This is a genomic window from Cellulomonas chitinilytica, assembly GCF_016862675.1.
GTDB lineage: Bacteria > Actinomycetota > Actinomycetes > Actinomycetales > Cellulomonadaceae > Cellulomonas > Cellulomonas chitinilytica.
In genome coordinates, this window is record NZ_BONK01000005.1 from 56395 (window position 1) to 170713 (window position 114319).

Annotated in this window: 100 protein-coding genes and 1 tRNA gene (2 of these 101 running past the window's edge); 67 read left to right on the forward strand and 34 right to left on the reverse strand. The window is 74.2% G+C overall.

The window, feature by feature from the left end; translation table 11 throughout:
• On the reverse strand, nucleotides 1–459 hold the 5' portion of the coding sequence (locus Cch01nite_RS08565) for a GNAT family N-acetyltransferase (protein WP_239070130.1). It extends 48 nt beyond the left edge of the window; the window shows 459 of its 507 coding nt (coding positions 1–459); its start codon is at nucleotides 457–459; its stop codon lies beyond the left edge, outside the window.
• Nucleotides 460–657: 198 nt separating this feature from the next.
• On the opposite strand from Cch01nite_RS08565, the gene Cch01nite_RS08570 reads away from it, so the two are divergent.
• Nucleotides 658–1395, forward strand: a complete 738-nt coding sequence (locus Cch01nite_RS08570) for a TY-Chap2 family putative peptide chaperone (RefSeq protein ID WP_203751365.1) — start codon at nucleotides 658–660, stop codon at nucleotides 1393–1395.
• Nucleotides 1385–2101, forward strand: a complete 717-nt coding sequence (locus tag Cch01nite_RS23035) for a TY-Chap2 family putative peptide chaperone (RefSeq protein ID WP_373309904.1) — start codon at nucleotides 1385–1387, stop codon at nucleotides 2099–2101. The genes Cch01nite_RS08570 and Cch01nite_RS23035 overlap by 11 nt, the downstream gene beginning before the upstream one ends.
• 77 nt (nucleotides 2102–2178) lie before the next feature.
• On the opposite strand, the gene Cch01nite_RS08580 is transcribed toward Cch01nite_RS23035, so the two are convergent.
• Together Cch01nite_RS08580 and Cch01nite_RS08585 are read right to left on the reverse strand one after the other, a co-directional pair.
• Nucleotides 2179–2673, reverse strand: coding sequence for a phosphohydrolase (locus tag Cch01nite_RS08580; RefSeq protein ID WP_239070133.1), 495 nt, complete (start codon nucleotides 2671–2673; stop codon nucleotides 2179–2181).
• Complete coding sequence (locus Cch01nite_RS08585; protein WP_203751370.1) at nucleotides 2670–2897, reverse strand: hypothetical protein; 228 nt, start codon at nucleotides 2895–2897, stop codon at nucleotides 2670–2672. The genes Cch01nite_RS08580 and Cch01nite_RS08585 overlap by 4 nt, the downstream gene beginning before the upstream one ends.
• 213 nt (nucleotides 2898–3110) lie before the next feature.
• On the opposite strand from Cch01nite_RS08585, the gene Cch01nite_RS08590 reads away from it, so the two are divergent.
• Nucleotides 3111–3647: a hypothetical protein gene (locus tag Cch01nite_RS08590; RefSeq protein ID WP_203751372.1), complete on the forward strand. Its 537-nt coding sequence runs from the start codon at nucleotides 3111–3113 to the stop codon at nucleotides 3645–3647.
• On the opposite strand, the gene Cch01nite_RS08595 is transcribed toward Cch01nite_RS08590, so the two are convergent.
• From Cch01nite_RS08595 to Cch01nite_RS08620, 6 genes are all read right to left on the reverse strand, one after another.
• Entirely contained in the window at nucleotides 3635–4618 is a 984-nt protein-coding gene (locus Cch01nite_RS08595) for an ADP-ribosylglycohydrolase family protein (protein WP_203751374.1), read from the reverse strand. The two genes, Cch01nite_RS08590 and Cch01nite_RS08595, sit on opposite strands and share 13 nt — an antisense overlap.
• A gap of 158 nt (nucleotides 4619–4776) precedes the next feature.
• Nucleotides 4777–5403 carry a 4'-phosphopantetheinyl transferase family protein gene (locus Cch01nite_RS08600; protein ID WP_239070194.1) on the reverse strand — a complete coding sequence of 209 codons (627 nt, stop codon included), beginning with the start codon at nucleotides 5401–5403 and terminating at the stop codon, nucleotides 4777–4779.
• 65 nt (nucleotides 5404–5468) lie between these two features.
• Complete coding sequence (locus Cch01nite_RS08605) at nucleotides 5469–6065, reverse strand: YbaK/EbsC family protein (RefSeq protein ID WP_203751388.1); 597 nt, start codon at nucleotides 6063–6065, stop codon at nucleotides 5469–5471.
• The gene (locus tag Cch01nite_RS08610) at nucleotides 6062–6466 is read right to left on the reverse strand and encodes a hypothetical protein (RefSeq protein WP_203751391.1); all 405 of its coding nucleotides are present in this window, start codon (nucleotides 6464–6466) and stop codon (nucleotides 6062–6064) included. Before Cch01nite_RS08610 ends, Cch01nite_RS08605 begins: the two co-directional genes overlap by 4 nt.
• 133 nt (nucleotides 6467–6599) lie before the next feature.
• Nucleotides 6600–7145 (reverse strand): YbhB/YbcL family Raf kinase inhibitor-like protein, encoded by a 546-nt coding sequence (locus Cch01nite_RS08615; RefSeq protein WP_203751394.1) that lies wholly within the window; start codon nucleotides 7143–7145, stop codon nucleotides 6600–6602.
• Between the two features lie 7 nt (nucleotides 7146–7152).
• The gene (locus Cch01nite_RS08620; RefSeq protein WP_203751397.1) at nucleotides 7153–7839 is read right to left on the reverse strand and encodes a Pr6Pr family membrane protein; all 687 of its coding nucleotides are present in this window, start codon (nucleotides 7837–7839) and stop codon (nucleotides 7153–7155) included.
• A gap of 270 nt (nucleotides 7840–8109) precedes the next feature.
• Between Cch01nite_RS08620 and imuA' the strand changes: the two genes are divergently transcribed.
• From imuA' to Cch01nite_RS08635, 3 genes are read left to right on the forward strand one after another with little or no spacing between them, the layout of a single operon-like run.
• Complete coding sequence (gene imuA' / locus Cch01nite_RS08625) at nucleotides 8110–9021, forward strand: DnaE2-dependent mutagenesis accessory factor ImuA' (protein ID WP_203751400.1); 912 nt, start codon at nucleotides 8110–8112, stop codon at nucleotides 9019–9021.
• On the forward strand, nucleotides 9018–10754 hold the full coding sequence (locus Cch01nite_RS08630; protein ID WP_203751403.1) for a DNA polymerase Y family protein: 1737 nt from the start codon (nucleotides 9018–9020) through the stop codon (nucleotides 10752–10754). Before imuA' ends, Cch01nite_RS08630 begins: the two co-directional genes overlap by 4 nt.
• Nucleotides 10747–14433: an error-prone DNA polymerase gene (locus Cch01nite_RS08635; protein ID WP_203751404.1), complete on the forward strand. Its 3687-nt coding sequence runs from the start codon at nucleotides 10747–10749 to the stop codon at nucleotides 14431–14433. Before Cch01nite_RS08630 ends, Cch01nite_RS08635 begins: the two co-directional genes overlap by 8 nt.
• A gap of 1 nt (nucleotide 14434) precedes the next feature.
• Here Cch01nite_RS08635 and Cch01nite_RS08640 read toward each other — a convergent pair whose 3' ends face one another.
• Nucleotides 14435–15655, reverse strand: coding sequence for an AI-2E family transporter (locus Cch01nite_RS08640; RefSeq protein ID WP_203751415.1), 1221 nt, complete (start codon nucleotides 15653–15655; stop codon nucleotides 14435–14437).
• A gap of 157 nt (nucleotides 15656–15812) precedes the next feature.
• Between Cch01nite_RS08640 and Cch01nite_RS08645 the strand changes: the two genes are divergently transcribed.
• A tRNA-Leu gene (locus Cch01nite_RS08645) sits at nucleotides 15813–15895 on the forward strand.
• A gap of 165 nt (nucleotides 15896–16060) precedes the next feature.
• On the opposite strand, the gene Cch01nite_RS08650 is transcribed toward Cch01nite_RS08645, so the two are convergent.
• Complete coding sequence (locus tag Cch01nite_RS08650; protein WP_203751417.1) at nucleotides 16061–16570, reverse strand: hypothetical protein; 510 nt, start codon at nucleotides 16568–16570, stop codon at nucleotides 16061–16063.
• A gap of 254 nt (nucleotides 16571–16824) precedes the next feature.
• Between Cch01nite_RS08650 and Cch01nite_RS08655 the strand changes: the two genes are divergently transcribed.
• The 4 genes from Cch01nite_RS08655 to Cch01nite_RS08670 all read left to right on the forward strand — a co-directional run bounded on the left by Cch01nite_RS08655 (nucleotide 16825) and on the right by Cch01nite_RS08670 (nucleotide 21475).
• Nucleotides 16825–17364 carry a sigma-70 family RNA polymerase sigma factor gene (locus Cch01nite_RS08655; protein ID WP_203751420.1) on the forward strand — a complete coding sequence of 180 codons (540 nt, stop codon included), beginning with the start codon at nucleotides 16825–16827 and terminating at the stop codon, nucleotides 17362–17364.
• A complete protein-coding gene (locus Cch01nite_RS08660; protein ID WP_203751423.1) occupies nucleotides 17354–18769 on the forward strand; it encodes a hypothetical protein in 1416 nt (471 codons plus the stop codon). The genes Cch01nite_RS08655 and Cch01nite_RS08660 overlap by 11 nt, the downstream gene beginning before the upstream one ends.
• Nucleotides 18770–18960: 191 nt before the next feature.
• The gene (locus tag Cch01nite_RS08665; RefSeq protein ID WP_203751426.1) at nucleotides 18961–20094 is read left to right on the forward strand and encodes a flavin-containing monooxygenase; all 1134 of its coding nucleotides are present in this window, start codon (nucleotides 18961–18963) and stop codon (nucleotides 20092–20094) included.
• A 169-nt stretch (nucleotides 20095–20263) separates the two neighbouring features.
• Nucleotides 20264–21475: a Fic family protein gene (locus Cch01nite_RS08670; protein ID WP_203751429.1), complete on the forward strand. Its 1212-nt coding sequence runs from the start codon at nucleotides 20264–20266 to the stop codon at nucleotides 21473–21475.
• Between the two features lie 22 nt (nucleotides 21476–21497).
• Here Cch01nite_RS08670 and arr read toward each other — a convergent pair whose 3' ends face one another.
• The 3 genes from arr to Cch01nite_RS08685 form a co-directional block, all read right to left on the reverse strand.
• Nucleotides 21498–21926, reverse strand: coding sequence for an NAD(+)--rifampin ADP-ribosyltransferase (gene arr, locus Cch01nite_RS08675; RefSeq protein WP_203751432.1), 429 nt, complete (start codon nucleotides 21924–21926; stop codon nucleotides 21498–21500).
• A 217-nt stretch (nucleotides 21927–22143) separates the two neighbouring features.
• Entirely contained in the window at nucleotides 22144–23118 is a 975-nt protein-coding gene (locus Cch01nite_RS08680) for a hypothetical protein (protein WP_203751434.1), read from the reverse strand.
• 116 nt (nucleotides 23119–23234) lie between these two features.
• On the reverse strand, nucleotides 23235–24791 hold the full coding sequence (locus Cch01nite_RS08685) for a hypothetical protein (RefSeq protein WP_203751437.1): 1557 nt from the start codon (nucleotides 24789–24791) through the stop codon (nucleotides 23235–23237).
• A gap of 153 nt (nucleotides 24792–24944) precedes the next feature.
• Between Cch01nite_RS08685 and Cch01nite_RS08690 the strand changes: the two genes are divergently transcribed.
• The 4 genes from Cch01nite_RS08690 to Cch01nite_RS08705 are packed head-to-tail and all read left to right on the forward strand — an operon-like array spanning nucleotide 24945 to nucleotide 30944.
• Nucleotides 24945–26477, forward strand: a complete 1533-nt coding sequence (locus tag Cch01nite_RS08690) for a DUF3375 domain-containing protein (protein ID WP_203751440.1) — start codon at nucleotides 24945–24947, stop codon at nucleotides 26475–26477.
• Complete coding sequence (locus Cch01nite_RS08695; RefSeq protein ID WP_203751443.1) at nucleotides 26470–27171, forward strand: DUF4194 domain-containing protein; 702 nt, start codon at nucleotides 26470–26472, stop codon at nucleotides 27169–27171. The genes Cch01nite_RS08690 and Cch01nite_RS08695 overlap by 8 nt, the downstream gene beginning before the upstream one ends.
• Nucleotides 27168–30506 (forward strand): ATP-binding protein, encoded by a 3339-nt coding sequence (locus Cch01nite_RS08700; RefSeq protein WP_203751446.1) that lies wholly within the window; start codon nucleotides 27168–27170, stop codon nucleotides 30504–30506. The genes Cch01nite_RS08695 and Cch01nite_RS08700 overlap by 4 nt, the downstream gene beginning before the upstream one ends.
• A gap of 48 nt (nucleotides 30507–30554) precedes the next feature.
• Nucleotides 30555–30944, forward strand: a complete 390-nt coding sequence (locus Cch01nite_RS08705) for an iron chaperone (RefSeq protein WP_203751449.1) — start codon at nucleotides 30555–30557, stop codon at nucleotides 30942–30944.
• Nucleotides 30945–31007: 63 nt separating this feature from the next.
• Here the strand turns inward: Cch01nite_RS08705 and Cch01nite_RS08710 are convergent, their stop codons facing one another.
• Nucleotides 31008–34364, reverse strand: a complete 3357-nt coding sequence (locus Cch01nite_RS08710; RefSeq protein WP_203751452.1) for a discoidin domain-containing protein — start codon at nucleotides 34362–34364, stop codon at nucleotides 31008–31010.
• Nucleotides 34365–34802: 438 nt separating this feature from the next.
• Between Cch01nite_RS08710 and Cch01nite_RS08715 the strand changes: the two genes are divergently transcribed.
• From Cch01nite_RS08715 to Cch01nite_RS08730, 4 genes are read left to right on the forward strand one after another with little or no spacing between them, the layout of a single operon-like run.
• Nucleotides 34803–37862 (forward strand): hypothetical protein, encoded by a 3060-nt coding sequence (locus tag Cch01nite_RS08715; RefSeq protein ID WP_203751455.1) that lies wholly within the window; start codon nucleotides 34803–34805, stop codon nucleotides 37860–37862.
• Nucleotides 37859–40570 (forward strand): hypothetical protein, encoded by a 2712-nt coding sequence (locus Cch01nite_RS08720; RefSeq protein WP_203751458.1) that lies wholly within the window; start codon nucleotides 37859–37861, stop codon nucleotides 40568–40570. Before Cch01nite_RS08715 ends, Cch01nite_RS08720 begins: the two co-directional genes overlap by 4 nt.
• The gene (locus Cch01nite_RS08725; RefSeq protein WP_203751461.1) at nucleotides 40567–41565 is read left to right on the forward strand and encodes an ABC transporter ATP-binding protein; all 999 of its coding nucleotides are present in this window, start codon (nucleotides 40567–40569) and stop codon (nucleotides 41563–41565) included. Before Cch01nite_RS08720 ends, Cch01nite_RS08725 begins: the two co-directional genes overlap by 4 nt.
• Nucleotides 41562–42254, forward strand: a complete 693-nt coding sequence (locus Cch01nite_RS08730; protein WP_203751464.1) for an ABC transporter ATP-binding protein — start codon at nucleotides 41562–41564, stop codon at nucleotides 42252–42254. Before Cch01nite_RS08725 ends, Cch01nite_RS08730 begins: the two co-directional genes overlap by 4 nt.
• Before the next feature lie 9 nt (nucleotides 42255–42263).
• Here the strand turns inward: Cch01nite_RS08730 and Cch01nite_RS08735 are convergent, their stop codons facing one another.
• Together Cch01nite_RS08735 and Cch01nite_RS08740 are read right to left on the reverse strand one after the other, a co-directional pair.
• Nucleotides 42264–43364, reverse strand: a complete 1101-nt coding sequence (locus Cch01nite_RS08735) for a DNA glycosylase AlkZ-like family protein (protein ID WP_203751466.1) — start codon at nucleotides 43362–43364, stop codon at nucleotides 42264–42266.
• Nucleotides 43365–43375: 11 nt separating this feature from the next.
• A complete protein-coding gene (locus Cch01nite_RS08740) occupies nucleotides 43376–43996 on the reverse strand; it encodes a dihydrofolate reductase family protein (RefSeq protein WP_203751469.1) in 621 nt (206 codons plus the stop codon).
• A gap of 271 nt (nucleotides 43997–44267) precedes the next feature.
• Between Cch01nite_RS08740 and Cch01nite_RS08745 the strand changes: the two genes are divergently transcribed.
• Nucleotides 44268–44999, forward strand: a complete 732-nt coding sequence (locus Cch01nite_RS08745) for an FxLYD domain-containing protein (RefSeq protein ID WP_203751471.1) — start codon at nucleotides 44268–44270, stop codon at nucleotides 44997–44999.
• Nucleotides 45000–45027: 28 nt separating this feature from the next.
• On the opposite strand, the gene Cch01nite_RS08750 is transcribed toward Cch01nite_RS08745, so the two are convergent.
• The 3 genes from Cch01nite_RS08750 to Cch01nite_RS08760 form a co-directional block, all read right to left on the reverse strand.
• Nucleotides 45028–45981 (reverse strand): hypothetical protein, encoded by a 954-nt coding sequence (locus Cch01nite_RS08750; RefSeq protein ID WP_203751473.1) that lies wholly within the window; start codon nucleotides 45979–45981, stop codon nucleotides 45028–45030.
• 65 nt (nucleotides 45982–46046) lie between these two features.
• Nucleotides 46047–47417: a DNA polymerase IV gene (locus Cch01nite_RS08755; protein WP_203751475.1), complete on the reverse strand. Its 1371-nt coding sequence runs from the start codon at nucleotides 47415–47417 to the stop codon at nucleotides 46047–46049.
• 68 nt (nucleotides 47418–47485) lie between these two features.
• A complete protein-coding gene (locus tag Cch01nite_RS08760) occupies nucleotides 47486–47854 on the reverse strand; it encodes a cupin domain-containing protein (protein ID WP_203751477.1) in 369 nt (122 codons plus the stop codon).
• Between the two features lie 313 nt (nucleotides 47855–48167).
• Between Cch01nite_RS08760 and Cch01nite_RS08765 the strand changes: the two genes are divergently transcribed.
• The 4 genes from Cch01nite_RS08765 to Cch01nite_RS08780 are packed head-to-tail and all read left to right on the forward strand — an operon-like array spanning nucleotide 48168 to nucleotide 51078.
• On the forward strand, nucleotides 48168–48461 hold the full coding sequence (locus Cch01nite_RS08765) for a thiamine-binding protein (protein WP_203751479.1): 294 nt from the start codon (nucleotides 48168–48170) through the stop codon (nucleotides 48459–48461).
• A 4-nt stretch (nucleotides 48462–48465) separates the two neighbouring features.
• On the forward strand, nucleotides 48466–49248 hold the full coding sequence (locus Cch01nite_RS08770) for an ABC transporter permease (protein ID WP_203751482.1): 783 nt from the start codon (nucleotides 48466–48468) through the stop codon (nucleotides 49246–49248).
• The gene (locus tag Cch01nite_RS08775; protein ID WP_203751484.1) at nucleotides 49245–50261 is read left to right on the forward strand and encodes an ABC transporter substrate-binding protein; all 1017 of its coding nucleotides are present in this window, start codon (nucleotides 49245–49247) and stop codon (nucleotides 50259–50261) included. Before Cch01nite_RS08770 ends, Cch01nite_RS08775 begins: the two co-directional genes overlap by 4 nt.
• Nucleotides 50239–51078, forward strand: a complete 840-nt coding sequence (locus Cch01nite_RS08780) for an ABC transporter ATP-binding protein (RefSeq protein ID WP_203751499.1) — start codon at nucleotides 50239–50241, stop codon at nucleotides 51076–51078. Before Cch01nite_RS08775 ends, Cch01nite_RS08780 begins: the two co-directional genes overlap by 23 nt.
• 2 nt (nucleotides 51079–51080) lie before the next feature.
• On the opposite strand, the gene Cch01nite_RS08785 is transcribed toward Cch01nite_RS08780, so the two are convergent.
• Together Cch01nite_RS08785 and Cch01nite_RS08790 are read right to left on the reverse strand one after the other, a co-directional pair.
• Complete coding sequence (locus tag Cch01nite_RS08785; protein WP_239070135.1) at nucleotides 51081–51785, reverse strand: alpha/beta fold hydrolase; 705 nt, start codon at nucleotides 51783–51785, stop codon at nucleotides 51081–51083.
• A 44-nt stretch (nucleotides 51786–51829) separates the two neighbouring features.
• Nucleotides 51830–52645 carry a matrixin family metalloprotease gene (locus tag Cch01nite_RS08790; RefSeq protein WP_203751502.1) on the reverse strand — a complete coding sequence of 272 codons (816 nt, stop codon included), beginning with the start codon at nucleotides 52643–52645 and terminating at the stop codon, nucleotides 51830–51832.
• 40 nt (nucleotides 52646–52685) lie between these two features.
• On the opposite strand from Cch01nite_RS08790, the gene Cch01nite_RS08795 reads away from it, so the two are divergent.
• From Cch01nite_RS08795 to Cch01nite_RS08815, 5 genes are all read left to right on the forward strand, one after another.
• Nucleotides 52686–53621 (forward strand): aminoglycoside phosphotransferase family protein, encoded by a 936-nt coding sequence (locus tag Cch01nite_RS08795; RefSeq protein WP_203751505.1) that lies wholly within the window; start codon nucleotides 52686–52688, stop codon nucleotides 53619–53621.
• 73 nt (nucleotides 53622–53694) lie between these two features.
• Nucleotides 53695–54807: an alanine dehydrogenase gene (gene ald, locus Cch01nite_RS08800; RefSeq protein WP_203751508.1), complete on the forward strand. Its 1113-nt coding sequence runs from the start codon at nucleotides 53695–53697 to the stop codon at nucleotides 54805–54807.
• A 69-nt stretch (nucleotides 54808–54876) separates the two neighbouring features.
• Nucleotides 54877–55911 carry an NAD-dependent epimerase/dehydratase family protein gene (locus Cch01nite_RS08805; protein ID WP_203751511.1) on the forward strand — a complete coding sequence of 345 codons (1035 nt, stop codon included), beginning with the start codon at nucleotides 54877–54879 and terminating at the stop codon, nucleotides 55909–55911.
• Nucleotides 55912–55966: 55 nt separating this feature from the next.
• Nucleotides 55967–58054, forward strand: coding sequence for a M3 family metallopeptidase (locus Cch01nite_RS08810; RefSeq protein ID WP_203751514.1), 2088 nt, complete (start codon nucleotides 55967–55969; stop codon nucleotides 58052–58054).
• A gap of 26 nt (nucleotides 58055–58080) precedes the next feature.
• Complete coding sequence (locus Cch01nite_RS08815; protein WP_203751517.1) at nucleotides 58081–59430, forward strand: M20/M25/M40 family metallo-hydrolase; 1350 nt, start codon at nucleotides 58081–58083, stop codon at nucleotides 59428–59430.
• Between the two features lie 36 nt (nucleotides 59431–59466).
• Here the strand turns inward: Cch01nite_RS08815 and Cch01nite_RS08820 are convergent, their stop codons facing one another.
• Nucleotides 59467–59718, reverse strand: a complete 252-nt coding sequence (locus tag Cch01nite_RS08820; protein ID WP_203751520.1) for a DUF5703 family protein — start codon at nucleotides 59716–59718, stop codon at nucleotides 59467–59469.
• A 101-nt stretch (nucleotides 59719–59819) separates the two neighbouring features.
• Here Cch01nite_RS08820 and Cch01nite_RS08825 point away from each other — a divergent pair, with 101 nt between their 5' ends.
• Nucleotides 59820–60128 (forward strand): primosomal protein, encoded by a 309-nt coding sequence (locus Cch01nite_RS08825; RefSeq protein WP_203751523.1) that lies wholly within the window; start codon nucleotides 59820–59822, stop codon nucleotides 60126–60128.
• A 7-nt stretch (nucleotides 60129–60135) separates the two neighbouring features.
• Here Cch01nite_RS08825 and Cch01nite_RS08830 read toward each other — a convergent pair whose 3' ends face one another.
• Nucleotides 60136–61098 carry an aldo/keto reductase gene (locus Cch01nite_RS08830; protein WP_203751526.1) on the reverse strand — a complete coding sequence of 321 codons (963 nt, stop codon included), beginning with the start codon at nucleotides 61096–61098 and terminating at the stop codon, nucleotides 60136–60138.
• 86 nt (nucleotides 61099–61184) lie between these two features.
• Here Cch01nite_RS08830 and Cch01nite_RS08835 point away from each other — a divergent pair, with 86 nt between their 5' ends.
• The gene (locus Cch01nite_RS08835; RefSeq protein WP_203752133.1) at nucleotides 61185–62075 is read left to right on the forward strand and encodes an undecaprenyl-diphosphate phosphatase; all 891 of its coding nucleotides are present in this window, start codon (nucleotides 61185–61187) and stop codon (nucleotides 62073–62075) included.
• Nucleotides 62076–62078: 3 nt separating this feature from the next.
• Here the strand turns inward: Cch01nite_RS08835 and Cch01nite_RS08840 are convergent, their stop codons facing one another.
• Entirely contained in the window at nucleotides 62079–63095 is a 1017-nt protein-coding gene (locus Cch01nite_RS08840; RefSeq protein WP_239070138.1) for a magnesium and cobalt transport protein CorA, read from the reverse strand.
• 56 nt (nucleotides 63096–63151) lie between these two features.
• Here Cch01nite_RS08840 and mshC point away from each other — a divergent pair, with 56 nt between their 5' ends.
• A complete protein-coding gene (gene mshC, locus Cch01nite_RS08845) occupies nucleotides 63152–64402 on the forward strand; it encodes a cysteine--1-D-myo-inosityl 2-amino-2-deoxy-alpha-D-glucopyranoside ligase (RefSeq protein ID WP_203751529.1) in 1251 nt (416 codons plus the stop codon).
• 32 nt (nucleotides 64403–64434) lie between these two features.
• Here the strand turns inward: mshC and Cch01nite_RS08850 are convergent, their stop codons facing one another.
• Both Cch01nite_RS08850 and Cch01nite_RS08855 read right to left on the reverse strand, forming a co-directional pair.
• Entirely contained in the window at nucleotides 64435–65436 is a 1002-nt protein-coding gene (locus tag Cch01nite_RS08850) for an alpha/beta hydrolase family protein (protein WP_203751532.1), read from the reverse strand.
• A gap of 107 nt (nucleotides 65437–65543) precedes the next feature.
• On the reverse strand, nucleotides 65544–66401 hold the full coding sequence (locus Cch01nite_RS08855; protein WP_203751535.1) for a PAC2 family protein: 858 nt from the start codon (nucleotides 66399–66401) through the stop codon (nucleotides 65544–65546).
• A gap of 83 nt (nucleotides 66402–66484) precedes the next feature.
• On the opposite strand from Cch01nite_RS08855, the gene Cch01nite_RS08860 reads away from it, so the two are divergent.
• A complete protein-coding gene (locus Cch01nite_RS08860; RefSeq protein WP_239070140.1) occupies nucleotides 66485–67186 on the forward strand; it encodes an HAD family hydrolase in 702 nt (233 codons plus the stop codon).
• Nucleotides 67187–67190: 4 nt separating this feature from the next.
• Here the strand turns inward: Cch01nite_RS08860 and Cch01nite_RS08865 are convergent, their stop codons facing one another.
• Nucleotides 67191–68138 (reverse strand): RecB family exonuclease, encoded by a 948-nt coding sequence (locus Cch01nite_RS08865; protein ID WP_373309913.1) that lies wholly within the window; start codon nucleotides 68136–68138, stop codon nucleotides 67191–67193.
• 73 nt (nucleotides 68139–68211) lie between these two features.
• On the opposite strand from Cch01nite_RS08865, the gene Cch01nite_RS08870 reads away from it, so the two are divergent.
• From Cch01nite_RS08870 to hisF, 10 genes are all read left to right on the forward strand, one after another.
• Nucleotides 68212–69357, forward strand: coding sequence for a site-2 protease family protein (locus Cch01nite_RS08870; RefSeq protein ID WP_203751538.1), 1146 nt, complete (start codon nucleotides 68212–68214; stop codon nucleotides 69355–69357).
• Nucleotides 69358–69398: 41 nt separating this feature from the next.
• Nucleotides 69399–70406, forward strand: a complete 1008-nt coding sequence (locus Cch01nite_RS08875; protein WP_203751542.1) for a tRNA (adenine-N1)-methyltransferase — start codon at nucleotides 69399–69401, stop codon at nucleotides 70404–70406.
• Between the two features lie 201 nt (nucleotides 70407–70607).
• On the forward strand, nucleotides 70608–72242 hold the full coding sequence (gene arc / locus Cch01nite_RS08880; protein ID WP_203751553.1) for a proteasome ATPase: 1635 nt from the start codon (nucleotides 70608–70610) through the stop codon (nucleotides 72240–72242).
• Between the two features lie 43 nt (nucleotides 72243–72285).
• Nucleotides 72286–73911 (forward strand): depupylase/deamidase Dop, encoded by a 1626-nt coding sequence (gene dop, locus Cch01nite_RS08885; RefSeq protein ID WP_275407181.1) that lies wholly within the window; start codon nucleotides 72286–72288, stop codon nucleotides 73909–73911.
• Nucleotides 73912–74055: 144 nt separating this feature from the next.
• Entirely contained in the window at nucleotides 74056–74253 is a 198-nt protein-coding gene (locus tag Cch01nite_RS08890; protein WP_203751555.1) for a ubiquitin-like protein Pup, read from the forward strand.
• 6 nt (nucleotides 74254–74259) lie between these two features.
• Nucleotides 74260–75114 carry a proteasome subunit beta gene (prcB, locus tag Cch01nite_RS08895; protein ID WP_203751557.1) on the forward strand — a complete coding sequence of 285 codons (855 nt, stop codon included), beginning with the start codon at nucleotides 74260–74262 and terminating at the stop codon, nucleotides 75112–75114.
• Complete coding sequence (gene prcA, locus Cch01nite_RS08900) at nucleotides 75111–75839, forward strand: proteasome subunit alpha (protein ID WP_203751560.1); 729 nt, start codon at nucleotides 75111–75113, stop codon at nucleotides 75837–75839. The genes prcB and prcA overlap by 4 nt, the downstream gene beginning before the upstream one ends.
• A gap of 43 nt (nucleotides 75840–75882) precedes the next feature.
• Nucleotides 75883–77244, forward strand: coding sequence for a Pup--protein ligase (gene pafA, locus Cch01nite_RS08905; RefSeq protein ID WP_203751563.1), 1362 nt, complete (start codon nucleotides 75883–75885; stop codon nucleotides 77242–77244).
• A gap of 114 nt (nucleotides 77245–77358) precedes the next feature.
• A complete protein-coding gene (locus Cch01nite_RS08910; RefSeq protein WP_203751566.1) occupies nucleotides 77359–78237 on the forward strand; it encodes an FKBP-type peptidyl-prolyl cis-trans isomerase in 879 nt (292 codons plus the stop codon).
• Entirely contained in the window at nucleotides 78234–79004 is a 771-nt protein-coding gene (gene hisF / locus Cch01nite_RS08915; protein WP_203751569.1) for an imidazole glycerol phosphate synthase subunit HisF, read from the forward strand. The genes Cch01nite_RS08910 and hisF overlap by 4 nt, the downstream gene beginning before the upstream one ends.
• A gap of 27 nt (nucleotides 79005–79031) precedes the next feature.
• On the opposite strand, the gene Cch01nite_RS08920 is transcribed toward hisF, so the two are convergent.
• The gene (locus tag Cch01nite_RS08920; RefSeq protein ID WP_203751572.1) at nucleotides 79032–79676 is read right to left on the reverse strand and encodes a TIGR03085 family metal-binding protein; all 645 of its coding nucleotides are present in this window, start codon (nucleotides 79674–79676) and stop codon (nucleotides 79032–79034) included.
• Nucleotides 79677–79798: 122 nt separating this feature from the next.
• Between Cch01nite_RS08920 and Cch01nite_RS08925 the strand changes: the two genes are divergently transcribed.
• The 17 genes from Cch01nite_RS08925 (at nucleotide 79799) to Cch01nite_RS09005 (ending at nucleotide 103358) form a co-directional block, all read left to right on the forward strand.
• On the forward strand, nucleotides 79799–81643 hold the full coding sequence (locus tag Cch01nite_RS08925; protein WP_203752164.1) for an ABC transporter ATP-binding protein: 1845 nt from the start codon (nucleotides 79799–79801) through the stop codon (nucleotides 81641–81643).
• Nucleotides 81640–83445 carry an ABC transporter ATP-binding protein gene (locus Cch01nite_RS08930; RefSeq protein ID WP_203751575.1) on the forward strand — a complete coding sequence of 602 codons (1806 nt, stop codon included), beginning with the start codon at nucleotides 81640–81642 and terminating at the stop codon, nucleotides 83443–83445. Before Cch01nite_RS08925 ends, Cch01nite_RS08930 begins: the two co-directional genes overlap by 4 nt.
• Nucleotides 83446–83526: 81 nt before the next feature.
• The gene (hisI, locus tag Cch01nite_RS08935; protein ID WP_203751578.1) at nucleotides 83527–83946 is read left to right on the forward strand and encodes a phosphoribosyl-AMP cyclohydrolase; all 420 of its coding nucleotides are present in this window, start codon (nucleotides 83527–83529) and stop codon (nucleotides 83944–83946) included.
• Entirely contained in the window at nucleotides 83943–85511 is a 1569-nt protein-coding gene (locus tag Cch01nite_RS08940) for an anthranilate synthase component I (protein WP_203751581.1), read from the forward strand. Before hisI ends, Cch01nite_RS08940 begins: the two co-directional genes overlap by 4 nt.
• 74 nt (nucleotides 85512–85585) lie before the next feature.
• Entirely contained in the window at nucleotides 85586–86113 is a 528-nt protein-coding gene (locus Cch01nite_RS08945) for a Trp biosynthesis-associated membrane protein (RefSeq protein ID WP_239070143.1), read from the forward strand.
• Between the two features lie 66 nt (nucleotides 86114–86179).
• Entirely contained in the window at nucleotides 86180–86485 is a 306-nt protein-coding gene (locus tag Cch01nite_RS08950) for an HGxxPAAW family protein (RefSeq protein ID WP_203751586.1), read from the forward strand.
• A gap of 123 nt (nucleotides 86486–86608) precedes the next feature.
• Nucleotides 86609–87154 carry a DUF4190 domain-containing protein gene (locus Cch01nite_RS08955; protein ID WP_203751588.1) on the forward strand — a complete coding sequence of 182 codons (546 nt, stop codon included), beginning with the start codon at nucleotides 86609–86611 and terminating at the stop codon, nucleotides 87152–87154.
• 145 nt (nucleotides 87155–87299) lie between these two features.
• On the forward strand, nucleotides 87300–87623 hold the full coding sequence (locus tag Cch01nite_RS08960) for a DUF2752 domain-containing protein (RefSeq protein ID WP_239070145.1): 324 nt from the start codon (nucleotides 87300–87302) through the stop codon (nucleotides 87621–87623).
• A gap of 165 nt (nucleotides 87624–87788) precedes the next feature.
• Nucleotides 87789–88601, forward strand: a complete 813-nt coding sequence (gene trpC / locus Cch01nite_RS08965) for an indole-3-glycerol phosphate synthase TrpC (RefSeq protein ID WP_203751592.1) — start codon at nucleotides 87789–87791, stop codon at nucleotides 88599–88601.
• 32 nt (nucleotides 88602–88633) lie between these two features.
• Entirely contained in the window at nucleotides 88634–89902 is a 1269-nt protein-coding gene (gene trpB, locus Cch01nite_RS08970) for a tryptophan synthase subunit beta (RefSeq protein WP_203752167.1), read from the forward strand.
• On the forward strand, nucleotides 89899–90738 hold the full coding sequence (trpA, locus tag Cch01nite_RS08975; protein ID WP_203751594.1) for a tryptophan synthase subunit alpha: 840 nt from the start codon (nucleotides 89899–89901) through the stop codon (nucleotides 90736–90738). The genes trpB and trpA overlap by 4 nt, the downstream gene beginning before the upstream one ends.
• Nucleotides 90735–91613, forward strand: coding sequence for a prolipoprotein diacylglyceryl transferase (gene lgt, locus Cch01nite_RS08980; RefSeq protein WP_203751595.1), 879 nt, complete (start codon nucleotides 90735–90737; stop codon nucleotides 91611–91613). Before trpA ends, lgt begins: the two co-directional genes overlap by 4 nt.
• 156 nt (nucleotides 91614–91769) lie before the next feature.
• Entirely contained in the window at nucleotides 91770–96341 is a 4572-nt protein-coding gene (gltB, locus tag Cch01nite_RS08985; RefSeq protein ID WP_203751598.1) for a glutamate synthase large subunit, read from the forward strand.
• Complete coding sequence (locus Cch01nite_RS08990; protein WP_203751601.1) at nucleotides 96334–97794, forward strand: glutamate synthase subunit beta; 1461 nt, start codon at nucleotides 96334–96336, stop codon at nucleotides 97792–97794. The genes gltB and Cch01nite_RS08990 overlap by 8 nt, the downstream gene beginning before the upstream one ends.
• Nucleotides 97795–97893: 99 nt before the next feature.
• Entirely contained in the window at nucleotides 97894–99330 is a 1437-nt protein-coding gene (gene pyk, locus Cch01nite_RS08995; protein ID WP_203751604.1) for a pyruvate kinase, read from the forward strand.
• A gap of 171 nt (nucleotides 99331–99501) precedes the next feature.
• On the forward strand, nucleotides 99502–101886 hold the full coding sequence (locus Cch01nite_RS09000; RefSeq protein WP_203751607.1) for a P-loop NTPase fold protein: 2385 nt from the start codon (nucleotides 99502–99504) through the stop codon (nucleotides 101884–101886).
• 80 nt (nucleotides 101887–101966) lie between these two features.
• A complete protein-coding gene (locus Cch01nite_RS09005; protein WP_275407182.1) occupies nucleotides 101967–103358 on the forward strand; it encodes a basic amino acid/polyamine antiporter in 1392 nt (463 codons plus the stop codon).
• A gap of 24 nt (nucleotides 103359–103382) precedes the next feature.
• On the opposite strand, the gene Cch01nite_RS09010 is transcribed toward Cch01nite_RS09005, so the two are convergent.
• Complete coding sequence (locus Cch01nite_RS09010; RefSeq protein ID WP_203751613.1) at nucleotides 103383–106172, reverse strand: helix-turn-helix transcriptional regulator; 2790 nt, start codon at nucleotides 106170–106172, stop codon at nucleotides 103383–103385.
• Between the two features lie 79 nt (nucleotides 106173–106251).
• Here Cch01nite_RS09010 and rlmC point away from each other — a divergent pair, with 79 nt between their 5' ends.
• Both rlmC and Cch01nite_RS09020 read left to right on the forward strand, forming a co-directional pair.
• Entirely contained in the window at nucleotides 106252–107379 is a 1128-nt protein-coding gene (rlmC, locus tag Cch01nite_RS09015; RefSeq protein WP_203751615.1) for a 23S rRNA (uracil(747)-C(5))-methyltransferase RlmC, read from the forward strand.
• Nucleotides 107376–107681: a DUF1905 domain-containing protein gene (locus Cch01nite_RS09020; protein ID WP_203751618.1), complete on the forward strand. Its 306-nt coding sequence runs from the start codon at nucleotides 107376–107378 to the stop codon at nucleotides 107679–107681. The genes rlmC and Cch01nite_RS09020 overlap by 4 nt, the downstream gene beginning before the upstream one ends.
• A gap of 21 nt (nucleotides 107682–107702) precedes the next feature.
• On the opposite strand, the gene Cch01nite_RS09025 is transcribed toward Cch01nite_RS09020, so the two are convergent.
• Entirely contained in the window at nucleotides 107703–108521 is an 819-nt protein-coding gene (locus tag Cch01nite_RS09025; protein WP_203751620.1) for an alpha/beta fold hydrolase, read from the reverse strand.
• Nucleotides 108522–108667: 146 nt separating this feature from the next.
• Here Cch01nite_RS09025 and Cch01nite_RS09030 point away from each other — a divergent pair, with 146 nt between their 5' ends.
• The 3 genes from Cch01nite_RS09030 to Cch01nite_RS09040 are packed head-to-tail and all read left to right on the forward strand — an operon-like array spanning nucleotide 108668 to nucleotide 109991.
• Nucleotides 108668–109183: a universal stress protein gene (locus Cch01nite_RS09030; RefSeq protein ID WP_203751623.1), complete on the forward strand. Its 516-nt coding sequence runs from the start codon at nucleotides 108668–108670 to the stop codon at nucleotides 109181–109183.
• Nucleotides 109180–109617 carry a fluoride efflux transporter FluC gene (locus tag Cch01nite_RS09035; protein ID WP_203751624.1) on the forward strand — a complete coding sequence of 146 codons (438 nt, stop codon included), beginning with the start codon at nucleotides 109180–109182 and terminating at the stop codon, nucleotides 109615–109617. The genes Cch01nite_RS09030 and Cch01nite_RS09035 overlap by 4 nt, the downstream gene beginning before the upstream one ends.
• Complete coding sequence (locus Cch01nite_RS09040; RefSeq protein ID WP_203751628.1) at nucleotides 109614–109991, forward strand: fluoride efflux transporter FluC; 378 nt, start codon at nucleotides 109614–109616, stop codon at nucleotides 109989–109991. Before Cch01nite_RS09035 ends, Cch01nite_RS09040 begins: the two co-directional genes overlap by 4 nt.
• Before the next feature lie 69 nt (nucleotides 109992–110060).
• On the opposite strand, the gene Cch01nite_RS09045 is transcribed toward Cch01nite_RS09040, so the two are convergent.
• Nucleotides 110061–111299: an APC family permease gene (locus Cch01nite_RS09045; RefSeq protein WP_239070151.1), complete on the reverse strand. Its 1239-nt coding sequence runs from the start codon at nucleotides 111297–111299 to the stop codon at nucleotides 110061–110063.
• Between the two features lie 280 nt (nucleotides 111300–111579).
• Here Cch01nite_RS09045 and Cch01nite_RS09050 point away from each other — a divergent pair, with 280 nt between their 5' ends.
• Entirely contained in the window at nucleotides 111580–111798 is a 219-nt protein-coding gene (locus Cch01nite_RS09050; RefSeq protein WP_239070155.1) for a PspC domain-containing protein, read from the forward strand.
• Nucleotides 111799–111871: 73 nt separating this feature from the next.
• The gene (locus tag Cch01nite_RS09055) at nucleotides 111872–112297 is read left to right on the forward strand and encodes a transferase (protein ID WP_203751631.1); all 426 of its coding nucleotides are present in this window, start codon (nucleotides 111872–111874) and stop codon (nucleotides 112295–112297) included.
• Nucleotides 112298–112312: 15 nt separating this feature from the next.
• Here the strand turns inward: Cch01nite_RS09055 and Cch01nite_RS09060 are convergent, their stop codons facing one another.
• A complete protein-coding gene (locus Cch01nite_RS09060) occupies nucleotides 112313–113293 on the reverse strand; it encodes a magnesium transporter CorA family protein (RefSeq protein WP_203751634.1) in 981 nt (326 codons plus the stop codon).
• 103 nt (nucleotides 113294–113396) lie between these two features.
• A protein-coding gene (locus tag Cch01nite_RS09065; protein WP_203751637.1) for a phosphoinositide-specific phospholipase C-related protein crosses the window boundary here: on the reverse strand, nucleotides 113397–114319 show its 3' portion. Its footprint extends 130 nt past the window's final position; 923 of the gene's 1053 nt are visible here — the last part of the coding sequence; its start codon lies off the right edge, out of view — the gene reads right to left on this strand; the stop codon is at nucleotides 113397–113399.

The following is a 114319-nucleotide window of genomic DNA, read 5'->3' on the forward strand; positions in this document are numbered from 1 at the left end:
GTCGACCTGGCTCGTCCCGTCCGCGACGAAGCCGTGCTTCCGGTAGAACGCCTGGGCACGCGGGTTCGGGTCGGCGACCCACAGTGCGGCCGACACCCCGGGGTCCAGCACGGCCGTCAGCAGGGCGGCACCCGCACCCGAGCCGTGGGCCGTCACGCGCGTGTAGAGCGCGTACAGCTGCCGGTCCCACGTGGCGTCGTCGTCGAGGGGAGGACCGGCCAGCGCCAGACCGACGACCTCGTCGCCCCGTTCGGCGAGCGCGGCGGTGCTCTCGCGATACCGGTCCTCGGTCAGGAGCCTCGTCCAGAACCGCTCACGGCGGGCGAGGAAGCCGGGGTCGTCGAGCACCTCGTCCCGCATCAGGCCCCGGTACGTCTCGCGCCACGACTCGACGTGCACGCGTGCCAGCGCGGGGACGTCCGCCAGGGCGGGCGCCCGCACGACCACCGGCGACGTCACGTGCCGATCCTAGGAGCGCGCGCCGCGGGCGAGCGTGACCGCCGTGACGGCGAGACCCCGTGGTCGTACGTCCCCGGCAGCCCGAGCGGGGTGATGCTGCGTACTTCACGTCCGACTCGGCCTCCGGGAGGTGCAGGTTCAAGGACGCCGCCGAACCTTCCGACACAACCTGGAGAACCTTCCCCGTCAGGAGTGGCTGTGCCCGTTGCTGAAGACGTCGACCTCGAGGAGTACCGGTTTGCCGATCGGCACACGGCTGCTCGTAGCTGGGCGATCGCGGCGGCACTGACCAGACGGCACCCGGACCTGCTCGTCAACAGTGTCGTCGACGAGGAAGGCGCTCAGCTGCTCATCGTCCACGACGCCAGCGAGCAGCTGCGGATCCAGTTCGACCACGTCGCCTGGATCCAGTTCAACACGTCCGACGGCCACGTCGACCACCTCTACTGGGACGAGGTCTTCGCGGCCACCACGGCCGACGTCGTCGACCGCATCGAACGAGCAACCGGGCTGCAGAAGTGGACCGGAGCAGACGTTCCCAGCGTGGTCATGGGTCATGCACCCGCCTGCCACGGCACGTTCGCCACCCTCCTTCGCGCGCACGCGTACAGCACCCCAGCGCTGACGATCCGCCAGGTGCGATGCGGCCCCCACGAGGACGACGTCGAGAGCGAGCTGCTCGATCGCTTCGAGTGCCACGGCGAGATAGCAGACGCGATCGACCTGTACTTCTCTCGATGCCAGGAGCACGGCCGGTGGTACTCACCCGTGTGGGAGCTGGCGGTCGACCTGGAACCGGTCGCGCTCGTCTCCACCGTCACAGGTCACGCATTCCTTCCCGGCGCCCGCAAGGTCGACCTACGAGGACCAGGGCACGTGCACGTCGCCGTCGCCCATCTGAGCCGCGCGATCTGGGGGTCCACCGATGACCAGTGAGACCGACGAGGTCGATCTCGCCGCACCCACCCGCAGGCACACGCAGGCTGTCACCTGGGCGATCGCCGCACAGCTCACCGCCGCGCACCCAGACCTCGTCCTGGACCGGCTCCCGACGGGCGCTGACGACACCGACCTGCTCCTGCGTGCCCGACTCCTGGACGAAGGCGGGACGTTCGCAGTCTCCGACGAGCCCGTTCTGACCTTCCGACACAGCACCGGCATCACCGTCCGGTCAGCCGGCGAAGTCGAGACGATCGACTGGTTCGACGTGTTCGCCCAGTCGTTCCCCGACGTCACGACCGATGTCCTCGGCGAGGCGATCGGACGGCACCACAGGGAAAGCGATGCGCCCGGCGATCTGGGGCTCGTCCACGACTTCGTGGCGACGATCCTCGCCGTGACCGTCGACGACGAGCACGAGTGGTCGGTGCACTACACCCCCCGCGAGTGGCACGGCACCCAGATGCCGGGCTGCCACCTCAGCCGCGACGGGCTCGAAGCCGCGCATGTCACGTTCACGGGGCGCCACCGTCCACACGGCGCCGGGACGCTGCGGCTCACGACGCGGATCGACACGCCGTTCTGCGCTCTCCCGCGCGGGCCGTACGAGCCGCCCGTCAACCTCTCCGAGCTGTTTCACGACTGCGATCACGACATGCTCGCGACCGTCATCACCGCACTGGGCACACGGATCGGCGCCTGACCGACACCACCGACCCCCGATCGGCCTCACAGCTGCGACAGGCAGGCACCCGACGGGCGATCAACGCCGACTTCAGGTCAGTTCCCGAGCAGGTGCAGCGCGTGCCGGTACTTCGCGGCGAGCCGCTCGCGGGACTCGGCGTCGAGCAGGTGCGTGCGGTCGGGGTCGGTGTTGTGGCGGATGTCGGACAGCTTCACCGCTCGCGCGGCGGGGTGTGCCGCGATCCGCCGGTAGTAGTCGTCGCCGTCGTCAGGTCCGCGGGTCAGGAGTTTCACGACCTCGATGACGTCGTCATGGATGCCCGCTCGCGCGAGCAGGTTCGCGTCGACCGAGGTGTCCTCGATGACGTCGTGCAGCCACGCCGCGCAGTGCTCGAGCGTCTGCTCCTTCGGGTCGAAACGAGCAGCGACCGCCGCAGGGTGACCGATGTACGCGACGCCGAGCTTGTCGATCTGGCCCTCGTGCGCGACGACGGCGACCGCTTGTGCGCGGGCCACCTGGTCGATCCGTCCCTCGACGGACAGCTCGTCCATCGGTCCGCGGGCCCACGTCGTGAGGTCGATCCCGGTCACGCGCGCTCCTTCAGGTAGGCGACGACGTCGGGCCAGGTCGGACGGGTGCCACCTGGGCCGAAGTGGATGACTTCACCCCCATGCTCGGGGAACCGGTCGGCACCGTTCTTGTGCGGGCGGTCGTCCACGAGGAACTCGCCACGAAAGACGTCATTCGTGACCGGGCTCCAGTGCCAGTCGACGTCTCCCAGTTGCCATCGGTGCGGCACCGAGGATCCCTTCACGTGTCGGCAACCTTCCCGGCACCCTACTCACCGGCTTTGACGCACACATGCAACGGATCGGCAGTGCATGGCGATCGTGAGTGGTGGCGGCGCGACGTGCGAACGACCCGACGGACGCCGCGCGGCCACCGACGTCACACGGCGCAGCCCTCAAGGCGGGCGGTCTGCGCGACGAGTGTCATGACAGACGAACGAGCATGAGTGAGGTGCGACATGGTCTCGACCCAAGCCCTGAGCAAGCCTGGCGCCTCGGAGCGGCCTGAGCTGTTCCACACCGCCGACGGCACGCGCCGGCACCTGAGGTTCTGCTCGCACTTCTCCGACACGCCGGCGGACCGGATCCTCGAGGCTGCCGTCGACGACGGCCGGCCGCTGTGCGAGTGGTCGGCGGCCGAGATCGCGGGGCAAGGGCAGACGCGGTTCGAGACCCTCGACGAGGCCCTCGAGGCCTATCGAGCGCCGCTCGAGAATCGTGACCGGATGCGTGAGGTCGCCGCCGGGTTCACGTACGACAAGGTCTGGATGCCCAACTCCGGGTCGTACGTGGCGATCGCCGTGGAGGGGCAGAACGCCCTCGCCTACTTCGGCAAGACGTACCTGTGGACCGCCGCCGGCGGCACCGAGACGTTGACGGGGTACGTCGCGGGAGCGGGTACCGGGCCGGCCTCGACCCGCACGCAGGACGAGCGCACCTGCCCGACGCACCACCTGTCGATTCCGGCGACGGGCGTCTGCGACTACTGCGCCTGAGTCACCGTCCGACCGCAGGGTGAGTGCCGCCGGGTCGCGGCGCGTTCGGCGAGGTGGACCAGGTCGTCGGCCCGGACGCCCGGCCAGCCGTGGAGGAGGGCCCGCCACGGTCCCGGTACGCCGGACCCGCCATGGACGGCGCCGGCCAGTGCGCCCGCGATCGCAGCGACGGTGTCGGTGTCGCCGCCGCCGCGGACCGCTCGCTCGAGCGCGGCGACGACGTCGGCGCTGCCGGCGACCGCCGTGAGCGCCGACTGGAACGCCGCCACGATCCAGCCGTTGCGACCGGTGTGGTCTCGCGGGTCGGCCTCGGGGCGGAGCGCCTCGTCGACGAGGGACGCCCAACGGTCCCGCCGCGCGGCGGGGATCCAGGCCACCTGCCCCCGGACGTCGAGCTCGCCCGTCAGGATGGCGTGCCGGATCGCCAGGCACCAGATCGCGCAGGCGTCGGCGTTGTCGTCCTCCCAGTGGGTGAGCTGGGCGACCCGGGTCGCGGCATCCACGAGGGCCGGCTCGTCGCCGTCACCGAGGTAGCCGAGCGCCACGGGTCCGGTCCGCATGAGCGATCCGTTCCCCGCGCTGCGTCCCGTGCGCTCGTGCTCCGCACGTGCCGACGCGCGGGCGGCGTCCTCGGTCGTGACACCGCCCAGCCCGTGCAGCACGCGTGAGGTCTGCGCGCCGACGTCCAGCGACGTGCGCGACCACTCGAGCCACTCGCCGGCGATGCGTCCGAGCACCGCGGCGTCGCTCAGGGCGTCGCCCCGGGCCAGGGCCTGCAGCAGCGGGACCGCCATCGACGTGTCGTCGGTCCACTCGCCGACGCCGTGCCCGAAGTGGCCCACGCCGAACTCGACCCGTCGGTCGTCGGCGAGTGCGGGGCCGAACTCGTACTGGGAGCCCAGTGCGTCACCGGCCGCGGAGGCCAGGACGGCGCCGACGGCGCGGTCGAGCTGGGCGGGGGACAGGTCCACGGCGTCTCCGGGTCAGGTGAGGGGTCGACGGGAGCGGCGGCCGCCCTCCACGCCGACAAGTGTCCACGCATCCCGGCGTGGCGGGGGACAGGCAGGTCGGACGGCGCGCGGACCGGCGCATCGAACGTCCAGGTGCGGTCGTGTCCGGGTGCCGGAGCTCACCTCAGGGCGAGCGTCACCGCCGTCACGACGAGACCGCCGCGCGCCGCCCACCGGCCGTGCAGCTCGTCGACGCCGAGCCCGTCGCGCCCGATACGGGCGACGAACGTGCCGTCGCCCAGCCGCACGTCGACGTCCTCGAACCCCAGCCACGTCCGCACCTGCGGGTACCAGACCTTGTAGACCGACTCCTTCGCCGAGAACAGCACCCGGTCGGGGCAGCGTGCGGGGTCGACGGAGCGCAGGGCCTCCCGCTCCGTCTCGCTCATCACGAGCGGTCCCACCCCGTCGGGCAACGGCGCGAGGACCTCGGCGTCGATCCCGACGGCGACCCACTCGTCGGAGCGGGCCACGGCGGCGGCCCTGTACCCGTCGCAGTGCGTCATGCTGCCGACGACGCCCGGCGGCCACACGGGGGCCCGGTCGGGGGCGGACGGGATCGGGCCCGCAACCAGGCCGAGACGGCCGAGCGCGGTGCGGGCGCACGCCCTGACGGCGGCGTACTCGGCGCGGCGGGCGGGGACGGCGCCGGCGACCGCGACGGCCTCCTCGGGGAACAGCGGCGCGACGTCCGGGGGGCCCACGTGCTCCTCGACCTCGATGCCCGCCGGGAGCACGGATCGCATCACGCGCCCAGTCTGGCAGGCGGTCCGACGGCGGTCCGGCAGGGACGAGACGCGGCGACGGCTCGTCAGGGCAGCGCGAGCCCGTCGACGACCTCGACGCCGGGCGCCCGGCCCAGCAGCGCACCCGGGAGGGCCAGCTTCGAGCGGCGCAGGCCGCTGCCGATCACGACGTCGCCGCCCGCACCGGGCTCCTCGACCGTCACGCGGGCGTCCACGAGGACCCGGTACGTGCCCGGCAGCCCGAGCGGGGTGATGCCGCCGTACTCCATGCCTGACTCGGCCGTCGCGCGGTCCATCGGCAGGAACGAGGCCTTGCGCACGTCGAGCAGCCGCTTGACCGCGTTGTTGACGTCCGCCCGGGTCGTCGCCCGGACCACGGCGGCGGCGATGCGCTCGTCGCCCTCGCGTCGACCGGCGACGAGCACGCAGTTCGCGGACGCCGCGGGCGGCAGCCCGTACGCCTCGGTGAGCGCCGCCGTGTCGGCGAGGTCGGGGTCGATCTCGGTGACGAGCACCGCGCCGGCGGCGGCCGGGTCGACGTCCGCCCACCGGCGCAGGTGGGCGAGCGTGCTCGGTGCGAGCAGGTCCGGATGGTCCAGGGCGGGTGCCCAGGTCAGCGCGCCGCCGGCGAGGAACGTCGTCGGCTCCTGCTCGGCGGTCACGGCGTGTCCGTCGGTCGGGGAGCCTCGTCGACGGCGGGCAGGATGAGGCGCAGGTCCGCGGTCCGGACCAGCCCGGCCCGGTGACCGGTCCGCGCGTCCGCCTCGTCGACGAGCCGGTGCAGGGCCACCAGCAGCCCGCGCTCGCGGGCCAGGGCGACGACCGCCCGGTTCTCGTCGTGCCCGAGCTCGTCGTCGCGCCCCGTCAGCTCGCCGAGGCGGCGCATGAGGACACCCGACGAGAACGCGATCCGGTCGAGGGCGTACGTGCCCCGTTCGAGCAGCTCCTGGTCCGACTTGCTGTCGAGCTGGACGTGCGCCAGCCACTCCGCCAGGGCCTCGAGCGCGGCGACGTCCTCGGAGAGCCGTTCATGGTTCGGGCCGAGCCCTTCGGAGAACTGCATGGGCGTCATTGTGCACACCGCCGTGCGCGCCGCGGGGAGGACGAGGCGTCACGTTCGTCACGGGGCGCGCGGACGACCCTGCGGACGACCCTGCGGACGACCGGGCGGACGACCGGGCGGACGACCGGGCGGTTCACGACGTCCGGTACGTGCCGACCAGGACGGCGCGCGCGAGCGTGTGGAACACCGCGGCGGTGCTGGCCTTGCCGGGCAGGGTGTCCCGGTCGAGACCCATCGAGGGGACGTCGAGCGCGCTCACCACGAAGAAGTACCGGTGCACCTGGTCCCCGGGCGGGGGAGCGGCCCCCCGGTAGGCGGCGACGCCGTCGTCGCCGCGGAGCTGGAACGCCCCCCGCGGGAGGTGCGCGCCGTCGGGCGTCCCGATCCCCTGAGGCAGCTCGGTCGTGGACGCGGGCACGTCGACGAGGGTCCAGTGCCACCACCCGGCCGGACCCGGTGCGTCGGGGTCGAAGCACGTGACGAGGAACGACCGTGTCTCGGGCGGGAAGCCCGACCAGGCCAGGTGCGGCGAGACGTTGCGGCCCGCCGCGGTGTTCGTGTGCACGTCGGGGACCCGTTCGCCCTGCCGGACGTCGTCGCTGCGCAGCTCGAACGCGGGCACCGCGGGAAGCAGGGAGTAGGGGTCGGGAGCCACCGGTCGGGTCAGGGAGGCGGTCATCGCGACATCATCGCGCGGGCTCCGGGACGTCGCTCGGTGACGCTGCCGGCGGGGCCGCGGCGTCGTCGTCCCGGCGCCCCAGCACGGCACGCGCGGGCAGCAGACGGTCGACACCCACGACGACCAGCCCGAGGACGAAGAACCCGACGCCGTAGACCAGCACGTTGAGCATCAGGCCGCCGTAGCCGAGCTCCGAGACGTCGACGAACCCGTACGGGTAGTCGCTGCCCGGGCTCACCACGCCGCGGACCGTCGTGAACGCGCAGTACGCCACCGGGTACAGCAGCCACCAGGCGGCGTTCCGGACGCGCAGACGGCGGTGCGGGACCATCAGCACGAAGTGCAGCGTCGTGGCGATCGGCGTGAGGCGGTGCACGATCTGCGCCTTCGTCAGCCCGAGGGCGATGATCTCCTCGCCGGGCGGCGACGGGTCGAGGATGAAGTACGACACCAGCCCGGTGATCAGCAGGAACAGCGTGACCGCGCCGAACACCCACGTCGGTGGGTCCGGGCGCCGGGCGAACGCCGTCGCCGCACCCCAGAGCATCGCCAGCGCCATCAGCAGGTTCGACTGGTTGGTGAAGTAGACGTAGTCCTCGACGGTGAGGTGCAGCCCGGTGCTCGGTCTCCAGAACAGGGCGACGAGCGTGATCGCGGCCAGCGCGAGCCGGTAGAGACCCACGACGACGGTCATGCGAGTCCTTCCTCCGTGGTGCGCCACCCCGCCTTCGGGTGGCCGGGCACCGGCGACGCTGCCGGGCGTGCACGACGGTAGTGCAGGTCACGGACGGGCGGTGCCCGGTGCGCGCCCGCTGATCGGGTGAGCGTGGCCGGCCGGATTGACAGTGCGTGGAGTGTCAGCGTTCACTGAGATACTCGAACAAGCGTTCGATCATCGTGTCCGATCTCGGTAAAGCTGCAGGTCAGGACGTTGGTCGCTGGTGAGGACCGGGAGGAGGCCGACATGTCGACGAGCACGCTGTCCCGGGAGGACCGTGCCCTGCTGGCGCGTGCGGTGCTGGCCCGGGCCGAGCTGCGCACCGGTGCGCGCAGCACCCGGACGGGCACCGACGGGCGGTCTGGCGCCGCCGGTGCCGCCACCGCTGCGGTCGTCGTCCCGCCCGCCGTCCCGCCCGTCGTCCCGGTCACGGCGGACGCGTCCACGGACGACGACGAGCCGCCCGCGCTGGCGCTCGTGGAGCCGCTCCCGGACGAGGCACCGGCCGCCCGGCCCACCAGCCTCATCACCACCGAGCGCCCTCCCATGCCCGTGCCGCCGCCGCTGCTCCCGCTGCTGCCCGACGGCCTGCGCCGGGGCGCCACGACCGCGGTGCTCGGGTCCACCTCGCTCGTCCTGACCGTGCTCGCGCACGCGTGCGCCGGCGGCTCCTGGGCGGCCGTCGTCGGTCAGCCCACCATCGGCCTGCTCGCGGCGGCGCAGGCCGGGGTGGCGCTCGACCGGCTCGCGGTGGTGCCGCGCCCCGGTGCGGAGGCGCCCACGGTCGTCGCCGCGCTGGTCGACGGCATGGACGTGGTGGTCGTCGGGCCCGAGGCGGCGCTGACCGACGCGGACCGTCGTCGCCTGTCCGCGCGAGCCCGGGACCGTGGCGCGGTGCTGCTGTCGACCGTCGACTGGCCGGGTGCCTCGACGGTCCTCACGGTCGAGGCCGGCCGCTGGACCGGTGCCGGGGCGGGGGACGGGCGGCTGCGCACGCACGAGCTGCGGGTCACACGGTCGGGCCGCGGCAGCTCGGCGACACCCCTGTCCGCGGACCTCACGCTGCCGCTCGGCGCGGCGGACGACCTCGTCGTGGCCGGACGCGCGGACGACGACGCCCCGGCGACGTCGGCCCCCGGGCTGAGGCTCGTCGGATGAGCACGCGCACCACCGTGCTCTGGGTGCCCGACTGGCCCGTCGTCGCCGCGGTCACCGCCGAGGAGGTGCCCCCGCACCTGCCCGCCGCCGTGCACGACGGCCAGCGGGTCACCGCCGTCTCCGCGCTCGCGCGCGCCGAGGGGGTCCGGCGTGGGATGCGCCGACGCCAGGCGCAGGGCTGCTGCCCCGAGCTCGTCCTGCTCACGGCGGACGACGCACGGGACGTGCGGCTGTTCGAGCCGGTCGCCACCGCCGCCGAGACGGTCGTGGCCGGCATCGAGGTGGTCCGCGCCGGGCTGCTCCTGCTCCCCGCCGGTGGCGCCAGCCGGTACCACGGGTCGGAGGACGGCCTGGCCGAGCGGCTCGTCGACGCCGTCGCCGCCGGGTCGGGCCACGAGTGCGCGGTCGGGACCGCCGACGGGCTGCTCGCGGCCGTCCTCGCCGCCCGCACGGGTGCCGTGGTGCCGCCTGGGGCGTCGCCCGCGTACCTCGCCCCGCTCGGCGTCACCGAGCTCGTGCACGTCGCCGTCACGGACGAGGTCGCCGCCGACGTCGCCGAGCTCGTCGACCTGCTGCACAGGCTCGGCCTGCGCACCCTCGGCCAGCTCGCCGCGCTGCCCCCGGCCGACGTGCACGCCCGCTTCGGCCGGCTCGGCACCTGGGCGCAGACCCTCGCGCGCGGGGACGACGAACGCCCGCCCGCCCGTCGCCGCCCGGAGCCCGACCTCGAGGTGGGCACCGAGCTCGACCCGCCCGTGGACCGCGTCGACACCGCCACGTTCGCAGGCCGCCGCCTCGCCGAGGAGCTGCACGAGCTGCTCGTGCGGCAGGCCGTGACGTGCGGGCGCCTGCAGATCGCCGCCCGCACCGACGAGGGCACCGACCTGGTGCGGACGTGGCGCACCGACCTCGGCGGCTGGGGCGGGCTGACCCCCGCCCGCATCACCGACCGCATCCGCTGGCAGCTGGAGAGCTGGCTGTCCACCACGGCCGTCGAGACCGCCCGTGCCCGCGCACGCGACGACTCCGCGACCCGACGGCGACGCCGGCCACGGTCGCAGGACCCGTGGGCGCACGACGACCTCCCGGTGCCGGACCCGTGGCCCGACGACGACACGCACGCCGTCACCCTCGTCCGCCTCGTCGTCACCGCGCTCGACGTGGCGGCGGCCGGCGCCGAGCAGGGACGGCTGTGGGGCGGCCCGTCGGGCGGCGACCTGCGCGCGCACCGCGCCCTCGACCGCGTGCAGGGCATCGTCGGGGGCGGCGGCATCCTCACCGCGACGCTGCAGGGCGGCCGGGACGTCCGCGAGCAGGTGCACCTGCGCCCGTGGGGCGAGCAGACCGAACCGCCGCGCCCCCTGGACCGCCCCTGGCCCGGGCGGCTGCCCGAGCCCGCCCCCGCGACCGTGCTCAGCCCGCCGTGGCAGGCCGAGGTGCGGGACGCCCTCGGCCTGCCCGTCCGGATCGACGCGCGCACCGGGCTGCAGGGGGAGCCGGCGACGGTGCTCTGGTCACCGGCCGAGGGCGAGCGGGAGGCGCGGACGGTCGTCGGGTGGGCCGGGCCGTGGCTCCTGGGTGCACGGTGGTGGACCGCAGAGGCACAGGCGGGACCTCGAGCAGGGGTCCCCGCCGGGCTCCGGGCGCACGTGCAGGTGACCCTCGACGACGGTCGCGCCCTGCTCCTCGCGTGCGGCGCGCAGGGGTGGACCTGCGAGGCGACCTATGACTGACCGCCGGGCCGAGCCTCTCACCGCCGGCCGTCCCCGGTACGCCGAGCTGCACGCCCACTCCGCGTTCAGCTTCCTCGACGGCGCCAGCCAGCCGGAGGAGCTCGCCGCCGAGGCCGCACGCCTGGGCCTGACGGCGCTCGCGGTCACCGACCACGACGGCCTCTACGGCGTCGTCCGGTTCAGCCAGGCGGCCAAGGCCGTCGGGATGCCGACCGTGTTCGGTGCGGAGCTCCACCTGCCCGCGCCGGACGGCCGGCGCCACCCGCACGAGCGCACGCGGGCGACCCCGGGTCTGCCGGTCCTCGACCCGCCGACGGGCATCCCCGACCCGCGCGCCTCCCACCTGCTGGTGCTCGCCCGCGGGCCGGACGGGTACCGGGCGCTGTCCCGGTCGATCGCCGAGGCGCACCTGCGCACCGGCGAGAAGGGCGCCGCGGACTACCGGCTCGAGGAGCTCGCCGCGAACGCGGACGGGCAGTGGCTCGTCCTCACCGGCTGCCGCAAGGGGGCGGTGCGTCGGGCGCTCGCGGGCGGTGACCCGTCGGGCGTCGCCGGTGTGGCGCCCGGCGGTCTCGACGCCGCGCGCACCGAGCTCGACCGGCTCGTCGCGCTGTTCGGCCGCGGCAACGTGGCGGTCGAGGTGACCGCCACCGGGGACCCGTACGACTCCGAGAGGGCGGACGCGCTCGCCCGGTTGGCCGCCGACGCCGGCCTGCCGCTCGTCGCCACCGGGAACGTGCACTACGCGACCCCTCGGGACGCCGATCTCGGGGCCGCGCTGGCCGCGGTGCGGGCGAGGTCGTCGCTCGACGACCTCGACGGGTGGCTCCCCGGCGGACCCGTCGCCCACCTGCGGTCGGCCGCCGAGATGCTCGCCCTGCACCGCCGCCACCCGGCGGCGGTGGGCACGGCCGCGGACCTGGCGGCCGAGTGCGCGTTCGACCTGTCGCTGGTCGCCCCCGAGCTGCCCCCGTACCCGGTGCCCCCCGGGCACACCGAGGCCACCTGGCTGCGCGAGCTCGTCCGTCAGGGGGCGCTCGAGCTGTACGGGCCGCCGGAGGACGAGCGTGTGCCCGGGGCGTACCGGCAGCTCGCCCACGAGCTCACCGTGATCGAGGACCTGGGGTTCCCCGGGTACTTCCTCGTGGTCTACGACCTGGTGAGGTTCTGCCGGGACAACGGGATCCTCGCGCAGGGCCGCGGGTCGGCGGCCAACTCGGCGGTCTGCTACGCCCTGCGGGTCACCGCGGTCGACGCCGTCAAGCACGGGCTGCTGTTCGAACGGTTCCTCGCCCCGGAGCGGGACGGGCCGCCGGACATCGACGTCGACATCGAGTCCGCTCGCCGCGAGGAGGTCATCCAGTACGTCTACGAGAAGCACGGCCGGACGCACGCCGCCCAGGTCGCGAACGTCATCTCCTACCGGCCCCGGTCGGCGGTGCGGGACGCCGCGCGGGCGCTCGGGTACGACGCCGGGCAGCAGGACGCGTGGGCGTCGTCGATCGAGCGGTGGGGGAGCCTGCGGCCGTCACCCGCGGTGGTCCCGGCACCGGCCTCCGCCGCCTCGTCGTCCGCTGCCTCGTCGTCCGCTGCCTCGTCGTCCGTGGCGAGCGAGGCGACGTGGACCCCGACGCTCGGCTACGGCGGCCGGCCCAGCCGCCCGCACGTGGGTCATGCCGGTCCGGTGCCGGGGACCGTCACCACCCCGCGCGCCGAGCGCACGCGGAACCGGGCGTCGATGTGGGGCAACACGTGGGAGCCGCCCGCCGTGCTGCGCGCACCGAAGGGCACGGAGATCCCCGGGCTGGCCACGGCCGACGGGCACGACGTGGTCCCCGCGCTCCTGCCCCCCGCGGCGAGCGACCTCGACGAGATCCCCGCGCAGGTCATCGACCTGGCCGACCGGTTCCTGCGGCTGCCGCGCCACCTCGGCATCCACTCGGGCGGCATGGTCATGTGCGACCGCCCGGTCATCGAGGTGTGCCCGGTCGAGTGGGCGCGGATGCCGGGCCGCACGGTGCTGCAGTGGGACAAGGAGGACTGCGCCGACGCCGGACTGGTGAAGTTCGACCTCCTGGGCCTCGGCATGCTGACCGCGCTGCGGATCGCGTTCACGTCCGTCGAGCAGCACGAGGGCGAGAAGCTGGACCTGCACGCGCTGCCCGACGAGGACCCCAGGGTGTACGACCTGCTGAGCGCCGCCGACACCGTCGGGGTGTTCCAGGTGGAGTCCCGCGCGCAGATGGGCACCCTGCCGCGCCTGCAGCCGCGCACGTTCTACGACATCGTCATCGAGGTCGCACTCATCCGTCCCGGTCCCATCCAGGGCGGCTCGGTGCACCCGTACATCGAGCGCGCGCACGGCCGGCAGCCCGTCAGCTACCTGCACCCGCTGCTGGAGAAGTCGCTCGCCAAGACCAAGGGTGTCCCGCTGTTCCAGGAGCAGCTCATGCAGATGGCGATCGACGTCGCCGACTTCACGCCGGCGGAGGCCGACCAGCTGCGCCGGGCGATGGGCTCCAAGCGGTCGACCGAGCGGATGGAGGCGCTCAAGGAGCGGCTGCTGTCGGGGATGGCGAAGCACGACATCACCCGCGAGGTCGGCCTGCAGATCTTCGACAAGCTCAAGGCGTTCGCCGACTTCGGCTTCCCGGAGTCGCACGCGTACTCGTTCGCGTTCCTCGTGTACGCCAGCGCGTGGCTGAAGGTGTACCACCCGGCCGCGTTCTACGCGGGGCTGCTCGCGGCGCAGCCGATGGGCTTCTACTCGCCGCAGAGCCTCTCGGCGGACGCCCGCCGGCACGGTGTCGAGGTGCTGCGCCCCGACGTGCAGGTGTCCGACGTGCAGGCCTGCGTGGAGCGCACCGGCCCGACGCCCGAGGGCGGTGAGCCGTTGCTGGTGCCGGCGCCCAGCGGCACGGGCCGGGCGCCGGCGGCCGGGGTGCGGACGTCGGCAGCGTCGGGCGTGCACCGGTCGCTCGCGGTCCGGCTGGGGCTCGCGTCGGTGCGGTCGGTGGGGGAGGACGTCGCGCAGCGGCTCGTCGACGAGCGTGCGGCGCGCGGCCCGTTCGTCGACCTGCGGGACCTCGTCCGTCGGGTGCAGCTGACCACCGCGCACCTCGAGGCGCTCGCGACGGCCGGTGCGCTCGACTGCCTGGGTGTGACGCGCCGGGAGGCGCTGTGGGCGGCGGGGGCACTAGCGCAGGAGGGGCCGGACACGTTGCACGGCGTCTCCGTGGGGGTGGCGGCGCCGATGCTGCCCGGGCTGAGCGACGTCGAGATCGCGACGGCCGACGTGTGGGCCACGGGCGTGTCCGTCGACTCCTACCCCACGCAGTTCGTCCGGGAAGGGCTCGACGCCGCGGGGGTGCTGCGCGTCGAGGAGGCGTACCGGCACGAGGTCGGTCGCCGGGTGGCCGTCGCCGGGGTCGTGACGCACCGGCAACGGCCGGGGACGGCGGGCGGTGTGACGTTCCTGTCCTTGGAGGACGAGACGGGGCTGCTCAACATCGTCTGCTCGGCGGGCCTGTGGCAGCGGTTCCGGCGGGTCGCGCGCACGTCGAAGGCGCTCGTCGTGCGCGGCCGTCTGGAGCGGTCGGACGGCGCCACCAACCTCGTCGCGGAGCACCTGGTGCCCATGTCGCTCAAGGTCAGGAGCTCGTCGCGCGACTTCCAGTGACTCACCGCTCCTTGACGGACTCGTCGTCCTCGATCTGCTCCGTCTCGTCGACGGGCCCGACGTCGTCGTCGGCCTCGTCCTCCTCCATCGGTGGCTCGAGCGTGCGCAGCCGGGAGAAGATCGCCCACACCACGGCGACCAGCGGCACCGCGATGATCGCGCCGAGGATCCCGGCGGTCAGCGTCCCGCACGTCACGGCGAGCGCCACGACCACAGGGTGCAGCGACACCTGCTTGCCCATGACGAACGGCTGCAGCACGTGCCCTTCGAGCTGGCCGATGAGCGCGATGCCCGCACCGACGAGCGCGGCCGACAGCAGCCCGTTCGCGGCGAGCGCGACGATCATCGCGATGATCATCGCCGCCGGGGCGCCGACCAGAGGGATGAACGCACCGATCATCACGAGCACCGCGAGCGGCGCGGACAGCGGCACCTGCAGGATCGTCAGCAGGATGAACGCGAGCATGCCGTCGGTGACCGCGATGATGACGGTGCCGCGCGTGTAGCCGGAGAACGTGTACCAGCCGGCGCCGCCGGCGGTCTTCCAGGTCTCGCGCGCCCGGGCCGGCAGCTGGTTGAGGAACCACGTCCACATCTCGCGCCCGCGCGCGAGGAAGAAGATCGTGCAGAAGACCGCGAGCGCCAGCGCGGTGAAGATCTCGACCACCGACCCGGCCCCCGCGGCCGCCTGACCGGCGAGGTCGCCCGCGTGGTCCTGCACCCACTTCTGCGCCGTCGTGAACCACTCGGCGATCTGCTCGTTCGTGATCTTGAACGGCAGCGGCCCGTTCTCCAGGAAGTCGGTGATCTGCCCGATGCCGTTGCTGAACTGGTCGGCGAGGTCCTGCCACTGGTTCGCGATCGAGTACGCGACGTACGTGAGCAGCCCGACGAAGAACAGGATCCCGCCGAGGATCGACAGCGCCGTCGCGAGCCCCCGCCACATGAACCGGGAGAGCACCTCGACGAACGGGCGCAGCACCGCCGTGAACACGAACGCGAGGAACAGCGCGATGAACAGGAGCTGGACCCGCGACGTCGCGTAGAAGATCAGCCCGACGGCGGCGACCACGACGAGCAGCCGCCACGACACCCCCGCCATGTTCCGCAGCCAGCGCGGCGCGGTGTGCTCCACGCCGTACGCGCTCGGGTTCCTGCGTGCCCCTGCCACCTTCCGGCCGGTCGGTTGCCGACTGCCGGAGATGCTGCTCAGGTCGGTCATCGGGCTCCCGGCTGTCCGTGGGGTGTCGGCAGCCGGTGGCCTCCGGGGTGCCGTAGGCGCCAGTCTGCACCGCTCGGCCGATGCGTGCCCGCGCGCCGCACCGTGCTATCTTTCATGCCGCACCTGAGGGAGCCCACGGGCTTCCGACGGTCCACCCGTCCGGGTGGCGGAATGGCAGACGCGCTAGCTTGAGGTGCTAGTGCCCGAAAGGGCGTGGGGGTTCAAGTCCCCCTCCGGACACTCGTTGAGACAGCGACGGCGAGGCCCCGACCAGCAGAGATGCGGGTCGGGGCCTTCGTCGTTGGAGCGTGGATGCATCGAGTCCGATCCCTGTCATCGAGCGGCCGTGGGGCGGATGACGGATGGTCGGGGTGTACCGCGCGGGTGGTGCGGGCAATCCCGGTCTCAGTCGCTCGCCATCGCCTGCGCCCAGGCCTTGTCGTCGAGAAACGTGATCGCGGACACGGCCAACGTGTCCTCGTCGACGCGACGGCAGTACGCGACGGCCAGCGGCAGGACCGCGACCCGGTCGAACCCGGCCAGGCGTGCTGTCTCGACCCGGCTGTGGGCCAGCGGGGAGGCCTCGTCGATCACGTCCTGCACCAGATGGTCGCGCTGCTCCTGGGCCCAGCGCGCCGCGTCGCCCGTGTCGATCCCCGCGTGCTCGAGGCTGAACCATCGCGGGACCGCGGCGCCGTCCTGCGTCACGCGGAAGGCCAGCGCCTCGGCCCACAGCTCGTCCCAGTCCGCGAGCAGGGCCGGATCAGGGTCGGCGGCCCGGGCCGACGGCGGTTCCGCCGGCGCCGGCACGTCGAGACCGACGGGAGCCTGGAGCACGGTGCGTGCGTGCAGGAGCATCAGAGCGAGCGTGGGGACCTCGAGGTGGGCCGTGCGCGCGGGTGTCGACCGGGTCATGTCATACCTCTCACCGCTCCGCGAGCTCACCGCGGCCGGCGGCGGAGCTCCACGCCTCGTGCACCAGTGAACCTGATTCGCGAAGGTCCGTCAGGCTTCGAGCCGAGACCGAGCGTGAGCGCCCGGCGCGGTGCGTCCGGCCGCCTCGTCAGGCGTCCTCCGGGCGGGCGGCGCGGGACACCGGGGCGCGACCCCAACCTTTTCCGGACCCGTGACGTTCTAGTGGGCGTCGATCGGAATGAGGGGGTGTGCGAGTGAGTCGGTGGGAGCCGGTGCTGGAGGAGCTCGTGCGTGAGCGCTACCCACGGCTGCTCTCGCGCGCGACGCTGCTGACGGGGTCACGGCACGACGCGGAGGACCTGGTCCAGGAGGCGCTCGTCGCGTCCTTCTCGGGGCGGGCACGGTTCGCGTCGGTGGCGGAGGCGGAGGCGTACGTGCGCCGCGCGATCGCCAGCCGGTTCGTCGACCGGGTGCGGAGCACCGCGCGCGAGCGTGCGGCGCGGGTGCGGCTGGCGGGGTTGCGCGCGGAGACGGTCGCGGAGCCGCCGACGGGGCTGTCCGCGGACCTCGTGCGCGCGCTGGGTGTCCTGCCGCCGCGGGTGCGTGCGTGCGTCGCGCTGCGCTACCTCGACGACCTGTCCATCCACGAGACGGCTGTGACTCTCGGTCTGACCGACGGCGCGGTGAAGCGGTACACCACCGACGGGATCGCCGTGCTCGACGCGGCGCTCGGCACCACGACACCGCGTGACCTCGAGATCGTCCCCGTCCGGGAGGTGCGTCATGGCGCGTGAGCTGAACGAACTGATGCGTGAGGCCGCAGCGGCCGACGAGGCGGTGCTGGCGCACGTCGTGACCGACGGTGCGCTCGCACGGGCGGTGGTCGGTGTGCGCCGTCGTCGTCGGGTCCGGCACGCCCAGCAGGTGGTGCTCGGTGCGGCGGCGGTGGCGGCGGTGGGCGCGGTCGTCGTGCTCGGCGCGGCGACGTTGCGGCACCCGGCCCCGGCCGAGTCGCCGTCGCCTTCGCCGTCGCACGAGGTCACGTCCTCGCCGAGCCCGTCGGTGTCGGCGCCGAGCGCGACGGCGGCTGCCCTGGTCGTCGAACCCGGTCTGCCCCCGTACCGGCCGCTCACCGCGGACGTGCTCGCGTCCGCGGGCCCCGGCTGGGTCGTGGTCGACTACACGCCGACCGTCGGGGCGGCGAAGGACCTCGTGCACCTGCTCGTCGTCGCACCCGACGGCGCCGTGTACCGCGCCGCCGACCCGCAGATCGGCGACCAGCTGGGCGAGCCCGGGATCGCCTTCGCCGTCGAGCGCTGGGTCGCCGGTTCGCCGTCGGTGGTCGTCAGCGTCGGCGAAGGTGACTCGCCGGTGCGCGCCCGGCTGGACCTGCTGTCCGGCGAGGTGGTGCCCGAGGGCCGCGGCCTGCCGCAGGCGAGCGAGCTCGTGGGGATCGCCCCGGACGGCTCGGAGGTGTGGGCGGGCGCGTACGACGAGGGCGTGTGGCTCCTGGCCGCGGACGGCGACGCCCGCAAGGTCGCCGACGCGACAGCCCTCGGGTGGGGGACGGACAGCGGCGGCGACCCGTCGGGCCGCTACCTCGCGGTCACGGTCGACGGGAACGACACGCGTGTCCTCGACCTCGCGACGGAGGTGCTCGGGCCGCCCGTGACGACGCAGGGGACGTACCCGGCGTGCTGGTTCGGCGGCTGGGCCGATCCTGGGCGCCTGGTCATGCTCTGCTCGGCCGTCGGACCGGCAGAGCCGGCGGACGCCGTGGTGGTCGTCGACGTGTCCGGCCCGTCACCCGTGCAGGTCTCGGCGCACCAGTACGCCTCGGACGAGCTGCGTCCGTCGGCGGGCCTGGCGTGGGCAGGGCACGGCCGTCTGCTGGCCGACCGCCCGACGACCCCTGGTGCGGGCGACATGGGGGTGGGGTGCATGCTCCGGCCGTCGTGGTTCGACGCCGAGGGACGTGCGACCACCGGGCTCGACGGTGGCGCCGCGGACCTGGCAGGCCCGGTCCGCGCCACGAGCGTCGACGGGACCGTGTACGTCGGGGAGCAGGGCGACTGCGCGGTCGACAACGGCGGCGGCAACAGGCTGATCTCGATCGACCCGGCGGGGGTGGCCACCGTCCTGGTCCCGCGGTTGCCGACCGAGGAGGCGGGGCGCTTCTCGTGGGTCGTCGCACGGTGAGGGTCGGACCGGTCGCGCGGGCACGGGTCGAGCGCGTCCGGGCGTCGTCGCTGTCGGAGGAGGCGAGGGTCGGCAGGTCGTCGTTCACCCGGGCGGCCGACGGCGGGGGTGAGGGTCGCCGCGTGTCGTCGCCCGCCCGGTGGGTGGCGTGGAACGCTGAGCCGTTCGTGACTCGTCGAGGAGGACAGTCGATGGCGGCAGGGCCGGTTCTGGTGGTCGGTGCGGGTCCGGGCGGGCTCGCCGTGGCGGCGGCGTTGCGGGCGAAGGGTGTCGACGTGCTCGTCGTGGAGCGGTCCACGGCGGTCGGTGCGTCCTGGCGACGCCACTACGACCGGCTGCACCTGCACACGACGCGCCGGTGGTCGAGCCTCCCGGGCCTGCCGATCCCGCGCGAGTTCGGGCGATGGGTCGCGCGCGACGACGTGGTCCGGTACCTGGAGCGGTACGCGGCGCACCACCGGCTGGAGGTGCGGACGGGGGTCGAGGTCGCGCGGGTCGAGCCGACCGACGACGGTGGCTGGCGCCTGCGCACGGCGAGCGGGGAGGCGGTCGAGGGGAGCGCCGTCGTCGTCGCGACCGGGTACAACCACACGCCCGTGCCGCCGGCGTGGCCCGGCGTCGAGGAGTTCCCGGGCGAGGTAGTGCACGCGTCGTCGTACCGGAACGCGCAGCCGTACCGCGGGCGGGACGTGCTGGTCGTCGGGGTCGGCAACACCGGTGCCGAGATCGCGGTGGACCTCGTGGAGGGTGGTGCCGGCCGCGTGCGCCTCGCGGTGCGCACCCCGCCGCACATCGTGCGCCGCTCGAACCTCGGGTGGCCCGCGCAGGGCACCGGCATCCTCGTCCGGCACCTTCCCGTGCCGCTCGTGGACGCGACGGCCCGGCTGATCGCGCGCGTCGAGGTGCCGGACCTGTCCGCGCACGGCCTGCCCCGTCCGACGACAGGGCTGTACTCGCGGGTGCACGAGGGGTCGGTGCCGCTGCAGGACGTCGGCCTGATCGCGGGTGTGCAGGCCGGGGCGATCGAGCCGGTCGCAGCCGTCGAGTCGTTCGAGGGGAGCAAGGTCGTCCTGGCGGACGGTACGCGCATCGAGCCGGACGTCGTCATCGCGGCGACGGGGTACCGTCGCGGGCTCGAGCCGCTCGTGGGGCACCTCGGCGTGCTCGACGACCGTGGCGTGCCTCGCGTGCACGGTGCCCGGGCGGCCCGCCCGGGCCTCTACTTCACCGGGTACACCAACCCGATCAGCGGCATGTTCCGGGAGCTGCGCATCGACGCGGTGCGGATCGCCCGAGCCGTCGCGCACGGCCGGGCGAGGTCGTGACCCTCTGACGACGAGGGGCCGCGGATCCGTGCACAGGCCCGATCGTTATCCATCTTTAGGGCTTGAAAGACTGATAGCGTCCAGGCGTGTCCACGTGTGAGCACGTCCTCGCGCCGCCGCGCGACGCTGTCGGGGTGCGAGCGCCCGGCCCGCACGCACGGAGGTCCGCGTGACCAGCGCATCCACCTCGTCGAGCTGGCCGGCGGTGGCCTGGGAGGAGCGCCCCTGGGTGTCGTCCCTGCCGCCTGACGTGCTCTCGCGCACCGCCCGCGAGCACATGGCCCAGCCGTACCGGGCCGCCGTCCCGCCCGCGATCGCCGACCTCGAGGTGCGCCTCCCGCGGGCCACGGCAGCGGCCGCCGAAGAGGCGTCCGTGCTCATCCGTGACTTCGACGCGGAGGTCGGCGGCGACGTCGCGCCGTTCGCGGCGATCCTCCTGCGCTCGGAGTCGGCGTCGTCGTCCCAGATCGAGAACCTCACCTCCGGCGCGAAGCAGATCGCGTTGGCGGAGCTGGGGGAGGAGGCCAAGCGGAACGCCGCCCAGATCGTCGGCAACGTCCACGCCATGCAGGCGGCGATCCGCCTGTCCGAGGCACTGGACGCCCCGGCCATCCTCGAGATGCACCGCACGTTGATGGGCGCGACCGAACCCGAGATCGCGGGCCGGTGGCGCACCCAGCAGGTCTGGATCGGTGGCGGCGGGTACTCGCCGCACCGGGCGGCGTTCGTCCCGCCGCACGCCGACCGGGTCGAGGCCGCGATCGACGACCTGGTCGCGTTCGCGGGCCGTGAGGACGTGCCCGCGCTGCAGCACGCCGCGATCGCGCACGCCCAGTTCGAGACGATCCACCCGTTCCCCGACGGCAACGGCCGCACCGGGCGCGCGCTCATCCATGCGCTGCTGCGCAGACGGGCGCTCACCCGGTCGGTCACCGTGCCGGTCTCGGCCGGCCTGCTCGTCGACACCCACGGCTACTTCGAGGCGTTGACGGCGATCCGGCAGGGGGATCCGGCCCCGATCGTCGACGCGATGGCTCAGGCGTCCGTCGACGCCGTCGCGAACGGTCGCCGGCTCGTCGGGGACCTGCGCGACGTGCGCGCCGGATGGGCGGCGGCGCTCACGGCCCGGTCGGACTCGTCGGTCTGGCCGCTCATGGACCTCGTGCTGCGGCAGCCCGTCGTCAACACGGCCGTCGTCCAGCACGAGCTCGGCATCTCGCACACGAACGCCATGAAGGCGATCGGCCGGCTCGTCGAGGCCGGGGCGCTCGTCGAGGTGGGCGGGCGGCGCCGGTCGATCCTGTGGCAGTCCGGCGCGGTGCTCGGCGCGCTCGACGCCTTCGCTGCGCGCGCCGGGCGTCGTCAGCTCGGCGCCCTCTGATCCCGGCCGACCGGCTCCCCGCTCAGTCGTCGATCTCCGCCAGGCCCTGTCGGTCGAGCTCGGCGAGGTGCTCCTTCATGGTCCGGAGCTGCTCGGGCGGGTGGCCCACCCAGTCGAGCAGCTCCCCGACGACCCGCACGGGCTCCCGGGTGCGGTAGGACCGCGTCGGGTTCCCGGGGAACCGCTTGTCCGTCACGTTGGGGTCGTCCTCGAGGTCGCCGGTCGGCTCGACGACGTAGATCCGTCCGGGGCCGTCTCCGGCGGCCAGCTCGGCACCCCAGGTCGCCGCGTCGAGCGTCATCGTCACGTAGATGTGCCCCGCGGTCCGGTCGTTGCCGAAGTTCGAGCGGCGGCCGGGCACGAGCAGGTCGCCCACCGCCAGGTCGGCCTTCGTGCCGTGCAGGTAGGCGCCGGACTCGTGGACCTCGAACGGGGTCGGGGCGCTCGTCATGAGCGCCCCGGAACGGCCGTCGGCCTGTGCTGGTGGCGCGTCAACCGTCCTCGCCCTCGGCCGGCTGGTCGGAGTGCCTGCGCTCGTCGGGGGTGTCCGAGGGCGACTCGCTGCCCTCGGCGGGTTCGGACGGGTGCACGCGCACTGGCTCCTCGCTCATGGCCTCTCCTTTCGACCTCTCGATGATGCGCGCGATGCGCGAGGACGTCGCGTCGGATCAGTGGGGCCCGTACCGCACCACGGCGTTCGACGACTCGGCCGAGAACTCGCAGCCGACGGCCGTCCCGTGCTCGTTGACCGCGGTGAGCACCGTGGTCTCGCCCGCGACGAGCGGCGTCACCGGTCGGACCGACCCTCCGACGTCGCGCAGGAAGCCCTGCTGCGCACCACCCGGACGGCTCAGGTTCCCGACCACCCGGCCACGGTCGTTGATGTCGGCGGCGACCGCCAGGACGACGCCGTCCGCGTCGACCGGCTCGGGCGGCCCGCCCGTCGACCAGCGGACGGCCCGCATCGATCCGCCACGGGGCGCCGAGTACGCGTAGCCGACCACGTCGCCACGGTTGTTGATCGCCGTCGCGAGGCTGTGGCCGCCGAGCGTCCCGAGAGCGGTGAGGATGCCGTCGGCGCCCCAGACGACGGCATGCTGCGTCCCGGTGCCGTCCCACGCGTACCCGGACACCTGGCCGTTCTCGTTGACGTCGGACGCGCCCGCGTCACCGCCGAGGCCCGGCAGGACGTGGGTCGCGTCGTCCCGCCACACGAACGCGCGCGTCGGCCCGCCGAAGCTCCCCGACGTCCCCACGACGTCGCCGCGCTCGTTCAGGCCCGTGGCGTACGAGTAGGTGTCCGCCGGGTCGGCGACCCCGATCCGCACCAGGCGCCGACCGTCCCACAGGGCGGCGACCCCGTCGTCCGTCCCGGCGATGGCGCCGTGGTCGTTGAGGCGCGCCGCCGTGTCGAGGCCGCCCGGGAGCGGGTACGTGCGTCCCTGCCGGTGCACGTGGGTGTCGGTGACGATCACCGCGAGCCCGTTGACGTCCTGTGCGCACTCGGCGATGCCGAGGTCCTGCAGGCCGGGGTCGTCGGCGTGGGCGGCCTGGGCCGGTGCGGTGGTGCCCAGGAGCAGCACCGCGCCGAGCAGCGCCGCTCCTGGGCCTGTCGTGACGCGCGTGCGCGAGCGGATCCTCATGACGTCCCCCTGTCCGCGACGGGCCCGGGACGGCGCACCGTGCGTCGGGGGCGTCGCCGCCGTGCTCTCGATGGTGCCTCGGGCAACAATCAGGGCACAACGGACGGCGGCGATGTTCACCTCCTCGACATGAGCGCCCTCCATGGCAGCGGCTCGTCCGGCAGACCGGAGCGCTGCACGAGGACCCGTGCGAGCGCCGCCCCGCCGAGCGTCGCGGCGACGGCGAGCGGCAGGGCCACCCACGGTCCTCCGGGCAGGAGCGTCGCCAGCCAGACCGTGAAGCCCGCCGCGCACGCCGGAAGGAAGGCGGCGCCACGGTGCAGCGTGGCTGCGGCGCCGCCGATCAGGCCGAACGCGCCGGCGAGCAGCCAGGCGAGGGGGACGGCCGTGAGGTACCCCCAGCTCGCGCCCTCGAGCACCACGCCGAGGCCGAGGCCGCCCCAGCCCTCCTGCCCGGCCACCATCGCCCACCCGCGGTCGAGCGCCAGGATCCCGACGAGCAGCGCGCCGCTCGCGACGAGCAGGAGCAGGCCCGCGACGACCCGCCCGGCCCCCAGGTACCGGTCTGGGCGGCGGCCGGCCGCGAGCACGACGACGACCGCCGCGACGGAGCCCACCAGCATCCCCGGTGGGAGCGGGTAGGTCATCCGCGTCGGCTCGCTCGGCAGGGGGACGAGGTTGACGTCTCGGAGGAACGGGTAGCCGAGGCGCTCCCAGGTGCCGTCCTCGTGCCGGACGGCGAGACCGTCGCCGCCGTTCGCGGCATAGACGCGGTACCCGTCGGCCGTCGGCAGGACGGCGACCCGGTGCGTCGCGAGCTCGCCGACCGGGGGGTCGAAGCGCGCGGCGAGCTCGGCGAGGTCCTCGTCGGGCACCGCCCAGTCGACCGTCCACGACCGGCCGCCGTTGGTGCTGCGCCCCACCTGGAGTCGTCCGACCGGTGTGTAGCAGACCCGCTTGTCGCCCGGGACGCACGCGTCGAGCCCGGCCGGGTCGAGGAGGTCCAGCCGCGACCGGAGGGCGGTCCCGTCGTCCACCTGTTCCCAGGCCTCGCCGTCGGCCGACTCGAAGTACGACTCGAGGTGACCGCCGCTCTCCATCGTCGCCACCAGCATGCCGTCGACGACGTCGACCGAGGTGACCTGGTCCCTGACCGTCGACGTCGTGGCGGCGACGGCCAGCACGGCGACCGGCACGACGACGAGCCACCGGGCGGGTGGGCGGCGACGCAGGGCGCGGCCAGCACCGGCCCGCGCGCGTGCTCCGACCCACCAGGCCAGGCCGAGGGCGGGCAGTGCCAGGAGGTCGGTCGGGTCGCGCAGCACGACGGCCGGCCCGTCGACGACGGACCAGGCGGCCGAGGCGAGGGTCGCACCCTGGACGGTGCCCTTCACGAGGGTGAACAGCAGACCCACGAGGACGACGGCGACGAGCGGTGCGTGCGCCGACCAGCGCGGCGGACGCCGCACCACGACCGCGGCGCCGAGGGCGACCAACGGGGGAGCGACGAGCAGGCCCGCGACGTCGGACAGCTTGCCCGTCCACCACGTGCCGAACGCCGCCTTGAGCACGTGGTCGTTGACCAGCAGCAGCGCCACCGCGACGCAGGTCGTCGGGTGGGACAACCAGCGCAGCGCGCTGTCGCGGTGCGGCCGTGCGTCGGCGTCGGGCACGTCTCCTCCAGGTCGTCACGTACCCATCGGCAGCGACGCCACCCCGCTCGACCTGCGGCGACGTCCGAGACCGAACCGTGATGCGTGCCGTGCCGACGCGCGGTGCGCCACGGTGGCACGAGGAGCGCCCCGGCCCACCTACGCTGTGCGGCGATGATCACTCGTGCCGAAGCGGCGTACCTGGGCGCCGTCCGGGCATTCCAGAACCCGATGCTGGACCTGCTCCACAAGCGGCACGCCCCGCTCGTCGTGTCCCTGCTGTCCGCCGTCTTCACCGCGGAGCGCCCGACGGTCGTGGTCGCGGACGCGCACACCGAGATCGCGGACGCGCTCGATCAGCTGCGGGCCGCGGGCTACGGGGAGAGCCTCCCGGTCGGCACGGCGCGCGACCTGTGCCGCCAGTGGGCGGACGCGGGCTGGCTCGTGCGGCAGGTGCTGGACGACGACGTCGAGGTGTACCGCCTGTCGGCGCACGCCGTCGGCGCCCTGGAGGTCGCAGGCCGGGCGGGCGGGGCGCGGGCGCGGGTGTCGCAGTCGCGGCTGCGGACGATGCTCGACGCCGTGGAGCGGCTCGCGCAGGACGCCGACCCGGACGCCCTGGTGCGGATGGCGCGGCTCGACACCGAGATCAAGCGGCTCGGCAAGGAGCTCGACCGCATCCAGCGGACGGGCAAGGTCGACGAGGTCGACGACGAGCAGCTCCTCGAGGAGGCGGAGAACGTCCTGCACCTCGCGCGCGAGCTGCCCGCCGACTTCGCGCGCGTCGCCGAGTCCATCAAGGCGATGCAGCGCGACGTCGTCACGGCCCTGCGCCAGGACGAGCGCCCCACGGGCGACGTGCTGCGCGAGTACCTGGAGCGCGGCGAGCACGTCATGGAGTCGACCGCCGAGGGGCGGGCGTTCGCGGGTGCGCTGCGGCTGATCGGCGACCCGCAGCGGCTCGACGACCTGTCGGCCCAGCTCGGCACGGTGCTGCGGCACCGCTTCACGAGCCGGCTCCTTCCCGGCCAGCGCACAGAGCTGGCCGAGATCGCGCACCGGATCGAGCAGGGCATCGACCTCGTCTTCACGGCACAGCGAGAAGCGTCGTACGTGATCACGGCGCAGGTCCGCAACCACGACCCGCTGCGGGACCGGCAGGTCGACGAGCTGCTGCGCGACGTCATGACCGGCCTGCAGTCCTGGATGCCGGACGCCCGCCGCGGGCAGCCCGTGGACCCGTTGCGGCGGCTGCCCGTCGCGGAGGTCGAGCACCTGCGCCAGACGACCGGCGACCTGCGCCCCCAGCAGCAGCCGGCGCCCCTGCCGGACTGGGACGACGGTGCCGACGCCGACGTCTCGCACGACGAGGCGCGCGCGTGGGGCGGCCCGCACTACGCCGAGCTGGGCGAGCTCCTCGCGGGGTTCGGCCCCGGCGACGTCGACGTGGCCGCGGCGTTCCGGGCCGCACCCGACGCGCTGCGCCGGCCCGTCGACCTGCTCGGGCTGCTCGAGATCGCCGACCACCAGGGCATGACGGAGACGGGCGAGGTCGCGTTCGTCGACGCCGTGCGGCCGGACGGGACACGCCGCCGGCTCGCGTTCGGGGCCGTCACCACGCGCCCGCCCGCCACGACGCCCGCCTTGACGCCCGCCTTGACGACCGCCTCGACGCGAGCCACCACGAAGGAACAGATCGATGAGTGAGACCACCGTGGCCGACGAGCAGGACGGCGGCTTCATCTCCCCGGTCCCGATGGAGGAGGACCCGACCGAGCTGTTCGCGGGCGACTCCGGCACGCTCGACGCCGACGTGCGGACGGTCCTCGTCCGGCTCCTGCAGCGGCGGTTCCTGCTCGCGGACCGCAACCGGGCGCAGTGGCGCACCCTGCTGGAGAACCAGCAGGTCATCGAGTCGCGGCTGCACGACCTGTTCGTCCACCTCGTCGTCGACCACGACCGTGGGGTCGCGTACAAGCGGCAGGTCCGCTCCGCGGAGCTCGACGTGCCGGTGCTGCTGCGCGACGAGGCGTACTCGCGGGCGGAGACGCTCGTCCTCGTGCACCTGCGCACCCTGTTCCAGCGCGAGCAGGGCGCCGGCGAGGCGTCGGTGCGGGTCGACGTGGAGGAGCTCGAGCGGACCGCGCTCACGTACTTCGACCCGGACGACACGAACCTCGCGGCGAACCAGCGGGAGATCCGCGCGGCCGTCACGCGGCTCGCCAAGGAGGGGCTGATCGACGAGGAGTCGGAGGGCCGGTACCGCGTGACGCCCCTCGTCGAGGTGGTCCTGAGCAACGAGCGGCTCGGTGAGCTCCGCGAGTGGCTCGCCGAGCAGAGCGGGTCGTTCGCCGAGCAGAGCGGGTCGTTGACAGCGCAGACGCAGGAGACCGCACGATGACGATGATCGACACGCTCTTCGGCCTGATCCCGGCCGCGTCGACGGGTCAGCAGTGGGTCGCGCGCGACCTCCAGCTCGTCAACTGGGGCGGCTACGACGGCCACCACCGGGTGCGGCTCGCGTCGACGGCGACGCTGCTGTCGGGCGGCTCCGGCTCGGGCAAGTCGACCCTGATGGACGCGTACATCGCGCTGCTGATGCCGCACACGACCCCGTTCAACGGCGCGTCGAACGGGGGAGTCGTCGGGCGGCCGCGCGGCAAGGACCAGCGCAACATCCTGTCCTACGCCCGCGGCAAGGTCGACGAGTCCCGCACGGAGGACGGCACCCGGCAGCGGGTCCTGCGCGGGGACGGCCGGGACACCTGGTCGGCGATCGCGATGACGTGGGCCGACCAGTCCGGGACCGAGCTCACCGCGGTGCGGGCCTGGTACGTCCCGTCGGCGGCGCGCACCCTCGACGACGTCGTGCCCGTGCGGGCGACGTTCGAGGGGGCGTTCGACGTGCGCGCGCTGGAGCCGGCCGCCGCGCAGCGGCTCGCCCGCCCCGCGGTCACCGCCACGGGGCTGACGGCGTTCGACACGGACCGGGACTTCACCGCCCGGCTGCACGCGACGCTCGGCATCGGCGCGTCGGGCGACGGGAGCAAGGCCGTCGCGCTGCTCGGCCGCATCCAGGCGGGTCAGCAGATCACCACGGTCGACGCCCTGTACAAGGCGATGGTGCTCGAGGAGCCGGACACGTTCGAGACGGCCGACGCGGTCGTCGAGCAGTTCGACAAGCTCAGCGGCACGCGTGAGCAGATGATCACGGCCCGGCAGCAGGTCAAGGCGCTCGAACCGATCCGGGAGCACCGGGCCGCCATCGGGGACGCCGGGGCCCGGCTGCGGGTCGTCGAGGAGATCGGCACGTTCGACGACGCCGCGTCGCCCGCCGCCCTGTGGCGGCACGAGCGCCGGCTGGGCCTCCTGCGGTCGGTCGAGCAGGACCTGCAGCGACGCCACCAGCAGGCGCAGCACACGGCCGTCGAGACCACGGGCCGCATCGCCGCGGCGAAGTCGGAGCTCGACGGCGTGAAGGAGACCCTGTGGTCGTCCGGCGGCGACCGCCTCGCCACGGCGCAGCGGGAGCTCAAGGGCACCGAGGCACGGCTCGACGAGGTGACGCGCGCGCGAGCCCGGCTCGACGAGGTCCTGCGCACGGCGTTGGGCTCGTCGGTCGGGTCGGAGTCCGAGCTCGCGGACCTCACCGCCCGGGCACGGGTCGCCCTGCAGGACACCGAGGTCAAGGCGACCGCCCGCCAGTCGCTGTTCGACGCGCTGTCCGAGAAGAAGGAGGCGTCGGCCGACCTCGCGGAGCTGCGTGCCGAGCGCGCGGCCGTGACCCGGCGGCGCGACAACATCCCCGGCGACCTGCACGCCGCCCGGGCCGCGCTCGCCCAGGCGGCCGGGCTCACGCCCGACGACCTGCCGTTCGTCGCCGAGCTCGTCGAGGTCCGCACCGAGCACGAGCCGTGGCGGGAGGCGTTCAACCTGGCGCTCGGCGGGTTCGCGACGCGCATCCTCCTCGACGCCGCGCACCTCGGCGCGTTCCGCAAGGCGATCGACGCCGTGCCGACCGCGCGCCGGATCCGGTTCGAGGGCGTCCCGACCGGCATGCGGGACGACGTCGGGCTGGACGCACGCACGCTGCCGGGCCGCCTGGACTACCGCGGCGGGCCGTTCACCGGCTGGCTGCGCAGCGAGCTCGCCCGGCGGTTCGCGTACGTGTGCGTCGACACGCCCGGCGAGCTGTCGCAGCACCCGAAGGCCCTCACCCGTTCCGGCCAGGTGTCCGAGGGGACCCAGGGCGCGCACGGCGGGCAGGGGCACGCGAACGTCCTCGGCTTCACGAACACGCGGCGGCTCGCGCACCTCGACGCGCAGGTCGCGCGGGCCGAGCAGCGCCTCGCAGGCGCCGAGCGGCAGGTCGTCGACGCCGAGCAGGGGCTCGACGGCCACGAGGCCCGGCTGCGTGCGTACGCGACGCTCGTCGAGCTGACCTGGGACCAGGTCGACGTCGCCTCCGTCGAGGCGGAGCGGGCCAGGTGGGCCCAGGTCATCGACGACGTCATGGGCGGCAACCCGGAGGTCACCCGGCTGCAGCGCCGCACCGTCGAGCTCGAGACGACGATCCGGACCCTCACCGAGGAGCTGGGCCGCACGAAGGGCACCGCCGAGCAGCTCGGCGAGCGGTGGTCGTCGACCACGGACGAGGTCGACGTCGCCCAGCGGGCGCTCGACGACGCGCAGGACGCCGGCACCACCGTCGGTCCGGAGCAGCGCGCGTACCTCGACGGCCTGCTGGCGACCGACGTGGCGGTCGAGTCGCTGGAGGCGTTCGACGCCGTCCTGGCCAGGGCCAACGACGTGCTCCGGGCCGACCGGCAGGCGGCGCAGCAGACGATCGGCGCCGCCCGGGACGCGCTGCGCCGCACGTTCGAGACGTTCGTCGAGCGGTGGCCCGACCCGAACCTCGGCACCGACCCCGACGCGTCGTACGCGGACTTCGAGCGCATCCTCGGCACGCTCGAGTCGAACGGCCTGCACGAGCTCGAGGCCGAGTGGCGCAAGAGCCTGCTGCGCCTGTCGGGCAACGACCTCACCGACCTGCACAACGCCCTGAGCCGGTCCGTCCGGGAGATCAAGGAGCGGATCCGCCCGGTCAACGACATCCTCGCGGACCTGCCGTTCGCGGACGACGACCACCGCCTGCGGATCGACGCCCGGGACACCCAGTCGACCGTGGTCGCCCGGTTCCGCAAGGAGCTGCGGGACCTGCGCGAGGTGCTGTCCACCGAGGCGACCGACGCCGAGCGCGAGCGTCGCTACGTCCGCATGGCGAAGGTCATCGACCGCATCCGCCGCACCGCACCCGACTTCGCCGACCTCGTCGACGTGCGCCGCCACGTGCGGCTCAGCGCCGAGAAGGTCGATCTCGACGGCGGGCACGTCGCGCTGTACGACCACATCGGCGAGAAGTCCGGCGGGGAGTCGCAGGAGCTCGTCGCGTTCATCGTCGGCGCGGCCCTGCGGTACCAGCTCGGCGACGCCGGGGCGGAGCGTCCCCGGTACGCACCCGTGTTCCTCGACGAGGCGCTCATCAAGGCGGACGCCCGGTTCACCGGCCGCGCCGTCGGGGCGTGGCGCGGGCTCGGGTTCCAGCTCGTCATCGGCGCGCCCAACGACAAGTTCGGGGCGCTGGAGCCGCACGTCGACGTGAAGTACGTGGTGCTCAAGGACGCGTCGGGCCGGTCGCGGACGAAGCCCGTGGCGGGGGTGGCCGCGGACGTGTAGTCAGGCCCGCCCTGGTCGTGCGCCGGCCGCCGGCCCTAGCGTGAGCCCATGGCCCGCGGTGATGCGCCCTCAGCGACCGTCGACGAGTACCTCGCGGCGGTGCCGCCCGACGCCGGCGCCGCGCTGTCCCAGGTGCGTGACGTGCTCGTCCGCCTGGTCCCCGACGCGGGGCAGGTGATCTCGTACCAGGTCCCGTGCATCACGTACCGGGGCAAGCCGCTCGTGAGCATCTCGCACACGCGCGACCACCTGAGCCTGCACCTGCAGAGCCCGCCGCTTGCCCGTGCGCTCGAGCGGTCCGTCACCGAGGGCCGCTGGTCCGGCGCGACGCTGCACTTCACGGCCGAGGCCCCGCTCTCGGAGACGACGCTGCGGCAGGTCGTCGACGGCCGCATGGCCGAGGTCGACGCCGCCCTCGAGGCTCGCAGCAGGCGCTGACCTGCGCGGACCCGGACGCCCGGGCCGGGGGAGGGGTCCCGGCCCGGGCGCCTCACCGCGTGGTCAGTTGCGGTTGATGGTGAACGTCGACGTCGTGTTCTTGATGTCCTGCGCGTTGTTGCTCAGACGCAGGTTGGTGAACGTCGCCGACCCGACCGCCGGTCCCTGACCGGCCTCGGGCATCTCGTTGACCCAGATGCCGAACCCGGACTTCGCGTCCCACGCGTCGCCGCTCTTGCGGGCCCCGCTGATCGACACGTTCGTGAACGTCGTGTCGGTGATCGGGTTCTGCGGCTGGCCGCCGACGTAGTTCGTCTGGAACATGATCCCCGAGTAGGTCGGGTCGACGATGTCGACGTCGCTCACCCGGATCCCCTGGAACTTCTTCGACGCGGAGAACACCCAGATCGCGGGGAACGTCTGGTTGCCCCAGAAGTGGCCGCCGGCGCGCACGATCGAGATGTTCGAGAACGTGGTCGGCGCTGCGGAGCCGAACTCGTCCATCGGGTACCCGAAGTCGAGCGAGCTGATCGTGATGCCGGAGTACACGAGCGTGTCCGCGATGTAGACGTTGCGGAACGTGTTCCCGTACCCGCCGTACACGGCCAGGCCCGCGGCCCGCCACGTGACCAGCGAGGTCAGGTTCTCGTAGACGTTGCCCGTCTGACCGGTGCCGCCCGCGTCGGTGGCCGCGAACAGCGCGAACGAGTCGTCACCGGTGCCGCGGGCCTCGATGTTCGCGACCCGGTTGTTCGCCGACCCGTTCGTCATGTTGATGCCGTCGGCGAACGTGTCGCGGATCCGGGAGTCGGTGATCGACGACGAGTCCATGTTCGACGCCCAGAACATGCAGATCATGTGCTCGACCCACAGGTCGTCGACCGTCATGTTCGCGACGTTCGTGAAGTCGAGCACCTTGCCCGGGCCGTCGATGCGCGAGGTGTAGTTGCCGAAGTACGCGAACCCGCGGAACTTCGACCCGTTGGCCGACGCCTCGGACCGGAACCCGACGTCGGTGTTCTCCAGCGTGCTCGGCGCGTAGAACCGGGTGAACCACGGGCCGGCGCCGACGATGTCGACGGCCTTGCCGTACACCTGGAACTTGCTCGCCGTGGAGTAGTCGCCGGCGGGCAGGTAGACGCCCTTGATCGTGCCCGTCGTGTCCATGCGGGCCTTGTCGAGGGCGTCCTGGACGGCCTGGTGCGTGAAGCCGGTGGGCTGCACGTACTGGGCGGGGTTCGGGTTCGGGTTCGCCGTGGCGAGCTCGGTGTTGACGAAGTCGATCGTCACCGGCTGCGGGTTGCTCGCGGTGCGCTGCAGCCGGATGGTCGCGCCGGCGGGGACCGTGGTGCCGAGCAGGGTGTTCGCCTCGTCGTAGATGTGCCGCGGCGAGCTGTCCGGCTGGTTGCCGGGGTTCGTCTCGTTGCCGTACAGCCACGCGAACTTCGACGTCAGGTCGAGGCGCTTGAGGAACGTCCCGTTGACGACGATGTCGATGCTGCCGCTGAGGCCCGTGCCGCCCGCGCTGTCCGGGATCGAGAAGCGGGTGACCAGCGTGTTCGTCGGGTTCTTCGTGGTCCACTCGACGTACGAGCCGGTGGCGGACAGCGTCGCCGCGCGGCGGCCCGACGCCTCGCCGGCGAGGTCGCCGACCGTGCGGTTCGGGCCGATCAGCGTCGCGCCGCCGCCGGTGCGGCCGTCCTCGGCCTCGTACATGTCGAACGGCAGGTGCGCGCCGCGCCCGACGAAGATGCCGCCGGTGACGACGTTGTTGCCCTGCTTGCCGGGCACCTCGGTGGGGTCGGTGGCGACGGCGCTGGACACGTCGTACGTGCCGTTGCCCGCGGTCCAGGTGCCGAGCGTGACGGTCCCGCTGGTCGCGCCCGCGGCGATCGCGCCGCTCACCGAGCCGGTGAGGGTCTTGACGACCGTGCCGGTCGTCGAGTCCTTGATCGTCACCGTGAGGCCGTGCGCGCCCGACGACGTCGCGACGTTGCCGTTGTTCGCGACCGCGCCGGTGAACGTGACGACGGCGCCCGACGCCGGGTTGCCGGGGCTCCAGCTCACCACGGGAACGAGGTCGGAGCTGGCGACGGGGGCGACGACGAGCTTCGTCGGGCTGCTGTACGCGTTGTTCGTCTCGTCCTGCTCGACCACGGTGTTCGCGGGGTCGGCCGTGGCGCCGACCGTGTAGGAACCGGCGGCCCGGGCGCCGACCGACGCGGTGACCGTGGCGGTGGCGCCGGCGGCGACGGCACCGACGGACGCGGTCGCGGCGTCCTGCCCGTCGACCTGGAAGGTGACGGTCGTGGCGGTCGACGCGAGGGTCCCGACGTTCTTCACGGTCGCGCTGAGCGTGACGGCGGTCGACTCGGTCGGGCTCGCGGGGGAGGACGTGACCCCGGTGACCGTGAGGTCCGGGTTCGGCGCGGGGGTGCCGAGCACCTGGAGCTCGGCGACCTGGCCGTTGCCGGCACCGGTGTTGCCGGTGAACACGAGCCGCACGTCCGTGGCCGTGCCGCTCACGGGGACGGTCACGGTGTTGCCGCTGGACGGGCTGAACGCCCGGCCTGCCGACGCGGCGAGCGTGGTGAACGCGCCCGTGCCGGTGCGGCCCTGCACCTCGAACGTCTGGGTCCGGTTGCTCCACGCGGGGTCGGGGTTGAGCTTGACGACGACGCCGGAGAGCTGGCTGGCGGACGCGAGGGTCACCGTGAGGGTGCTCGGGTACTGGCCGCCGGCGCCCTCCCAGTAGGTGCCGGTCGAGCCGTCGACCGCGTTGGCGGCGACGTACGTCCACTCCGTCGACGAGGCGACGATCGGCCTGCTCAGGGCGAGGTTCTGGCCGGTCGGCGTGGTCGGGGTCGGGGTCGGCGTCGGGGTGGTCGGCGTCGGGGTCGGGCCGGCGGTGCCGTGGACCTCGAGCTCCGAGAGCTGTCCGGCCGGCCAGCCCGTGTTCGCGGTGATGCTCAGGCGGACGAACCGCACGGGCGTGTCCGTCACGTCGACGTCCACCGTGTTCGCGGACGCCGGGGCGAACGTGTAGCCGGCCTGCGCCTTGAGGGTCGTGAAGGTCGAGCCGTCGGTCGAGCCCTGCACGGTGATCGTCTCGGTGCGGGCGCCCCAGGCGCCGGTCGGGAGCTTGAGGGTGAGGTCGGTGACCGTGGCGGCGGCGCCGAGGTCCACCTGCACCCACTGGGGGAACTGGTTGTTGGCGGACTCCCAGTACGTCGACTGGTTGCCGTCGGTGACGTTGCCGGCGCCGTAGACGTCGGTGGTGCTGCTGGCCGTGGCGGGCTTGCCGGCGGCGAGGTTCGGTGGCGCCGCTGCGGCGCCCTGCGCGACGAACGCGAGGCCGAGCGGTGCGACGAGCGCCAGCGCGGCGGTGGCCACGACGGCGTGCCTGACGTGCCTTCTCATGGGTCGTCCTCGTTCTCCCGCCGGGGGCGGGGTGGGTCGGGGCCGGACGCGCGCACCCCGCGGGGGCCGGCGGCCGACGTCGGACGCACGGTCCCGGGCGGGCGGTGGGGGAGTCGACGCCCCCGCCGGCGTGTGCTCGGCGATCAGTGGCGGAACTGGAGCACCGCTGGTGCGCAGGCAGCGGTCGGATCGACGCCTCGTGCGAGTGTTGCGGGCTGTGGCACCACTTTGTGCGTGGCAACTGTCGAGTTCTTGCGGCGTCGTGACCAGACGATACGAACGTGCCCCGGCCGAGTCAAGGGGTCGCGGTGAGGTACGACTGGACGGCATGACTGGGTACGTGCACACCGGCAGGCAGGCGGGCACCCGAGCCCGCGCCACGTCCACTCACCCGTCGACGCGTAAGATCACGCGGCCGATCCCTGGAAGGACGACCCCGTGAGCGCCACCCGCCTGCTGCTGCGCCGAGCGCGCGCGCACGCCGGCCTGCTCGGCCTCGTCCTGCTCCTGGTCGCCGTCGTGTCCGCCACGGTCACCGGCATGGTCGCGTCGACCCTCGCCGCCGCCCGGGACACCGCACGGGACGCCCTGCACGACCCGGTCGACGCGTCGCTGCAGGTCAGCACACGTCTCGCGGACGACCCCGACGCGCAGTCCGCCGCCGCCGACCGTGCGCTCGCCGCCGAGCTCGCCGGGACCCCGACGACCACCGACCGGACGCTGCGCTCCCTGTCGCTCCCGGTCCGCGTCGCCGACCGGGCTGCGACCGACGCGCGCCTCGTCCTCGGCGCCGACGCCGGGCTCCGCCAGGAGGCGCACCTCGTCGACGGTGCGTGGCCCGGCACCGCACAGACCGACGGGTCCGACGAGCAACCCGACGAGACCGTGCTGCACGCCGCCGCTGCCCGCGCGCTCGGCGTCGACGTCGGCGACAGCCTCGTCGTCACGGGTGACGGCGGCGTGACGCGGACCGTGCGCGTCGTCGGCACGTGGCTCCCTGACGACCCCGACGCCGTCCGCTGGGCCGGCGAGGGACTCGTCCGCGACGGTGTCGACGGCACCACGGGCGCGTTCGGACCCGCCGTCGTCGGCGAACAGGTCCTGGCCGCCGTGCCCGGGATCGACATGGTCCGGTGGACGGTCGTGCCCGACCTCGCGCGCGTGCAGCCCGCCGGGCTCGCGGGGCTCGCGGACCGGCTCGACGCGTTCGTGGCGGACGTCGAGAGGACCGTCGGCTCGGGCGGCGTCGCCACGACCGGCGAGCTCCCGGCGACCCTGCGCGGCACCGCGACGACGCTCGACGCCGTCGCGGCGGTGACGTCGTCCGCGCTCGCCCTCGTCGCACTGGCCTCGGTCGTCGCGCTCGCCCAGGTCGCGCGGCTCCTCGCGGCCGTCCGGGCCACCGAGACGACCGTGCTGCGCTCGCGCGGGGCCACCGTGGGGCAGCTCACGCGCGCGTCGGCGCTCGAGGCCGCCGCGGTCGCGGTGCCCGCCGTCGCGCTCGGCGCCCTGCTCGCCGCGCTCGTCGTCCCCGCCGTCCGCGACGTCGACGTGGCCGTCCCGGTCGTGGTCGGCGCCGTCGCCGTGGTGCTCGTCGGCACCGTCACGCTCACCCTCGGCGCGCGTGCCGCCGCCGTCCGCGCCGGTGAGCGGACCGACCCGGCCGGTCGGTCGGTCGGCACGGTCGCGACGGGTGCGCTCGTCCTGACCCTCCTCACCGCGGCCCTCGCCACGTGGCGGCTGCTGCGGACGGCGACCGGGCCGGGCGACCCGAGCGGCGGGGCGCCCGCCGTCGCCGGTACCGAACCTGCCGCGATCGCCGCCGTGCCGCTCGGTGTCCTCGCGGTCGCGCTCCTGTCCGCCGCCGCGCTGCGGCCCGTGACCGCGCTCGTGGCCCGGGCGGTCGCCGGCCGCGGCGACCTCGTGGTGCCCCTGGCCGCCCGGCAGCTCGCGCGCCGCGCCGCCCTGTACGCCGTGCCCGTCGTCCTCGTCACGCTCGCGACGGCGACGGCGGGGCTCGCCGCGGTCTACACGGGGACCAGCCAGGGGCAGGCCCGCACGGCGACCGCGACGGCCGTCGGGGCGGACGTGCGGGCGACGCTGTCGGACCTGACGGCCCTGCAGGTCGACGAGGCGCCGCCGACCGACGCGATGCTGGGACCCGGGCTCGATGCGGGCGCGACCGCCGCCGCCCCGGTGCTGCGGACGAGCGCGGACGCGGCGTCCGCGACCGGGACCGCGCTCGCGATGCCCGCCCGCCGGGTCGCCGACGTCGTGCGCGACGACGGCGTCCCCGGCCTCGCCGTGGCCGCGTCGACGCTGGCCGGCCCGACGGCCTGGCGGCTTCCCGACGGCACGTCGCAGGTGCGGTTCGACGTCGACCTCGGCACCCCGGCGACCGACGGCGTCGCCTGGTGGTTCGACGCCGACGGCCGGCTGCGGTCGACCTCCGCAGAGCCCGCCGGCGACGCCTGGACCGCCCAGGCGCCCGCAAGGGCGGTCGCCCTCGCGGCGGTCGAGCTGGCGCCGGCCGACACACCCGCCGGCGTCACGGTCGCCGCGGTGACGGCGGTCGGCCCCGACGGCACGACCGACCTGCTGGCAGGCGGTCCGTGGCGTGCCGCGCAGCCCGGGTCGGAACCCGTCGTCGAGGCCGCCGACGGGCCGACGGTCGCGCTGCCGCCGTCGAGCGGCCTGCACCCCGTGGTGCGGGTGCTCCCCGGGAAAGGTGCGCCGTCGCCCGTCGTGCTCTCCCAGGAGTGGGCCGCGCAGGACGGCCTCGTGGTCGGGTCGCCCGTCGAGCTGCGGCTCGCCGGGCACCCGGTCGACGCCGTCGTCTCGGCGGTCCTCCCCGTCGTGCCGGGTGCACCGGGCCGTGCAGCGCTCGTCGACCTCGCCTCGGCGGGCGACGCCCTGCTCGCGACCGCCGTCGCCGTCCCGGCTCCCGCCGAGGCGTGGTTCGCCGCCGCCGACCCGGGGGCCGTGGCCGACGAGGTCACCGGTGCGGCGACCGCGGCGGGGCTCACCGCCCGCGCCGTGACCGCCGAGCCGACCCCGGACCGGGCGACCGCGGCCGCAGCCGCCGCGCTCGTCGCCGCGGCCGCCTGCCTGCTCGCGATGGCCCTGCCCGGCGTCGCCGCCGCGGCTCTCGCGCTCTCGCGCGCCCGGCACCCCGAGGTCGGCGTGCTGCACGCGCTCGGGGTCCGGCCGCGCAGCCAGGCCCGGGGACGCAGCGCCGAGACCGGCGTGGTGCTCGGCACGGCGCTGCTCGGGGGCTCGCTCGGCGGGCTCGCGCTCGGCGCACTGCTCGCGCCCGCCCTCGTGCAGGTGGTGGCGCGCGGGCCCGCAGAGCTCGACGTCGTGCCGGCCGCCTCTGCCCAGGTCGCCGCGGCGCTGCTCGGCGCCGCCGCGGTCGGCAGCTTGCTCGTCGTCCTCGCCGACGGCCGCCTCGTCCTGCGCCAGGCGGCGACCGGCACCGTGCGGGAGGACGTCCGATGAGAGCGATGTCCGCACCCCGGCTCGCCGGCCGCCAGCTGCGCACCGACCCCGTCGGCGCCGTGCTCGTCGTGCTCGCCACCCTCGTCGCCGCGTGCACGCTCGCCGCGTGGCCGCGCACCGTCGACCGGGTCGTCGGCGCCGACCAGGCGGACGCCCTCGGCCCCCTCGTCGCCGACCAGGTCGACCCGACCCGCGTCGCGTCCTGGCTCGTGGACCCCGCCGCCGGCACCGTGCGCTCGGCCGCCGACCTCGCGACGCTGCACGCCGACCTGCAGGGCGACGCGGCCGAGGCCGGGGCGGCACTGCGTCCGCTGCTCGCCGACCCCGCCCGCGTCATCCTCACCGCCGGCCCCTGGGAGACGGACCGCGGCCCCCGGCCGGTCGGCATCACCCACCTCGACACGCACGTCCGCGTCGACGAGCAGCTGCCCGACCTCGTCCGCGTCGTCGAGGGCCGCCTGCCCGACCCGGTGACGGTCCCCGCGTCGCTCGCCGGCGCACCGCGCCCCACCGGGACCGAGCCGGACCACCCGCTCGAGCTCGCGCTCTCCGCGGAGTCCGCCGACCGCATCGACTGGCGCGTCGGCGAGACGCGCACCCTCGCGGGCGGGTCCGGTGTCGACGCCGTGCTCGTCGGGACGTTCGAGGCCCGGGATCCCGCCGACCCCACCTGGACGCACCTCGACTCGACGTTCGTCCCGCAGATCGTCGAGGACCCGAACGCCGGCACGCTCGTCGACGTGTTCGCCTACGCCGATCCCGGCGCGGCCCCGCTCCTCGCCGTCGGCGGACCCCTCGACCTCACCTCCTGGTTCCCCCTCGACCTCGCGCCCGCCGCCACCACCGACCGGGCCGCCCTCCTGCAGGACCTGCGGGCGTTCCGCACGGCGACGGCCACCGACACCGAGCTCGACCACGCCCTCGCGAACCTCGCCCCCCGCCAGGACCTCGTCGCGACGGTGCTCGGGGTCCTTGCGGCCGGTCCCGCCGGCGCGGCCCTCGGCGTGCTGTGGCTCGCCGTGATGCTCACCGTGGACCGGCGCCGCCCGGCCCTCGTGCTCCTGCGGGCCCGTGGGGCGTCCGCCGGGTTCGTCGGCGCCCTCGGCGCGAGCCAGGGACTCGTGCTCGGCGTGCCGGCCGCCGTCGCCGGCACGGTGCTCGCCGTCGCCCTCGTCCCCGGGCCGGTCAGCGCCGACGGCCTCGTCGTCCCGCTCGTCGCCGGCCTCGTCCCCGCCGGCCTGCTGGGGATGTCGTCGGCCCGTGTCCGCGCCACGAGGTCCGCGCTGGCCGGCGGGGCGCGCTCGCCCCGCGGCAGGCGGGGCACCGCTCGCTGGGTCGCCGAGGTGTGCGTGGTGCTGCTCGCCGCGGTCGCCGTCGTCACCGTCCGCGACCGGGGGCTCGCCGACGACACGCCCGGCGCCGACCCCGTGCTCCTGGCGCTGCCCGTGCTGCTCGCGCTCGCGGTGTCCGTCGTGGTGCTGCGTGTCGTGCCGGTCCTGCTCGCCGCGCTGTCGCGGGGGCTCGCGCGTCGTCGCGGGCTGCCCGGGTTCGTCGGTGCCGCGGGCGCCTCTCGTGCCCCGGCCGTCGGTCTCGTGCCCGTCGTGGCGCTCGCGCTCGGCGTCGCCGTGACGACGACGTCGCTCGTGGTCCTCGCGACGATGGACGGCGGTGCCCGGCGCGGCGGCGTGGACGCGGTGGGCGCGGACGTCGCGGTGCGTGGTGCCCCGTCCCTCACCCCGGGGGCCGCGGACGCGGTGCGGGCCGTCCCCGGCGTCGCGGCCGTGGCGGTCGTCGCCGAGGTCGACGACGCCGTGCTGAGCGACGACCGGGACGGCGACCGGGTGCCGCTCCTCGTGGTCGACGGCTCCGACCTGCGCGAGGTCCAGCACGGGCTCGTCGGGGTCGGGCGGCTGCCGCTCGGCGACGACGTGGCCGCCCCGGACGGACGCGTCGGTGCGGTCGTCGTCGGCGACGTCGCCGTCGACCTCACCGGTCCGCTGACGCTGGGGATCGGCTCGCCGCCCGTGGAGCACCCGGTCGACCTCCTCACCTCGCGCGACCGCGCCGCCGGCCTCACCCACGGCGAGTCGGCCGTGGTCGTCGACGCCGCCGCCGCGGCGGACCTGGGAGCTCCCGCGCACGACGTCCTGCTGCTCGTGCGGCTCGACCCGGGCGCGGACCCGGCCGTGGTCGGCACGGCGGTCGGCGCGGCCGCCGGGGCCGAGGCGAGCGTCGTCACGCGCGCGGACGTCGTCGCGCGGATCACGCAGGGCGCGCTCGTCGGGGGCGTCCGGCGCGCGACCGGCGCCGCGACGGTGGGGGCGCTCGTGCTCAGCGCGCTCGCGCTCGGGCTGGGGGTCGCGCTCGGCGGACGTGCACGCGGCCGGTTGCTGGCGCTGCTCACGACGCTCGGCGTCCCAGGACGCGACGCCCGGTCGCTCGTCCGCTGGGAGGTGCTGCCCTGGGCGTCCGTCGCCGTGACGGCGGGGCTCGCCACCGGCGCGGTCCTCGCACCCGTGATGCTGGGCACGACCGACGTGTCCGTCCTGGCCGGGGGTGCACGGACCCCGTCCCCGACGCTCGGACCGCTCGCGCTCGGGGTGCTCGTCGTCACGTACGCGGTGCTCGTCGCGGGTGCCGTGCTCGTCGCCGTCGTCGGTGCCCGGCGCACGGACGCCGTCACCGTCCTGCGAGAAGGAGAAGCATGACCACGACAGCACCACCCGGGCCTGCGATCCTCTGCGAGGACCTCGTGCGGGTGTTCGTCACCGAGGGCGTCGAGGTCCAGGCGCTGCAGGGCCTCAACCTGCGGGTCGACACCGGGGAGCTCGTCGCGGTCGTCGGCGCGTCCGGCTCGGGCAAGTCGACGCTGCTGACCATCCTGTCGGGGCTCGACCGGCCGACGGCGGGCACGGCCGTGGTGTCCGGGACCAACCTCGTGACGATGGGCGGGGCCGAGCGCCGTCGCTACCAGCGGGACGTCGTGGGGTTCGTCTGGCAGCAGACGTCGCGCAACCTGCTGCCGTACCTTACGGCGGCCGAGAACGTCGCGGTGCCGCTCGTGGTGTCCGGGGCCCGGGGCCGGGCGGCACGCGCCCTGGAGCTGCTCGACGTGATGGGGGTCGCCGACTGCCGCGACAGGCTGCCCGCGCAGATGTCCGGCGGCCAGCAGCAGCGGGTCGCGATCGCGACCGCCGTCGCGGGCTCGCCGCGCGTCCTGCTCGCCGACGAGCCGACGGGTGAGCTCGACGAGTCGACGTCGCAGGACGTGCTCGAGGCGATGCGCCACGTCAACGCGACGCTGGGGGTGACGACGCTCATCGTCACGCACGACCCGACGGTCTCGGAGCACGTGCACCGCACGGTCCAGATCCGCGACGGCCGCACGTCCACCGAGGTGCTGCGCCGCACCGAGCGGGGCGAGGACGGCGTCGAGCGGCTGCACGCCGAGGAGTTCGCGGTGCTCGACAAGGTGGGGCGGCTGCAGCTGCCGCGCGAGGTCGTCGAGCGGCTCGACCTGCGCGACCGGGTCCGCCTCGGCCTGGAGACCGACCACGTCCGGGTGTCGCGCCACGACCACGTGCCGGGGACCGACGATCCGCCGGGCACCGATGGCCCGCCGGGCACCGACGGCCCGCCGGGCACCGACGAAGCCCGGGGGACCGACGACTCCCCGGGCACCGACGACGGAGGTGCGCGATGACGGGCGTCCGCGGGACCGGCCTGACCCGCTCGTACGGCACCGGCGCGACCCTGGTCCACGCGCTGCGCGGGGTCGACGTGCACGCCGAGCCGGGCGAGCTCGTGGTGGTGCGCGGCAGGTCCGGCTCGGGCAAGACCTCGCTCCTGCACGTGCTCGGTGGCCTGGAGCGGCCGGACTCCGGGCAGGTGGAGGTCGACGGCGTGGACCTCACGGCGCTGCGTCCGGACCAGGTGCTCGAGCTGCGCCGCACCCGGATCGCGTACGTGTTCCAGGCGTTCGGGCTCATCCCGGTGCTGTCGGCCGCGGAGAACGTCGAGGTGCCTCTGCGGGTGCTGCGGACCGACCCGGCGGAGCGGGACCGGCGCGTCGCCGACGCGCTGGCCGCCGTCGGGCTCGAACGGCACGCGCACCAGCGGCCCGCGGAGCTCTCCGGCGGGCAGCAGCAGCGGGTCGCGATCGCCCGGGCGCTCGTGCACCGGCCGACGGTGCTGCTGGCCGACGAGCCCACCGGCCAGCTCGACAGCGGCACGGCGGCGGTCGTCATGGACCTGCTCGTGGAGCTCGTGCACGGGCACGGCGTGGCGGCGGTCGTCACGACGCACGACCCCCTCATGGCCGAGCGCGCGGACCGGCTCGTCGAGCTGCACTCGGGCGAGCTGCGCGCACCGCGGCCTGCGGCGGGCGCATAGGGCACCGGGTCACGCCGAGGCGCCGCCCAGGTGCCACGCCCGGCCGACGATCGCCGCGAGGCGCCCGACCTCGTCGGCGAGCGCCGAGCGCGCGGCCGTCCGGCCCGTGAACCAGCCCACCTGCACCTCGTCGCCGGCGAGCGTCCACGTGCCGTGCACGACCCCGCCGACCACCACGACGGCGGCGCCGCGGCTCACCGGCGCGCGTCGCTCGGGTGGCACGACGTGCGCGTCGGCGGTGCCGGGACCGAGCACCCACTGGTCGTAGCGGGGCAGCAGCCGCACGCTCGTCGACGGCTCGGCGGCGAGCAGCTCGTCGTGGTCCTCGCGGAGCACGACGGCGGCCTCGCCGTCGACGTCCACCTCCGCGAGACGGTCGCCGAGACCGCCGAGCCACCGCACGACGTTCTGGCGACCCGCCCCGAGGCCGTCGCCCAGCCAGTAGTGCACGTGGCCCGCCGTCGTCGGGCCGTAGGCGCGCAGGTACGCCTCGACGGCACGCGCCCCGGCGGTGTCGAGGTCGAGGAGGCCCGTCCATCGCGGGTTGCCGTCCAGCCGCTGGAACGTCGGACGCCCGTCCCGGGACGGGCCCAGGCTCAGGTCGCCCTGCCACGCGAACGCCTTGAGCAGGGTCCACGCGCCGTCGGCGAAGGTCGCGGCCAGGTGCCGGTACCGGGTGTCCGCCGTGACGGCCGCCCCGAGCTCGGGCACGGTGAGGGGCCCGTCGGCGAGCGCGTCCCGGACGACCTGCCGCAGCGGCGGCCAGTCGTCGGGGGCGAGACCGTAGAAGCTCTGCCAGCTCGGCAGCTCCCACATCCGGCCGCGCGCCCGCAGCGCGAGGTACGCGGCGGCGTCCTCGGGCGTCATCAGGTGCGTCGCGCCGCGGAACGCGAACGTCCTGATCAGCGCGCCGTCCGCGAGCGCGCGGGCCACGTCCCCGGGCGCGGACTCCCGGCGCCGGGTGCGCACCGCGAGCTCGGCCGCGTCGTCGGGGTGCGCGGGGACGGCGCCGAGCGCCCGGACCACGTCGGTGCTGGACCCGGCGCCGACCGGGTCCAGCAGGTGCCGTCGCAGGCGCCAGGCCAGCGCCTGGGCCCAGGTCAGGGGCACGGACCGGCGGGTCAGGACTCGTCGGAGCCGGGGATGTGCTCGATGGCCGTCTCGTACGTCCCGCTGCCCGGCACCTCGCCAGGCCCGTAGATGAGGCGGACGACGCCGGTCGGGAAGATGTCCGAGCGCAGCAGGCGCAGCGGGTAGATCGGCTCGCCCTCGTCGAACAGGCGCTCGCCCTTGCGTGCTGCGACGGGGTGCACGAGCAGCCGCAGCTCGTCGAGCAGCCCGGCGGCCAGGAGCTGGCGCACGACGGAGATCGAGCCCGGCACCAGGATCTTGCCGACGCCCGGCTCGGCGGCGAGCGCCGTGACGGCCTCGACGAGGTCGCCCCGCAGCGGCTCGGCGTTGCGCCAGCCGAGGTCCTGCGTGCCGCGTGTGACGACGACCTTGCGGGTGTCGCCGAGCTGCGCCGCGTACGACGCGTCCTCGCCGCCGGCGGCCTCCCGCTCGGGCCATGCACCGGCGAAGCTGTCGTACGTGACGCGGCCGATCAGGAGCACGTCGACGCCGCGGTAGTCCTCCATCACCGCGGCACCCATGTGCTCGTCGAAGTAGGGGAAGTGCCACGCCGGGTCGATCTCGACGACGCCGTCGAGCGAGGTGAACAGGGTGGACACGATCGTCGCCATCAGTCCTCCAGGGTCGCTGCGCCCGCGTCCCACGGCCGCGAGTCGATCAGACCGTACCCGGCGCCCTGACGCATCCACAGGCCGCTCGCCGTGCGTGTGCTGAACGGGCGTGCGGCGCGTGGTTCGTCCGATGCGCACGCGACGGGCACACGACGTGCTCCAGCCCTTCGCCGGACGGCCCTGTCGTCCGGGCCGTACGTCCCGGCGGGCGTCTGCGGCGCCTTCCTAGCGTGTCGGGGCACACATGTGAGGACGAACGGAGATCGACACGATGACAGGCAAGTGGATGACGGTGGCGCTCGGCGGGGTCGTGGCGGCGCTGGCGCTCTCGGCATGCTCGGGAAGCGCGGACGCCTCGCAGGAGCAGGTGACCTCGACCCCGTCGACGGCCGCCTCCGAGCAGCCGGCCGACGCGGCGCCGACGCCGGAGGCCGGGAAGGTGACGGTCGAGGGCGTGGGTGCGGTGACGGACCAGTACGGCATGGTCGCGGTGTACGCGACCGTCGTGAACCCGACGACCGACAAGGTCCTCGCGAGCGTGAGCTTCGCGGGCTACGACGCCGCTGGCACCGTGCTGGGCACGACCTCCAGCAGCGCGCCGATCGTCGCCGCGGGCGACAAGCAGCAGGTCGTGACCTACCTCTCGGTGCCCGACGGTGCGCAGGTGGCGTCCACGACGGCCCAGGTCGAGATCATCGACTCCAGCAAGGACGAGCACCCCACGTCACGCCTCACGCCGGCGCAGGTCACCGTGCAGAGCGACGACTACTCGATCAAGGTGACGGGGACCCTCGACTCGGCGTTCGACCAGTCGTTCACCAACCCCGGGCTCAACGCCGTCTGCACCGACGCGGCCGGCGCGGTCGTGGCGGCGGGCTTCACGTTCGGCGACGGCACGGTCGTCCCGGGCCAGCCGTACCCGTACTCGATCTCGCTGACCGGCGCGGCGCCGGCGACCTGCGTCGTGACGGCCGGCGTGACGAACCTGTCCGAAGCGTCCTGACCCGGCAGCCCTGACCGTGCCCGCACGGTCAGGGCTGCCCGGCGTTCGCGTCGTTCCCCGAGGGTGGCGGGCAGCTCCGGGCAGCCGTCTCGACGGCCTCCTCGTCCCAGTTCTCGGTGGTCTGCAGGATCCAGAAGACGACGAAGAGCCCCAGCAGCACCGCCTCGACGGTGAGCAGGCTGTACGGCCACTGCTCGGCGCCGCGCCACCACCCGACCAGCGCGGCGATCGCGGCCCCGACCACGGTCGCGAGCATGAGGAGGCTGAGCCACCCGTAGGCGGTGCTGTACGCGTCGGGCGACATGCCCTTGGGCTTGCCGAGCGGGGGCTGGTTCACCTGCCGGGCGGCGTAGGCGGCGGCACCGGCGATGCACACGAAGAACAGGATCGCGGCCGCGTAGTGCGCGCCGACGAGGAACGCGTCGTGCCACCCGACGAACCAGACGGCGAACGCGACCCAGACGCCGGTCAGGACGACGAGGCCCACCCGCCTCGACCCCGTGGGGACGTCGGCGCGGTTCCACCAGGCGAACGCGAGCACGAGGGTCCCGACGAGCAGCAGCGCCGTCACGTTGTTGTCGACGCCCGGGACGAGGTCGGGCGGGATGCACCGGTCGGGGCCGGGGCACCCGTCGGGCCCCGGGGCGACGGGCACGGGCACGAACGCGACGAACGGGATGACCATCCCCGCGAGGTCGAGGAGCGAGTCCTCCCACCCGGGCCTGCCCTTGATGGCGATCAGGGCGGGCCCGATCGCGACGAGCGACCCGACGAGCACGTTGCGCACCGGTGAGTAGAAGTACCCGCTGACGGACCCGAAGCGTGCGCCGTCGCCCCACCCGATCTCGATGACGAGGGACGTCGCAAGCAGGAGCGCCATCGCGACGATCGCGACCCGCAGCGACCGGTACGTGGTGCGGGTCGCGGAGGTCAGGGCGTCCGCCACGGCGTCCGGCGGTGCCGGCTGCGGTCCGTCCGTCATGCTCACCCCTGCCCGCCGCGCGAGTCGTGTCCGGGGACATCATGGCGGCGGACGGGCCGCGACGCTCAGGGGGCCAGCCGCTCCACCGCGAGCGGGTGCACGACGACGAGCGGGTCGCTGTCCAGGTCGAGGACGCGTGACCGGGCCGGGGGTGTGTCGACGGTCTCGAAGCGGACCGTCGCCTCCCGCCCGCGCACGTGCACGACCCACCCGCGGCCCAGCACGGCGTGCTCGACGTCGAGACCGGGGCGGGAGACCTGCTCGTCGAGCAGCCGCGGCCGCGCGGGACCTGGGTCGGCGGTCGGTGCGGCGACGTCGGGGGCGACCTGCGGCTCCGGTGCCTCGTCGTCCCAGGGCAGCGTGAGCTGGGCGTGCGAGGTGAGGTTGTGGAACGACACGCCGAGCAGGCGGACCGAGTCGCTGATGCCCGCGGCGAGGGCTGCCTGCTGCGCGGCGGCACGCAGCTCGGCGGGCTCGGCGGACGGCTGCGGGAGCGTGACCGACCGCGTCACGGTGGTGAAGTCGGCGAAGCGGACCTTCGCGACGACGGTCCGGGCCCCGCCGCCGTGCGCGGTGAGCCGGCGCAGGGCCTCGTCCGCCACGGCGTCGACGGCGGCGGCGATCGTCTCGCGGCCGAAGATGTCCTCGGCGAACGTGCGCTCCGCGCCGACGGACTTGCGTTCGCCGCTCGGCCCGACGGCCCGCAGGTCGACGCCGCGCGCCAGCCGGTACAGGTTCGTGCCTGCGGACTCGCCGATGGTCATGGTGAGGACGTCGAGCGGCTGACGGCGCAGGTCGGCGACGGTGCGCACGTCGAGGCGTTCGAGCGCGGCCTGCGTCGCGGGGCCGATGCCCGGCACGGCGCGTGCGGGCAGGGGGAGCAGGAAGTCGTCCTCGTCCGCAGGTTCGACGACGAGCAGGCCGTCGGGCTTGGCCGCGTCGGACGCGAGCTTCGCGACGAGCTTGGTCCGTCCGACGCCGATGGACACTGCGAGCCCTGTCCGCGCGCGGATCCGTCCGCGGACGTCCGCCGCGGCGGCGGCCGGGTCGGACGCGTGCGGGCCGGCCTCGAGGTCGACGAACGCCTCGTCGATGCTGATCGGCTCGACGAGCTCCGACAGGGTCGCGAGCTCCGCCATGATCTGCCGCGAGTACGCCGAGTAGGCCTCGAACCGGGGCGAGAGCACGGCCGCGGCCGGCACGAGGCGGCGGGCGCGGCTCATCGACATCGCCGACCGCGCACCCGCCCGGCGGGCCTCGTACGACGCCGTGGACACGACTCCGCGCGGGCCGGTGCCGCCGACGAGCACGGGCTTGCCGCGCAGCGACGGCTTGTCCCGCTGCTCGACGGCCGCGAAGAACGAGTCCGCGTCGGCGTGCAGCACGGTCGCCCGGGCACGCACGCGCGACGCGTCGGCGAGCTCCTCGGGATCCACGGGCCTACTGTGCCTGGTCCCGGCACCCGTCCCGGACGCGGCTCCCGGTGCGTCGTGCCGACGGACCCCTACGCGGGCCCGCCGAGCTCGCGCAGCGGCGCGGTGCGCTCGCCGCCCGCGTCGCCGGTGTTGACGGTGCCCTTCGACTCGACCATGACGACCCACACCTCGTCGTCGGCGCGCGGGCAGTGCTCGACGCCGCGCGGGACCACGTGCACGTCCTGTGGCCCGAGCACCACGTCGCCGTCCCGCAGCTGCAGGGTGAGCGTGCCGGCGACCACGAGGAAGAGCTCGTCGCTGTCCGGGTGGCTGTGCCACACGAACTCGCCGTGGAGCTTGGCCACCTTCACGTCGTGGTCGTTGACGCTCGTCAGCCGGTGCGGCTGCCACGGCTCGGAGATCGACCCGAGCGCCGCCAGGATGTTCGTCACCGTCATGCGGCGAGCGTAGGGCCGGCGGACGACCACAGGGTGAGAAGCGGGCGGACCGGACCGTCCGGTGCGAGTAGGTTCGTCCTGCCAACGCCGGGGAGCTCGAGACAGTCGGGCTGAGAGGACGGGCCGCGACACCGCGAGGTGTCAGCGCACGTCGACCCGAGAACCTGAACTGGGTAATGCCAGCGGAGGGATGCGCCATCGAGCGCGGCGTGGGCGGTCGGCACGGCCGTGCGCCGGGTCCCCGTCGTCGTCGTGCCCGGTGCGGGCGGTCCTCGGTGCGCCGTACCCGGTTCCGACCCACCGGAGGAGCACCGTGCTCGCACAGATCCAGGTCTCGCCCCGCCCGAGCGGCACCGACGACGACCGCTACGCCTACGTCGACGCCGCCATCGCCGTCATCCAGCAGTCCGGCCTCGTGTACGAGGTCGGCGCCATGGGCACCACCGTCCAGGGCACCCCCGACCAGGTGTGGCCGTTGCTGCGCGCCGTGCACGAGGCGACCGTGCGGGCGGGGGCGTCCGCCGTGTCCAGCGTCATCAAGGTCGGCCAGGCGAAGGACGACGCCGGGCCGACGATCCAGGACCTCGTGGGCAAGTTCCGGGCCTGACGTCGTGCGTCGCTGGCGTCGTCTGTTCGCTCCGACGGTCGCCGGGCTCGTGCTCCTCGTCGGCTGGGAGGTCGGCGTGCGTGCGTCCGGCCTCCCGGCCTTCGTGCTGCCGGCGCCGTCGCAGGTCGCCCGCACCGCGGTCGACGTCGCGCCCCTGCTGGGCGGCCACGTCGTCACCACGTTGACCGAGGCCGGCCTGGGGCTGCTCGTCGGGGCCGTCGTCGGGCTCCTGCTCGCCGTGCTCATCGCGGCGTTCCCGTGGGTGCAGGACACCGTGTACCCGCTGGTCACGCTCACGCAGACCGTGCCGACCGTGGTGCTCGCACCGCTGCTCATCCTGTGGGCCGGGTTCGGCCTGCTGCCGAAGGTGGTGCTCGTCGCGCTCACGGCGTTCTTCCCGGTGCTCGTCGCCGCGGTGACCGCGATGGCAGCCGTCGACGCGGAGCACGCCGAGATGGTCGCCGGCCTGGGCGGCACCCGGCGGCACCAGTTCTGGCTCGTCCAGCTCCCGGCGTCCGTGCCGGGCGCGCTCGGCGGCCTGCGTGTCGCCGCGACGTACGCGATCGGTGCGGCCGTCGTCGCCGAGTACCTCGCCGGCCAGAGCGGCCTGGGCGTGCTCGTCCAGCGGTCGCGCAAGGGGTACGCGGTGGACCAGATCCTCGTCGCCGTCGTCCTCGTGGCCGTGCTCACCGGCCTGCTCTTCCTGCTCGTCGACGGCCTCGCGCGGCTCGCGACCCCGTGGCAGCGCCCGTCGACCCCCTCTCGTCCCGGAAGGACCCCCGCATGATCACCCCCGTCTCCCGCGCCCGCCTGCTCGCCGCCACGGCGAGCGTCGCCCTGCTCGCGGCGTGCTCGACAGCCGACGCCTCCGACCAGCAGTCCGGCCCCGCCCTGCGGGCCGTCTCCGTGGTGCTGGACTGGTCGCCGAACACGAACCACTCAGGCCTCTACCTCGCGCAGGAACGCGGCTACTTCGCCGACGCAGGGATCGACCTGACGATCCTGGAACCGGGGGACACCTCGGGTCTGCAGCTCGTCGCCGCGGGCAAGGCCGACTTCGCCTACTCGGTGGCGGAGGGGCTCGTGCCGGCACGACAGCAGGGCGCGGACGTCGTCTCGGTCGCCACGGTGATCCAGCACAACACGTCCAGCCTGGTCTCCCTGACGTCGTCGGGCATCACGAGGCCGCGCGACCTCGCCGGCCACGCGTACGGGTCGTACGGCTCGGAGCTCGAGGAGGCGCTGCTGCGCACCCTCGTCGCGTGCGACGGCGGCGACCCGGACGCGGTGACGTTCGCACCCCTGGCCAGCGACGACTTCCGCATCGGCCTCACGGAGCACCAGTTCGACACCGCGTGGGTGTTCGACGCGTGGGAGACGATCCAGCTGCGTGAGATCGACGGGCTCGACGTCTCGACGATCCCGTTCATCGACCACACGGACTGCATCCCCGACTGGTACACCCCGCTCGTCGCGACGTCGCAGCAGCACCTCGACGACGACCCGGACCTCGTGCGCGACTTCCTCGGGGCCCTCACGCACGGCTACGAGGACGCGATCGCCGACCCCGCGGCCGCCGTCGACGCCCTGCACGCGGCCGCGCCCGAGGTCGACGAGCAGCTGCTCACCCTCAGCGCGCAGTGGCTCGCGCCGCGGTACACCGACGACCCCGAGCACTGGGGCGTGCAGGAGGCGAAGGTCTGGGACGACTTCGTCGCGTTCCTGCAGGACCACGACCTCGCCGACGCGGACTTCGACACGGCCGCGGCCTGGACCGATGACTACCTCCCCGTCGACTGAGGCGGTCGTCGCGCCGGGGGACGTGACGCCGGCACCGGCGCTGGAGGTCGTCGGGCTGACCGTCACGTTCCCCGCCGTCGGGCGCCGGGGCACGGACGTCGTCGCGCTCCGGGACGTCGACCTGCGGGTCGCGGCCGGGGAGTTCGTCGCGGTCGTCGGCCCGTCGGGCTGCGGCAAGTCGACGCTGCTGCGCGTGCTCGCGGGCCTGACGCCGGCCGGTGCGACGGTCGACGCGCGGGCGGTGACGACCCCCGTCGACGCGTCCGGCGCCCGGGCCACGGCCTGGATGCCGCAGCGCGACGGGTTGCTGCCGTGGCGACGGGCGTGGTCGAACGCGCTCGTGGGGGCCCGGATCGCGGGCGTCGACCGCGCGGTGGCGGACGCCCGGGCCCGCGCCCTGTTCGACGCGTTCGGCCTCGCCGGGTTCGAGCGGGCGTGGCCGCACGAGCTGTCGGGCGGCATGCGTCAGCGGCTCGCGCTGCTGCGCACGTGCCTGCCCGGCCGCCCGGTGCTGCTGCTCGACGAGCCGTTCGGCGCACTCGACGCCATCACGCGGCGACGCATGAACGGGTGGCTCGCCGGCCTCGACCTGGCGGGCCACGGACGACCGGACGGTGCCGGCCGGGCGGTCGTGCTCGTCACGCACGACGTGGACGAGGCGCTGCTGCTCGCGGACCGGGTGGTGGTGCTCTCCGACCGGCCGGGACGGGTCGTCCTCGACCTGCGCGTGCCACGAGGGGACCCCACGGCCGCGCGGCAGGTGCTGCTCGAGGCGCTCGACCCGCAGGGGGGGACGAGCGCCTCGGGTGGTGCCTGAGCTCAGAGGGTGACGGGGGCGACCGGGGCGGCGCCGTGGTGCCGCAGCTCGTGCAGCGCGTCGAACAGCACTCGGTTGAACGCCGTCGGCGCATGCGAGTTCACGTCGTGGCCCGCGCCGGGCACCACGGTCAGCCGGGTGCCCGGCCGGGCCGTGAGGTAGCGGCGCTCGTCCAGGCGCAGCGGGTCGCGGCGACCGTTGACGAGCCACACCGGCAGGTGCGTCCGGCGCAGGTCGGCCAGCGGCGAGTACCCCGCGAGCGCCGAGAGCATGTCGGTGACGACGTGCCAGGTCCCGCCACCGAGGCGGAACGCCCGCGTGACGAGCGTCGACGCCCGCCGGTACGCGTGCAGGGGCTTGCCCTTGATCTCCGTGGAGCAGCCCGCGAGGACCACGCCGGCGAGCTTGTGCTGGTGCTTGCCGGCGTACGCGAGGCACGCGTAGCCGCCCAGCGACAGGCCGACGAGCAGCGGGGCGACCGAGAACGACGCGACGGCGTCGTCGATCGCGGCGAGGGCACCGTCGAGGCTGAACCGCTCGTGCGACCGCGTGCCGTGGCCCGGCAGGTCGAGCGCGAGCGTGGGGTGACCGGAGACGTTCAGGGCGTCCACCTGCTGCTGCCAGATGGCGGACGACGTGCGCGTGCCGTGCACGAAGATGATCGGACGATCGATGGGGTGCTCCTCAGGGAGGCGCGTGCGTGGCACGCGATGACGCGAGACTAATCGGCATTCCTGGGTGGAACCTGAAGTCACACATCACGTGCACAGGATCCGGCGCCCAGCAGTGCGAGCCCCGCGCGGTCGCCCGCGGCGAACGACGTCACCGCCAGGTTCGTCCGCGGGTACATGAGCTGGGTGGGGTCGTCCACGTGCGCGAGGCCGACGAGGTGCCCGAGCTCGTGCGTGATCACGCCGATCGCGACGTCCCTGCCGTGCGGGGCCGCGAGCAGGCGGTCGAGCTCGTCGGCGTCGATCGTCACGGCACCCGTCACGTACGTCGTGCGCCCGTCGCGGGTGAGCGCAGCCGAGCCGCCGGTCCCGGCGACGTCGCCCGCCAGTCCGGGGGTCTCCGACGCGGTCGACCACGCGATCAGCACGGGCGCCCAGCGCCTGCCGTAGCGGTCCGGCTGGTACGCCGCCCGGTCGGGGTCCGGGGCCTCGTCCGTCGGGCCGTCCCCCACGAACCGCAGCCCGGTCGCGTGCGCGACCCGGTCGATCGCGGTCCGGAGCAGCTCGTCGGCGCCGTCCGGTGCGTGGTCGGGCCGGACCACGTAGTGGACGGGCCGGCACGGGCTGTACGTGACCGGCCCGGACCCGTCGGGCTGCATCGCCGAGAACGTGTACGGACCGGTGTCGTCGACGGACTCCGCCGGGGGAGCGCCCAGCGGCAGGCGTGCCTCCTCGAGGCCCGCGGGCGGCCCGGAGGACGGCAGGGCGGCGGACACCCACGACCGGCCGCCGAGCACGGCGACGGCCAGGACCGCCCCGGCCGCGAGCGTCCGCAGCAGCCGGGAGGGCCGCCGCGGGGCGGTCGCGAGACCGCTGGCCGTGTCGTCGTGGTGCACCGTCGCCGTCGTCGGAACCCCCGATCGCTACCCTCGGCACGTGCCCGAGGTGACCGTGCCCACGATCCTGCACGACGGCGTCGGTCGCACGGCCGAGGGCCGCGACTGGATCGCACGGCTCCCGGACCTCGTCGGTCGTGCCGCCCGGCGCTGGGACCTGCGGCTCGGTGAGCCGTTCGCCGACGGCTCCGCGTCGTGGACGGCGCCCGCGGAACGGCGGGACGGCACCGCCGCGGTGCTGAAGGTCTCGTTCCCGCACGACGAGGCGCGGCACGAGGCCGACGCGCTGCGTGCGTGGCACGGTCACGGCGTGCCGCTGCTCCTGGCCGACGACCCCGACGACTGGGCGCTCCTGCTCGAACGGGTCACGCCGGGAGCACCCCTGAGCGCGTCGACCTCCCCCGCGCAGGACCGGCTGCTCGTCGGGGCCCACGTGCTGCGCGACCTCCTCGACGCACCCGGGGCGGCCCTCGTCGCCGTGCCGTCGATGACCGACGTCTGCAGCCGGTGGGCCACCGTCCTGGAGGAGCGGGCGGACCGCGCCGGGCAGCGGGTCGGCCGGCTGGTCGACCCCGGTCTCGTCCGGGAGGCCGCCGACCTGCTCGTCCGGCTCCCCGGCGAGGTGCCGGGGGCCGTGGTGCACGGGGACCTGAACCCCGGCAACGTGCTGCACGGGTCCGGCGAGCGGTGGGTCGCGATCGACCCCAAGCCGAGGCGCGGCGACCCCGCCTACGACCTGTGGCCGCTGGTCGAGCAGGTCGACGACCCGTTCGCCCGTCCGGACCCCGTCGCCACCCTGCGGACCCGGGTGCCGCTCGTCGCCGACGCCGTCGGGCTCGACCCGCAGCGCGTCGCCGGGTGGGGTGTCGCACGCGGCGTCGAGTCCGCGCTGTGGTGGTGGTCCGTGTCCGGCGACGGCGCGGCCCTGCGGGACGGGCTCGCACGGTCGGCGTCGTGGGCGCGACTCCTCGGGTGACATCTCGTCCCCGTACTGCCGTGAGGCCGCCGGACGACGACACTGGCGGGAGGACGAGCGGAAAGGACCACCGATGCGCATCGGCATCCCGTGCGAGGTCAAGAACCGTGAGTACCGCGTCGCGCTGACGCCCGCGGGCGCGCACGAGCTGGTCCGGCACGGCCACGACGTGCTCGTCGAGACCGGCGCCGGCGCCGGCTCCGCGATCCCCGACGAGCAGTACATCCACGCAGGTGCGCGGGTCGTCCCCGACGCCGCGCACGTGTGGGGCGACGCCGACCTGGTGTGCAAGGTCAAGGAGCCCGTGCCGGACGAGTTCGGGTACCTCCGCAAGGACCTCGTGCTGTTCACCTACCTGCACCTGGCCGCCGACCGCCCCACCACCGACGCCCTGCTCGACGGCGGGACCACGTCCATCGCCTACGAGACCGTCCAGCTCCCCGACCGGTCCCTCCCTCTCCTCGCGCCCATGAGCGAGGTCGCCGGACGCCTCGCGACGCAAGTCGGGGCCTACCACCTGATGAAGAACGAGGGCGGTTCCGGTCTGCTCCTCGGGGGCGTCCCGGGCGTCGACGCCGCGAAGGTCGTCGTCCTCGGCGCCGGCGTCGTCGGGCGTCACGCCGCGGAGATCGCGGTCGGCATGCGTGCCGACGTCACCATGCTCGACGTGTCGATGCCCCGCCTGCGCGAGGTCGACACCGCGTTCGGCGGGCGCGTGCGCACGCTCGCGTCGAGCGCCTGGGTGCTCGAGCGGGAGGTCGTCGACGCCGACCTCGTCATCGGCGCGGTCCTCGTGCCCGGCGCGCGCGCACCGCACCTCGTCTCCGACGCCGTCGTCGCCCGGATGCGGCCCGGGTCCGTCCTCGTCGACGTCGCCGTCGACCAGGGCGGCTGCTTCGAGTCGACACGCCCGACCACGCACGACGACCCGACGTTCCGGGTGCACGACGCCGTCTTCTACTGCGTCGCGAACATGCCCGGCGCTGTGCCCGTGACGTCGACCCGCGCGCTCACGAACGTCACGCTGCCGTACCTCACGGCGCTCGCGGACCTCGGGTGGCGGCAGGCGGTGGCGGCCGACCCGGCGCTCGCGGCGGGGCTCACCACGGATGCGGGCTTGCTGTTCAACACCGCCGTCGGCGAGGCGCACGGCTACCCGGTCGCGGACCTCGCGGACGCGGTCTGACCGTCTGCCGTCGGCAGAACCCCGGCCGGTCCCGGGGCGGCGCACGACCGTGCGTCCTACCGTGCCGTCATGGCGACGGCTCTGGTGATCGGCGGCGGCGGGCAGATCGGGCGGCTGGCCGTACCCGCGCTCGTGGCCGACGGGTGGGACGTGCGGGTGCTGGCGCGCGACGCAGCCGCGCACGGTCCGCGGGTCGCCGCGTGGGGCGCCGAGCTCGTGGTCGGCGACCGCCACGACCCGGCCGTGCTCGACCGGGCGCTGGGTCACGGCGTCGACGTCGTGGTCGACGTCGTCGCCTACGACGACACCGACGCCGAGCCGCTCCTGGCGCGCCGCGACCGGATCGGGTCGGCCGTCGTCGTGTCGAGCGCCGCCGTGTACGTCGACGCGCACGGCGACGGGTTCGAGACCGACGAGTTCGGGGCGTTCCCCCTGCCCGTCGACGAGGACCAGCCGACCGTCGCCCCGGGCCGCGGCTCGTACGCGACGGGCAAGGTCGCGCTCGAGCTCGCGTGGCGGGCGGCCGGTGACGTCCCGGCCACGGTGCTGCGGCCCGGCGCGATCCACGGCCCCGGCTGCCGTCAGCCTCGGGAGTGGACGTTCGTGAAGCGCGTGCTCGACGGCCGCGACGTGCGGGTCCTCGCCTACGACGGGGCGAGCCGTTTCCACACGACGTCGACGCAGGTGCTCGCCGAGCTCGTGCGCCTCGCCGCCGGGGCTCCGGGCGACCGGGTCCTCAACGCCGCCGACCCCGGGGCGCCGACGGTCGCGGAGATCGGCGTCGCCGTCGACGAGGCCCTCGGCGTCCGGACCCGCACCGTCACGGTCCCCGGCCCGCCGGTGGACGACGTCGGCCTCACGCCCTGGTGCGTGCCCCGGCCGATGGTCCTGGACATGTCACGGGCGCAGCGCTCGCTCGGCTACGTCGCGCCCGGCGTCTACGCGCAGACGGTCCGGCCGGCGGTCGAGTGGCTCGTCGAGCAGGCCAGGGCGGGGGACTGGCGCGCCGCGTTCCCCGGGTTCGCCCGGATGGAGGCCATGGGCGACTTCTTCCCGTACGCGGCCGAGGACCGGTACCTGGCAGGCGTCGCCCGGGACGGGTGAACGGCCGGGGCGTCGTGCCCGGCGGGTGCCCGCCCGCTCGGGGATGATGACCGCCATGACCGACACGACGCTCGCCGCGGACAACCCCTTCGCGGCACCCTCGCCCCTGCCGTACGCGCTCCCCGACCACACCCGGATCCGCGCGGAGCACTACCGTCCCGCCCTGCTCGCCGGCATGGCCGCGCACCGCGCGGAGGTCGAGTCGGTCGCGACCGACCCGGCCCCGCCGACGGTCGAGAACACGCTGGTCGCCCTGGAGCGGTCCGGCCGGCTGCTGCACCGGGCGGCCACGTCGTTCTACAACCAGGCGAGCAGCGACTCGAGCCCCGAGCTCGACGCCGTCGAGGGGGAGGTCGCGCCGCTCATGGCGGCGCACCACGACGCCACCTACCTCGACGTGCGGCTGTTCGACCGCGTCGAGGCGCTGCACGCCGCGGCCGAGGCGGGCGACCTCGACCTGGAGCCCGACACCGCCTGGCTCCTGCACCGCACCCGCACGGCGTTCGTCCGCTCGGGCGTCCGCCTCGACGCCGACGCGCAGGAGCGGCTGCGTGCGCTCAACGCGGAGATCACGTCGCTCGAGACGACGTTCGGCCGGGACCTGCTCGCGGCCACCAACGCCGCGGCCGTCCTGGTCACGGACGAGGACGAGCTCGACGGCATGCCCGACGACGCCCGTGCGGCGGCCGCCCTGGCGGCGAAGGAGCGCGGCCACGACGACGGCTGGCTCGTCGAGCTGCAGCTGCCCACGCAGCAGGCGCCGTTGGCCATGCTGCGCGACCGAGGGCTGCGCGAACGGATCTTCCGGGCCTCGGCGACCCGTGGCGGCGTCGAGGGGCCGCACGACACGCGCCCGACGATCCTGCGCCTCGTGCGGTTGCGCGCCGAGCGTGCGCAGCTCCTCGGCTACGACCATCACGCGGCGTACGTGGCGGCGGACGCGACGGCGAAGTCGGCGCAGGCCGTCGCGGACCTCCTCGGGCGGCTCGCGCCGGTCGCCGTCGCGAACGCGAAGGCCGAGGCCGCAGATCTGGAGGCGGCCCTCGTGCGCGACCACCCCGGCGCCGTGCTCGAGCCGTGGGACTGGGCGTACTACGCCGAGCAGGTCCGCAAGGAGCGCCGTTCGCTGGACGACGCGCTGCTGCGCCCGTACCTCGAGCTGGAGCGGGTGCTGGCGGACGGCGTGTTCCGGGCGGCGAACGCCCTGTACGGCCTGACGTTCGCGGAGCGGCACGACCTGGTCGGCTACCACCCGGACGTCCGCGTCTTCGAGGTGTTCGACGCGGACGGCAGCGGCGTGGGCCTGTTCCTCGGCGACTTCTGGACGCGTGAGAGCAAGCGCGGCGGCGCGTGGATGAACAACCTCGTCGACCAGTCGACGCTGCTCGACGAGCGGCCCGTCGTGGTCAACAACCTCAACATCCCGAAGCCCCCCGAGGGTGAGCCGACGCTGCTCACGTGGGACGAGGTGATCACCGCGTTCCACGAGTTCGGTCACGCGCTGCACGGGCTGTTCTCGGCGGTGCGGTACCCGTCGCAGTCGGGCACGGAGGTGCCGCGGGACTTCGTCGAGTTCCCGTCGCAGGTCAACGAGATGTGGGCGTGGGACCCGTCGATCGTGCGGGCGTTCGCGCGGCACCACGAGACCGGTGAGCCGATGCCGTCCGAGTGGGTGGACACGCTGCTCGCGGCCCGCCAGGACGGCGAGGGGTTCGCGACCACGGAGTACCTCGCCGCCGCGCTGCTCGACCAGGCCTGGTACCGCCTCGCGCCCGACGAGGTGCCGACCGACCCGGACGACGTCGTGCGGTTCGAGGCGCAGGCGCTGGCCGCGGCGGGCGTCGACTTCGCCCCGGTGCCTCCGCGGTACCGCACGACGTACTTCAACCACGTGTTCGGCGGCGGGTACTCGGCGGGCTACTACTCGTACATCTGGTCCGAGGTCCTCGACGCCGACACGGTCGAGTGGTTCCGCGAGAACGGCGGCCTGCGCCGCGAGAACGGCGACACGTTCCGCGCGCGGCTGCTGTCCCGCGGCGGCTCCGTGGACCCGCTGCAGGCGTTCCGTGACCTGCGCGGCCGGGACGCGGACATCGGGCCGCTGCTCGCGCGCCGCGGACTGCTGGGAGCCGGGGAGCAGTGACCGCGCGGGCCGGTACGGTGGTCGGCATGCCCGATCCTCGTACCGGCCCTGCCGCGCCCCTGACCAGCCAGCCCACCGCGCAGGACGAGGTCGTCGGGATCTGTCGTGACCTCATCCGGTTCGACACGTCGAACTACGGCGACGGCTCGGGCCCGGGGGAGCGCGCCGCCGCGGAGCACGTCATGGGGCTGCTCACGGAGGTCGGCCTGGACCCGGAGCTGTTCGAGAGCGAGCCGGGCCGTTCGAGCGTCGTCGTGCGCCTGGAGGGCGAGGACTCGTCCCGCCCCGCGCTCGTGCTGCACGGTCACCTCGACGTGGTGCCCGCGCGCGCCGACGACTGGACGGTCGACCCGTTCGCGGCGGAGGAGACGGACGGTCTCGTGTGGGGCCGCGGGGCCGTCGACATGAAGGACATGGACGCGATGATCCTGGCGGTCGTCCGCCAGATGGTCCGCGAGGGCCGCCGGCCCGCCCGGGACGTCGTCGTGGCGATGTTCGCCGACGAGGAGGCGGGCGGCACGTACGGCGCCCGCTGGGCCGTCGACCACCGCCCGGACCTGTTCGAGGGCGCGACGGAGGCGATCAGCGAGGTCGGCGGCTTCTCGGTCGACGTCGGCGGGCGCCGCGCGTACCTGCTGCAGACCGCGGAGAAGGGCCTGTCGTGGCTGCGGCTCGTCGCGGACGGCCGGGCCGGGCACGGCAGCCAGGTGAACCGCGACAACGCCGTGACCCACCTCGCGGACGCGGTCGCACGGATCGGCCGGCACCCGTGGCCCGTGCAGCTCACCCCGACCGTGCACGCGTTGCTGCAGGGTGTCGCCGACCTCACCGGGCTCCCGTTCGACGGCGAGGACCCGTCGTCGGTCGACGCGCTCGTCACGGCGCTCGGTCCGGCCGGGAAGTTCGTCGGCGCCACGCTGCGCCACACCACCAACCCGACGCAGCTCACCGCCGGGTACAAGGCGAACGTGATCCCGGGCAGCGCCGAGGCCACCGTGGACGGCCGCTTCCTGCCCGGTCTCGAGGACGAGTTCGTCTCGACGGTCGCCCACCTGGCCGGTGAGCACGTGCGTCTCGAGCGGATCCACCACGACGTCGCGCTCGAGGCGCCCTTCTCGGGGAGCCTGGTCGACGCGATGGTCGACTCGCTGCTCGCGGAGGACCCCGAGGCGACGGTCCTGCCGTACACGCTGTCCGGCGGCACCGACAACAAGTCGCTGTCCCGGCTGGGCATCACCGGCTACGGGTTCGCGCCGCTGCGGCTGCCGGACGACCTCGACTTCGCGGGCATGTTCCACGGCGTCGACGAGCGCGTCCCGACGGACGCCCTGCGGTTCGGCACCCGGGTGCTCGACCGGCTGCTGCGCTCCTGCTGACGGGTCCGGGCCGGCCGGTGCCGGCCCGGACCTCGTTCAGTCGTCGTCGGGGAGCGAGAGCGTGCTGCGTACCCGGATGATCTTGCGCCGCAACCAGACCTTGCGTCCGCCGCCCGCGAACAGGCGGGTCCGGGCCAGCTCCCAGCGCCCGTACTCGGCCTGCTCCGTCAGCATCTGCCGGGCCTCGTTCCGGCTGGTGGAGGGCGGGATCGTCACGACCCTGACCTCGTACTGACCACCCTGGGACACCCAGTCCTGGCGCTTCGTCCCCGTCTGACCGTTTGCCATCCGCCACCCCGTCCCGCGTGCCGTGCACGCGTCGCCGTCCCACCGGTGCCGACCGACCTTACGCGGTGCCATTGTGCCCCGCGCGGCGCTACGGTCGTCGCATGACCGTCGACCCGCGTGCCGCGCTGGACCGCCTGATCGCAGCCCTCGAGGCCCACTACAACGCCGTCGTGTCCAAGCACGGCGACGACGACCCGGCCGTCGACGACGCGTACGACGTCCTGGCGGACGCGTTCGAGGTGTACGACGACGCGCTGGGCACGGTCCACGGCGAGGCGACGCCGTTCTACCTCGCGGAGGAGGACGACGAGGAGGACGACGAGGACGAGGTCGACGACGACGAGGTCGACGAGGACGACTACGACGCCGACGACCTCGCGGACGAGCCCACGGGCCTCGGCAGCCGCTGAGGCGGCCTCAGAACCTCTCGGGGTAGCCGACCTCGGGTGCGCTGACCTCGTCGAGCGCACGCCGCAGCTCGACGGGCAGCTCCAGGTCCTCGGAGGCGAGCGACCCGCGCAGCTGTGCGGCGGTCCGCGCGCCGACGACGGCCGAGCTCACCCCCGGGCGCCCGCGCAGCCAGGCGAGCGCGACCTCGAGGGGTGTGCGCTCGAGCCCGTCGGCGGCCGTGGCGACGGCTTCGACGACCGCCGCGGAGTCGCGTCCGAGGTACGGCTCGACGAACCCCGCGAGGTGCGGTGACGCGGCCCGCGAGTCGGCGGGGATGGTGCGCCGGTACTTGCCGGTGAGCACGCCGCGGCCGAGCGGCGACCACGCGAGCGCACCGACGCCGAGCGCGGCGGCCGCGGGCAGTACCTCGCGCTCGACGCCGCGCTGGAGCAGCGAGTACTCGGCTTCCACGGCGGCGAGCCCCGTGTCGCCCTCGAGGAGCGTCGCGGCGCGGGCGACCTGCCACCCGGCGTGGTTGGCGAGGCCGACGTACCGGGCGCGGCCGCTCGTGACGGCGAGGCGGAGCGCGGAGACGGTCTCGTCGAGCGGGGTCCGCGGGTCCGGGGACTGCACGAGGAACAGGTCGACGTGGTCGGTGCCGAGCCGGGCCAGCGACGCGTCGAGCGAGGTGAGCAACGCGCCGCGCGACCCGTCGACGACGGCGCCCGAGCCTGTCCGCCGGACACCGGCCTTGGTGCACAGCACGACCTCGTCACGGGCGACCACGTCGCCGAGCAGCGTGCCGATGAGCTCCTCGGCACCACCGTCGGCGTACGACGCGGAGGTGTCCAGCAGCGTGCCGCCCGCGTCGACGAAGTCGCGCAGCTGTTCGGCCGCCTCGTGCTCGTCCGTGTCGCGGCTCCACGTCATGGTGCCGAGTCCGAGCCGCGAGACGCGCAGGCCCGTGCGGCCGAGATGGCGCTGTTCCATGAGGCGCAACAGTAACCGCGGTGCCCATGACCTCCGGGGACGGCCCGCCGGGCCAGGTGGCCCGGCTAGGGTTGCCGCTCGTGAGCATGGGTGCTGGTGAAGCGATCCTCCTCGGTCTGGTCCAGGGCCTGACCGAGTTCCTGCCTGTGTCGTCGAGCGCGCACCTGCGCATCGTCGGCGAGCTGATCGGGTCGTCGGACCCCGGCGCGGCGTTCACCGCGATCACCCAGCTCGGCACCGAGTCCGCGGTGATCCTGTACTTCCGCCGTGACATCGCCCGGATCTGCTCGGCGTGGTGGAGCGCGGTGCGGGGCGACCGCGGCCCGGACTGGCGGTCCCGGGCGGGCCTGCCGAACGACCGTCCGGCGGACCACGACGCCCTCATGGCCTGGTTCATCGCGCTCGGCTCGGTGCCGATCGTCGTGCTCGGGCTGCTGTTCCAGGACGCGATCGAGCAGACGTTCCGCAACCTGTGGCTCATCGCGTTGACGCTCGCCGGGTTCGGCCTGTTCCTCGGCTGGGCGGACCGCCGCGGCGCGCACGCCCGCCCGCTGGACGACCTGACCCCGAAGGACGCGATCAAGTTCGGGCTGTGGCAGTCGCTCGCGCTGATCCCCGGGGTGTCGCGGTCCGGCGGCACGATCACCGGTGGCCTGCTCATGGGCTACACGCGGGAGGCGGCCGCGCGGTACTCGTTCCTCCTCGCGATCCCGGCCGTGTTCGGGTCGGGGCTGTTCCAGCTGGCCAAGAGCGCGGGCGACTTCGGGCACGCCGGCACGCCCGGGTTCGGTGCGACCCTGCTCGCGACGGTGATCGCGTTCTTCGTCGGGTACCTGGTCATCATCGTGTTCCTGAAGATCGTCTCGACGTTCAGCTACGCACCGTTCGTCTGGTACCGCGTCGGCCTGGCGGTCCTCGTCGTGCTCCTGCTGCTCACGGGCGTGCTCGACGCGAGCTCCGCGCCGGCGAACGCCTGACCTCTACAGCCAGCCGGACCGGCGGAACACGCGGAACAGCACCCAGCAGGCGACGGCCATGCCGAGCAGCGACAGCGGGTAGCCGAACGTCCAGCCGAGCTCGGGCATGTGCCGGAAGTTCATGCCGTAGATGCCGGCGACGAGGGTCGGGACGGCGATCATCGCCGCCCACGCCGAGATCTTGCGCATGTCCTCGTTCTGCTGGACGGAGACCTGCGAGAGGTGCGCCGAGAGCATGTCGCCCAGCAGCCGGTCGTGCGCGTCGAGGTGACGGTCGACCCGGTCGGTCGTCACCTGCAGGCGGCGCAGCCACGGTCGCGCGCGCTCGCCGCCGGCGGCGTCCTCGGCCTCGGCCAGCAGGTCGGGCAGCACGGTCGTGACCGGGCCGAGGGCGTGCCGGGCCTCGGCGATCTCCCGCTTGAGGTCGTAGATCTGCTCGACGGACCGGGTGCGCCGGTCCGTCGAGAACACGACGCGCTCGGTGTCCGCGGTGGCCTCCCCGAGCGCGATCTCGACGTCCGAGGCGGTCGCGACGAGCGTGAGGAGCACGGCCGCGAGCACCTGCTGGACGCCGTGGTCCGGGACGGCGGCGCCGGTCGTCAGCTTCTCCTCGGCGTGCTCGACCACGCCCGCGTCGCCCAGCTCGCACATGAGCAGGACGTCGCGCCCGACGACGCACGTGAGCGCACCGGTGTGCACGTCGCGCGTCTGCTCGACGTAGGACAGCGTCGGGACCGTCAGCACGAGCTCCCCGTCGGTCGTGCGGTCCACGCGAGCCCGCATCGGGTGCCTCGGGGACACCGGATGGGCGCTCGGTCCGCGGTGCTCGAGCGCGGCGACCACGTCCTCGCCGAGCCCGTACCGCCGTGCCGCGTCGACCAGCAGGGCGGGCTCGGGGACGACGACCCACCGCGCCCCGCCGCCGGGCGCCTGCCCACCGGCGAGCGGCCGCCACCCGTCGGGGGTCTGCTCGCACACGCGCTCGGCGCGGTCGTCCGGGGCCGGTGTCGTCGTCTCCACGGCTGCATCGTGACACCGCGCGCCGTCACGTGTGCGCCGGAGGCTAGGCTTCCGCCGTGCTCACCTGGCCGACCCCGCCGATCCCTCAGCTTCCCGGACGCGGTGCACCGGTCCAGGTCCGCGACTCCTCGACCGGCCGCCTGGTCGTCGCCGCCGCCGGTCACGAGGCGACGTTGTACGTCTGCGGCATCACGCCGTACGACGCGACCCACATGGGGCACGCCGCCACGTACGTCGCGTTCGACGTGCTCGGCCGGGCGTGGCGCGACGCGGGCCACACGGTCCGGTACGCCTCGAACGTCACGGACGTCGACGACCCGCTGCTGGAGCGTGCGACGGCGACGGGCGTCGACTGGCGGACCCTCGCGGTCGAGCAGACCGCCCTGTTCGCCGAGGACATGACGGCGCTGGGCGTGCTGCCGCCCGACACGTACCTCGGGGTCGTCGAGTCGATCCCCGCCGTCGTCGACGCGGTCCGCGCGCTGCTGGACGTGGGAGCCGCCTACCGTGTCCCGACGCCGGGCTCGTCAGGCCTCGGTGACGTGTACGCCGACCTGGCGAAGGACGCCGACTTCGGGGCGGTGGCCGGCCTGGACGACGACACGATGCGGGCGCTGTTCGCCGAGCGCGGGGGAGACCCCGACCGGGACGGGAAGCGGTCGCCGCTCGACCCGCTGCTGTGGCGCTCCGAGCGTCCGGGCGAGCCCGCGTGGGACGGCGGCGAGCTGGGTCCCGGCCGACCGGGCTGGCACATCGAGTGCGCCGTCATCGCGCGTGAGGGTCTCGGGCTGCCGTTCGACGTCGAGGGCGGCGGCTCCGACCTGCTCTTCCCGCACCACGAGATGAGCACGTCGCACGCGCGGCTGCTCGACTCCGGCGAGGGCGCCCGGGTGCACGTGCACACCGGGATGGTCGGGCTCGACGGCGAGAAGATGAGCAAGTCCCGCGGCAACCTCGTGCTCGTGTCCCGGCTGCGGGCCGACGGCGTGGACCCGATGGCCGTGCGCCTCGCGATCCTCGCGCACCGGTACCGCGACGACTGGGACTGGACCGACGCCGGTCTGCACGCCGCGCAGGAGCGCCTCGAGCGCTGGCGGAGCGCGGTGTCCGGCAACGGCGGACCCGACGCGACCGCGCTGCTGGCGGGAGTCCGGGCCGCGGTCGCCGACGACCTGGACACGCCGACCGCGCTCGCCGCGGTCGACACCTGGGCGCAGGAGTCCCTGGCGGGGACGGCCCAGCCCGTCGAGGGCGCCCCGGGTGTGGTCGCCCGCACGATCGACGCGCTGCTGGGCATCCGGATCTGACGCGGTCGCTGAGGTGCCGCGACCCGGCAGTCTCAGCGGTGCCCGTCGAGGAACTCGACCACCTGCCGCATCGCGTCGTCGAACGTCGGCTCCAGCGCGTGGTTCGCACCCGGCAGCACGACGAGGCGCGCGTCGCCCCCGGCGGCGTTCCACGCCGCGACGGTCGTGCTCGCCCACGCGGGGTCGACGACCTCGTCGGCGTCGCCCTGCAGGACGAGCACGGGCATGTGCGCGCGGTCGGCGAACGTCGTGGTGGTCACGTCGGTCCAGAACTGCGGCTGGACCTGCGGGTTGCCGCGGGTGCCGAGCTCTCCGGCCGGGTCCAGCGCGACCTGCATGAACTTCTCGACGTTCTGCCACGGGACGGCGCTCGACGGCGAGATGGCGACGACGGCGTCCATCGCCTCCGGCGCCACGACGGCGGTGTTGAGGGAGATCCGGCCTCCCTGCGAGTGCCCGACCAGCGCGACGCGGTCCGGGTCGAGCTCGGGGACGCCCCCGGCGGCGACGGCACCGAGCGCCGCGACGACGTCCTGCGTCGCCCCGACCTCCATGTCCGGCATCCGCTCGGGGTCAGGGCTCGACGACCCGTAGTTGCGCAGGTCCGTCGCCAGGACGGCGTACCCGGCGGCAACGAGCGCGGACTGCATCCCGAGCGCCGACGTGCTCGGCTCGTACTCCCGGGGCGGCTGGTATCCGTGCACGAAGACGACGACCGGGAACGGCCCGTCGCCCGCGGGCAGGTCGAGGATCCCGCTGATCGTGAGGTCGCCGCTCGGGTACGTCACGTCGAGGCGCCGGAACGGGGTGCCGTCGCCGAGCCGCTCGCCCCGCACGGTCAGCGCGCCGGGCGCGGTCGGTTCGTCGATGAGCGTGCGCAGCGTGCGGTCCGTCGTGGGCGCGGGCAGCGTGCTCGTGGGCGAGGCGCTCGCGTGCGGCTCGGCCCCGCCGGGCGCGCAGGCGCCGAGGAGCGCGAGCGCCGTCGCGACGGCGGCGGTGACGAGCAGGGACGAGGAGGCGCGGCGAGTCGGCACGGACCGGACCGTAGCGCCATCCCGCGGTGCGCGTGGTGACTTTCGGTCGAAACGCCGAAACTCTCGGTGGAACCCGCAGAGGCGCGGCCTCGCAGGTCAGGGGCCCGTCAGCCGCCGGTGCCCTTGTCCCGTCGTCGCAGGTACCGCTCGAACTCCTGCGCGATGGCCTCGCCGCTCGCCTCCGGCAGGTCGGCCGTGTCCTTGGCCTCCTCGAGCTGGCGCACGTACTCGCCGATCTCGTTGTCCTCACCGGCCAGCTCGTCGACGCCGTGCTGCCAGGCGACCGCGTCGTCGGGCAGCTCGCCCAGCGGCACGGGCTCGCCGAGGAGCTGCTCGATGCGGTGCAGGATCGCGAGGGTCGCCTTCGGCGACGGCGGGTGGGCCACGTAGTGCGGGACGGCCGCCCACAACGACATCGCGCGCATCCCGCGGACGGCCGCCTCGTGCTGGAGCACCCCGACGATGCCTGTCGGGCCCTCGTAGGTGTTCGGGTCGAGCCCGATGAGCTCGCGCAGGTGCGGGTCCTCGCTCGTGGAGTTCACCGGGATCGGCCGGGTGTGCGGCACGTCGGCCAGCAGCGCCCCGACCGTCACGACCGTACGGACGCCCATCCCGGCGGCGATGTCGAGCAGCTCGGCGCAGTACCGCCGCCAGCGCATCGACGGCTCGATCCCGTGCACGAGCACCACCCGGCGACCGGTCCGGTTCGCGTCCGCGAGGGCGACCGCGGTCGTCGGCCACGTGATCTCCCGCGTGCCGTCGGGGCCGGGGCCGATGACGGGCCGGTTCACCTGGAAGTCGTGGTACTCCTCCGGGTCGAGCTCGTCGACCTGCTCGGCGTCCCACACCTCGTGGAGGTGCTCGAGAGCCTGCGTCGCGGCTGATCCCGCGTCGTTCCAGCCCTCGAAGGCGGCGAGCATCACCGGCTCGTCGTCGGGGAGCTCTGCGGGTCCGTGCTCGCTCATCCACCCAGCGTAGGACGCTTGCCCCGCGCACCCTCGCAAGGGGTGGTCCGAGGGCGCGCCGGGGCGTGCCTAGCATGGAGGCCATGCCTACCCCTTCGGACGACGTCCTCGCGCCCGCCCTGCCGCCCGCCGTGCTCTGGGACATGGACGGCACCCTCATCGACACCGAGCCGTTCTGGATCGCGGCGGAGATCGAGCTCGTCGAGGCGCACGGCGGTGTGTGGACGCACGAGGACGGCCTCAACATGGTCGGCAGCTCGATGGACGTCTCGGCGGGCATCCTGCGCTCGCGCGGGGTGGACCTGCCGGACGACGAGATCGCGGCGTTCCTCAACTCCCGCGTCGCCGCGGGTGTCGCCGCCGGCATCCCGTGGCAGCCGGGTGCGGAGCGCCTCCTGAAGGACCTCAAGGCCGCGGGTGTGCCCATGGCCCTCGTGACGTCGTCGTTCCGTGTGCTCGCGGAGCCGTTCGCGCAGGCGGCGCCGTTCTTCGACGTCGTCGTCGCCGGGGACGACGTCGCACGACCGAAGCCGGACCCGGAGCCGTACCTGCGTGCCGCCGAGGGCCTCGGGGTGGACGTCACGGCGTGCGTCGCGTTCGAGGACTCGCGGTCGGGCATCGCCTCGGCGGTGGCGTCGGGTGCACGGGTCGTCGCGATCGAGGTCATGCAGCCGGTCGCCCCACGGCCCGGCCTGAGCCGGGTGGCGTCGCTCGAGGACGTCGCGCTCGACGACCTCGCGAGGATCGCCGGGGGCGACGAGCTGGACCTTCGCCCCGCCGGCTGACCGGTCAGGCGGCCGGCGTCACTGCCAGGGGAGTCACACCGATCGCGCGCTCCACGGCGCCCTCCGGCACCTCCGGCGGCGTTCCGCCGAACGCCGGGCACAGCGCGCGGAACGAGCACCAGTCGCACAGCTTCGACGGCCGGGGCCGCCAGTCGCCGGTGCGAGCCGTCTCCTGGATGCCGGCCCAGATGGACCGCACGCGCGCCTCGAACGTGACCATCTCCGGCTCGGTCGGCTCGTGCTTGAGGACGACGCCGTCGCCCAGGTACTCGAGCTGGAGCAGCTTCGGGAGCACGCCCCTCGTCCGCCAGATCACGTAGGCGTAGAACCGCATCTGGAACAGCGCGGAGCTCTCGAACCCCGCGCGGGGCGACCGCCCGGTCTTGTAGTCGACGACCCGCACCCACCCGTTCGGCGCGACGTCGACCCGGTCGACGATCCCGCGCAGCTGCGGCCCGTCCTCGAGCTCCGTCGTCACCGCCAGCTCCCGTTCGCGCGGCTGCAGGCGGGTCGGGTCCTCGAGCGTGAAGTAGGTGGCGAGCAACCGTTCGGCGCTCGTGAGCCAGTCCGTGAGCTCGTCGGGCGTCGCGAACATCTCGGTCACCTGGGGCGAGCGTTCCCGCAGCTCGTCCCACCGCTGCGGGAGCAGGCCGGTGGCGGCCTCGAGCGTGCGTTCCACCGCGGGCAGGTCGAAGAGGTGCTCGAGCACCGCGTGCACGAGCGTGCCACGCGCGGCCGCGACGCTGGGCGGCTCGGGCAGGCGGTCCACGACCCGGAGCCGGAACATCAGCGGGCACTGCAGGAAGTCGTTCGCGCGCGACGGCGACAGACCCGGCTTCGAGGGCGGCCGCGCGGCGGTCGCCTCGACCTGCGCCTCGACGAGCTCCTCCACGGAGTCGTCCTGCGCCGTCGCCAGGTCCGGCACCACCTCGTCGACGTCCTGAGAGCTCACACGACGAGGGTAGGCGCCGGCACCGACATGCAGGCCGCACGGGCCCGCGCGTCGCGCCACCTAGGCTGATCGCGTGAGCACCCCGCCCCCCGCCCGACGGACCTCCGGCTGGGTCATCGGCCGTGCGGCCGGCGCGCCGATCATCCTGGCGCCGAGCTGGCTGCTCGCCGCGCTCGTCCTCACGCTGCTGTTCGCGCCGACGGTGCGGAGCCGGATCGGGGACGTCGGCGCGGGCGTGTACGTCGTCGCCCTGGTGTTCGTGGTCCTGCTCTTCGCGTCGGTGCTCGTGCACGAGCTGGCGCACGGGCTCGTCGCCCGGGCCCGGGGCCAGCAGCCGCACGAGTTCGTGCTCACGCTGTGGGGCGGCCACACGTCGTTCGGCGGTGCGGCGCCCACGCCCGCCACGAGCGCGCTGATCGCCGTGGTGGGGCCGCTCGCGAACCTCGTCCTCGGCGGGGTGTTCCTCGTCGCGGCGCGCGCGGTGGACGCGACCTCGTCGGGCGAGCCCGGGATCACGAGCCTGCTGCTGTACTCCGGTGCGATCACGAACGGCTTCGTGGGTCTGTTCAACCTCGTCCCCGGCCTGCCGCTCGACGGGGGGCGCGTGCTGGAGGCGGTCGTCTGGGCGGCCACGAAGGACCGGCACACCGGCACGGTCGTCGCCGGCTGGTGCGGTCGTGTCGTGGCGGTCGGCGTGTTCGCCTGGGCCCTGCTGCTGCCGCTCGTGCAGGGCTACCAGCCGAACATCGGCGAGGTGCTGTGGGCGGCGCTCATCGGCGCGTTCCTGTGGTCCGGCGCGTCCGGCGCGGTGCGCGGGGGCAAGGCGCAGCGCGCGGTCGACCAGGTCACGTTCGCCACCGTGGGCCGCCGCGCGGCGACCGTCGGGCACGCCGACTCGGTGGCACGTGCCGGTGCGGCCGCGGCCGCGGCCGGCGCGCAGGAGGTCGTCGTCCTGTCGCCCGACGGCCGTCCCGCGGCCTACGTCGACCGCGCCGCCGCCGCGTCCGTACCCGCGGAGGCGGCGGGCACCACACCCGTGACGGCGGTCGCCGTGCCGCTGCCGGTGGGGGCCGTCGTCGACGCGTCGCTGACCGGCTCGGCCCTCGTCCAGGCGGTCGGGCAGGCCACCCGGCTCGCCCCGGTCGTCGCGGCGACCGTCGACGGCCGGGTCGTCGGCCTCATCCGCGCGACGGACGTCATCGCCGCGATCCGGTCCTAGGCGACCGGCCGGGGTGCGTCGGGCTCCTAGACTGGTGGCCCGTGACCACCGACTCCCAGCCCGCCGGCGCCGCACAGCGGCGCGGTCCCTTCCGCACGGGTGACCGCGTGCAGCTCACCGACCCGCGCGGCAGGCTGCACACGATCACCCTGGCCCCCGGGGGGACGTTCCACACCCACCGCGGCTACTTCACGCACGACGAGCTGATCGGTGCCCCCGAGGGCTCGGTCGTCCGGAACACGGCGGGCATCGAGTACCTCGCGGTGCGGCCCCTGCTCGCGGACTACGTGCTGTCGATGCCGCGTGGCGCGGCGGTCGTCTACCCCAAGGACGCGGGCCAGATCGTCGCGATGGCGGACATCTACCCCGGTGCGCGCGTCATCGAGGCCGGGGTCGGCTCGGGCGCGCTGACGATGTCGCTGCTGCGCGCGGTCGGTGACGGCGGCTCGCTGCACTCGATCGAGCGGCGCGAGGACTTCGCCGCGATCGCGCGCGGCAACGTCGAGGGCTTCTTCGGTGGCCCGCACCCCGCGTGGCGGCTGTCCGTCGGCGACCTCGCGGACGTGCTGCCGGTCGTCGCGGAGCCCGGCTCCGTCGACCGGGTCGTGCTGGACATGCTCGCACCCTGGGAGAACCTCGACGTCGCCGCCCGGGCGCTCGCCCCCGGGGGCGTCCTCATCGCGTACGTCGCCACGACCACCCAGCTGTCCAGGCTCGCCGAGGACGTGCGGTCGGACGGCCGGTACACGGAGCCGGAGGCGTGGGAGTCGATGGTCCGCGGCTGGCACCTGGAGGGCCTCGCGGTGCGCCCGCAGCACCGGATGATCGGGCACACCGGGTTCCTGCTCACCACGCGGCGGCTCGCCGACGGCGTCGAGGCGCCGCTGCGCCGCCGTCGTCCGGCGAAGGGCGCGTACCCCGTCGGGGAGGACGGCGCCCCGGCGGCGGACCCCGAGCTCTGGTCGCCCGAGGCGATGGGGGAGCGTGCGGTCTCGGACAAGAAGCTGCGCCGCGCGCGCCGCGACGTGGGGCAGGCGCCCACCGACTGAGGGCTGCGGTCACGCTCGGGCGTCTCGTCCACCGGACCCGCGTCCGCACCGCGAGACGTTCCGGACACACCGCACCTGTTCGCGCAGACCGGTTGACACTGGTGGTTAGGGTCGTCGGACCAGCAGGCACAGCGCCGTGCACGGTGGTGGCAGACGTGGTTCGAGACACACCCCGGTACGACGCGGAACGGAGGCCGAGACATGACCGACCCGAACGCCCCTGGACGTGACCTGCAGCGCGAGCTCGCGGTGCTCGCGGCGAAGAACGAGCGCCTCAGCGAGGCTCTGGTGGCCGCACGAGAGCAGATCCTCGACCTCAAGCGCCAGGTCGACGACCTCGCCAAGCCGCCCGGGACGTACGCGACGTTCCTCGGCGCCCGCACCGACGGCAGCGTCGACGTGGTGTCGTCCGGCCGCAAGATGCACGTCGGCGCGAGCCCCGCGATCGACGTGCACCGGCTCAAGCCCGGCCAGGAGGTCATGCTCAACGAGGCGCTCACGGTCGTCGAGGCGGGCGGGTACGAGAAGGTCGGCGAGATCGTCACCGTCAAGGAGATGCTCGGCGAGGGCCGCGCCCTCGTGGTCGGTCGCGGCGACGAGGAGCGGGTCGTCCGGTTCGCGGGCCAGGTGCTCGACGCCCCGGTCCGCATCGGCGACGCGCTCACGATCGACTCGCGCAGCGGGTTCGTGTTCGAGGTCATCCCGCGCGCCGAGGTCGAGGAGCTCGTCCTCGAGGAGGTGCCCGACATCGACTACACGGACATCGGCGGGCTCGGGCCGCAGATCGAGGCCATCCGTGACGCCGTCGAGCTGCCGTTCCTGCACCCCGAGCTGTTCCGCGAGCACGGGCTCAAGCCGCCCAAGGGCGTGCTGCTGTACGGCCCGCCGGGGTGCGGCAAGACGCTCATCGCGAAGGCCGTCGCCCACTCGCTCGCCGCCACGGCGGCGGAGGCGCGCGGCGACGACCTCACGGAGGCGCGCAGCTACTTCCTCAACGTCAAGGGCCCGGAGCTGCTGAACAAGTACGTCGGCGAGACCGAGCGGCACATCCGCCTGATCTTCGCCCGGGCCCGCGAGAAGGCGTCGCAGGGGCACCCGGTCGTCGTGTTCTTCGACGAGATGGAGTCGCTGTTCCGCACGCGCGGCACGGGCGTCTCGAGCGACGTCGAGACGACGATCGTCCCGCAGCTGCTCAGCGAGATCGACGGCGTCGAGCGGCTCGAGAACGTCATCGTCATCGGTGCGTCGAACCGCGAGGACATGATCGACCCCGCGATCCTGCGCCCCGGTCGGCTCGACGTGAAGATCAAGATCGAGCGGCCCGACGCCGAGGGCGCCCGCGAGATCTTCGGCAAGTACCTCACGCCGGACCTGCCGATCCACCCCGACGACATCCACGAGCACGGCGACTCCGCGGCTGAGGCCGTCGAGGCGATGATCACGCGGGTCGTCGAGCGGATGTACACCGAGAGCGAGGAGAACCGCTTCCTCGAGGTGACGTACGCGAGCGGCGACAAGGAGGTCCTCTACTTCAAGGACTTCAACTCGGGCGCGATGATCCAGAACGTCGTCGACCGGGCCAAGAAGTCGGCGATCAAGGACCTGCTCTCGACGGGCCAGCGCGGCATCCGGGTCGACCACCTGCTCAACGCGTGCGTCGACGAGTTCCGCGAGAACGAGGACCTGCCGAACACGACCAACCCCGACGACTGGGCCCGGATCTCCGGCAAGAAGGGCGAGCGGATCGTGTTCATCCGCACGATCGTCCAGGGCAAGAAGGGCACCGACGGCTCGCGGACCATCGAGACGGTCACGAGCACGGGTCAGTACCTCTGAGCACGCGCCCGGCGCACGGTCACCGGCCACCTAGGGTGGACCCGTGACCGTGCGCCGCGTGATGGGGATCGAGACCGAGTACGGGATCCTCCAGCCCGGACGGCCCTTGGCCAACCCGATGCTGCTGTCGAGCCACGTCGTCGCCGTGCACGCCGCCGCCCGCGAGGGCGCTCGCACGAAGGCGCGCTGGGACTACGACGACGAGGACCCGCTGCACGACGCGCGCGGCTTCCACCTGCAGCGGGCGTCCGCGCACCCGTCGCTGCTCACGGACGACCCGACGGCGCCGGCCCCGTCCGGGGACGCGAAGGCGTCGTCCGACGGACCGCAGGCCCTGCCGCGCGCGACCACCGAGGAGTACGAGGACCCCGGCGCCGCGAACGTCATCCTCACGAACGGCGCGCGGCTGTACGTCGACCACGCGCACCCCGAGTACTCGTCGCCGGAGGTCACGAACCCGCTCGACGCGGTCCGCTGGGACCGGGCGGGCGAGCTGGTCATGCTCGCCTCGGTGCGGGCGCTCGCCTCGACCGCGGCGCTGCCCGACGTGGCGCTCTACAAGAACAACGTCGACGGCAAGGGCGCCACGTACGGCACGCACGAGAACTACCTCGTGGAGCGGGCCGTGCCGTTCGGCGACCTGGCCGCACGCCTCATCCCGTTCCTCGTCACCCGCCAGGTGTTCACGGGCGCCGGGCGGGTCGGGATCGGTCAGCGCGGCGAGCAGCCCGGGTTCCAGCTGTCCCAGCGGGCCGACTACATCGAGGCCGAGATCGGGCTCGAGACGACGCTGCGCCGCCCGATCGTCAACACGCGCGACGAACCGCACGCCGACCCCGACCGGTGGCGCCGCCTGCACGTCATCATCGGCGACGCGACGATGCTGGAGGTCGCGACGTACCTGCGTCTGGGCACGGCGTCGCTCGTGCTGTGGCTCATCGAGCGGGCGGTCGCCGACGGTGGTGCCGGGGGCGGGCTCGCGATGGTGGACCGCCTGACGCTGCGCGACCCCGTGTCGGCGGTGCACACCGTGAGCCACGACCTGACCCTGACGGCCCGCCTCGAGCTGGCGGACGGGCGGCGGCTGACCGCCCTCGAGATCCAGCGGGAGTACCTCGCCGCGGTCCGGACCGCTCTCGACCACGTCGGCGGCGAGCGGGACGCGCAGACCGTCGACGTGCTGGCGCGGTGGGAGGCCCTGCTCGCGGCCCTGGGCACCGACCCCGCGTCGTGCGCGCGGCAGGTGGAGTGGCTCGCCAAGCTGCGGCTCCTCGAGGGCATGCGCCGCCGGGACAGGCTGGCGTGGGACCACCCGCGGCTCGCCGCGGTGGACCTGCAGTGGTCGGACGTCCGACCGGAGCGCGGCCTGTACCACCGCCTCGTGGCCGCGGGCGCGGTGGACCTGCTCGTCACCCCCGAGCAGGTCGACGATGCCGTCGCCCGCCCGCCCGCCGACACGCGGGCGTTCTTCCGCGGTGAGGTGGTGGCCCGCTACGGGGGTGAGATCTCGGCGGCGAGCTGGGACTCGGTGGTGTTCGACGTGCCCGGCGCGGCGACCCTGCAGCGCGTCCCCATGCGGGACCCGCTGCGCGGGACGCAGGCGCACGTCGGCGACCTGCTGGACCGCTGCCCCGACGCCGCGTCGCTCCTCGTCGCGCTCGGTTCCTGACGACGGTCGAGCCGGCACCTGCGGCCCCGTCGTGGTGTCCTGACCTGCCCAGGTTGTCCGGGACTCGGGCGCGCGACCCGGATGCGTCGGAGGATGGGCCTAGGGTGGTGTCGAGAAGGATCGTCGGTGCACGGGGAGGTCTTCATGGCTGGTCAGGAACAGGTGCGGCCCCGCCGCGACGACGAGGAGCCGGTCGACGGCCCGGACACCCCGACGCCCGCCACGCCCTCGGCTCAGGCCCGGGACGCGGAGGTCGACGCGCTGCTCGACGAGATCGACGACGTGCTCGAGTCGAACGCGGAGCAGTTCGTGCGGGGCTTCGTCCAGAAGGGCGGTCAGTGAGCGCCGATGACGCCATGGACTCCGGGGCCCGACGCCACCACTTCCGGGCGGCTGCCGCACGCGTTCACCACCCCAGGCTCGTCGTCGTTCGTGGACTTCCTCGCGGGGTACGCCCCGCAGCTGCTGCCGGGGCACAGGCCGCTGCCGACCTCTGAGGTGGCGGCGCCGCACGGCACGACGATCGTCGCGCTCGCGTTCGAGGGCGGCATCGTCATGGCGGGCGACCGCCGGGCCACCATGGGCCCGATGATCGCGAGCCGCGAGATCGAGAAGGTGTTCCCGGCGGACGAGTACTCGGCCGTGGGCATCGCCGGCGCCGCGGGCCTGGCCGTCGAGCTGGTGCGCCTGTTCCAGCTCGAGCTCGAGCACTACGAGAAGATCGAGGGCAGTCTGCTGTCGCTCGACGGCAAGGCCAACCGGCTCGCGACGATGATCCGGGGCAACCTCGGGCTCGCGATGCAGGGCCTGGCGGTCGTGCCGCTGTTCGGCGGGTTCGACCTGGACCGCGGCGTCGGGCGGATCTTCTCGTACGACGTCACGGGCGGGCGTTACGAGGAGCACGACCACCACTCGGTGGGTTCCGGGTCGGTGTTCGCCCGCGGCTCCCTCAAGAAGCTGTGGCGTCCCGGTCTCGACGCCGACGGTGCCGTGCGGGTCGCCGTCGAGGCGCTCGTGGACGCAGCGGACGACGACTCGGCGACGGGCGGCCCGGACACGGTCCGGCGGATCTGGCCCGTCGTCGCGACCGTCACGGCCGCCGGCTACCTGCGCGCGGGCGACGAGCAGCTCGGCGAGATCGTCGAGCGCGTGGAGCAGGAACGTCGAGAGGCCCACCGCGGGCGGGGAGGTGCCGCCCGATGAGCATGCCGTTCTACGTCGCGCCCGAGCAGCTGATGAAGGACCGGGCGGACTACGCGCGCAAGGGCATCGCCCGCGGCCGGTCCGTCGTGGTCCTGCAGTACGACGACGGCATCGCCTTCGCGACCGAGAACGCGTCCCGGGCGCTGCACAAGGTCTCGGAGATCTACGACCGGATCGCGTTCGCCGCGGTCGGCAAGTACAACGAGTTCGAGAACCTGCGCGTCGCGGGCGTGCGGTACGCGGACCTGCGCGGCTACTCGTACGACCGTGAGGACGTCACGGCCCGCGGCCTGGCGAACGCGTACGCGCAGACGCTCGGCACGGTGTTCACGACGGAGTCGAAGCCGCTCGAGGTCGAGCTCTGCGTGGCCGAGGTCGGCCGCGCGCCGGCGGGCGACCAGATCTACCGGTTGTCCTACGACGGCTCGGTGGCGGACGAGCACGGGTTCGTCGTCATGGGCGGCCAGGCCGACCGGCTCGGCGGGCTCCTCGAGGACGGCTGGTCGCCCGGGATGACGCTCCCCGAGGTCCTCGCGCTCGGCGTGCGGGTGCTCGGCTCGGCGGGGGAGGACGGCGGCGAGGTGCGGGCCATCCCCGCGCAGCAGCTCGAGGTCGCGGTGCTGGACAGGACGCGGCCGCGGCGCGCGTTCCGCCGCCTGACGGGTGCGCTGCTCGAGGACCTGCTGGCGACGCCCCAGCCGGGCGCCGACGTCGGCACGGACTGACCGGCCGGCGAGCAGGGAACGACGAGGGGAGCGGGGAGCAGGCATGGACCGACGGATCTTCGGCCTGGAGACCGAGTACGGCGTGACGTGCGCCGCCCAGGACGGGCGCGGGCTGTCGGCCGACGAGGTCGCGCGCTACCTGTTCCGCAAGGTCGTCGCGTGGGGCCGTTCGTCGAACGTGTTCCTGCGCAACGGCTCGCGGCTGTACCTCGACGTCGGCTCGCACCCCGAGTACGCGACGGCCGAGTGCGACGACGTGCGCCAGCTCGTCGCGCACGACCGGGCGGGCGAGCGGATCCTCGAAGGTCTCGTCGCGGACGCCCAGCAGCGCCTCGAGCACGAGGGGCTGCCCGGCAAGATCCACCTGTTCAAGAACAACACGGACTCGGCGGGCAACTCCTACGGCTGCCACGAGAACTACCTCGTGCGCCGGCAGGGCGACTTCTCGCGGCTGTCGGACGTGCTGGTCCCGTTCCTCATCACGCGCCAGATCCTCACCGGTGCGGGCAAGGTCCTGAGCACGCCCCGCGGCGCCGTCTACTGCCTGTCGCAGCGCGCCGACCACATCTGGGAGGCGGTCTCCAGCGCGACGACGCGGTCCCGGCCCATCATCAACACGCGGGACGAGCCGCACGCGGACGCCGAGCACTACCGGCGGCTGCACGTGATCGTGGGTGACTCCTCGATGTCCGAGACGACGACGATGCTCAAGGTCGGCACGACGGACCTGCTGCTGCGCATGATCGAGGCGGGCATCCCGATCCGGGAGATGTCGCTCGAGAACCCGATCCGGGCCATCCGGGAGATCAGCCACGACATGACGGGGATGCACCCGGTCGTGCTCGCGAACGGCCGGACGGTGACGGCGGTCGACCTGCAGGAGGAGTACCTGGCGCGGGTGACGGACTTCGTGTCCTCGGACGGGGGCCCGACGCCCGAGACGAAGATGGTGCTCGACCTGTGGGAGCGGGGCCTGCGCGCGCTGCGCACCGGGGACCTGTCGCTCGTGGACCGGGAGCTCGACTGGGTCATCAAGTACAAGCTCATCGAGCGCTACCGCGCCAAGCACGGCCTGGAGCTCTCGGACGTGCGCGTCCAGCGCCTCGACCTGGCGTACCACGACATCTCGCGCACCGAGGGGCTGTACAACCTGCTGGCCGCGAAAGGTCTCGTGGAGCGGGTCAGCACCGACCTGGAGATCTTCGAGGCGACGGCGGTGCCCCCGCAGACGACCCGGGCCAAGCTGCGCGGCGACTTCGTGCGGGCCGCGCAGGAGGCCCGGCGCGACTACACGGTCGACTGGGTCCATCTGAAGCTCAACGACCAGGCGCAGCGGACGGTGCTGTGCAAGGACCCGTTCCGCAGCGTCGACGAGCGCGTGGACAGGCTCATCGAGTCGATGTAGCCGCGACCTCGGCCTCACGGTCCCGGGCCGTACAGTGTGGCGGTGCTCGGCCGTCCGCGGCCGGGACACCGTCGTGCCCGTGCCCGGGTGCGCGCCCCACCAGGAAGGAACACCGTGCGACGACTGCGTGTCACGGCTGCCGCCGCGGTCCTGGCGCTGGTCGCCCTCGCGGGGTGCACCGCCGACGCGACCTCGAACCCGGACGTCACCGTCACGGGTGAGCCCGGCGAGGCCCCGACCGTCACGTACGTGACGCCGCTCGAGGTGTCGAAGACCTACCGCGAGACGGTGTGGCCGGGCACCGGTCCCGAGCTCGTGGAGGGCGGGCCGGTCCTCATCGACTTCTGGCTCGAGAACGCGACGGACGCCTCGCTCGTCGACGAGAGCTTCACGTCGAACCCGACGCCGCGGCTGCTCACCGAGGAGGACCTCGGGACCGACCTGTACAAGACGCTCAAGGGTCAGCAGGTGGGTGCCCGGCTGCTGCAGGTGAGCCCCGGGTCGGGCTCGGGTGCGCTGGACTATCCGACGGTCACCGTGCTCGACGTGCTCCCGACGCGTGCAGACGGCGAACCGGTGCCGCCGCGCGAGGATCTCCCGGCCGTGACGCTGGCGGACAACGGCGCCCCGTCGATCACGCCGACGGGCACGGACCCACCGGCCGACCTCGTCGTCCAGGCGCTCGTCCGGGGCACGGGGGACCAGGTCGCGGAGGGCGACGTGATCACCGTGCAGTACACGGGCTTCGCGTGGACCACCGGCGAGGCGTTCGACTCGACGTGGCACAACGGGCTTCCCGTGTCCTTCTCGTTGCAGGACGTGGAGGCCTGGCAGGAGGGCCTGGTCGACCAGCCCGTCGGCAGCCAGGTGATGCTGGTGGTGCCGCCGACGTACGCCCTGGGCGTCACCGAGAGCCCCGAGCTCGCGGGGCAGACTGTCGTCTTCGTGATCGACATCCTTGCCACGGGCACCCCGGACGGAGGCACCAAGTGACGCTGGCCCTGCGCGTGATCCCTTGTCTCGACGTCGACGCCGGTCGTGTCGTCAAGGGCGTCAACTTCGAGAACCTGCGTGACGCGGGCGACCCGGTGGAGCTCGCCCGCCGGTACGACGCGGAGGGCGCCGACGAGGTGACGTTCCTCGACGTGTCGGCGTCGCTCGCGGGCCGGGACACGACGTTCGACGTGGTGCGCCGCACCGCGGAGGAGGTCTTCGTGCCGCTCACCGTGGGTGGTGGCGTCCGGTCGACCGACGACGTGGACAAGCTCCTGCGGGCGGGTGCCGACAAGGTCGGCGTCAACACCGCCGCGATCGCCCGCCCCGAGGTGATCTCGGAGATCGCCCAGCGGTTCGGCAGCCAGGTGCTCGTCATCTCGATCGACGCGCGTCGCGTCACGGGGGACGTGCGCACGGAGTCCGGGTACGAGGTGACGACGCACGGCGGCAAGCGGGGGACCGGCATCGACGCGGTCGTCTGGGCCGCGCGCGCCGCCGAGCTCGGGGCCGGCGAGGTGCTGCTGAACTCGATGGACGCGGACGGCACCGAGGACGGGTTCGACCTGGAGATGATCCGCGACGTGCGGGGCGTCGTGCACGTGCCGCTGATCGCGAGCGGGGGAGCGGGCACGGTCGAGCACTTCGTCGAGGCGGCCCGGGCGGGCGCCGACGCGGTGCTGGCGGCGAGCGTGTTCCACTTCGGGCAGCTCACGGTGCGCCAGGTGAAGGACGGGCTGCGCGACGCGGGGATCACCGTCCGCTGATCGTGGGCCTTGTCGGTCCGGGGTGCCTCAGGCCGGCAGCCGACGCTCCAGCGCGGCCACGTCGTGCGGTGCGCCCTCGGGCGTGACGTCGGCGGCACGTCCGCGACCGAACGCGTGCAGCAGCAGCTCGCCGACCTCGCCGCGGACCACGACCGTCCCGTGGTCTCCCCGGGCCTTCGCGACGCGGCGGCGGACGCCGTCGGGCCGGACGAGCACGAGGCCGACCCCGGTGCCGCGCGACCGCAGGGGCGCGTTGCGCACGAGCTGGCGCCACAGCGCCTCGGCGAGCTCGGGGTCGAGCGTCCGGGGCGCGACGGGCCCGCCTCCCCGCCGGACGTCCTCGGTGTGCACGAAGAGCTCGACGAGGTTCGCCGCGTCGCCGGCCCACGACATGGGGTGCCAGGCGGCGGGCGGCGCGGCGACGCGTGCGACGAGGTCGCGGTACGCCCCGGGCGTCGCCGCGGAGTCGCCGAGCTCCTGGATGGCCCGTTCGGTGCGGTCGGCGAGCGCCGGCACGACGATGCCGGCGCCGACGAGCGGGGAGCTCTCCCGCAGCACCACGTGCGCGGCGAGGTGGCGGGCCTCCCAGCCTTCGCAGAGCGTCGGCGCGTCGGGCGGGACGGCCGCGAGGGCCTGCGCGAGCGCGGCGCGTTCGTGCTGGTGCCAGGTCATCCCCGCATGCTCGCACGGCTCCCGGGAGCGGGGGGTTGGAACGTTCCATGAGAAGATCGTCGCGTCCCCCTTCGTCCCCCGGAAGGTCTGGCGTGCGCACGCGAGTCGAGCCGTCACGGTCGATGGCTCTCACCGGTTCCGCGGTGCGCCGCGCCGTCACCCTCATGGCCCGGGGCATGCGTGCGCACCCCGGCACGTACGGTCTCGCGATCGGCACCTCCGCGGTGTTCGGGGCCGTCACCGTCGGGGTCAGCCGGGTGCTCGGGGCGGTGACGGACCGGGTCGTGGTGCCGGCGCTGGCGGGTGACGCGGAGGCGCGCGGGGACATCTGGGTGGCGGGTCTGGCGCTCGTCCTCGTCGCGCTCACCCTGAGCCTGTCGGTCGCGGGCCGGCGGGTGTTCGCCGGCAAGGGGTACGCGATGATCCAGGCGGACCACCGGGAAGCCGTCACCCGCCAGTACCTCCGACTGCCGATGTCGTGGCACCGGCGGCACCCCACGGGCCAGCTCCTGTCGAACGCGAGCGCGGACGTCGAGGCGGCGACCTCGATCTTCAACCCGTTGCCGTTCGCGCTCGGGGTCGTCGTGATGCTCGCGGTGGCGGCCGTGGCGCTGTTCCGCACCGACGTGTGGCTCGCGCTGGCGGCTCTCGTCGTACTCCCGCTGGCGATCGTCGCGAACGTCGTCTTCCAGCGGCACATGTCGCCCGCGGTCGGGAAGGCGCAGCAGCTGCGGGCCGAGGTCGCCGACGTCGCCCACGAGAGCTTCGAGGCGGCGCTGCTGGTCAAGGCCCTCGGCACCGAGCACCGCGAGGAGGTCCGGTTCGCCGACCGGGCCGCCCAGCTGCGTGACGCGAACGTGCGGGTCGGGACGGTCCGTGCGCTCTTCGACCCGGTGATCGACCTGCTGCCGAGCCTCGGGACGCTGCTCGTGCTGGTCGTCGGCACGGTCCAGGTGACCGAGGGGCGCGTCGAGACGGGCGACGTGGTGGCCGCGGCCTACCTGCTGACCCTCCTCGCGGTCCCGGTCCGGGCGTTCGGGTGGGTCCTCGGGGAGGCGCCGCGGGCCCTCGTCGGCTACGACCGGATCTCACGCGTGCTGGACGCGCGCGGCGAGCTGCCCGACGGCACCACCAGGTGGGAGCCACGGGGTCCGGGCGCCCGGGTCGAGCTGCGCGACGTCCACCTCACCGTGCCGGGGCACACCGGCCCGGTGGAGCTCCTGCGCGGCGTCGACCTCGCCGTCGCGCCCGGCCGGACCGTCGCCGTGGTCGGGTCGACCGGCGCCGGCAAGACGACCCTGGTGTCGCTCGTCAGCCGGCTCGCGGACCCGACGACCGGTGCGGTGCTGGTCGACGGCATCGACCTGCGCCAGCTGGCCGCCGCCGACCTGACCCGGCACGTCGCGTTCGTCGCGCAGAGCACGTTCGTCTTCGAGGACACGGTGCGCGGGAACGTCACCCTCGCCGACGTCGGCGACCCGGGGTCACCGACCGACGACGAGGTGTGGGACGCGCTGCGCCTCGCGCACGTCGACGACGTGGTCCGGGCGCTGCCCGGCGGGCTGGACGCGGCGCTCGGCGAGCGTGGCGCGAACCTCTCCGGAGGACAGCGGCAGCGGCTCGCCCTGGCCCGTGCTCTGGTCCGGCGACCGCGCGTGCTCGTGCTCGACGACGCCACGTCCGCCGTCGACCCCCGCATCGAGCAGGCGATCCTCACCGGCCTGCGCGGCGCGCAGGGGTCGCCGACCGTCCTGCTCGTCGCCTATCGCATGTCGTCGGTGCTGCTCGCCGACGAGGTGGTGCACGTCGACGGCGGCCTGGTCGTCGACCGCGGCACCCATGCCGAGCTCCTCGCACGCGACCCGGGGTACCGCGAGCTCGCCACCGCGTACGAGCAGGAGTCGGCCCGGCGGGCCGCGGAACGGGCCGACGAGGACGCGACCGAGGTCGTCGAGGAGCACGCGTGAGCGCCGACCACCGGTTCGCCCCGGCCGCGGGGCTGGGCGTCCTCGCGACGCTCCGGCGGGGCGTCCAGGTGTCCCCGCAGCTCGTGCAGGGGCTGGGCGTGACCCTCCTGCTCGCCGTCGTCGCGTCGCTCGGCAAGGTCCTCGTCCCCGTGGCCGTGCAGCAGACCGTCGACACGGGGATCCTCGCCGCGGGTGGCCCCGACGTGTCCCGGGTCACGACGCTCGCGGGTGTGGCCGCGCTCGGTCTGCTGGTCGGCGCGGCGTGCTCGGCGTTCGTCAACGTGCGCCTGTTCCGGTCCAGCGAGGCGGGCCTGTGGACGTTGCGCACGCGCGCGTTCCGGCACGTGCACGACCTGTCGGTCCTCACGCAGAACACGGAGCGGCGCGGCTCGCTCGTCTCGCGCGTCACGTCCGACGTCGACACGATCTCGTTGTTCGTGCAGTGGGGCGGCATCATGCTGCTCGTCTCGGTGCTGCAGATCGGCGTCGCGACGGTCCTGATGTCGGTCTACTCGTGGCAGCTCACGCTGCTCGTCTGGCTCGGCTTCGTCCCGCTCGTGGTGGCGCTGCGTCCGCTGCAGAAGCGGGTCAACGCCCGGTACACCGCGGTCCGCGAGCAGTACGGCGCCATGCTCGGGTCCATCTCCGAGGCCGTCGTCGGCGCGCAGACGATCCGGGCGTACGGCGTCGCCGCCCGCACCCAGCGCCGGGTGGACGCGGCCGTCGTCGCGACGCGGCGGGCGATGATCAGGGCGCAGAACCTCGTCGCGGTGGTCTTCTCGAGCGGTGTGCTGGTCGCCAACCTCGTCCTCGCGGTCGTCGTGGTCGCCGGCACGTACCTCGGGATCGCCGGCGAGCTGACCGCGGGCCGGCTGCTGGCGTTCCTCTTCCTGGTCCAGATGTTCACCGGCCCCGTCCAGCAGGCCACCGAGATCCTCAACGAGCTGCAGAACGCGACCGCGGGGTGGCGCCGCGTGCTGGGCATCCTGGAGACGCCGGTGTCAGTGGTCGACGCGGGACCGGCCGGGGTGCCGAGCCCGCGCGGCGCGGCGACCGTGGAGCTGCGCGGGGTCGGGTTCGCGTACCCGGACGGCCCGCCGGTGCTGCACGACGTCGAGGTGACCGTCCCGGCCGGCGCGTCGGTCGCCGTCGTGGGGGCGACCGGTTCCGGCAAGACGACGATCGCGCGCCTGGTCGCCCGGCTCATGGACCCGACGAGCGGGAGCGTGCTGCTGGACGGCGTGGACCTGCGGGACGTCCCGCTCGCCGACCTGCGCCGCCGGGTCGTGCTCGTCCCGCAGGAGGGCTTCCTGTTCGACGGCACGGTCGCGGAGAACGTCGCCTACGGCTTGCGGGACGCCGACGGCGCGATGCCGTCGCCCGACGACGCCCGGGTGGCCGAGGCGATCGACGCGCTGGGCCTGCGGCCGTGGGTCGACGAGCTCGCCGGTGGCCTGTCGGCGCCCGTCGGCCAGCGCGGCGAGTCGCTGTCGGCCGGGGAACGGCAGCTCGTCGCCCTCGCGCGGGCGTACCTCGCGGCGCCGGACCTGCTCCTGCTCGACGAGGCCACGTCGGCCGTCGACCCCGCGACCGAGGTCCGCATCGCACGGGCGCTCGAGAAGCTCGCGCGCGGGCGCAGCACGCTGACGATCGCGCACCGGCTCTCGACGGCCGAGGCGGCGGACCTGGTGGTCGTCGTGGAGGCCGGGCGCGTCGTCGAGGTGGGACCCCACGCCGGTCTCGTCGCGCAGGGCGGCACGTACTCCGCGATGCACGAGGCATGGGTGGCCCAGACGCGCTGAGGTGCCGCTGAGGCGCCTGTGAGGAGCACTGACACCTGGACGCCGGGCGGGCCGGTGAGCTCGCCGTGGCAGGATCGGTCCGTGCCTGAGAACGGTCCTGGTCCCCGCCCCGCCGACGTCCTGCTCGACCCCGCCGTCGCCGACCGCCTGCGTCGCGACGAGCACGGCCTCGTGGCCGCCGTCGTGCAGCAGCACGACTCGCACGAGGTTCTCATGGTCGGCTGGATGGACGACGAGGCGCTGCGCCGCACGCTCACCACCGGCCGCGTCACGTTCTGGAGCCGGTCCCGGCAGGAGTACTGGCGCAAGGGCGACACGTCCGGCCACGCGCAGTACGTCAAGGCCGTGAGCATCGACTGCGACGGCGACGCCCTGCTCGTGCAGGTCGACCAGGTCGGCGCCGCGTGCCACACCGGTGCGCACACCTGCTTCGAGGCGGGCGGGGCCCTGCCCGCCGTCGTGGGCCAGCGGCCCGAGACCCCTGTGGGAGGAACCCGATGACCGCGCCCAGCGTCACCCCCGGCATCGTCGCAGCGGACGTCCCCTGGGGTGCGACGTGGCCGGCCGTCGGCACGTTCCGGGGCCTGGCTCGCGATCGCCGGGTCATCCCGGTGGTCCGGCGGCTCCTCGCCGACGACGTGACCCCGGTGGGCCTGTACCGGTCGCTCGCGGCGGGACGTCCCGGCACGTTCATCCTCGAGTCGGCCGAGTCCGACGGCACCTGGTCGCGCTGGTCCTTCGTCGGCGTCCGGTCCCGCGCCACGCTCACCGTCCGCGACGGCGCGCCCGTCTGGGTCGGCGACGTGCCGGTGGGCGTGCCGACGGAGGGCGACGCGCTCGAGGTCCTGGAGCAGACGCTCGACGTGCTGCGGACCCCGGCCGTGCCCGGTCTGCCGCCGCTCACCAGCGGGCTCGTCGGCGCGCTGGGCTGGGACATCGTGCGCCACTGGGAGCCGACGCTCCCCGCCAAGGCGCCGGAGGAGCTCGGGGTGCCCGAGCTGACGCTGCTGCTGGCGACCGACCTCGCCGTCGTCGACCATCAGGACGGGTCGGTGTGGCTGGTCGCGAACGCGATCAACTTCGACGACACCGACGAGCGCGTCGACGAGGCGCACGCGGACGCCGTCGCCCGGCTCGACGCGATGCAGGCCCTCCTGCTGCACCCGGTCGACCCCGACGTGTCGGTCCTGGTGGACGCCGACGAGCCCGAGCTCGCGTTCCGCTCCACGCGCGAGGAGTTCGAGCAGCAGGTGCGGATCGGCCAGGAGGCGATCCGGGACGGCGAGGTGTTCCAGGTCGTCCTCTCGCAGCGGCTCGACCTGGACTGCCCGGCGGCCCCGCTCGACGTGTACCGCGTGCTGCGCACGATCAACCCGAGCCCGTACATGTACTACCTGCAGCTGCAGGACGCGGACGGCGCGGACTTCGCGGTCGTCGGGTCGAGCCCGGAGACGCTCGTCAAGGTGACGGACGGCCGGGTCGTCACGTTCCCGATCGCCGGCTCGCGACCGCGCGGCGCGACGCCCGAGGAGGACCGCGCCCTGCAGGACGAGGTGCTCGCCGACCCCAAGGAGCGGGCGGAGCACATCATGCTCGTCGACCTGTCCCGCAACGACCTGGTCAAGGTGTGCGAGCCGACCAGCGTCGAGGTGGTCGAGTTCATGGAGGTCAAGCGGTACTCGCACATCATGCACATCTGCTCGACGGTCGTCGGGCGGCTCCGGGCGGGGGCCACGGCGCTGCAGACGCTCGTCGCGACCTTCCCTGCCGGCACGCTGTCGGGGGCGCCGAAGCCGCGGGCGATCGCGCTGATCGACGAGCTCGAGCCCGCCCGGCGCGGCATCTACGGCGGCACCGTCGGGTACTTCGACTTCGCGGGCGACATGGACATGGCGATCGCGATCCGGACCGCGCTCATCCGTGACGGCCGCGCGAGCGTCCAGGCGGGCGGCGGGATCGTCGCCGACTCGGTGCCCGCGCTCGAGTACGAGGAGTCGCGGAACAAGGCTGCCGCCGCGGTGCGGGCGGTCCAGACGGCGTCCCGGCTGCGCCGGGCGGGGGCATGACGGCGGCCGCTCCCGGCGGACGGGCGCCCACGCCGGCGCCCCGGCGCGGCACGCGTGGGCGTGCCGCGGGTGTGATGGTCCTGCTCGCGGTCGTCTCCGCGGTCCCGGCGCTGCCGACCTGGCTGACCACGACCGGGACGACGCCGTTGCGGGGCACCGTGCCCGTGTCCGTCTCGGGCTCGCAGGTCGCGCCGGGGATCTTCGCCGCGGCTGTCGCGCTGCTCGCGGCGGCCGCCGCCGTCGCCCTGGTCGGCCGCGTCGGGCGGTGGGTCGTCGCGGTCGTCGTCCTGGGGTGCGGCGTGCTCGTCGCCGTGGCTGCGGGCTCGGTGATCGCCGACCCGCTGGCCGCCGCGGCACCCGTCGTCGCGGAGGTCACGGGGGTGGGGCACATCTCCGGGCCCGTGCAGACCACGGCGTGGCCCTGGGTCGCGGTCGTGGCGGGGGCCGTCGTCGTGCTCGGCGCGCTCTGGTTCGTCCGGTCGTCGGCCGGGTGGGCCGGGGCCTCGCGCCGGCACGAGGCGGCGGCGGGCCGCGCGGTCGACGGGCCGGACGACGAACGTTCGGCGTGGGACGCGCTGAGCCGGGGCGACGACCCGTCGTGAGGACGTCGTGCGCAGGTCGCGGTCCGATAAGGTGATGCTCGAATCCCGCACGAAGGGCACCACCTGATGGCTGACCAGTCCCTTGCGCACCGCGCGCAGCACCCCACCCGCACCGAGACGATCCACCTGCCGCCGAGCGCGCCGCCGACGAACCACGGCAAGACGTTCGCCGCCTGGTTCACCACGTACGGGGTCGTCGCCGGTGCCGTCGTCGCCGGCCTCGCGATGGCGTTCGCCGTCGTCTGGCTGTTCTGGGTCGGCCTCGGCGTCATCGTCGTGACGCTGATCCTCGGCAAGGTGCTCCAGGTCCTCGGGCACGGCCAGGGCGGTGCGGCGACGCTCGCCCGCCAGGCTCGTTCCGGCGGTCACTGAGCCACCGAGGTCGCACCTCCCGGAGAGGTCGCGCGGGGCGCTCGTCGAGCAGCTCGGCTCCAGCGCAGCGTGAGGAACGCCGTACGACCCCCGGCTCCCGCCGGGACCCACCGAGGAGGACCGATGTCGACCCCCCAGGACCCGCAGAACCCGACCGGTGGCGGCACGCCCCAGGACCCGGCGTCCCCCTACGGTGCACCGACGCCGCCTCCGGACCCGTCGGCGTCGCAGTACCCGCCGGCGCCTCAGTACCCGACGTACGGGCAGGGCCCGGAGGCGTCGCAGTACCCGCCGGCTCCGCAGTACCCGGCCGGCCAGTACCCGCAGGCCGGGCAGTACCCGCCGGCCGGGCAGTACCCCGCGGCGACCCCGTACGGAGCCGGTCAGTACGGGTACGTGTACCCGAAGAACTCGCTCGGCGTGTGGGCGCTCGTGCTCGGCATCGCCAGCATCGCCCTCGGGTGCGGCTTCTTCGCCGGCATCCCGGCCATCATCGTCGGCAACAACGCGAAGCGCGCCGTGGCCGAGGGGCAGGCCAACAACGGTGGCCTCGGCTCGGCCGGGGTGATCCTCGGCTGGATCGGCGTGGGCCTGTCCGTCCTCGGCATCGTCGCCTGGGCGATCATCATCGGCGTGGCCGGCATCGATGCGGGCACGTCCGGCTACTGACGCCGGGTCGACCGGGCAGCCGGGTGCCGCACCGGGCCTCGCCGGGACGGCAACGGCTCGGGGGTCGCGTGCCGACACGTTCGCACGGGTCCGTCGCCCGCTCGTCGTCGCTGCCGGGACGGCGGCCGGCACGGTGCTGCTCGCGATGCGTGACCCGCACGTGCCGGGCAGCTATGCGGTGTGCCCCCTCAAGGCCCTGACCGGGCTCTCGTGCCCCGCGTGCGGGTGCCTGCGCGCGACGCACGACCTCGCCCACGGCGACCTCGCCGGCGCGTGGGGCATGAACCCGTTGTGGGTGCTGGCCGTGCCGCTCGTCGCGGCGCTGTGGTTGCGGTGGTTCACCGCGGCGGCCACCGGCCGGCCGTCCCGGGCGATCCCCGTCCGGGCGGGATGGGTCGGCCTGGCGGTCGTCCTGGTGTTCGGCGTGCTGCGCAACGTGCCCGCGCTGGCCCCCTGGCTGGCGCCCTGACCGCTCGACCGGATCGTCCGGATCCGGTCTGTCCCGGCCGTCGCGGTCCCACGGACCGGTGTGTGGTCGGGGTCACCCCCGGACGCCTCTACGATGGCCTGCGGAGACTCCGTCGCCACCGAGGGCAGCGGGACGGCTCCGCACCGGGGAAGGGGTGAGGCTTCGATGACCGTGCTGGACGACATCGTCGCAGGCGTCAGGGAGGACCTTGCCGTCCGAGAGGCGGCGACGCCGCTGGCGCTCGTCAAGGAGCTCGCGGCCAAGCGGCCGTCGGCGCTCGACGCGGTGGCGCGCCTGCGCGTCGAGGACGCGGTCACGGTGATCGCCGAGGTCAAGCGCTCGAGCCCGAGCAAGGGCTCGCTGGCGGCGATCAAGGACCCGGCCGCGCTCGCCGTGGAGTACGAGAAGGGCGGCGCGGCGGTCATCTCGGTGCTCACCGAGGAGCGCCGGTTCAAGGGCTCGCTCGCGGACCTCGACGCCGTGCGGGCGAAGGTCGACATCCCCGTGCTGCGCAAGGACTTCGTGGTCACGCCGTACCAGGTGTGGGAGGCGCGCGCGCACGGCGCCGACGTGGTGCTGCTCATCGTCGCGGCGCTGGAGCAGACCGTGCTCGAGTCGCTCGTGGAGCGGGTCCACTCGCTCGGCATGACGGCGCTCGTCGAGGTGCACGACACCGAGGAGGTCGCACGGGCGGTGGACGCCGGTGCGCGCGTGATCGGTGTCAACGCGCGGAACCTCAAGTCGCTCGAGGTGGACCGGACCACGTTCTCGCGGGTCGCACCGTCCATCCCGTCGCACATCGTGAAGATCGCGGAGTCGGGCGTGCGCGGCCCGCACGACGTCGTGGACTACGCGCGCGCCGGTGCCGACGCGGTGCTCGTCGGCGAGGCGCTCGTCACGGACGACGCTCCTCGCAACTCGGTCGCCGACCTGGTGGCCGCGGGTGCGCACCCGTCGCTGCGGGCGGTGCGCCGGTGAGCGGACGGCCCGACGTCCCCGGCATCCGGGACATCCGTTCCGGCGGCGGTCCGCTCGCGGCCCACCTCGGCCCGTACTTCGGTGACTTCGGCGGCCGTTTCGTCCCCGAGGCGCTGATCGCCGCGCTGGACGAGATCGACACCGAGTACCACAAGGCGCTCACCGACCCGGCGTTCGGCAAGGAGCTCGCCCGGCTCCACCGCACCTACACGGGCCGGCCGAGCCCGCTGACCGAGGTGCCGCGGTTCGCGCGCCACGTCGGCGAGGGCGTGCGGGTGTTCCTCAAGCGTGAGGACCTCAACCACACCGGCTCGCACAAGATCAACAACGTGCTGGGCCAGGCGCTGCTCGTGAAGCGCATGGGCAAGACCCGCCTCATCGCGGAGACGGGCGCCGGCCAGCACGGCGTCGCGACGGCCACCGCCGCGGCGCTCATGGACCTCGAGTGCACCGTGTACATGGGCGAGGAGGACACCCGCCGTCAGGCGCTGAACGTCGCCCGGATGGAGCTGCTCGGCGCCACGGTCGTGCCGGTCACGATCGGCACCCGCACCCTCAAGGACGCGATCAACGAGGCGCTGCGCGACTGGGTCGCGAACGTCGAGACGACGCACTACCTGCTCGGCACCGTCACGGGCCCGCACCCGTTCCCCGAGATGGTCCGCGACTTCCACCGGGTCATCGGCGAGGAGGCCCGCGCGCAGCTCCTCGAGGAGATCGGCCGCCTGCCCGACGCCGTCGCGGCGTGCGTCGGCGGCGGGTCGAACGCGATGGGCATCTTCAACGCGTTCCTCGACGACCCCGACGTCCGCCTGTTCGGGTTCGAGGCCGGGGGAGAGGGCATCGAGTCCGGCCGGCACTCCGCGCGGTTCCGCGGCGGTGCGCCGGGCGTGCTGCACGGCGCGAAGTCGTACCTGCTCCAGGACGAGGACGGGCAGACGCTGCCGAGCCACTCGGTGTCGGCGGGGCTCGACTACCCGAGCGTCGGGCCCGAGCACGCCTGGCTGCACGACATCGGCCGCGCGGACTACCGGCCGGTGACGGACGTCGAGGCGATGGAGGCGTTCCGCCTGCTGTGCCGCACCGAGGGGATCATCCCCGCGATCGAGTCGGCGCACGCGCTCGCCGGTGCGATCCAGATCGGCCGCGAGGCGTCGGCGTGGCGCGAGGACGGTCAGGAGCCCGTGCTGCTGGTGAACCTGTCGGGTCGCGGCGACAAGGACGTGGCGACCGCCGCCGCGTGGTTCGGCCTGATCGAGGACGAGCCGGTCGTGCTGGCCGACGAGGGGGAGCAGCTGTGAGCGTGGTCGTACGGTCGCAGGTCGGCGAGCGGCTGGACGCGCTGAGGGCGGCCGAGGGGCGCGCCGCGCTCATCGGGTACCTGCCGGTCGGGTACCCGACCGTGGGCGGGTCGGTCGAGGCGGTCCGGACCATGATCGACGCGGGCGTCGACATCGTGGAGCTCGGGGTCCCGTACACCGACCCGGTGATGGACGGCCCCGTGATCCAGCGGGCCGCCGACGCCGCGCTCGTCGGGGGCGCCCGCGTGCGGGACACGATCGACGCCGTCGAGAAGGTCGCCGGTCGCGGTGCACCGATCCTCGTCATGACGTACTGGAACCTCGTCCTGCGCTACGGCGTCGACGCGTTCGCGCGCGACCTGGCCGCCGCGGGCGGCGCGGGGCTCATCACGCCGGACCTCATCCCGGACGAGGCCGCGGAGTGGATGGCCGCGTCGGACGCGCACGGTCTCGACCGGGTGTTCCTCGTCGCGCCGAGCTCGACCCCGGAGCGCCTCGCGTCGACCGCGGCGGCCTCGCGGGGCTTCGTCTACGCGGCGTCGACGATGGGTGTCACGGGCGAGCGTGCGACCGTGGGCCCGCGCGCCGAGGAGCTCGTGACGCGCACCCGGGCCGCGGGTGCGGAGCACGTGTGCGTGGGGCTCGGCGTCTCCCGCCCGGAGCAGGCGGCCCAGGTCGGCGCGTACGCGGACGGTGTCATCGTGGGTTCGGCGCTCGTCCGGACGCTGCTCGACGCGCAGGACGCGGGCACGCCCGCCGCCGGTCTCGACGCGCTCGCCCGGCTGACGGCCGACCTCGCCGCCGGCGTGGCCTCGTCCGCCGGGGTCGCCCGGTGAGGGCGCTCGCCACCTCGATCCCCAGCCCGTCCCAGGGCGTCTGGCACCTCGGGCCCTTCCCGGTCCGGGCGTACGCGTTCGCGATCCTCCTCGGCATCGTCGTCGCGCTCTGGATGACCCGGCGACGGTGGGTGGAGCGTGGCGGCGATGCCGACACGGTGCTCGAGATCTCGTTCTGGGCGGTGCCCTTCGGCATCCTCGGCGGCCGGATCTACCACGTCATCACGTCGCCGGACGCGTACTTCGGTGCGGGCGGTGAACCGTTGCGGGCGTTCGCGATCTGGGAGGGCGGCCTCGGGATCTGGGGGGCCGTCGCGCTCGGTGCGGTCGGCGCGTGGATCGGGTGCCGCCGCAACGGTGTGCGGCTCGCCCCGTTCGCCGACGCGCTCGCGCCGGGCCTGCTCGTCGCGCAGGCGATCGGCCGGCTCGGCAACTGGTTCAACCAGGAGCTGTTCGGCGGCCCGACGAGCCTGCCGTGGGGCCTGCAGATCGACGACGCCCACCTGCCCCCGGGCTACGAGCCCGGCACCCTGTTCCACCCGACGTTCCTGTACGAGATCGTGTGGAACCTCGCGGGCGCGGCCCTGCTGATCTGGCTGGACCGGCGCTACCGCCTCGGGCACGGCCGCGTCTTCTGGCTCTACGTCGTCGTCTACACGACCGGACGCCTCTGGATCGAGCTGCTCCGGATCGACACGGCGCACCACATCCTCGGGCTCCGCCTCAACGTCTGGACGTCGATCATCGTGGGCCTCGGCGCGCTGGTAGCGTTCGTGGTGGTCGGGCGCCGGCATCCTGGGCGCGACACGACCCTCCTGCGAGAACCCCCTAACGCGCAGGACGACGAGGAGAGCACGTCGGAGCCCGCTCGCTGACCGCGAGCGACCGAACGAGCCGCCTCATCACGAGCGGCGATGCGGCCACGGATCAGTCCGGGTTGTATCGTCGCCCACACGTCTGGGCCGACGACGTCCCGCGTTCCCCATGTTCGTGCTAATCCCCGCCCCCGGGGACCCGTGAGGACGGTGCTGATGTCGACGTCGCCCGTGAGCCCCGACGCACCCGCGTCGGCCGCCCCGGTGAGGCAGGGTCTCTACGACCCGTCCACCGAGCACGACGCGTGCGGTTTCGCGTTCGTCGCCACGCTCCGTGGTACCCCCGGTCGCGACATCGTCGACGCCGGGCTGACCGCGCTGCTCAACCTCGACCACCGCGGTGCGGTCGGCGCCGAGGAGGACAGCGGCGACGGCGCCGGCATCCTCACGCAGATCCCGGACGCGTTCCTGCGCGACGTCGTCGACGCGGACCTGCCCCCGGCGGGCTTCTACGCGATCGGCATGGCGTTCCTGCCGGTCGACGAGACCGAGCAGCGCACGGTCGTCGCGGCGATCGAGTCGGTCGCGGCCGAGGAGAAGCTCGACGTGCTGGCGTGGCGCGACGTCACGGTCACGGCCGACCTCGTCGGGCCGACGGCGCGCGCCTCGATGCCAGTGTTCCGCCAGCTCGTCGTCGCGGACCCCTCGCGGGAGCTGTCCGGCATCGAGCTCGACCGGCGGGCGTACCGGTTGCGCAAGCGGACCGAGCGCGAGCTCGGCGTGTACTTCGCGTCGCTGTCGTCGCGGACCATCGCGTACAAGGGCATGCTCACCACCGGGCAGCTCGAGCCGTTCTTCGCCGACCTGTCGGACCCGCGCTACGCGAGCGAGATCGCCCTCGTGCACTCGCGCTTCTCGACGAACACGTTCCCGTCGTGGCCGCTCGCGCAGCCGTTCCGGATGGTCGCGCACAACGGCGAGATCAACACGGTCCGCGGCAACCGGAACTGGATGGCGGCCCGCGAGGGCACGCTCGCCAGCGAGGCGCTCGGCGACCTGGCCCCGCTGCTGCCCGTCTGTACGCCCGGCGGCTCTGACTCGGGCAGCTTCGACGAGGTCCTCGAGCTGCTGCACCTGTCGGGCCGCTCGCTGCCGCACGCGGTCATGATGATGATCCCGGAGGCGTGGGAGAACCACGCCCAGATGGACCCCGCGCGCCGCTCGTTCTACGAGTACCACTCGACGCTGATGGAGCCGTGGGACGGCCCGGCGGCGATGACGTTCACGGACGGCACGCTCGTGGGCTCGGTGCAGGACCGCAACGGCCTGCGTCCCGGGCGGTTCTGGGTCACCGAGGACGGCCTCGTGGTCTGCGCCTCGGAGGCCGGCGTGCTCGACATCGACCCCGCGACGGTCGTCGCGAAGGGTCGCCTCGAGCCCGGTCGCATGTTCCTCGTCGACACCGGCAAGGGCCGGATCGTCGAGGACCAGGAGATCAAGGCGCAGCTCGCCGCCCAGCGGCCGTACGCGGAGTGGGTGCGCGACAACTCGGTGTTCCTCGAGCAGCTGCCGGACCGCGAGCACGTGGCGCACTCCGCCGCGTCGGTGCGCCGCCGGCAGCGCGCGTTCGGGTACACCGAGGAGGAGCTGAAGATCCTGCTCAGCCCGATGGCCGCCAACGGCGCGGAGCCGCTCGGTGCCATGGGCTCGGACACGCCCGTCGCGGTGCTGTCGAGCCGCCCGCGGCTGCTGTTCGACTACTTCACGCAGATGTTCGCGCAGGTCACGAACCCGCCGCTCGACGCGATCCGCGAGGAGCTCGTCACCGCGATCGGCGGAGCCATCGGCCCGGAGCCGAACCTGCTCGAGGACGGCCCGGGGCACGCCCGCAAGCTGATCCTGCCGTTCCCGGTCATCGACAACGACCAGCTCGCGAAGATCGTGCACGTCCAGAAGGAGCCGGCGCTCGGCTTCCGCGCGACCACGATCCGCGGCCTGTACCGCGCCGAGGGCGGCGGCGAGGCGCTCGAGCAGCGCCTCGAGGAGATCTTCGCGGAGGTCGACGCGGCCGTCGCGGACGGCGTGAGCTTCCTCGTGCTGTCGGACCGGAACTCGGACGCCGACCTCGCGCCGATCCCGTCGCTGCTGCTGCTGTCCGCGGTGCACCACCACACGCTGCGTCGGCACACCCGCACGCAGATCTCGCTCGTCGTCGAGGCCGGCGACGTCCGCGAGGTGCACCACGTCGCGCTCCTGATCGGCTACGGCGCGGCCGCGGTGAACCCGTACCTCGCCATGGAGACGGTCGAGGACCTCGCGCGCAACGGCTACCTCGGGGCCGTCGGCCCGCAGAAGGCGGTCGCGAACCTCATCAAGGCGCTCGGCAAGGGCGTCCTCAAGGTCATGTCGAAGATGGGCATCTCGACGATCGCGTCGTACCGCGGCGCGCAGGTGTTCGAGGCGATCGGACTGTCGCACGCGCTCGTCGACCGGTACTTCACCGGCACGACGAGCCGGCTCGGCGGCATCGGTCTCGACGTCATCGCGGCCGAGGTCGCGGCCCGGCACGCCGACGCGTACCCGGCGAGCGGCAACCGGCTCGCGCACCAGCGGCTGGCCGTCGGCGGCGAGTACCAGTGGCGTCGCGACGGCGAGGACCACCTGTTCGACCCCGAGACGGTGTTCCGGCTGCAGCACTCCACCCGGACGCGGCAGATGGACATCTTCCGCCAGTACACGAGCCGGGTCGACGACCAGGCGTCGCGGCTCATGACGCTGCGCGGTCTGCTCTCCTTCAAGGACGGCGTGCGCGAGCCCGTCGCGCTCGACGAGGTCGAGCCCGTCAGCGAGATCGTCAAGCGGTTCAACACGGGCGCCATGTCGTACGGCTCGATCTCGGCCGAGGCGCACGAGACGCTCGCCGTCGCGATGAACAGCATCGGCGCGAAGTCGAACACCGGTGAGGGCGGCGAGGACCCGGAGCGTCTGCACGACCCGGTGCGCCGCTCGGCGATCAAGCAGATCGCGTCCGGCCGGTTCGGCGTGACGAGCGAGTACCTGACGAACGCGGACGACATCCAGATCAAGCTCGCCCAGGGCGCCAAGCCCGGCGAGGGTGGTCAGCTCCCCGGTCACAAGGTGTACCCGTGGGTCGCGAAGACCCGGCACTCGACGCCCGGTGTCGGCCTGATCTCGCCGCCGCCGCACCACGACATCTACTCGATCGAGGACCTGGCGCAGCTGATCCACGACGCCAAGAACGCCAACCCGCGGGCCCGGATCCACACCAAGCTCGTCAGCGAGTTCGGGGTCGGGACGATCGCCGCGGGCGTCGCGAAGGCGCACTCGGACGTCGTGCTCATCTCGGGCCACGACGGCGGCACGGGTGCGAGCCCGCTGACGTCGCTCAAGCACGCGGGCACGCCGTGGGAGATCGGCCTGGCCGAGACCCAGCAGACGCTCGTGCTGAACAACCTGCGCGACCGCGTCGTGGTGCAGGTGGACGGCCAGCTCAAGACCGGCCGCGACGTCGTCATCGGCGCGCTGCTCGGTGCCGAGGAGTTCGGCTTCGCGACCGCGCCGCTGGTCGTCTCGGGCTGCATCATGATGCGCGTCTGCCACCTCGACACGTGCCCCGTGGGCGTCGCGACGCAGAACCCCGAGCTGCGGGCCCGGTTCACCGGCAAGCCCGAGTTCGTCGTCACGTTCATGGAGTTCATCGCGCAGGAGGTCCGTGAGCTGCTCGCGCAGCTCGGCTTCCGCAGCGTCGAGGAGGCCGTGGGCCACGTCGAGCTGCTGGACACCCGCGCGGCGATCGACCACTGGAAGGCCGAGGGCCTCGACCTCGGGCCGGTGCTCGCGGTGCCGGAGCCCGTCCCCGGCTCGGCGCTGTTCCACACGCAGGACCAGGACCACGGTCTGCACCGGGCGCTCGACAACCAGCTCATCGCGCTGGCCGAGGACGCGCTCGAGCGCAGCGAGCCCGTGCGCATCGCGCTGCCGGTCCGCAACGTCAACCGCACCGTCGGCACGATGCTCGGCCACGAGGTCACCAAGCGGTTCGGCGGCGCGGGCCTGCCCGATGACACGATCGACGTCACGCTCACCGGCTCGGCCGGGCAGTCGTTCGGCGCGTTCGTGCCGCGCGGCCTGACCCTGCGGCTCTTCGGCGACGCGAACGACTACGTCGGCAAGGGCCTCTCGGGCGGTCGCATCGTGATCCGCCCGGACCGCAACGCCGTGCTGCAGAGCGAGATCAACGTGGTCGCGGGCAACGTCATCGGCTACGGCGCGACCACCGGGCAGATCTTCCTGCGCGGCCTGGTCGGCGAGCGGTTCGGGGTGCGCAACTCCGGCGCGACGCTCGTCGTCGAGGGCGTGGGCGACCACGGCTGCGAGTACATGACCGGCGGCACCGTGCTCGTGCTCGGCCCGACCGGGCGCAACTTCGGTGCCGGCATGTCGGGTGGCACGGCGTACGTGCTCGACCTGGTGCCCGCGCTCGTCAACCTCGAGGCGGTCCGCACCGGCGAGCTGGCCCTCGACCCCCTCGACGACGAGGACGCCGCGCACGTCGAGCAGCTCCTGCGCACGCACCTCGAGGAGACGGGCTCGCCCGTCGCCGCACAGCTGCTCGACGACTTCGCAGCGACCCGGGCGCGGTTCACGCGACTCCTTCCGACCGAGTACGCCCGCGTCCGTCGTGCGCTCGCCCAGGCCGAGGCCGACGGCCTCGACCCGGCGGCGCCCGGCGTGTGGGACCAGATCCTGGAGGTGGCCCGTGGCTGACCCCCGCGGCTTCCTGAAGGTCCGCGAGCGCGAGCTTCCGGCCAACCGTCCCGTCGAGGTGCGTCTGCGCGACTGGAAGGACGTGCACGCCCACCTGGAGGAGGGCCAGCCGTTCCTCAAGGAGCAGGCGGGCCGCTGCATGGACTGCGGCATCCCGTTCTGCCACAACGGCTGCCCGCTCGGGAACCTCATCCCGGACTGGAACGACCTGGTGTGGCGCGGGCAGTGGTCGGACGCGATCGACCGACTGCACGCGACGAACAACTTCCCGGAGTTCACCGGTCGGATCTGCCCCGCGCCGTGCGAGTCCAGCTGCGTGCTGGGCATCAACCAGCCGGCGGTGACGATCAAGAACATCGAGGTCTCGATCATCGACGAGGCCTACGAGCGCGGCTTCGTCACCCCGCAGGTGCCGCAGCGGCTCACCGGGCACACGGTCGCGGTCGTCGGCTCGGGTCCCGCGGGGCTCGCGGCCGCCCAGCAGCTCACGCGCGCGGGCCACACCGTCGCCGTGTACGAGCGTGACGACGCCATCGGCGGCCTCATGCGGTACGGCGTGCCCGACTTCAAGCTCGAGAAGGTCCACATCGACCGCCGGCTGGCGCAGATGGAGGCCGAGGGCACCCGGTTCCGCCCGGGCGTCGAGATCGGCCGCGACGTCACGTGGGCGCAGCTGCAGGCTCGCTACGACGCGATCGTCATCGCCACCGGGGCGACGGTCCCGCGCGAGCTGCGGGTGCCCGGCAAGGAGCTCGGCGGCGTGCACGTCGCCATGGAGTTCCTCCACCAGGCCAACGGGGTCGCGGCCGGTAGGACGGTCGAGAACCAGATCAGCGCGGCCGGCAAGCACGTCGTCATCATCGGCGGCGGCGACACCGGCTCGGACTGCCTGGGCACCGCGCTGCGTCAGGGGGCGGCGTCCGTCACCACCCTCGCGATCGGCAAGCGCCCGCCGGAGGAGCGCCCCGCGCACCAGCCGTGGCCGACGGACCCGATCCTGTTCGAGGTCTCCTCGTCGCACGAGGAGGGTGGCGCGCGCGACTACCTCGCGTCGACCGTCGAGTTCCTCGGCGACGGGAAGGTCGAGCGCCTGCGTCTGGCGACCACGGAGTACCTCTCGGACGGCCGGCGGGTGCCGACCCCCGGCACCGAGCGGGAGATCCCGGCGGACCTCGTGCTCGTCGCGATGGGCTTCACCGGCCCGGAGACGGACCCGCTCACCGAGCAGCTCGGCGTCGAGCTGACCGAGCGTGGTCTGGTCACGCGCGGCGACGACTTCGCGACGACGGTCCCCGGCGTGTTCGTCGCCGGTGACGCCGGCCGCGGCCAGTCGCTCATCGTCTGGGCGATCGCCGAAGGTCGAGCCGCGGCCGCCGCCGTCGACACCTACCTCTCGGGAAGCACGGAGCTGCCCGCCCCGGTCACAGCGTCGACCGTGGCGATGCGCCCCTGAGACCACCCCTCGACCTCGTCGCCCTACCGGCCGCCCCTGGGGGTCGGCCGGGACGTTTGGTCTGATCACGAAAAACCAGGAAGGCATAGGCTCGTCCCCATGCGTAGAGCAAAGATCGTCTGCACCATCGGCCCCGCCACGGAGTCCGCCGAACAGCTCCAGGCCCTCGTGGACGCCGGGATGGACGTGGCCCGGATCAACCGGAGCCACGGTGACACCGAGGCGCACAAGAAGGTGTACGACAACGTCCGGGCGGCCGCGAAGGCCTCCGGGCGTTCCGTTGCCGTCCTCGTGGACCTCCAGGGCCCGAAGATCCGCCTCGGGCGGTTCATCGAGGGCAAGCACGACCTCGCCGTCGGTGACGTGTTCACCATCACGACCGACGAGGTCGAGGGCACCAAGGAGCGCGTCGGGACGACGTTCAAGGGCCTGCCGGGCGACGTGAAGCCGGGCGACCCGATCCTCATCGACGACGGCAAGGTGCTCGTCCGCGTCACCGCCGTCGAGGGCAACGACGTCGTCACGCGCGTCGAGGTCCCGGGCCCCGTGTCGAACAACAAGGGCCTCAACCTGCCGGGCGTCGCTGTGTCGATCCCCGCGATGAGCGACAAGGACGAGGCGGACCTGCGCTGGGCCCTCCAGATCGGCGCCGACATCATCGCGCTGTCGTTCGTCCGCAACGCGGCCGACTACGACGACGTGCGCCGGATCATGGAGGAGGAGGGCCGGGTCGTCCCGGTCATCGCCAAGATCGAGAAGCCGCAGGCCGTCGACAACCTTGCGGAGATCGTCGCCCGGTTCGACGGCATCATGGTCGCCCGCGGCGACCTCGGCGTGGAGCTGCCCCTCGAGCAGGTCCCGCTCGTGCAGAAGCGTGCCGTCGAGCTGGCCCGCCGCAACGCGAAGCCCGTCATCGTCGCCACCCAGGTGCTCGAGTCGATGACGACGAACCCGCGCCCGACGCGCGCCGAGACGTCCGACTGCGCCAACGCGGTGCTCGACGGCGCGGACGCGGTGATGCTCTCGGGCGAGACGAGCGTCGGCGACTACCCGATCGAGACGGTCCGCACGATGGCCCGGATCATCGAGGCCACCGAGGAGCTCGGCCGCGAGCGCATCGCGCCCCTCGGCTCGACGCCGCACACCCGTGGTGGTGCGATCACGCGGGCCGCGGCCGAGATCGGCGAGGCGCTCGGGGTCAAGTACCTGGTGACGTTCACGCAGTCCGGCGACTCGGCGCGTCGCATGTCGCGTCTGCGTTCGGCGATCCCGCTGCTCGCGTTCACGCCGGTCGACTCGGTGCGCAACGTGCTGTCGCTCAGCTGGGGCGTGAACACCTACCAGGTGCCGTCCGTCGACAACACGGACCAGATGGTCAACCAGGTGGACGCCACGCTCCGCGCGAACGGGCTCGCCGAGATCGGCGACTACGTGGTGGTCGTCGCCGGCACGCCCGTCGGCGTCGTGGGCTCGACGAACTCGATCGTCGTCCACAAGATCGGCGACGAGGAGAACCCGGGCGGCCGCGTCGCCTGACGCTCCGCTCGCACGACGTGACGGGCCCCGGGGAGATCCTCCCCGGGGCCCGTCGGCGTCTCGGCGGGGTCACCAGGGCCCGGTCCGGCGCACCGTCGGCGACCTCGGGTGCTCGTGCCCGGGAGCGAGCACACTGGTCGCGTCCGGTATCGGCGGCGGCCGGGGGAGACGGTGGCGAAGAAGTCCACGCAGCAGCCTGTCGTCCATCTCGTCACGGGTGACGTCCTGGACCAGCGGGGCGAGATGCTCGTGATCCCGACGTCGGGGCGCGGCCCGGTCGGCGACCCGTGGGCCACCTACCTGGGCTCGATCCGGGCAGTGCCGCCCACGGGGGTCCTCCGGGTCGGTCAGGTGGTGCACCAGGAGGCGCCCACGGGGTCGACCTTCCGGCACCTCGTGTACGCGGTCATCATCGAGTCGCCGTCCGGGTCCGCGGATGCCGCGGTGATCGAGGGGATCGCCGGGTCGATCGGGAAGCTCGCCGGTGGCGTCGGGGTGCGGTCGGTCGTGTCGCCGCTCCTCGGGACAGCTGTCGGTGGTCCGACCGACGACATCGCGCTGTCGGCGATGCGGGCGGGGTTCCGCCGGACCGCGTCGCCCGACGCGGAGCTCATCGTGGCGGTCCATGACCCGGAGCGGTCCGACGCCCTGCTCGCCGTCCCGGGCACGGGCGAGGGCGACGGGCCGGGGGTGGGGCGCGACGACCCCGCCGGGGCCGACGACGCCGCCGAGACCGGCGTCGGCGCCGGATCCGGGTCGATATCGATCGTGCGCCCGGGCCACGGCACGGCGCCGGTCGCAGGAGAGCCGGCCGCGAGCGGGACGGACGGGAGCGCGGCGAACCCGCCGGACGAGGACGGGGCGAGCGGTGCGCCGCGGGAGCTGCCGACCGACGCGTCGCCTGCACAGCCCGTGCCGCCGGCACCGCACGCGCCGCCAGGACCGCACGCGCCGCCTTCACAGCCCGCGCCGCCGGTGTCCGCGGCCGGCCGGACGCGGCTCGTGCACGACCAGCCGGCGGGGGACGACGAGCTGGGGCGGATGAGCCTCGCGGTCGAGGTCGCGTCGCTCGTGCGGGAGATGGGCAGGTCCCACGACCGGCCGGAGGCCTTCGCGATCCATCTCGACGCCCCGTGGGGCGCGGGGAAGAGCACCCTGGTCGGTTTCATCGGCCGGGCGCTGGCGGAGGAAGGGCCGGACGGGGACCCGGCGTGGACCGTCGTCTCGCTGGACGCCTGGCGGGAGTCGCAGCTGTCCCCGGCGTGGTGGGCCATCCTCGGTCACCTCCGACGAGGGGTCGCGGAGTCGCTGGACGGGCGGGCGCGGGTGGGGTTCGCGCTGCGGCGGACGTGGCGGTCGGTCCGCCGGCTCTGGCGCATCTGGGTGCCGCCGGCGCTCGTGCTCGTCGTGCTCGCGGTCCTCGCCCGGTACACGGACGTCGCGGGTCTCGTCCCGGTCGTCACGGCGCTGGTCGCCGTCGTGGTCGCGGTCGGAGGGCTCGGGAGCCGGTTCCTGTCGCTCGGGTCGCTGCAGGGCGCCCGTGTCCACCAGCTCCTCAACGACAACCCCATGGAGGAGGTCGTCGACCAGATCTGGGCCATCCGCCGCGCGTCGCCCCGGCCGGTCCTGCTGGTGCTGGACGACCTCGACCGGTGCAACGAGCGGTTCACGGTCGAGCTGCTCGACGCCGTCCAGACGCTGCTGCGTTCCGGGCCGGAGGGCGGCGACGGGCGGCCGGACCGTTCGCGACCGCCCGCGCTGATCGTGCTCGCCGTCGGTGACGGCCGGTGGTTGCGTGCGGCGTACGAGAACGCGTACGCGGTGTTCTCCGACTCGGTGAGCGAACCGGGGCGGCCTCTCGGGCACCTGTTCCTCGACAAGCTGTTCCAGCTGCGGGTCGAGCTGCCGCGCCTGGACCGGTCCCAGGTGTCGCGCTACCTGTCGCACCTCCTCGACGTCCCGCAGGCCACGGGACCGGTCGACGCGGGTGCCCTGGAGGAGAGGATCCGGGCCGCGCCGTCCGACACGGCGGGTGCGCACTCGCTCGACGAGCGCATGTCGACGCTCCTGAGCGAGGCGCAGGGTCTCGGTGACGCGGAGCGGCAGCGGCTCGCGGCCGTCGCCCTCGAGGCGCGGCGCACCGACCCCGCCCGTGAGGCGCGGCAGCGCCACCTCCTCGAGGAGTACGCGGACCTCCTGGAGCCGAACCCGCGCGCCACCAAGCGGTTCCTCATGGCGTACAACGTGGGGTTCGCGGCGCGCCTGACGGAGCTCGAGCCGCTCGACCCGCGCACGCTCGCGCTGTGGACGGTGGTCGCGACCCGCTGGCCGGCGCTGGCCGAGTGGGTCCGCGACGAGCTGCCGCACGGAGACCTGCGCCCCGTCGACGTCCCCGGGCACCCGAGCCTGCTGCTGCGGGAGCCGCAGGTGCAGGACGTCGTGACGTCCGCGCTCGGTGGGCCGCTCGACCGTGACGCGGTCCTGCGGTGCTGCGGCCACCTCGTCCTGCGTGAGACCGACCCGTCCTCGTCCCACGTGGACGGCGCACGGCGGTGACGCGGACGTCGGACGCGGACGGGGCGGCGGCTCGCGGGGACGTCGTGGGCCCGGGGGTGCGTGCGACGCCGGTGACGGTCGTGACGCTCGCGACGATGGTCGTCGGGTCGATGGTCGGGGCCGGGGTCTTCTCGTTGCCGCAGCGCTTCGCAGAGGAGACGGGGGTCGTCGGGGCCCTCATCGCCTGGACGGTCGCCGGCACGGGGATGCTCATGCTGGCGTTCGTCTTCCAGAACCTCGCCGTGCGCAAGCCGCACCTCGACGCGGGGGTGTACGCGTACGCGAAGGCCGGGTTCGGCGAGTACCTGGGCTTCTTCTCGGCGTTCGGGTACTGGGCGAGCGCGTGCGTCGGCAACGTCACGTACTGGGTGCTGATCATGTCGACCGCGGGGGCGCTGGTCCCGGCGCTCGGCGACGGCGGGACGCCCGCGGCGTTCGTGGCGTCGACGGTCGGCCTGTGGGTGTTCTTCTGGCTGGTCCGTCGTGGCGTCCGCACGGCGACGTCGGTGAACCGGGTCGTCACGATCGCCAAGGTGGTCCCGATCGTGGTGTTCGTGCTGCTGTGCGCGTTCGCGCTGGACGTCGACGTGCTCGTGGCGAACCTGCGGGGGATCGACTCGGCGGGGTCGCTGTTCGAGCAGGTGCGCGGCACGATGCTCGTCACGGTGTTCGTGTTCCTCGGCGTCGAGGGCGCGAGCGTCTACTCCCGGCACGCGCGGCGGCGTCAGGACGTCGGCCGGGCGACGGTCCTCGGGTTCCTCAGCGTGTTCGCGGTGTTCGCGTCGGTGACGATCGTCTCGTACGGGATCCTGCCGATGAGCGAGCTCGCCGGGCTGCCGCAGCCGTCGATGGCCGGGGTCCTCGAGGCCGCGGTGGGCGGCTGGGGGCGCGCGTTCGTGAGCGTCGGGCTCGTCGTCTCCGTGCTGGGGGCGTACCTCGCGTGGACGCTCATGGCGGCGGAGGTGCTGTTCGTCGCCGCGACCGACCGGGACATGCCCCGGTTCCTCACCGGCGTGAACGCCGCCGACGTGCCGGTGCACGCGCTCCTGATGACCGCGGTGCTGGCGCAGGTGTTCCTCGTCGTCACGCTGTTCTCCGAGTCCGCGTTCGACTTCGCGCTGAACCTGACGAGCTCGCTCGCGCTCGTCCCGTACCTGCTGGCCGCGGCGTACGGCCTCAAGCTCGTGCTGACGCGCGACTCGTACCCGGCGGGCTCGCCGACCGTCCGTCGGGATCTCGTCGTCGGTGCCCTGGCGACCGTGTACACGGCGTTCCTGCTGTACGCGGCCGGGCCGACGTACCTGCTCGTCTCGTTCGTGGTCTACGCGCCGGCGACGATCCTGTTCGTCATGGCCCGGCGCGAGCAGGGTCGGCGGCTGTTCTCGGCGCGGGAGGTCGTCATCCTCGTCGTGTCGCTCGCCGGCGCTGTCGTCGGCGTCGTCGCGCTCGTCGCGGGGTGGATCCACCTGTGACCGTCGCGCGGCCGAGGGCGCCGGTCAGCTCCGGGTACCCGCGGCGGGAGGCCCGAGACGCCCGACGAGCTCGGCCCGGTTGCGGACGCCCAGCTTGCGGTAGACCCGGGTGAGGTGCGCCTCGACGGTCGACTCGCTGACGAACAGCCGCCCGGCGACCTCGCGGTTGCGCAGGCCCGCCGAGACCAGCCCCGCCACCTCCTGCTCGGTGGCGGTGAGCTCGTCGTCCGGTCCGCCGCGGACGCGGGCGAGCAGGTCGAGCGCGACCGTCTCCCAGCCCCGCACGCGTTGCGCGGCGAAGGTGGCGTGCGCGTCCTCGGCCACCTGGCGCACCGCGAGCCGGCGCCCGGCACGGAGCGCGGCGGCCACCTCGAACACCGCGGTGCGGGCGGCGTCGAGGTGGTACCCGAGGGCGTCCATCGCCTGTCGGGCGCCGGCCAGGGTCGGGTGGGCGTCCGCGTCGTCGCGCAGCAGCAGGAGCTGCCCCCGGGCGGCGAGCGCCTGCGCGTCGGCCCAGGGGGCGCCGAGGTGCTCGGCCTGGTGCCTCAGCCGGTCGGCGAGGTGCTCGACGGTGCCCGTCGCGCCGGCGTGCGTCGCGGCCGCGACGGCGTGGGGGAGGACCGGGACGACGCCGGGGTGGGCGAAGCCGAGGTGGTCGAGGAGCGCGAGGGCGCCGAGCAGGTGGTCGAGGGCGGCCCCCCAGTCCTGCCGGGACGCGGCGAGCGTGCCGCGCACGTGGCCCGCCATGGCTGACCGGGGGCGTTCACCGACGCGCGCCGCCCAGTGCTCGAGGCGCGCCGCGCCCCAGGTGGCACCCGCCTCGTCGCCGCGGAGGGCCGCGACCAGCCCTGCCGGGTAGGCGAGCCATGCGACGGCGCGTTCGTCGCCGCAGTCGTCGGCCGCCTCGAGCCCGTCGACGGCGTGCTGCGCGGCGAGGTCCAGGTCGCCCTGCGCGAGGGCGACGTGCGCGAGGTCGGCGAGCCGGTACGAGCGCTGGAACTCCGCGCCGTTCGCGACCGCGCTGCGGTACATCACCTCGAGGTTCGTCCGGGCGGCCGGCAGGCGCCCGTCCCAGAGCTGGTGGCGGCCCTGCAGCACGCGCGGCCACAGCGCGAGCTGGGACTGCACGACCTCGGGCCCGAGCCGGACCGCTTCCTCGACGAGGTCGTCGGCGCGTCGTCCGAGCAGCAGCGACGTCGTCCCGACGGCCGCGGCGGCCTGGGCCACGAGAACCGTGTCGCGGTGCGCGCGGCCGATCGCGAGCGCGTCGGAGGCGTGGCGCAGGCCGTCCGCCGGTCTGCCCAGGTGGATGCCGAGCAGCCAGCCCAGCAGCCCGAGGAGCCGGCCCCGCAGGAGCTCGTGGTCGGGGAGACCGTCGGCGGGGACGTCGTCGAGCGACGTGCGCAGGAACGCCTCGGCGTCCGTGAACTCGAGGACCACCCGTCCGGTCACCACCTGTGCCCGCAGCGGTCCGGGCCCGAGCTCGTCGAGCAGCCCGTCGGCCAGGCGCAGGGCCGCGGGCAGGTCGCCGGCGGTGGCGCACTGCATCATCCGGGCCAGCGTGCGCCGGACCCGCGGCTCGACGTCGCCGGGCGGTGTCACGCGGGCGGCGTCGGCGAGCAGGTCGGCCGCGAGCTGCGGTGCGCCGCGGCGTGCCACCCGGGCGGCGGCCGCCTCCAGCTCGTCGGCGACCGCGACGTCGGGCGTCGCGACGGCCCGCGCCAGGTGGACCGCCCGCGTGTCCGGGTCGGTGACGGCGTCCGCGAGCGCACGGCGCAGCTCCCGGGCGTCGAGGGTGTTGGTCGCGGCGAGCACGGCGGTCGCGATGAGCGGGTGCGTGAAGCGCAGGACGAAGTCGGGCCCGAGGGTGAACGTGTCGGAGTCGAGCCCGGGCCGCACGGCCCGCTCGACGTCGGCGAGGTGCCCGACGGCGGCGAGGAACGGCACGGGCGCCGGTCCGGCGACGGCCAGGAGGCGCGCGAGGTGCAGCGTGTCCGGCGGCAGCCCGTGGACGCGGGCGGCGAGCGCCGCGAGCGGCGCGCCGTCGCGCGGTGCCCGGGCCGACGGGTCACGCGCGGTGCGGGCGAGCTCGAGCGCGAAGAAGGGGTTGCCGTGGGCGAGCTCGCCGGCCCGGAGCGCGCACGGTGCGCTGGTGCCGGGCAGGGCGGCGACGACGAGCCGCCGCAGGTCGACGGGGGACAGGGCGCCGACGGCGAGCAGGTCCACGCCGGGGCCGACGTCCGGCACCGCGGTGGTGAGCGTGTCGGGGGCCCACGTGCGGGCGGTCGCGAGCAGCGACACGCGCGCGTCCGTGAGCCGTCGCAGGGCGAACCGGAGGGCTCGCCAGGTGACGTCGTCCAGCCACGGCAGGTCGTCCACCGCGACCACGACAGGCCCGTGACCGGCGAGGGCGCGCAGCGCGTCGAGCGTCGCGCGCGACCGGTCCAGCGCCGGCAGGTCGTCGGCCAGCAGGTGCGTCCTCGGGACGTCGTCGGGCAGGCGGTGCCCGTCGAGCAGGTCCCGCAGCCCCTGGCCGGCGCTGTGCCGGTCCTCCTCGGCGGGTCGCGTGACGAGCACCCGGGCTCCGGCGTCCCGGCAGCGCGCGACGGCGTGCGTCCAGAGCGTCGTCTTGCCGATGCCCGCCTCCCCGACCAGGACGAGCGAGCGCGCGCCGGTGTCGAGCGTGCGGACCAGCTCCTCGACACGGGCGAGCTCGGCGTCCCGGCCGACGATCTCGCCGCGTGGCGGCGTCGTCGTGCGTGTCGCGGCCTGGGGCGGCTGCCGCGGCGGACGGGTGGCGGTCGTGACGGTCATCCCCTCGGAGGAGCGTCGCGGGCGGGTCGGTGATACGCCCGCGCGGGGGCTGTCGGGGCGGCGACCTAGACTCGTCCGCATGCAGTGCTCCTACTTCGACGCGGAGCGGTGCCGTTCCTGCACGTGGATGGGGCAGCCCTACGCGGCGCAGGTGGCCGGCAAGGAGGAGCACTGCCGGCACCTGCTGGGCGAGCGCCCCGACCTGGTGTGGTCCTCGGCGGTGACGAGCGCCGAGCAGGGGTTCCGGAACAAGGCGAAGATGGTCGTCACCGGGTCGGTCGAGGACCCCGCCCTGGGGATCGTCGACGCGGACGGCGTCGGGGTCGACCTGCGGGACTGCGGCCTGTACCCCGAGGGCCTGCGCTCGACGTTCCCGGTGCTCGCCGAGTTCGTGACGGCGGCCGCGATCCAGCCGTACGACATCGTGCGGCGTGCCGGTGAGCTCAAGTACCTGCTGGTCACGCAGTCGCCGGACGGCGAGCTCATGGTCCGGTTCGTGCTGCGGTCCCAGGAGGCCGTGGCGCGGATCCGCAAGCACCTGCCCGTGCTGCTCGGTGCGCTCCCGCTGCTGCGGGTCGTGTCGGTGAACCTGCAGCCCGAGCACAAGGCGGTGCTCGAGGGCGAGCGGGAGATCGTGCTCACCGCGCAGGACACGCTGCGGATGCGGCTCAACGGGATCGACATGCACCTGCGGCCGCAGAGCTTCTTCCAGACGAACACCGAGGTGGCTGCGGCGCTGTACCGGCAGGCGCGCGACTGGGTCGACGAGCTGGCGCCGTCGTCGGTGTGGGACCTGTACTGCGGTGTGGGCGGTTTCGCGCTGCACTGCGCCGACGGGTCGCGGGACGTGACCGGCATCGAGACGAGCGCCGAGGCCGTGACGAGCGCCGAGACGAGCCGCCGCGAGGCGGACCTGACCCGGCTGGACTTCCGGGTGGGCGACGCCACGGCGTTCGCGGTCGGTGCCGGCCGCGAGCCCGACCTCGTGATCGTGAACCCGCCGCGGCGGGGGATCGGTCCGGAGCTGTCCCGGTGGCTGGAGGGGTCGTCGGTCGACCGGGTCATCTACTCGAGCTGCAACGCGACGTCGCTGGCCCGGGACCTCGCAGCGATGCCGTCGCTGCGACCACGGCGTGCCCGGCTGCTCGACATGTTCCCGCAGACCACCCACTACGAGGTGGTCACGCTGCTGGAGCGGGCCGCGTGACGGCGTACGACTTCACGGCCGAGCTGTGGGTGTGGGACGCGCGTCGCACCGACCGGTGGACGTTCGTCAGCCTGCCGACCGACGTCGCGGACGAGGTGCTCGAGCGCGGCGCGGCGGTCGCTCGGGGGTTCGGCTCCCTGCGGGTCCGGGTGTCCGTCGGGACCTCGGTGTGGACGACGTCGATCTTCCCGGACGACAAGGCGGGCACCTACGTGCTGCCGGTGAAGAAGGCGGTGCGGACCGCGCAGGGCGTCGACGCGGGAGACTCCGTCGGCGTGCACCTGGAGCTGCTCGACGTCTGAGCGGCCGTGGTTCCGCGTCGTTCACGGCCGTCCGCGGTGCTCCTCGACCCGGTCGAGCCACTCGTCGACCAGCGCCGCGAGGAGCCGCTGCTGCTCGTGCGGCAGCGCGTGCCCCGCACGGTCGAGGACGGCGAACGTGGCCCGGGAGTAGCGCTCGACGAGGTCCCAGGCGGACGCGTAGCCCACGCTCGAGTCCTGCCGTCCGGCGACGACGAGGACCGGGACGTCGATCGGCCCCGCGTCCGTCTCGTCGAGCTCCCACCGGCTTGCGATCCGCTCGAGCGCGGGACGGTCGAGCAGGTCCGCCGCGGGCCGCACCGTCTCGTCGAACCGGCGCCGCGTCGCGGGCGTCCGGACCACGAAGTAGTCGCGGAACGACGCGGCGTCCGCGGGGTCCATCCCGTCGTCCGCCCCGACCTCGGCGTGCCGCACGACGGGCGTGGGGACGTCGCGCGACCGCGCGCCCGCGGGGCACAGCAGCGCCAGGCCCGCCACCCGGGGCGCGCGGCGTCCCGCGAGGACGCGCGCGAGGTACCCGCCGTAGGAGTGCCCCACGAGGAGCACGGGCTCCTCCCCGACAGTCACGTCGAGCCAGTCGGCCAGGAGCGAGACGACGTCGTCGGAGCTCGCGATCCCGGCCGGTGCCGTGGTCGCGCCCATGCCGGGCAGGTCCGGGTACAGACGTCGGTAGCCGTGCCGTGCGCCGAGCACCGGCTCGAGCGCCGCGGCGGGCTCGCGGTGGTCGACGCCCATGCCGTGCAGGACGACCACCGGGGTGCCGGACCCCCGCTCCGCGTGGTGCACCGTGACGTCGCCGACCTGCGTGACCGTGGTGTCCATCCGCCCATCCGTACCGCAGGTCGTCCGGACCCGCGATCGGATGGCGCCTGTACCGCCCGTACCGCACGGCCGGGCCTCGCAGCCGGTGCCCGTCGTCGTACAGTCGCCCGTGGCGACGACCTGTCGCCCGACCCGAGGAGGCGACGATGAGCCGGACGCGACCGCGACCGTGGTCCGGACCCGTGCCCGAGCGGCCGCTGGTGGTGGGCGTGCAGCCCGACCAGGCCCCGACCGTCCTCGAGCAGGCCGCCGGGATCGCCCTGGCGCTGGGCACCGGACTGGTGTGCGTGTGGGTCGACCCGTCGCAGGTGGTCGTCACCGTCGAGCCGGACGGGACCTGGGACACCACCCCCGTCGACCCGGACCGGGACGACGACGTCGACGGCAGCCCGGCCGAGGCGACCCTGTTCACCCACGTCCGCGACCTGCTCGCCGACGCGGGCGTCCCCTGGCGGTTCGAGTACGCGGTCGGCGAGACCGCCCGCGGCCTGCACGCCGCCGCGGAGGCGCACGACGCCGCGCTGATCGCGGTCGGCACCCGGCGGCCCGGGTTCGGCGGGTGGATGACGGAGGTCGTCGGCGGGTCCGTGGCCGGCCGGCTCGCGCACACCCAGGACCGACCCGTCCTCGTGATCCCCGTGCACCACGGCCCCACCCGATGAGCGGCCGCCCGCACCACACGGACCCGCGGCTCGTCGCGGTCGTGGCCGCCGGGGGCGTCGTCGGCACGCTCGCCCGCTACGGGCTCAACCAGGTCCTGCCGCACCCGGCGGGCGGGCTGCCTGTCTCGACGCTCACGGAGAACCTCGTGGGCGCGTTCCTGCTCGGGGTCCTCCTGGAGTCGCTCGTGCGGGCGGGGGCCGAGGACCGCCGCCGGCGGGTGATCCGGCTGGGCGTCGGCACCGGGGTGCTCGGCGGGTTCACGACGTGGTCGAGCCTCGCGTTCGAGGTGCAGCAGCTCGGCGCCGGCGGCGACGTGCGCCTCGCGGCGGCCTACGGCGTCGGCAGCGTGGTCGCCGGGTTCGTCACGTGCAGCCTTGGGGTGCTGCTGGCCGCGTCGCTGCGGCGCCCCCACGGCACGGAGGACGACCGGTGACGGTCCTGCTCATGGCCCTGCTCGGCGGGGCGGGAGCCGCGACGCGGTTCGTCGTCGACGGGTGGTTCCGCGGCCGCTGGTCGACGCGGCTGCCGTTCGCGACGATCGTCATCAACACCACCGGGTCGCTGCTCCTGGGGTTCCTCGGCGGGGCGCTCGCGACGGGCGCGGTCGGCCCGTCCGTGCTCGTCGTCGCCGGCACCGGCTTCTGCGGCGGGTACACGACGTTCTCGACGGCGATGGTCGAGACGGTCCGGCTCGCGCAGGCGGGCGCGTACCGGCGGGCGGTGCTCAACGCGTTCGGGTCGCTCGTCGTCACCGTCGCCGCGGCCGCCCTGGGCGTCGCCCTCGCGGACGTCCTGCTCGGACGCTGACCGGCCCGGTCCGGGCGGGTCCGGGCTGGTTCGTGCGGGTCCGGGCAGGTCCGGGCTGGTCCGGTTCCGTCAGCGTCGCCGGACCGCCCACGCGACGCACCCCGCCGCGAGCACGACGGCACCGCCCGCGACCGCGGCCGGCGGCACGGTCAGGGCCAGTGTCGCGCAGCCGACGAGCCCGAGGACCGGGACCCCGCGGGCGGGACGGCGCTCGTCGGGCCGCATCCGCAGCGCCGACGCGTTCGCGAGCGCGTAGTACGTGAGCACGAGGAACGACGAGAAGCCGATCGCCCCGCGCAGGTCGACGGCGAGCACGAGCACCACGACGACCGCGGCGACGGCGAGCTCCGCGTGGTGCGGCGTGCGGAACCGCGGGTGGACGGCGGACAGCGCGCCGGGCAGGTGCCCGTCGCGGGCCATCGCGAGGGCCGTCCGCGACACCCCCAGGCCGAGGCCCAGCAGCGCCCCGAGCGACGCGACGGCCGCACCGACCCGGACGACGGGCGCGACCGCGCCGAACGCGCCGGCCTCGACGACGGTGCGCAGCGGCGCGGCGCTCGTGGCGAGCGCGTCGGGCCCGACGGCGAGCAGCGCGCTCGTCGCGACCACGGCGTACACGCCAAGCACGACGCCCAGCGCGACGGCGACGGCCCGGGGGATGGTGCGTGCCGGGTCGCGGACCTCCTCGCCGAGCGTGGCGATCCGCGCGTACCCGGCGAACGCGAAGAACAGCAGACCCGCGGACTGCAGGACGCCGCGCGCGTCGGCGCCCGGGAACGGCCGCAGGTGGTCCGCGCTGGCGGTACCGCCGGCGAGTGCGGCGACGACGACGACGGTCAGGGTGGCGAGCGTGAGGGCCACGACCACCCGGCCGACCCGAGCCGTGCGCTCGACCCCGCGGTAGCTCACGGCCGTGAGGGCGACCACTGCCAGCACCGCGACGAGCCGCTCGTGCCCGGGAGCCGCGTACGCGCCGAACGTCAGGGCCATCGCCGCGCAGCTCGCAGTCTTGCCGACCACGAAGGACCACCCGGCGAGGTAGCCCCAGAACGGCCCGAGCCGGTGCCGCGCGTACACGTACGTGCCGCCGGACTCGGGGTGGACGGCCGCGAGGCGTGCCGAGGACGTCGCGTTGCAGAGCGCGACGACTGCCGCGACGGCCAGGCCGACGAGCATTCCGGACGCTCCCGCCGCTGCGGCGGGCCCGAAGGCGCCGAACACGCCGGCGCCGAGCATCGCGGTCAGGCCGACCACGACCGCGTCGGTCAGGTTGAGGCGCCGCTGCAGGCTGCCGTCGGCGGCGGTCACGGTCGCGCCTGCGTGCGGGCGGGTCGCAGTCGGGTGTCGAGGCGCGTGGGCACGACGCCGATCATCCCGGCTGGACCGGCTGACGTGCGACGCCCACGCTGCTGCCCCGGATCCGGGCCGGGGTGGCCCCCCGACCCGCGTGATGCCGCGTCGGGGGCCGGTTCAGGGTCGGTCCGGGGGAGGTCCCCGATGTGCCGGCGGACCCCGGGCGGCATCGTGGAGGTCGTCGACGTCGGGCTGCGGCGTCGGGCACGAGTGACCGAGGACGAGGAGACGGACGATGGGCGAGATCCACGACGGCATGGCGCGCAGCGGGCTGGCGCGCCCCTGGCAGGGGAGGGTGCTCGGCGGCGTGTGCGCGGGGCTCGGCCGGCGGTTCGGCATCTCGCCGTGGCCCGCCCGGCTGCTGTTCGTGCTGCTGCTCATGCTCATCCCCGGCAGCCAGCTCCTGGTGTACCCGATCCTGTGGATCCTCATGCCGAGCGACCCTCGGGCGTAGCGGTTCGCGACGGAATCTGCAGGGGGCAGGTTCTGTTATGTCACCTGAGAATCGTGTGCGAGAAGAGGGTGGCATGGTGAGGAAGGCCGGACGTGTCGAGTTCGAGGACGACAGCGGGCGGGTGGTGCGGTACGACCGGCACCCGAACGGCGGCGGGCTCGTGTCCCCGCGCGCCGTCGTCGACCCGGACGCGTCGATCGCGCCGACCGCGTACGTCGAGGAGGGCGCGCACGTCGGCCGACGGACCACCGTCGGCGAGGGGAGCTGGGTCGACCAGGGCGTGAGCGTCGGCGTCGGCGTGCGCGTCGGCGGGAACGTGCACCTCGGGCCCGGGACCTGGGTCGGCGACCACGCCCGCATCGGCAGCCGCGCGAAGGTCGGCGCGGGCGTCGTCGTCGAGCCGGGCGCGCACGTCGGCCCCGACACGCTCGTCCCCGACGGCGCCCTGGTGACCGGCGGGCGCGACGCACGGACCGCGGGGCGGCGCGACGCCGCCTGACGTCGGGACCGCCGGTCACCACCAGCCCTGACGGCGGGCCCACCACAGCAGGCCGCACGACATCGCCAGCATGATCGCGAGGGCCACCGTCAGCGGCACCGCGGACGTGTGCTGGTTGACGATGAGGTTCATCCCCAGCACCGACGCGAGCGCGGTGATCGGCAGCGTGACGACGGCGATCACCGCGAGCCGCTCCGCGGCGATCGTCATCTTCGTGTCGGTCCGCGTCCGGTAGAACTCGATCACGCCCTGCAGGTAGTCCTTCTCCTCGCCGGCCAGGCCCGCGATGCGGTCGAACTGGTCGATCAGGTCGCCGACCAGGTGCCGGCTCTCCTCCGGGACGGCCGACAGGGTCGCCACGCGACGGTAGATCTCGGCCGTCTGCGTCGCGATCGTCTTCACCGACAGCAGGCCGTGCCGGGTGCGGAACATCTCGTCGAGGAACTTCTCGGGGTCGTGGTACGAGTCGGCCGTGACGCGCTGCTCGAGGTCCCACACGTCCTCGGTGAGCGTCTCGACGAAACGCTCCATCCGCCGGGTGATCGTCGAGACGATCGCGTGCGAGATGTCGAACGACGTGCGCGGGTGCAGCCTGCCCGACCGGATCCGCTCCAGCACCTCGCGGGTGTCCCGGAGCGTCACGTCGAGCGGGACCGCGGGGTTGACCGGCCCGTGCACCGTGATCAGGAACCGCCGGCCGACGAACCGGTCGAGCTCGACGTGGTGGATGTGCCCGCCGTTCCCGCGCTCGGGGGCGTGCAGCACGAGGAACAGCACGTCCGGGTAGGCGTGCACCTTCGGCAGCCGGTTGCGCACGGCGCAGTCCCGCAGCGCGAGCGGGTGCAGGCCGAACACCCGGCCCAGCACGTCCTCCGCCTGCGCGTCCCACTGCGGCACGTCCACCCAGAGCAGCCCGTGCCGCGCCTCGAGCAGGGCGGGGATCTCGTCGACCTCGCACGTCCGCACGCCCTGGCCATCGATGAGGTGCACGTCCATCGGCCCGCCTCCTGTCCCCGCGCCATCATGCTGCGCCGGGGGCCGGCACGCAGGGCGGGAGCGGCCGCGGTGGCGACACCCGCCGTGCTCGACGGGGATCAGGTCAGCTCCCGTTGAGCCGGTCGACGACGGCGAACAGGTCACCCCGGTCGTAGAAGTCGACGGCGACGAAGCTGGGCACCTGCCCGCGCTGCTCGCGGCACTGCTCCACCCGTGGCCACAGGACGTCCTGCGCGTTGACCTCGGTCGCGTCGGAACGTCGGGTCGCGGTGCTGCTCAACCAGTGGTTCACCAGGAGCAGCGCGTTGTCCGGCGAGCCGCGCAGCAGGTCGCAGCTGAAGTCGGAGGCATGGTCGAACGAGTACGGCGTGTCCTGCACCGCGTCGAACGCCTGCAGCAACCACGGGTAGCGCGCGCCGCCGCCGACGTGCTCCATCATCACGACGACCCGGCGGCCCGACGCGACCATCCGACCCAGGGTCGGCCACGACCCGTCGTGCGGAGGCCGGTAGACGGACGGCAGCAGGCCCGCTCGCGTCACCACGCCGGCCAGCTGGGCGGGGGTGACGCCCTCGTCCTGGACCACGAACGTGACGACCTCCCGTGGGTGGTCGGCGAGCCAGCCGGCGACCCTCTCCAGCTCGGCACCCATCGGCGTCGCACCGAGCTCGCACAGGTTGTGGCAGAGGTACGGCTCGACCGGCCCGACCCCGACCGCCTCCGTGGCCCCGCTGAGCGTCAGCGCGTCGTCGACGGCGGCGGCGCCCCACTCGTCGTCGGCGGCGGCGCGCGCCTGGAACCGGGACCTGTCGGCGGTGGTCACGAGCCCCGGGTGCTGGGTCGCGCGGCCGGGCCACGCATCGACCAGGAAGGCCCGGACACCCGCGTCGAGCTGACCCACGATCCCGGTCGGCTGCTCCGCGAAGTACCAGCCGGGCGCGTCCGCGGCCGACATCGAGTTGTGCGTCGTGGGGAAAGCGACCTCGTCGTACGGGCGGTCGCACAGCGCGACCGACCCGTTGCAGG

Excerpts from the sequence above, each read along its gene's own strand:
- Cch01nite_RS23035 (WP_373309904.1), top strand. The coding sequence starts at position 1,385 with ATGACCAGTGAGACCGACGAGGTCGATCTCGCCGCACCCACCCGCAGG.
- Cch01nite_RS08590 (WP_203751372.1), top strand. The coding sequence starts at position 3,111 with ATGGTCTCGACCCAAGCCCTGAGCAAGCCTGGCGCCTCGGAGCGGCCT.
- Cch01nite_RS08600 (WP_239070194.1), bottom strand. The coding sequence starts at position 5,403 with ATGCGATCCGTGCTCCCGGCGGGCATCGAGGTCGAGGAGCACGTGGGC.
- Cch01nite_RS08610 (WP_203751391.1), bottom strand. The coding sequence starts at position 6,466 with ATGCAGTTCTCCGAAGGGCTCGGCCCGAACCATGAACGGCTCTCCGAG.
- Cch01nite_RS08615 (WP_203751394.1), bottom strand. The coding sequence starts at position 7,145 with ATGACCGCCTCCCTGACCCGACCGGTGGCTCCCGACCCCTACTCCCTG.
- Cch01nite_RS08620 (WP_203751397.1), bottom strand. The coding sequence starts at position 7,839 with ATGACCGTCGTCGTGGGTCTCTACCGGCTCGCGCTGGCCGCGATCACG.
- imuA' (WP_203751400.1), top strand. The coding sequence starts at position 8,110 with ATGTCGACGAGCACGCTGTCCCGGGAGGACCGTGCCCTGCTGGCGCGT.
- Cch01nite_RS08630 (WP_203751403.1), top strand. The coding sequence starts at position 9,018 with ATGAGCACGCGCACCACCGTGCTCTGGGTGCCCGACTGGCCCGTCGTC.
- Cch01nite_RS08635 (WP_203751404.1), top strand. The coding sequence starts at position 10,747 with ATGACTGACCGCCGGGCCGAGCCTCTCACCGCCGGCCGTCCCCGGTAC.
- Cch01nite_RS08640 (WP_203751415.1), bottom strand. The coding sequence starts at position 15,655 with ATGACCGACCTGAGCAGCATCTCCGGCAGTCGGCAACCGACCGGCCGG.
- Cch01nite_RS08650 (WP_203751417.1), bottom strand. The coding sequence starts at position 16,570 with ATGACCCGGTCGACACCCGCGCGCACGGCCCACCTCGAGGTCCCCACG.
- Cch01nite_RS08660 (WP_203751423.1), top strand. The coding sequence starts at position 17,354 with ATGGCGCGTGAGCTGAACGAACTGATGCGTGAGGCCGCAGCGGCCGAC.
- Cch01nite_RS08665 (WP_203751426.1), top strand. The coding sequence starts at position 18,961 with ATGGCGGCAGGGCCGGTTCTGGTGGTCGGTGCGGGTCCGGGCGGGCTC.
- arr (WP_203751432.1), bottom strand. The coding sequence starts at position 21,926 with ATGACGAGCGCCCCGACCCCGTTCGAGGTCCACGAGTCCGGCGCCTAC.
- Cch01nite_RS08680 (WP_203751434.1), bottom strand. The coding sequence starts at position 23,118 with ATGAGGATCCGCTCGCGCACGCGCGTCACGACAGGCCCAGGAGCGGCG.
- Cch01nite_RS08690 (WP_203751440.1), top strand. The coding sequence starts at position 24,945 with ATGATCACTCGTGCCGAAGCGGCGTACCTGGGCGCCGTCCGGGCATTC.
- Cch01nite_RS08695 (WP_203751443.1), top strand. The coding sequence starts at position 26,470 with ATGAGTGAGACCACCGTGGCCGACGAGCAGGACGGCGGCTTCATCTCC.
- Cch01nite_RS08700 (WP_203751446.1), top strand. The coding sequence starts at position 27,168 with ATGACGATGATCGACACGCTCTTCGGCCTGATCCCGGCCGCGTCGACG.
- Cch01nite_RS08705 (WP_203751449.1), top strand. The coding sequence starts at position 30,555 with ATGGCCCGCGGTGATGCGCCCTCAGCGACCGTCGACGAGTACCTCGCG.
- Cch01nite_RS08710 (WP_203751452.1), bottom strand. The coding sequence starts at position 34,364 with ATGAGAAGGCACGTCAGGCACGCCGTCGTGGCCACCGCCGCGCTGGCG.
- Cch01nite_RS08720 (WP_203751458.1), top strand. The coding sequence starts at position 37,859 with ATGAGAGCGATGTCCGCACCCCGGCTCGCCGGCCGCCAGCTGCGCACC.
- Cch01nite_RS08725 (WP_203751461.1), top strand. The coding sequence starts at position 40,567 with ATGACCACGACAGCACCACCCGGGCCTGCGATCCTCTGCGAGGACCTC.
- Cch01nite_RS08730 (WP_203751464.1), top strand. The coding sequence starts at position 41,562 with ATGACGGGCGTCCGCGGGACCGGCCTGACCCGCTCGTACGGCACCGGC.
- Cch01nite_RS08740 (WP_203751469.1), bottom strand. The coding sequence starts at position 43,996 with ATGGCGACGATCGTGTCCACCCTGTTCACCTCGCTCGACGGCGTCGTC.
- Cch01nite_RS08745 (WP_203751471.1), top strand. The coding sequence starts at position 44,268 with ATGACAGGCAAGTGGATGACGGTGGCGCTCGGCGGGGTCGTGGCGGCG.
- Cch01nite_RS08750 (WP_203751473.1), bottom strand. The coding sequence starts at position 45,981 with ATGACGGACGGACCGCAGCCGGCACCGCCGGACGCCGTGGCGGACGCC.
- Cch01nite_RS08760 (WP_203751477.1), bottom strand. The coding sequence starts at position 47,854 with ATGACGGTGACGAACATCCTGGCGGCGCTCGGGTCGATCTCCGAGCCG.
- Cch01nite_RS08775 (WP_203751484.1), top strand. The coding sequence starts at position 49,245 with ATGATCACCCCCGTCTCCCGCGCCCGCCTGCTCGCCGCCACGGCGAGC.
- Cch01nite_RS08780 (WP_203751499.1), top strand. The coding sequence starts at position 50,239 with ATGACTACCTCCCCGTCGACTGAGGCGGTCGTCGCGCCGGGGGACGTG.
- ald (WP_203751508.1), top strand. The coding sequence starts at position 53,695 with ATGCGCATCGGCATCCCGTGCGAGGTCAAGAACCGTGAGTACCGCGTC.
- Cch01nite_RS08805 (WP_203751511.1), top strand. The coding sequence starts at position 54,877 with ATGGCGACGGCTCTGGTGATCGGCGGCGGCGGGCAGATCGGGCGGCTG.
- Cch01nite_RS08810 (WP_203751514.1), top strand. The coding sequence starts at position 55,967 with ATGACCGACACGACGCTCGCCGCGGACAACCCCTTCGCGGCACCCTCG.
- Cch01nite_RS08815 (WP_203751517.1), top strand. The coding sequence starts at position 58,081 with ATGCCCGATCCTCGTACCGGCCCTGCCGCGCCCCTGACCAGCCAGCCC.
- Cch01nite_RS08820 (WP_203751520.1), bottom strand. The coding sequence starts at position 59,718 with ATGGCAAACGGTCAGACGGGGACGAAGCGCCAGGACTGGGTGTCCCAG.
- Cch01nite_RS08825 (WP_203751523.1), top strand. The coding sequence starts at position 59,820 with ATGACCGTCGACCCGCGTGCCGCGCTGGACCGCCTGATCGCAGCCCTC.
- Cch01nite_RS08830 (WP_203751526.1), bottom strand. The coding sequence starts at position 61,098 with ATGGAACAGCGCCATCTCGGCCGCACGGGCCTGCGCGTCTCGCGGCTC.
- Cch01nite_RS08835 (WP_203752133.1), top strand. The coding sequence starts at position 61,185 with ATGGGTGCTGGTGAAGCGATCCTCCTCGGTCTGGTCCAGGGCCTGACC.
- Cch01nite_RS08855 (WP_203751535.1), bottom strand. The coding sequence starts at position 66,401 with ATGAGCGAGCACGGACCCGCAGAGCTCCCCGACGACGAGCCGGTGATG.
- Cch01nite_RS08860 (WP_239070140.1), top strand. The coding sequence starts at position 66,485 with ATGCCTACCCCTTCGGACGACGTCCTCGCGCCCGCCCTGCCGCCCGCC.
- arc (WP_203751553.1), top strand. The coding sequence starts at position 70,608 with ATGACCGACCCGAACGCCCCTGGACGTGACCTGCAGCGCGAGCTCGCG.
- Cch01nite_RS08890 (WP_203751555.1), top strand. The coding sequence starts at position 74,056 with ATGGCTGGTCAGGAACAGGTGCGGCCCCGCCGCGACGACGAGGAGCCG.
- prcB (WP_203751557.1), top strand. The coding sequence starts at position 74,260 with ATGACGCCATGGACTCCGGGGCCCGACGCCACCACTTCCGGGCGGCTG.
- prcA (WP_203751560.1), top strand. The coding sequence starts at position 75,111 with ATGAGCATGCCGTTCTACGTCGCGCCCGAGCAGCTGATGAAGGACCGG.
- pafA (WP_203751563.1), top strand. The coding sequence starts at position 75,883 with ATGGACCGACGGATCTTCGGCCTGGAGACCGAGTACGGCGTGACGTGC.
- Cch01nite_RS08920 (WP_203751572.1), bottom strand. The coding sequence starts at position 79,676 with ATGACCTGGCACCAGCACGAACGCGCCGCGCTCGCGCAGGCCCTCGCG.
- Cch01nite_RS08925 (WP_203752164.1), top strand. The coding sequence starts at position 79,799 with ATGGCTCTCACCGGTTCCGCGGTGCGCCGCGCCGTCACCCTCATGGCC.
- Cch01nite_RS08940 (WP_203751581.1), top strand. The coding sequence starts at position 83,943 with ATGACCGCGCCCAGCGTCACCCCCGGCATCGTCGCAGCGGACGTCCCC.
- Cch01nite_RS08945 (WP_239070143.1), top strand. The coding sequence starts at position 85,586 with ATGGTCCTGCTCGCGGTCGTCTCCGCGGTCCCGGCGCTGCCGACCTGG.
- Cch01nite_RS08950 (WP_203751586.1), top strand. The coding sequence starts at position 86,180 with ATGGCTGACCAGTCCCTTGCGCACCGCGCGCAGCACCCCACCCGCACC.
- Cch01nite_RS08955 (WP_203751588.1), top strand. The coding sequence starts at position 86,609 with ATGTCGACCCCCCAGGACCCGCAGAACCCGACCGGTGGCGGCACGCCC.
- Cch01nite_RS08960 (WP_239070145.1), top strand. The coding sequence starts at position 87,300 with ATGCGTGACCCGCACGTGCCGGGCAGCTATGCGGTGTGCCCCCTCAAG.
- trpC (WP_203751592.1), top strand. The coding sequence starts at position 87,789 with ATGACCGTGCTGGACGACATCGTCGCAGGCGTCAGGGAGGACCTTGCC.
- gltB (WP_203751598.1), top strand. The coding sequence starts at position 91,770 with ATGTCGACGTCGCCCGTGAGCCCCGACGCACCCGCGTCGGCCGCCCCG.
- pyk (WP_203751604.1), top strand. The coding sequence starts at position 97,894 with ATGCGTAGAGCAAAGATCGTCTGCACCATCGGCCCCGCCACGGAGTCC.
- Cch01nite_RS09010 (WP_203751613.1), bottom strand. The coding sequence starts at position 106,172 with ATGACCGTCACGACCGCCACCCGTCCGCCGCGGCAGCCGCCCCAGGCC.
- rlmC (WP_203751615.1), top strand. The coding sequence starts at position 106,252 with ATGCAGTGCTCCTACTTCGACGCGGAGCGGTGCCGTTCCTGCACGTGG.
- Cch01nite_RS09025 (WP_203751620.1), bottom strand. The coding sequence starts at position 108,521 with ATGGACACCACGGTCACGCAGGTCGGCGACGTCACGGTGCACCACGCG.
- Cch01nite_RS09030 (WP_203751623.1), top strand. The coding sequence starts at position 108,668 with ATGAGCCGGACGCGACCGCGACCGTGGTCCGGACCCGTGCCCGAGCGG.
- Cch01nite_RS09035 (WP_203751624.1), top strand. The coding sequence starts at position 109,180 with ATGAGCGGCCGCCCGCACCACACGGACCCGCGGCTCGTCGCGGTCGTG.
- Cch01nite_RS09050 (WP_239070155.1), top strand. The coding sequence starts at position 111,580 with ATGGGCGAGATCCACGACGGCATGGCGCGCAGCGGGCTGGCGCGCCCC.
- Cch01nite_RS09055 (WP_203751631.1), top strand. The coding sequence starts at position 111,872 with ATGGTGAGGAAGGCCGGACGTGTCGAGTTCGAGGACGACAGCGGGCGG.
- Cch01nite_RS09060 (WP_203751634.1), bottom strand. The coding sequence starts at position 113,293 with ATGGACGTGCACCTCATCGATGGCCAGGGCGTGCGGACGTGCGAGGTC.